The following is a 115,343-nucleotide window of genomic DNA, read 5'->3' as shown; positions in this document are numbered from 1 at the left end:
TTTTCAATACGATCATCATCGGCACGGGAAAGTTTCAGGGTGTAATCCACTTTGCGTGGTACACCGTTATCCACTAGAAATGATTTGGTCTCATCGATATTGTCTATGACATAGACCCCATACAAATATCCTGAACCATCCATCAGCACGAAGCCTTGTCCTGTATCGGCCATGCTGGCCAATTCGTCCAAGGCAAAACGGCTACCGAAACCATATTCTTCATAGATGAGACCAGGAAGAGAAATGCTATCTTGTCCTGAACCCATAAACTGTTTTTTGGCCCGGCCAAATGCCACCGCATTGTCTGCATAATTCCACGAACGTTGTCGCTGGATTTCCTTAAAAGCTACGTTAGTAGTGTTAAAAATAAATTGGCCTAAACTCATCAACATGGCTTATCTTCCTAATCTAAATCACTGTAGCTACGAACATTTCCAGATGCCTGCGGACGTTGTGCTTTGGCCACTTCAATCGCGACCATTTGAGCCAGAGCTTTTTCATCCATACCCGGTGAGGCATAAATATTGAAAGTTTGTTGAATGGGCATTGATGCTGTTGCGGAGTTGTTATTGCTTGAAGCAATCGGTGGGCGAGAATCAAATTGAATTGCACCAGGATCAAAATAGCCCAACATATCCTTACTGGCCGTGGTCACAGCAGTGTTGGCCAGATAACTATTATTTGAGATCCCATTGGCTAAACCCTGCATGTTGTATGCCCCCAGTTGAGCAAAAACCCGGCTAGGGGAGTGGATGCCAAAAGCTCCTTTCACATTTGTAATAACAGCAGCTGCAGCAGCTTTGGCTTTGGCAATGACCGCACCGACACTATTCCCAATACCGTTGGCCAGTCCCTGCATCAGCATCTGGCCAAAGCCTGTAAATGTGCTCGGTAATTGAATGCCGAAGTAACTCATGACCGATGCAAATACGCGATAGAACAATCCCAAGGGTGACCAGTTGATAATGGTTGCACTGATATTGGCGATACCACTACTAAAAAATGATTTAAGATTGAGCCATAAGGTTGATGCACCTGTAGAAATACTGCCCCAGAGTGAAATAAAGAATTGCTTGATTGGCCCCCAGTTGCGGTAAATCATGTAAGCCGCAATCGCCAATAAGCCGATGGCCAGGAATAAAGGATTGGTCATCATTAAACGACCGACCATAAATAGCCCTTTACCCAACCATAAAAATGCACCCCCAATCAGCCGGATCACGTTAATCAGGCTGAAGCCTTTGACTCCTAAAACACCGAAGGTCAAACGAAGCAATGCCATTGGCCCGAGTAAGGTAACCAGTGCCAGTGATATTGCACTGAATGCTGCTAATAAAATAACGATCACTGCAAGGGTCTTCATGATGGCATTAGAGAGTTCAGGATGGGCTTTAGACCAGTTGCCTATGCTTTCTGAAACATCGGTCAGACCTGTCATGACCTGTTTGAGTTCTGGTGCGATTGCAGCACCGAAGTTAGTCATTGCACTGGTAAATGTTCCTGAAGCGGCATCCCAAAGATTTTTTAAGGTACCGAGCTGCTCATTGACACGTTTTTGCAGATCCGCCTGGGCATTCATTTTTGCTAGGGTTTCGTTATAACCGGCTTGACCTTTATCGATCAACAGATTCAGGGCTTGAATGGTTTCTGCATCATTACCAAACATATCAGACAATATCGGCAAACGGGTTTCTGTCGATAAGCCTTTAAGTTTACTTAACTGTTTAAACATGTTGTCCAGACCACCGAACTCACCTTTGCCATTGGTAAAATTCATCGACAGTTTTGAACCCTTTAAGGCGGATTGAATGCCTTTGGTGTCCATCATCGATGAGAAAATTTTGCTGTAGGCATTACCTGCCGATTCACCTGCCATCGCAGCCTGGTCTGCCATGACCAAAAGGGGAGCCATTGCCTGGGCACCTTTTAAACCTTCGGCTTTAATGGTTTTCATCCCGGCAGATAATTTAGAAAAACCCTGCAGCATATTGGTGGAGTCGACCCCTAAATAGTACGACCTTTGAATCGTATCCATCAGGCTCAACATGTCTTTTTCAGAGGTCTTGGTCGCATCCTGCATTTTGGCTGCAAATTCGGCTGCCTCTTCAAAAGGCATTTTTAACTGCACCGCAAGATAACCGGACGCTTGGCCGACACCGCCTAAAATGGCTTTATAACTGATCCCTTGCTGAACCAGTTTAGCCATCATCAGCTGGAAGCCGGCAGTCGTACCCGGGAGTTTGGTGCCGAGTTGATTGGCCAGTTGATTGATGTCGTTAAATTCTTTTGCCACTTGGCCATTCGATTGCATCATGGAGACTTTGAGGGTGGTGGCAGCATCTTCAGCATCAGCAAAAGCTTTAATTGGTACTGCTAAGGCACCTGCACCTACCGCAGCACCTGCACCGGCTCTGACTCCGGTATCTGAAACTTTCCCCATCATTTCTTGGGTACTTTTATGCTGTTTGACTAGATCATTCATACGTTTCTGGCTTGCGACCTGTTTATCTAGCTGCTGCTTTTTTCGTTGTAAGGCTTGGCTTGATGCATCAATACGTGACTTTAAATCACGCTCATCTTTGCTGAGTGACTTGGTACTAATCCCGGCCTGATTTAATCCGTTACGCAGCATTTGTAACTGGCGAAGTTGATCCTGTTCCGCTTGTTTTAAGGATTTAACGCTCAGTTTGGCCTTTTCAAACTCCTTGATCATCGAACGGGTAGGCTTTTGCACACTGGCATGTTCTTGGGCAAGTCTGGCCACGGTTTGCTGTGCTGCTTCAAGATCCTTTCGGGTTCCCTTTAATGCAGAGGATAAACGTCGAAATGACGTAATATCCGACTGCGATTTGCTCAGTTTTTTTAACTCTTCACGTTGGACACGTAAAGCATCACTGGTCTTTTCACTTGAACCCATAATGTCCTTGAGTGGGGCAGTGGCTTTGTCCACCAGTTCCAACATGGCTTTTAAGCTAATTTGACTCATCTGCTATCTGTTTCCCATCGTGCTCGAGCACGTTCATGCCAAGCCATTAATTCATCAATTTCATAATCATCACAGTCAGCCGGCGTCCAATGGAATACCACGGCCAGATCTGCGATGACATCATCAGTGCTTACTGGAAGTCGTCTTCCTCGGTTTTCACGAAAAAACCAATCACTTCCTTACTGAGTTTGGTCAGGTCAGAAGGACTGAGGTCATAAACATCATTTTCAGACATCGTTGGTGTGGTAATACGTGGGGCAAGTTTGGCCAAGGTGTCCACATCAAGTTGTAATACGTTGACGAGCGTTAAACCACGAAGGGCACGGGTTTTGGGTTTGCGAATGACAATTTCGGTAATGGTCTGTTCACCACGTTTAAAACCATCGTCAAAATTGATCGTGATCATGTTCGGGTCTTGAATCGCTTCTTGGTTTTGCTGTTGTGTTTCAGTGGTCATGTAAATTACTCATTAGAAATGGGAGGGGAAAATACCTGGTCTTATAGACCAAGCAATTTTTTGATTTCTTCAGCGACATTGGTTGAACCAAAAATCTCGGTACCATTGACAAAATCCAGTTCGACTTCAACGACTCCATCTACTTCCATACGGTAGTAGGTGTAGTTGTAAGACATTTTGATTTCTGTCTTTTCACCATTTTTGGATTCACCAGGATCAAGTTCGATGGCTTGGCCACGGGTATAGATTTCTACTGTTTGGGTGGTGCAATTGTCTTGACGCTCATAGACTCCGACATAACGAACTGGCAAATCTGAAGTACCGCAGACACCGAGCTGACGGTACTGTTTGACATCAAAGCCGGCATAGACAACTTCACCTTCAAGCTTTTCATAGCCCATTGACAAGGCAATATCACCAATCATGCCTGCGCCACGATAGTCTTCCGTTTTCTTGGTAATTTTGGGAATGGTGACGCTTTCAGCGACCCCAGCCCATGAGTGTGTATCTACAAATACATTAAAGTTTTTGAGCGTACGTGGAAGCATGGCTTAGATTCCTTCAGTGGTATTTGCGCCATTAATCATTTGAGCAAAGTCAACTAAATAACGGTCGGTAATACGTTGGTTTAATCCCAGGTTTTCAAGCGTAGGGACAGGGGTGTAGTCGTAGTCAATCCACATCAGTCCTTGCGATAACTGCTCGACTGAATTTTCAGCTGGGTCGTACCAGACCGATGCACCAATCAAATGCTTGGCATCGACATGTTCACGCAACTTGGCATTAATCGAGTCAATAATATCTTTGGCCAGAAAAGGGGTCAGCGGTTGGTCTACGAAAGGAAAACAGCCATTAATAATGGTGTCCAATAAGAACTGGGCTGTACGTGTCGCCACTTCAAAGGAAAAGCGAATGTCATCTGAACAGTTACGGTTGCCCCAAAAGCGAAAACCTTGATGCTGAATCATGGTGGTGATGTCGTGGCTATTTAAATAGCCGGCATCGGTGTCAGGATCTTCTAAATCCCAGGTAATGGGTTGACTGATCCCCGTTGGACCAGCTACCGGAATATTGGATAGAGATTTATGCCATCCTACTTTTTGGTCAGTTTCGGCACGTAATGCTGCAGCTGCTACAGCAGCAGTGAAAATGCCTTTTCCATAGTTATAAGTCATCAGGCTTAGACTCCTTCATACATGGTTTTGCCCAAAGTGATAAGCTCTATAGGACTCGTAAAAGGCAGTCCGCTATAGCGATCTCTAAGCAGAGGGAACAGGTCATTTTCTTGGGATGGATTCTGTTTCAATACTAAACGGATCGTATCTTTTTCTAAGTCACCCTTATTACCGCGAATGGTATTGGAATCAGGGGTGAAGAAATGGGCAATACCTCCACCACCGCCAGAGACGCTAATATCAGGATAGGAAGATAAAATATCTCTGACAGAATTAATGAAAGCATCTGTGGTATTGCCCGGTTCTGGAACCGTAATGGTTTCATTAGTTTCTAACTTCTCACCATTACGATAAAGATCATAAGTCAGTGAAGTATGAAGCAGATCAACGGCCATTGATTGAAGTGAAATTTCAGTAAAATCTAAATCTGGATCACTACTGCCCAGGAAGACATTGCCGCTGGTCCATTCAGGCCAAATCAATTCAACTTCACGAAATGCAAGCATGTTGCGGAAATTCACCACAGCTTCAGCCGATTCTAAAACTGCACCAGCAGCATCGCGTGGTGTGATATAGGAATAGGCACGTAGCTTCTTGCAAATGGCGCCGATGGTATTGGCAATATCAATGGTTTCTGCATCAGGAACGCAAATAATTTTGGGAGTAATTCCCAGGATTGATTTAACTGTCAGTAAGGCTTGAAGTCCTGTACGCAGACCAAAGTTATTGGTGGTACCAATCACTGCAGATTGATCGAAAATTTCTCCCAAAGGATTATTAACCCGGATCACTACCAAAGTAGGTGAGGTAATTTGAGAAATAATTTCGAGGTTTTTACGCAGGTTGCCAGTTGTACCGGCTTTAGGTAAAACGCGATTAATTGAGGTGACCAGGACAGGGGTATCCAGCGGAAAGGTGTCTTCATCTGCATCATCAGCGAAGGCAAGCATTGCAATAACGGCAGTGGCTGCATCGCGAATCGGGATTTTTCCTGAAGCTGTTTCTCGGCCTGTAATACCGTGGTGAAACTCAGTCATTGTTTAGACTCCAAAAGGGTTTGTGCTTTTAGAGTCATAATGAATTGAGGACTTTTAATATTCTATGAGCAAAATCCTGTTTAACGCTTAATCAGGATTTTATAAAAAGTAGTTATTCAATTCTCAACCAAGCTGCAATTGTGATGGAAGGTTGTACAATATTGAACGGTTTACCGCCACCCACTTCTGTTGTTTCAAGTGTGAAGTTTTTAGGGGGAATACTGCCTTTCAAGACATCGTTGTAGTCTGCACTTGTGGTTGCTCCATTTGAACGCAAATCTTCAACTTTATGTTTATGAGCTACAAGCTCTTCTAAAGTTTGTAGATGCTTATATTCCCCTCCAGAGCTGCCAATAGTTTTCATGAAAGCAGGAGCATCAGTATTTGTAATTGCAGCCTGCGTGACTAGAACTTGACCATCACCGAATTGTTCCCATACACCAAAATTTTTATGTGCTGCAACCGCATCAGAATCAGCAAAAGTCAAAGTCGTGATGAACAGATCACCGACTTTTACATCTTCTTTATTATTGATGGCTTCCATCAACTCGTTAAATTTTTCTAATACCCATGCTTTATCTGCTGAAATGATCATCGGGTTGATTTCAATCAGTGCTTGCGCACCTGCAGTGGCTTTAATGTCGATCACCAATTCAAGTTCACCACCGCCACCTTCTGCAATCACTGGTTTGTATGCCCCATGATAATTGCCGATATATACCAGTTTTCCTGAAGCATCTTTTAAGCCGATTTCATGAATATTAAAACCACCCACATTGGCGGGGATAATGGCTGAAACAGTAGCAATATTATTTTCAACGTTAACTTCACGAATTTCGATAGCAGCGGTTTGATGAACGAGCTGGGTTAAGTTCGTATGGTCAATGGGTTGGTACGGTATACCATTTGCATCACCGATCACCATCTGGGTCAATGTGATGGATTGCAGATCATGGGCTGCAGCAACGAGTTCTGCACCATATTGGGTGAGTGTGACGTAATATTTTACAGTCATAAGGGATTCCCTAAAGTTAATTAGCTAAAGTTTTATTGAGTTCAAATTGGGAGAGCAGATCGGACAATTTTACAAACTGTTTTGATTCATCTGAGTTAAAAATACTGTTAGACACGGATTCAATATATGCTTCAGCAAGTAGCGAAATTGCTTGGTTAGATGATGAAACGTTTGAAATGATTTTTTGCGTAATTGCACTGTAAGATAAAGTTTGTTCCTCTGGAACTGTTTCAGGAATCTGTTTAGAAGTAATGTATGCAGTACAGTAACCCGTAGAAGTCGTATTACAGTTATTATATTGCTGCCCACCCGAATCAACTAAGTATCCACCATGACGGATCTCAAAAGAATTGGCTCCAAGTTGTGCAATATAAGCATTTGAATATACAAACTTTGACCCAGTACTTATTGCATTTTGTTCAGCAAAATAGATATAGAAGTCATTGATTACTTCTTCAGGTGTTGTACGGTAATAGGCATCTGAGTTCCAATATGGAGAAACATGTAACCGGAAAGCATAGCCTGAAAACGGAGGGGGTGGTGGGGTATATTTAATCTGGCTATTTGGATTGTCCAATGTCCAAGTAGTTACTCTAGTCAACTGTTGAATTGCATCTTTTACAGCTTGCCATTGCTGCATATCGGCATCACTTAATGATCGAATAATTGCTTCAATTAAATTTAAATCGGCATGGCTGTTATAAATATTAAAACTATCAGATGATGTTGCTGTAAATGTAGCTGTACCTGCGCCATTGAACTGAATAGAGTTGTCTACAATCCAAAAAAAGGGATCTGAATAAGTACTTAAATATACTTTTGTACCAGAGGTGACCGAACCTGTAAGGTAAAAATCACAGACTGTTTTTACTTTGGCTGAAATGGAATAGTTATCTCGGACGGATTTGGTCGCATCAATGGCGGTATGAACTTGTAATAACTGTTCAATTGAAAGCAGATATTGAGGGCTAAGAATGACCACAAAAGTAAATGGCTTTTGTGGTGGATTAAATTCATACCATGCTTTTAGTTGATAATTGTCGACGACGGTACTGAGGAGGCTGGAGATGGATGATCGTGTGCCGCGCCCAGCATTAAAAGACTCGCTTTCACGGATGGCATTTCGCTTGTCTTGTTCGTTCCAATCGGGCTGCCAATATTCAACCCGGTGTTCCCACGCAAGCCAAGGCAAATGAGGTACAGGACAACGATCGATACTATGTAAATCCACAAAAGGGACTGGAATGAGGGAAATTTTTTCACCAAGCTGCTCGATATTTTTTTCTAGTTTTGTGGCATTTCGAGGGAGAAGATTAGACATCTGTAAACTCCACGATATTGATATTAATAGCCGTGCATTTTGAATAACGGCTCTTTGGTAGGACAATATCGGATGCTGGGCTATTTAAAATGACATTTTGAACACCACCCTGGTGCAAGGATCGAAATAATCCGCTCCGCGTCACGTCATAGCCCAATGAAGAAATTTTTTCGATGTATAAATTTACATCCGCTTCAGCAGCAGCTTTGACCACGGCAGAGTCGGGACCAGGAAAAAGGACCAAGGTCGCATTGAGTTGCCATTCTTCCACCGTCGCAGCTTTGACATGAACCTGGTCGGTAAATGGCCGTCGGGTATCTGGATCTAAACTCTCATCGACCCGATCAAGTAAAGTTTGTGGGGCAATCGCATCAATATGGCTTTGTACCCAAATATTGACATGACCTTCTTTAGGGGTTTCGACAGAAATATCTTTGACATGCCCATGTGCACTTAAACCCCAAAACTGATAAGCACCGACTGAACCTGCAGACATGCTTTCAGGCTGTAAATGCACCCGTCGACGTAAATCCTCATCTGACTCCATCACCGCTTCAATCGGGGGAATGGCATTGGGCTGAGCAGGAATGATGGTTTTTCGATATACATCACGGTTGGCAGCCAGATGGTCTAAATCAGATTTGGTGGCATAGGCCAACATCAATGCTTTTGCCGTAGCATTCATTTGACCAGTTTTTAAAAGGAAGCGATAGGCAAAGGTTTCCAATAGCTTAACCAAAGGTTCACTCTCAAAATTAAGGGCATCGCTAAGTTCTGGATCTCTTGAAATTAACTCCTGCTTACATGTTAAAAGCTCTGCTTCAAAATCTAACTGCTGAAGAACATCTGGAAAAGGTAATGAGGATAAATCAACACGGTTCATGGTGCTCATGCAGCTGCTCCAAATGTATAGCTCTGTTTGAAAGTTTGATCTTGGTTATATTGCGAATAAGTGCCGATGAGTGTGACATCCCAGCCATTCTGACTATCAGTACTACTGACCTGAACCTGCTTAATCTTAAGTCGTGGTTCAAAGCGAATAATGGCTGTAGCTGAGGCATTCATAATTTGTAATTTGGTGATGTCATTGCAGGGCTGATCAATTAAATGCGGTAAAAGTGAACCGTAATTTCGTCGGCATATACGGGTTCCGATTAAAGTACTTAAAATGTCGTGTAGAGATTGCTCAAGGTGGGCAGGCAATTGTCCATCATCACGAATGGTTTTTCCTGTGTACCGTGACATTCCTTTAATCATTAGTCGCACCTCCAGTTGGAATGGGCTGCGTTGTTTGTCCTGGTCCATTCATGACATTGCCATGAGGGTGATCCAGAAGACTGATTGCTTGGGCTAAAACATCTTCGGCCGATGAAATGGCTTTTTCGGCATGCACGGTGCCAGTAAAGATTGTTTCCTGTACATCAAAAGTGCATTTATTTAATTTGAATACGGCCTCTCCGGATTCAATATTGACACTTAAAAAATATTCCCCAATCTGTACAAAAACTTCATTCGGATCGGTACTTGGGGGAGGGAATGCATCAGAGAAAAGGCTGATTTGGGGGACTGCACTGGTGAGTTCACCACCTTGGGCTGAGACAGAATATTGCTCTCCTAACGATGGGCATCGCCAAACTTTGACGACACCTGCAGCCATCGTTGGAATGGGAATCCAGTCCGTTTCATTTTCATCAATTTTTAGGCGAATTTTCCATGCTGAAGCATCGATAGCGATCACGGTACCAATGCTAGAAAGGTTTTGAAATTGTCTTGAAAGTTGATTCGTCATGCTCATACAAACGTAAATTGCCCATGACCGAAATCATGGGCAATTTGATTTTAAAGTGCGAGGATTGGAATCCTGTTTAACGCTTAATCAGGAATTTTAAAATTGGTAATAATCAGCTCTTTTCCGTTATTTTCATCATGGGTTTTGCTGTTTAATGACCAACGGATTTGTTTGGTGTGAAAATAAAAGCCATCAAATAACTCGCGTACTTCCGGTACATCATTCAGGCTTAAAATAAATTTACCTTTAATATTTTTCAGTAACTCACACAATTTAATGAAATCATCACGGCTAAAAATATCTTTGCCATAATACTTTTCACAGTTGTAGTACGGTGGATCTAGATAGAACAAGGTGTCCTCACGATCCATTTTTTGAATCAAAACATCATAGTTGCGATTTTCAATAGTTACTTTTTGCAGACGTTGATGAATTGCTGAAAGAACAGTTTTTAAGTCATCACCCAGTTTCAAAGATGGTGGACGTTCTACATGAGAAAAGAAATTCGGCTCGGCAACTTTTGCCCCAAAGCAGGTGCGTAGCAAGTAATAAAAACGCGCTGCGCGTTGAATGTCGGTCAATGATGAATTCTTCTCGGCTTTTAAGCGTTCAAATTCATCACGACTGATCAGCTGAGTTTCAAATTCCTTTTCTAGTGCCTCAGGATGATATTTGAAAACCCGGTATAGATTAATTAAATCCCCATTCACATCATTGATGGTTTCAAGTGTGGACGCTGATTTCTTAAATAAAACCCAACCTGCACCGCCAAACACTTCGCAGTAATGCTTATGTTCGGGCATCATCTCGATAATGGTACGTGCCAGTTGTGATTTACCACCCAACCAACCAGAAAAAGACCGACCAGAAGCGTTATAAGTGGGCTGATTTAAAGTGTTAGGTTTAGTTTCCGGGGACATGTGTCAACTCCGTTGGTAGCTCTAGGCTATCTAACCTTACGCTCTAGGCGTTCCAATGATTTAGCACTCGACATCGAGGGCATTTGATTTCAAGTTTTACTGTGAGTTTTTCTATGCGGCACAGTAATTTTCCGCATTTACATCTAAGTTCAACCATTCTTGTTTAGAGTTAAAAGTTAGAGGGTGAAATCATGAGCAATTTTTTTTAAAGATGCGAGGTATGCAATCCTGTTTAAGGTTTAATTAGGAATTTCATAAATCTGAAATTATTCAGAAAGTATCAAAGCTTTAAACGTAAAAAAACCGCTGAATTAGCAGTTTGTCTACAATAGTTTTATAAACGAGATGCTGTCTCGACCACCATGTGGATGGTCGAGATGCGTACTTTGTCAGGAAGGGGTTGTCAAGGGGTATTTACGATACTTAATCTAAAGGTTTTCGCTTGAGTTAGGTAGTTGGAAATAGACTCTTTATAAATGGCATTTTCATTGTTGTGTGCATTTTTTTCAATAAAATCAATTAAATAGTAGTAATTGCATCCATTGTGCTTGAAGTACGAATAGACAAGGTATGTATTACTTGTACATTCCCACTGAGGCTTTGTGGAGCCATCAGAATACTCCCATGCAGAATTTTCTTCACGATAGTGTACATGTTGAATTTCTTCTTTTCGTGCTTGATAGTTTTTGGTATCAAATCGGTCACGACCAAAATAGTATGAAGTACTTTCGGTTTTTTGCTGGAAGTGATTAGCAGGTCGGGGATGTTCTTTATCGTTACTATTTACTTTATAGTATTCAAAATCTTCTAAAATGAAATTGTAATTTTGATTATTTTTAAGTTTATCTGAAACGTGGAACTGGATGGTTAAAGGTGTTGGTGTCAAGTGGTATCTCCATAGTTAACATTTGGCCTCCTGTCGCTTAGCTACAAGTTCGGCAGTGTTTTGAACAGCAATAGAATGTGCTATTCGAATCCTAACCAAAGCTTCCTCTCTATTTACTTGCTGACGATTGGGGCGTGAATTTACTTTTTTACTCATAGTTGTCATTTTATAATGACCTCATTTTGCGAACTTATATATGCGTAAAACTAGTGCATAAAGTCGCCATATTGGATTTGGTGTTTTCGAAAATACTTTTTAATATTAAAGTATTACAATCATTTTTTATGCTTGATTGCTAAGCACTTGTCTGAATTTTAATCCATAGGAATGTACCTCACTAAAAAACCAAATTACATAATATGCTGAAAATAAAAAAATTGCAAATAGAGGGATTTAGCATCAATTAATGGTCATAAAGCCTAAAATTATTAATTCAATCCACTTTTTATCTTCTTCATTAAAACCAACCAATGCACGAATTGGATAGTTGGTGGCTTTTGCATAACGACTAGGCTTAATGGTTTTACCTTGTTGATGTACTTCAGCGATGGTAGCCGTCCTTCCACCAAAACCAACGGTTGCATGATCTGCAGAATATTCAGTTTTTAGTTCTTTACCGATATTTTGGAATAAATCGCCTTGACGCTTTATATTTCCGATCTGATTACGTTTCCGTGGAATAAATCGGTGGCCATCTGGATCTCGCTGCAGTTTGATTCGATCACGATGACGTACCCTTAGACCTTGAGCCAGACGTCGCATCAGTTCTCGTCGCTGTGCCGGTTCAAGGCGCAGCGCAATCTGATCAAGCCAATGCTCTAAACCTGCATAGGCATCCATTATTCAGTTCCTGCAGGTACAAATTTTCCAAATTTATCGCTCCAGACCATTTCAGGACAAATATGGTACCCATTTTCATCCATCACGATTTTATCGCGTTGTGGAAAATCAATCTCAAGATCAAAGGTATTGGCATCAATAATTTCACTGCTAAATGAAATTTGAACATCTTGGCCTGTTGCATCTAAATGCAGTTTTTTAGACTTGAGCCATTCCCGAATCAGCATAATCACTTCAATCGGGTCACTGCGATAATCCAGAAATAATAGCCGAGCTGTATATTCCATATAGCCCTTTGCCTGAGTCCCATTTACGATAAACAGATGACATTTATCTGCAGTCATAAAGGGTAGTTTTTCTTGCAGATAGGGCTTTAGCGGAATTAAGGCTTGCATGACTTACGATCCTTCAGCAAATTTTTTATATGCATTTGCTAATTTGATATCGTAATTATTTTTTGCATAAGCCTTGCCGTTGTAGCCAAGTGCAAAAGCTTTCCAGTCTTTGTTTTTAAGGGCATTTATAAGATTATTTACAGTGATATACCGGCACATGGCATCAAGTTGAGAGGCTTCATCTTTATACATTGCATTGATAAATGCTTGTAGTGAAGTATAGCCCAAGGACTGCCAGTGATAGCCCATCACTTGACCAATGCCCCATGAACAGGACTCAATGGCGGATTCACGATGATATTCAGCAGCTGCTGCTAATCGGCCATGTTGAGCGGAATATAGGCCATATGCACCCGATGATTTATTACAGAGGTCTGGTCGTTTAATTGCCATCTTTTCGGCAAGGCTAAAAAGCTTATTGGTCATTAAACGCTGACGCATAACATGACGTTCAAATAAAATCACCGGCGTATTATCTGGATTGAATCCTGAACCTTGACATTCCACTTCATGAATGGCTTGAAGAGCTGCAGTTTCAATCCCCAGTTTTTCGGCCTGTTGCTGGATTTGTTCAATAGTGAGTTTTTTTGACATTTCTCTTTTCCTATTTAAACATGGCAATGAAAGCTGCTTTTACTTCAGCAATGATTTCATTCAAAGCTTTACCTTTCAGCAGCTGTAAAGATTGATACCAGATACCAATCAGCAACATGCCAAATACGGCAAAAATCAGCATCACAAAACCTTGTGACTGCATTGAATATTTGGTGAGGTCATAATATTCAATAAAAGCAGATCCACCGTATAAGCTAATGGCAACACTAATCGCAAATTTTAAAATCACGCCGATGGTAATTTTGATTCGCCCTTGAGTATCGATATCACCGCTTAAAATCAGCGCTAAAATTGCCCCGAGAATTGCTGCAATAATTTTTAAAAGCCATGGTAATCCCTTTATGGAAATAGGATCATTCATTGGTTTCCCCTAAGTTAATCCCAAAGTTTCAGTGAGGGAGTACTTTGTCCTTGAGTCGCTTCAGGCAAAATAACGGTTTGATGCTCATCTAAAAATGTTTCATGCAACTCAGGATTTAATTCAATCAATGCAGCTAAGACTTGCACCGGATTGTCTTTGAAATAACGGTATGCAATGGCATCTAAAGTATCGCCCTGTATGGCATTGACTGTACTCATACCAGTTTGACTCGGTTACGTTTTCGATTCGTCAGATCAGCAATGGTGTGATTTACAATTCGACGTAGCGATTGCGCTTTTGCCTGTTGATTTTCACCACGTGATTGACCATTTGTTGTTGTGTCGAAATCCAGATTCTCTTCACCAATTAATGCTGCTGCTTCATAGCAGACAGCACGTTTGTATTTGCGAATTTGGGTTTCAGTTGCTATTTTCAGTAAAAGGACCTGGTCATTGATGGTGTCCATCGCTAACAGGATTTTTTCTGTAAGTAGAGGTTCGCCCTTGGACTGGTCTAAACGCACCGTACCCAATAAATCTTTAATACTGACATTCGGGCGTTCTGGATCAGGATTTTGGACTTCGCTATTGGGTACAGAGGCGTTTAACAGCATTTCATTTACTCCGCTGACGAACTTGTGTCGGTAGACTCATTAGAGTCGGTGGACGCAGGAACTGACGCATCTGCTGCCAAGGCAGTAGGTGAATCAGCCTGCGAGCCGACAGTGGCGTCGGGAGACGACCCGGTTGTTTGCTTATTCAATAGTTTTTCCAGGGCTATTACTTCTTTTTTACAGCCGACTTTACTATTGAGTCGCAAGGCATTTTTATAAGCATTGAGTGCTTCGATCGGTTGGGCTTCTTTTAAAGCATCCCCTAAAGCACGATAAATTTTGGCACGGGCCTGATCCACCATTTGTTCACCGACACCCAGCTCAATGATTCGTTTAATCAATTCAGCATGTGCAATCGCGAGCTCTGGATCATTATTAAAATCTTCAGCACATTGTTCAGTGACAAATTCGGCAATATTTCTGCTATATCCTTCAGGCATGACCATGTCATTTAAAAGGGTATATTCAGCGATACGAACAGCTAAAGCATATTCACCGGCATCGACGGCCCAAATCATTAACGTCACAAGTGTAGTATTTTGTGCAGATGGAGAAACTGCCAAGCAGCCATCGATATAACCTAAATATTCAGGCAGCCATTCAGTTTTTTTGGCAATTTTTTCCTGTGTTGATTTGGTGTCATGCAACTCGTTCAGGTGATTGAACAAACGCAGTTCAATATTTGCCGCTGGAGAGGTTGGAGCCAAGCTGACTGCTCGATCCGCTTCCGGTGCACCAGGATCAATGCCCATAATCACTGTTTTCTTGCGTAAACGCGGATCTTGGCTTTGAGCTGATTTAATAGCTTTCTCAGCCAGTTTACGTTCACGGCTTTGACGCATGGAATTTGACATTAGGCTTCTACCTCAATGTTTTCAAGCAGCACACATTTCGAATAGTCTTCAACCACAAAATCTTCATTCACGGACTGGAAGTCGACTGCACGATCCCATTCAGGCTGTTCGACAATAGAGCGAACCAACGTGCCAGACTGCATATAAATCGAAAGATTGTCCGGTGTCGTGATCAGAATCGTTTTTGCCGGGAATTTGGGTACATGTAAAGCCGGTAAGGTACCGAGCTGCTTGTTGGCATAAATTGTTCGCGCTGCAAGCTGTTCAGTTGGATCTTGGATGGTATTCAGCAATGGCAAGTATTTATCACTCAAAATGCCACGGCCACAAATAGCCACTAATCCGCTTTCGCGATGTTGTTCAGCGATATATTCTTCTACGGCAAACTCAACCAGCCCATCGACGGTTTTAAACTCATTTGCTTCGCCAATTTTAATCACCAAATGGCCGGTGCCACCATCGACACCTTCATAATGCTGCTCAGGTGCGTTATCACGAATTTTTTGCAACCAACCTTTTTTTACATCCTGTAAAAGGGGGTTGGCGACACGGTCAGAGGTTGGGGCACGATATAATCCGTTAAAACCGATACACAGTTTGTCTAAAGCAATGGCTTTAATCACCATCGCTTGGAGTTTGGTTTTAAAGTCTGGATGATGCTTCCATGCATTCAGTAATGACCAGTAATACGCCACGTCATAGTTGGTTTGAGTACAATCATACTCATCCAGTAAATCTAGTGAACCGACTGCAACGGGTGAGCGAGCTTTAACCCGGGTGTCTGTGGTCCCTGCAACGGTCGTCCCCACTTGCAGACCAATTTTTTCCCCTTTGGCATTATCAACAGGGAAAATATTAATTTGCTTTAAAAAGTCTGCTGTTTCTTGATAAGCCGCAATAATTTTTTGTTCAGGTACAGGTTGAACGGCAAAGGTGTGTTTTGCATCTTCAACATTATTTGCACGTGCAATATCTGCGATATATGACGAAAGTTTAGTACGTGCAATGGGATTTAGAACGACTGCCATAATTGAAAAATTCCTTATTTAATTAGTATGAAACTTGGTCAGTATCCCCACCGCTTGAAGCAGGTGGATTGTTGACAGGCGTTGTTGAAAGTTGGGTGAGTTGAGTCTGTAAAGATTGGATAGACTGTAAAATTGGAGCAAGTGCCTGACTTAGTTGATCTTGTTCCGGAGTGGCAGGTACTTGCGTATTTTGGGTAACCGGAGCTGTAGGGGCGGCAACAACAGGTGGTGGTGTTAAAGCATTAAATTTTTCATTGAGTTCTTTAATCCCCGATAAAGCAGTGACCAAGCCTTGGGTAACTACAGCCTGAAAATCGTCAGGCTGAGCTGCCGGTTTGGGTTGACCTGGTGTAAGCATGGTTTTTAACTGCTCGAAAAACCCTTTTTGATCATTGGGAACAGAATTGTTCTGTTCAGTCGGTGCTGCCGGAATGGACATATAAATCTCCGCATTGGGTTGAGTGCGTAAGGCAAATTGATTAACTGAAAATTTGATGGGTTCTGTACCAAGTGAAGCAGGGGTATCCGTCAAACCAAGCCCCACTTGATAGGCAATTCCTGTCCCGGCAAAGTTGCGATAAAACTCAATCGATGGATAAATTTTCTGACCGTTTTTATTCATGGCCACAAAATTGGGTAGAGCAGAAAGGGTGTTATAAAGTGACCACTTGCCATCTTCCTGTACGGCTTCAACTTTGATGATGTCGCCATAGGCATTGAAGGGTGGTTCGGGGGACCACCCAGAAAAATGCTCGAGATTGATTCGTGCACCATATTTTTCCAGACTGTAACTTGAACCCATTTGCTGAATTTCTTGTCCAGTGAGTTCCCGTCCATCGACTGTTTGACCTTCACGTGCAACTCGAAAGCGTTTTTCAACGCGCCCTTCACCTGCAAGTCCCATACAATTTTCCATCTATATTTCTGATGTATGCAGTCTGCTTGTAAGTGGATATGTGTCGCAACGACCAGAATCCTGTTTAACGCTTAATCAGGATTTTTTCATTTCGAGAAACTCTTTGTATGCGGCAACATTGAGGGCATGAATACATCTCAACCCATTCAATTTGATCTCATGAATTCCCGGCAACATGGAAGAATCCTGTTTGCGATGGGCATGTCTGTATCTGAAATTGCCAAACAAATAGAAGAAAATAGAGCCACGGTTGAAAGTTGGAAACAGCGCGATGGCTGGGAAAAAGCCGATTTATTTGATGACGTGACTTTGGGTTTAAAAGTCCGTTATATGGCGCTGACCTTTATGGATAATAAGAGTAATGCAAATTACAAAGAAATGGATTTTATCGGTGTTCAATTTGAACGATGGGCACGAATAGAGCGCTATCGTGAAGGGGGAACGCAAGCGGATCTCAATCCTAAACTTGAAAATCGTAATGATAAACCACGTAAGAAAAAACTGAAAAATCAGATTACGGAAGAGGATTTACAAAAACTCGAACAAGCCTTTGAAGAATATCTATATCTGTATCAACAGGAATGGATGAATGCCATATCCTGGTCGCGAATTTTCATTTTGCTGAAATCCCGCCAGATCGGTGCCACCTATATTTTTGCATTATGGGCTCTGATTGATTTACTCAAAACAGGCAAAAACAAAATCTTTATGTCTGCCTCTAAAGCGCAGGCCTATCAATTTATTGAGTATATCAAAGCCTTTGTTCTTGAAATTTGTGAGATTGAACTGACGGGAGATCCAATCGTCATAAACGGACCTAATGGGCAAGCGACTGTTTATTACCTAGGAACAAATGCGCTGACTGCTCAAGGTCGACATGGTGATGTCATCATGGACGAGTTTTTTTGGATTCGTAATTTTCTGAAATTCAAAAAAGTGGCCAGTGCGATGGCTTCGCAAAAAATGTACAAGCAAATCTATATGTCCACGCCATCTAGTATTTTGCATGAAGCCTATACTTTTTGGACGGGAACAGACAGTAAACGAAAATTACCGATTGAAATTGATGTCAATAAAGTTGCATTAAAAATGCCTGTGAAATGTGCCGATCGCAAAACTCGGCAGATTGTCACTTTAGATGATGCTGAAGCCAAAGGCTGTGATTTATTTGATCGTGAAGACTTGCTTGCAGAATATGGTGATGATGAGTTTGCCAATCTGTTTGATTGTGATTTTATTGATGATTCAGGTTCATATTTCCCACTCAAAGATATCATTCCCAATATGGTGGATTCATGGGAAGTCTGGAATGATTTTCATCCCAATGAAACACCCCACTATCAAGGTGATGTCTGGTTGGGGTACGACCCATCATTTACCGGCGACAATGCTGCCTTGGCCGTGATTGCACCACCTCGTACTTCTCTAGAACCGTACCGAATTCTAGAGGTTAAACAGTTCAAAGGACTGACCGCACAGGAACAGGCGCTTTACATTAAAAAGGTCTGTGGGCGCTATAACGTCACCTTTATTGGTATAGACAACACCGGTAATGGTATTGCTGTTGCGGAGCATGTTGCTAAATTTTTCCCTGCTTTAACACGCTTGAATTACAACCCCGAACTTAAAATTCGGATGGGGCTGCGGGCAAAAGAACTTTTCCAAAAAAGACGTTTACATTTTGATGCAGGTCTCACCACTGTAGCCAAAGCCTTTCTTTCAATTAAAAAAGCACTCACCAGTGGTGGTGGTAATAAAACCCTCATTACCAGTCGATCCGCTGAAAATGGTCATGGCGATATGGCATGGGCAATCATGAACGGTTTAGAGAAAGCTCCGATTATTGATACCACTGATGCATCCCAACTAGGCGCACAACGTAGCCGAATTCGAGTATTCAAATCATGAACTTAAATCATTTTATTCCTAAATCCCTGCAACGGTTTAGTCCATTTGCTATAGCCTCAACTGGGGCACCGACGGAAGTATCAGCCAAGAGCTCAATTATTTGTCGTAACTTTGGACAGCCGGAACCGGTACTGGATGGGCATGCTTTGTTTGAATATGGCTATTGTCCAAAATGGCAAGACTGGTATGACTTGCCCTACGACATGTTGGCCACTGCCAAACTGTTCCGGGCAACCAGCCACCACACCAGTGCCTTAATTGTGAAGCGCAATATCTTAACCAGCGATTTTATTCCTCATCCTTGGTTAAGCCGTCATGAATTTAATGCATTAGCCCTGAACCTTCTGACTTTTGCAAACTGCTATGTGCATATCAAAAGAAATCGTTTTGGGGGAATAATTGGACTCGGATCTCGACCTGCATTAAATATGCGTCGTGGTCTGGATTTGGAAAGCTACTTTCAACTGGATTATGACCAGACCAAAAACCACAAATTTTTACCACAAGACATGATTCATTTATTTGAATCAGATATTGGGCAGGAGGTGTATGGAGTCCCAAATTATTTAAGCAGCGTGAATGCGATTTTACTGAATGAATCTGCTACCTTATTCCGTCGACGCTATTATAAAAATGGGGCTCATGCCGGTTTCATTCTTCACATGACTGATGCATTACAAACTCAAGATGATGTGGATGCATTAGAAGATGCTTTAGAAAACTCCAAAGGGGCAGGTAACTTTAAAAACTTATTACTCTATACACCAGGAGGAAAAGAAAAAGGGGTGAATGTTATTCCTCTGGCTGAGGTGGCTGCTAAAGATGAGTTTTATAATATTAAGATCGCCAGTCGTGATGACCAGTTGGCAGGACATCGCATTCCGCCACAGCTCATTGGCGTGGTACCACAAAATGCAGGTGGTTTTGGTGATGTAGAAAAAGCCGCGAAAGTTTTTTATTACAATGAAATTGTCTATTATCAAAACCTATTGAAACAGATCAATGAGCGACTTAGGGTAGAGGTCATTCAGTTTAAAGATTATGAGCTTTTATCTACTAGTGAGTAGGTAAAACTACTCATACCTTATAAAAATATTTTTACATAAAAAACCCTGACAGGATGCCAGGGTTTTTCGTATTGGTTCGCTCGGTATAACTCCTGTCGTACCTTACTGTCCTTGTGCGTATTATTGTTCTTATTATTGTGTGGAACTTCCTGTTCCTTATAAATCCATCATAGGAAATTGCAGCCAGGTCGTATAGCCACAAAGGGCCGGAATTGTTGTAAGCATATACTTACAAGGCTGGCTAAAAACTGTCCCGGTTTTATACGCAGAAATTGGGGGTAATTTTTGCCTTGGGAAGATTGGTAACATTGGAAAAAGTTTCAATCTGATTAAAAAAAATTAATTTTATTGGTGAGAATATAGACACTTTAAATGATTTCTAACAAAATAATTTCGTATAAGCACTATTGTGTTAAATAGAAGATTTTCACCCCAGTAACAGATAGAAATATATTTATTTATATTAATTTTAGATGTAAAGAAATAATCACTTATAATAATTAAAATAAAGAAAAAATAAAAAAGGTGATCCAATGTCAACTACGTATACTTTGAAATGTGAGAGTGTTGGCAATATTATGACACTCACAATTATTGACAGTCTTAATCTTCTTCCAAGCAGTGATACTTGGTCATGTGAACCAAGTAATGCAATGAGCTTAACGAATGGCAGTGTAGCAAATTGGGGTACAGCCACAATTTATCTGCATGGGAGCGGTGCAGGTGCGCTTGTCGAATTGGAAAATTTTGGAAAGCATACACAAATTGGTGATTCTGGCACAGGCTCAAAGTCTGATCCTGATGGAATATTTCCATCAGGAAGTTTTTCGTGGCAATGCATTGCTAGGGAATAAAATAGGATAGACTCTATTAAAAAATTAACATCTGTTTTTACATTCTGTTCGAGCGGCTTCAACTGCTATTTGACAAACTAAAATAGCAGCACCACCACTTAAGGTTGCGCAAGCGGCAAATCCAGCAGCAGCCGTCGTATCACATAATACTTTACAAGCCTCTTTTATGGGATCTGGGATGTTAGGAAGTTTTGGCCAGTCTATTCTTATTCCAAAATTCTGAATATTATCTAATGTTAATGGAGAATCATCACCATGAATATTATCTAATGTTAATGGAGAATCATCACCAAGAAAATCCTCTAACTTTAATAAAGAATCACCAACAATATTAGTATCCTGAGTGATTGTATTGGAATTTACTAAAACATCTTTGATAGAAGCTTTATCATCCTCTGATAATGGATTCCATATATCAGAAGGAATTGTTAAATCTTTCATTTGCATACTCCTCAATACTTGATTTGATTACTCATTTAATGAGTAATCAATATATTGTATTATCAATATTTTTTTTGAATATTAATATTTGTGAGTTTTATATATGAATTTTATTTTAATATAAATTATTTAAATTTAGTTTAATTTTAAGATTTAATATATTATTATATGTCTATATGTTTAATAAAAAATTTTGATTTTGAGACCTATTTAATTTGTATAATTTACTGATTATTTTTTTAAAATTATAATTAAGAGGGAGATTGGTTGAATTTAATTCAGGAAAATTAGATTTACTTTTAAAATATGAGTATAAATTATTTGAATTATAAAATTAGTTTTACTGAAATTAAAAATAATATAATTACTTAATTCTTCTAAAATTAACATAATACACTTTTGTACGAAATCAAAAATGGGAGCCTAGCTCCCATTTTTATCGAATATTTAATGTTAAATTGCTAGACGTAAATTAAGTGCTTTTACAACTTTAATTACGGTATCAAAGCTAGGGTTAACATCGCCAGAAAGTGCTTTGTAAAGGCTTTCTCTACCTAGTCCTGTATCTTTAGCTAGTTGGGTCATGCCTTTAGCTTTTGCAATGTTTCCTAGAGCTTTAGCGATAAATGCTGCATCACCATTAGATTCTTCTATGCATGCTTGTAAGTAAGCTTGCATATCATCTTCTGTTTTAAGGTGTTCAGCACTATCCCACTTACGAAGTTTAACAGCCATTTATAGCTCCTCTTCCAAGTCTTTTGCTAACTGTAAAGCTAGTTTTATATCTTTACTTTGAGTGGCTTTATCTCCACCAGCTAATAAGATAATAATTCTTTGCCCTTGTTTGCAGTAATAAACTCTATATCCAGGTCCAAAGAAGAAACGTAACTCAGATACCCCTTCACCGACAGGCTCAGTATCTCCAAAATTTCCATCTTCTACCCGATCAATCCGAACTTGTATTCGTCTTTTAGCTTGTTGGTCTTTTAACTTATCAAACCAACTATCAAAGACTTCTGTGGTATATATTGAGTACATAAGAAAAATGTATCTTATAAGATACATTGTGTCAATTTTTTTGTGTTATTCCCCCGTAGAATTAATTATTTTTACCTGGTCAAGTTCAATACATCTAGTAGATCTTATTTTCACTCTATTTAAATTAGGAGGGGCAGGTGTCGCTTAGCCAAACGCAGTTCCCTCCCGCCTGCGCGCTTTTACTAAAAGTCATTATTTTGATGCAGTGCTAAAAATAGCTCAGACCAAAGCTATCAAAGCCTTTGAGGGAATATGAAGACATTGGAATTGATGCAAAGTGATGCGGTCTGATGCAAATTGAAAGATATAGAATAAATCGAACTATTTAATGAATTTTATAAGTCCAAAAATAAAAGTTCAATTTAGGTTACCGATATTAAAAATAATATCTAAGTTATTAATTTATAATATAAAAAATGGTAACTTTTATTAGGTTACCAAGGGTTACCAATACTTTTTAAAAATTAATTAATATATTAAAAACATATACTTAATAGGTTACTACTGGTAACCTAAAAAACGGGTTACTCGTAACTCAAAAGTAACCTAGAAGTAACTTTTATAAAATACCTTAAAATTAAATAAATACATATAGATAACTATTGTTTTAATAATTAGTAACTTTAGTAACCTGTTTTTTTTATGATGTGAAATTTTAGATTACGATAATGTAGGTATATAAAATATTTGTTCAATCCTGCAAATATATTTTGCTAATAAATGGCACCATGCTTCTATTGAACATACTGATTGTATGACGTTTATATTGATGTTAAACAAGATGGAATGCGACAAATATACGTCAGGCAGAATTTAAGTTTTTGATGTTATTTAAGTTGCATTGTCTTTGACATCGTAGAGGTCAGCAGTTCGAGTCTGCTTATACCTACCAAGATTTTAATAAGCAGATTCTTTTTGAATCTGCTTTTTTTATGCCTAAAATTTTGATATTGAGTGAGTTGCACATGAGCGACATAGTTTGTCGTAATTGTATTTTAGTCGAATTGCATAAGTTATTGAATTTACTATACTGAAAAAAATAATTTCCGAAAATTAATAAAAATGGAACAACTGAATCCTTCTGATTTAAAAGCGATCTTGCATTCTAAGCGAGCAAATCTCTATTATCTAGAACACGCACGCGTCATGCAAAAAGATGGTCGAGTGTTATATCTGACCGAAGCAAAAAATGAAAATCAGTATTGGAATATCCCCATCGCCAATACCACAGTCATTATGCTGGGCACGGGAACCTCCATTACCCACGAATTTGAAGATTACGAGTTCACTGCCATGTAGGCAGCTTAGAAAATAAAACGCAGGTCAAGGTGGTCAGAAAAAGAGTTTACTGCCATGTAGGCAGCTTAAAAGAGGTACGATTTTGGAGCTGACGTCTTAACAGTTCATTGCCAGACATAGCTCAAGATTACATTTAAAACTCTTCAGAAAATTCCTTCATTTTTATATCGAACTGCGCTTAAGTTGTTCTAACTCTATAATATATTGATCAATCTGATGTTCCATTGCAGGCAAAATCTGTTTTAAGAACTGGCAATATGAAATGGCTTCATCTGCAGCAACTGTACCTGTTTTGACCAGCTGTTTTTGCTGTTCCAACATTTGGCTCACCTGACGTAAATCGGGTTGCTGTCCATGACTCAAAGCATCGCTAATTCCTGCGAAATCTTGATACAGTCGGTCACGTTGTTGAATGAGTTCTGCCTGATTTGATACCGCTACTGGATTGGCTTGAGCTGGTGCGCTAAGGACTGCTTTTTTTTCTAAAGTAGTTTTAGTTGGAATTGGCTTTTCTTTCGGTTTTGCTGTATTTGGTAGAGTTGGGGGGAGCGGTTTAAATAGATAAACCACAATGATGAGTAACAAGGTCACAATAAAGCCGATAATAAGACCAAGTCGTATGCTGCGATCCATACCAGAAATCCTGCTCTTGCATTTAAATTAAAAGCAGACCCAATCTTAAGATCAGGTCTGTACGATTTATAAAAAACAAACAGTTAAGGTGTCGACCAGCCCGCAGGTGCATAACCGATACGCACACGTTGTGGATGATTGCCTACAGGAACACTCAGCACTTTTTCACCCGTTGCAAAATCAATTACGGTAACCACATCATTTGCGCTCTCTGAAATCACGCAACTTTTTCCGTCCGGACTTTGTGTTGCCCAGTAGGGTTTGCCTGCAGCTATCAGCTTGCCAGCTTTCAAGGTTGAACGATCGACAATGGTGGCATAGTCATCCATAGTGCCTGCCACACATAATTTCTCCCCATCAGCACTGATGGATAATCCATGATGACGGGAGTCATTTACATATTTTGTCCGGTCAGAGGGAATGGTAGAGCTGCCAGGAAGCTGGCCAATGCGGGTGATTTTATCCTGATTCAGGTCATACTCGATCAAGCCGTTAAAAAATGAAACTTGCGCATAAATTTTAGATTCATCCTTGCTAAACACAATTGGACGCACAGCATTGGATAAATCTTTACGGCCTACCGCATCTAGCGCCGGACGGAAATCAATGGTTTTGAGGACTTTAAAAGTATTGGCATCAGCAATGGTGAGGACTCGTTTGCCTTTGGTGAAATCTTGCCATGCAGCATCCATAGACGTTTCCACATTACCAATGGCCGAGTTTAGAATTTTTGTGCCGCCGTTAAAGAAAATATTTTCGTGCGGTTTGTCGCCTGTTGCAAAACGTCCTAACTCTTTACCGGTGTTGATATCCAGCACATGAACCACATTGCCCGAAGATGCCGATACAGCTAAGCGCTGACCATCTGGAGAAACTGCCATATGATCGGCACGGAAGCCCTCTACAGGGGCACGCCAGTTGATTTTTCCGGTCGCAATATTAATAGAAACTACATCGGCAAAACTTGGACGAGATGCCACTACTGATTTACCATCTGGCGTAGAGTACATATCATCTACAAGCTGATCATGACCTTCACCAGCGGTGGACTGAATATACGTATAGGCAATCAGTTTAACTGGATTGAGGTGGATTTCCAGCAAACGCTCTTTGCGATCAGGGATCATATTGATGACACCGATTTTTTTATAATCCTGATTAGAACGAATCACCGTTACCGTTCCATCCCAGTTGTTGCCAACAAAAAAGACTTGCTGACTATTCGCCGGGGCAGGCACTACCGATGTTGCGGCATTGCTATTTAGGGATGTGAATGCGATTGATGTAAATAACGCATTGACACTCCATTTGAGGAAAAGATTTTTGTTTTTCATATCATTATTCTCCGATTCAGATCCATGAAATCGATTTTTTATTTGAATTTTCATTGCTGCCTAATACTCCTGTATTAGTTGAGCCATAGGATAAAGAATTTAGTAATCAATAAACAATTAAATCCCGGACAATCCGATAAAATACGCGCCAGAATTGACTATCAATCAAGTTCTTATTTTATAAACATTGAATAATCAATTAATTGGTAGAGTAGGACGGATTATTTTTCCGACAGAATATCGAATCCATTTTTTATCTTTTTGTTACATCTTTGATTTAAATGTCGAAATTTGCAAAATGCTACATGATCTGTTGTACAAAAGCCGTACTATAAAAATGATTTTGTTGAGTTTGCAATATTATGTCTCAGATAGATATTCTGGTTGCTTTGGCCGATATTGAGGTGAATCAGGCTGAACTGCTCTCTATTCAGCGCAATGATTTGATCCCTTTACTGCAGGATCAATATCGTCTGAATCATTATGCCGATTCAGTCATTCAGGCTCAGTCCGTTTTATTAAACGGGGTTGATCCACACCTGACCCGGCAATTAAGTAGCACGATAGAACAGCTGATTCAGGCCTTGGCCGATTCAAAAAAATATTTAAAAGCACGCAAGTTTAATGCCTGGCAAAAGTGGTTGGGGATTGATCTGGAATATGGTTCGGGGCAGGTTGAGTATTATAAAAACCTGGATCAATTACTCAATCGGGCCAATCATTTAAGTCAAAAATTACAGATTGAGATACAAAAGTCGCAGGCACGCTTTCAGCAATTGCTTGGGCATCGCGAGCAAATGGCGAAATACATTCTGGCTGCGCAAGAATTTTTGCTGGAATATCCAAATTTCGTCAAGAATATACATCCTCTGGATAATTTTTCAGAAAGATTATCGAAAAAGATCAATTCATTACAAACCTTGCAGGCCAGTAATGATATTGCAATTACACAGATGCAATTATCTCAGCAACTTTCTTTTACTTTACTGGACCGGTTTAAAGAAGCACAGCAAGTGCTGATTCCGGCCTGGCAATATCATGTTAAACAAAGCAATCAAAGCGGTTCGGGCATTGAACTGGAAAAGCTGGATCATAGCCGGGAGACTTTGATTAAAACTTTAAGAAAATCGTTAGAGAAACCTATACATTAATGATCATATTCAGGTGAAGCATGACTGATTTTAAACCTCAAGATTTACCCGCTGAAATCACTCCGGATGTGGTTCAGCAAAAATTTCAGCTACTGAATTTAAAAGAAATTGGCTTGCAGGATTCAGACTTTAATGAAGTGATGAATGCACATAAGGAACTGGCTGAAATGAGCCATAATGTAGTGGCTGAATATGGGAAAAATATTGCAACAAAAACTTCGACTTATACCGATGAGCTGCTGAACCTTGTACAAAATAAAGAACTGGATAGCACCGGTCAAAAATTGAATCAGGTGGTGCAGGTTGCGCAGCAGTTGAATAGCAGCAGTATTTTAAACAAGAAAAAAAGCAGCGGTTTCTTAGGGGGCTTGATCAGTAAAATGAAAGGGGCCAAGCAAAATTTCAATCAGCATTTTAATAGCACCAAAGAACAGATTGATGTCTTGGTCAAAGAAATTGAAACTTCCCAATTGGGGTTAAAAACCCGTGTCGAGACGTTGGATAAAATGTTTCAGGGCGTGCAGGATGAATATAAGCAATTGGGGATCTATATTGCCGCCGGGAAATTGAAAGAGCAGGAAATCCAGCAGCAAATTGCGGCCTTAAGCAGCCAAACCCAAGATCAGCCCACGGTGCAAAAGGTCTATGACCTCAATCATCTGGCCAATCATCTGGAAAAACGCGTCAGTGATTTACAGGTTTTACAGCAGTCTGCCATGCAAACCTTACCAATGATCCGAATTATCCAGTCCAATAACCTGATGTTGGTGGATAAATTCTATGCGATTAAAAATATTACCTTGCCGGCATGGAAAAACCAGATCAGTTTGGCGATTTCCCTGAATGAACAGAAAAACAGTGTCCAGCTGGCCAATAGTATTGATGATGCGACCAATGACCTGTTACGCCGAAATGCCGACCTGTTGCATCAAAATTCGGTGGCTACGGCCAAAGCCAACCAGCGTTCAGTGATTGATATTGAAACACTTGAACATGTGCAGAACACCCTCATTAAAACAGTAAATGATGTGATTCAGGTGCAAAAAGAGGGTATGCAGAAACGTGCTGAAGCCACGACACGCTTACGTGCCTTGCAGGAAAATCTGAATCATCTGGTGATTGAATCCAGTCGCAGTGAGGTCAATCCATCTTAATTTTATACTTAAGTTCATTGTCTGCACTTCAGGAGAAACCGTTTGCCCCGCTTAGATGAATATGCTGTAAATCCGCAACAGATTGAATCGGGTGTGGTGGTGCTGAAAAAGCGCCAACGCAATCTGATGTTATTGGCGATGACCAGCAGCAGCATTTTTCTGGCATCTGTGGTGGCGCTATTTTTACAGCATGATTTTGTCTATAGTTTTTTTGGTATAAGCACAGAATTAAAACAACTGCATATGCCTATGAGTGTAGATGCAAATCTGGCCAAGCTGGGTCAGCATACGGATTATTTTAGTAATCTGTTGTCGTGGTTTGGCTGGCTGATTCTGAAGTTGTTTGTGTCTTTTGTCGGGGCATTTTTTGTCATTCATTTTTTGAAAAAAATCCGTTTCTTTTATGTCCGTTTTCAGTCTTTTATTTTGAAGTTTGTCGGATGGATTATTGCATTTATCGTCTTGTGGTCAGGCCTGACTTATCTGCAATATGATTTAAATGACGATCAGGACGCATACGCAGAAGTCATTCAATACGATAAAAATATTCAGCAAAGCGAGTTGGCGCAGTATTTACAGCAAAGTAATTTAGATCAACCAGTAAAGGCATATCTGCTGGCGCAAACTGCGCTACTGCATAAACCGGTAGATAAAGATGCGGCTATTCCACAAGTTTTGGCGCTGATTAAAGCGGAAAAAACAGATCCGAATTTTTTTGAATATGGTTTTAAACCTGAACAGCTCTGGACCATGCAACATCAGCTGTATGGTCAGAGTTTAACGCCAATGGCGAAAATTGTTTCCAGACAAGTGACTCAGGCAGAGCAAATCAGCGGTCTGGTGAATATATTGATTATTGCAATGCTCATCTTATCTGCAATTTTGAGCCTCATCTTATTTATTTTAGCGCAGCATTTAAAAGGGCGAATATTGCGAGTTGAACAGCGCCTTATAAATTAAATGATGCAAGTTAAAAGCCCTTTAACAGGGCTTTTAAATTTTTTGTAAACTGTCATTTCTTTATGATTTTCTTGACCTTAGCAATGAAGTCGAGCTGAGCAAATAAAATAGAACACATTAATAATTCAATAATACGATCATAATTATAAAAACAAACTGTTTTACCTATTCAATTATCTCCTCTACTATAGCTTTATTAAATAAGCATTTACTCCCTTGGAGACGTTAGCCATGTTAGACCAAAATACTTCAGCGCAACTGAAAACCTTATTAGAACGTCTGGAAAGCCCGATTGAACTGGTCGCGACTTTAGATGCTTCAGACAAGTCGGACAAAATCAAGGAACTGGTGACTGAAATTGCCGCGCTGTCGGATCAGGTGACTGCCCGTTTTGATGGCAACAACAAACGTGCACCGAGCTTTGGGGTGGCGAAAGTCGGCGAACAACCACGAGTCAACTTTGCCGGCCTGCCGATGGGACACGAATTTACCTCTTTAATTTTAGCCTTATTGCAAGTGTCGGGTTATGCGGCCAAAGTGTCGGATGAGGTGCTGGCACAAATCAAAGGCTTGAATCTGACTGATGATTTCGAGGTGTTTGTATCGCTCAGCTGCCATAACTGTCCGGACGTGGTACAGGCCCTGAACCTGATTGCTATTCACAATCCGGGTGCAACAGCCACCATGATTGACGGAGCGTTCTTTCAGGACGAAGTGGAACAGCGCAAGATCATGGCGGTACCGATGCTGTTCCAGAACGGTAACCACATCGGTCAGGGCCGTATGACCCTGGAAGAAATCGTGGCCAAACTGGATTCAGGTTCATCGGCCAAAGAGGCAGAGAAACTGAATGCCAAAGACGCGTTTGATGTGCTGGTGATTGGCGGCGGCCCTGCAGGCAATACTTCAGCGATCTATGCAGCCCGTAAAGGCATCAATACCGGGATTGTGGCGGAACGCTTTGGCGGTCAGGTGATGGATACCATGGACATTGAAAACTTCACTTCAGTGAAGAAAACCCAGGGGCCAAAATTTGCTGCCGAGATGGAAGCGCATGTACGTGAGTACGGCGTCGACATCATGAACCTGCAAAAAGTGTCTGCAATCAAGGGTGCGGATGAGACGGCGAATGGTCTGGTGGAAGTGACGCTGGAAAATGGCGCCAAACTGGAATCCAAAACCGTGATCCTGTCTACCGGTGCCCGCTGGAGAGAGATGAATGTTCCGGGTGAACAGGAATACAAAACCCGTGGTGTAGCCTACTGCCCGCACTGTGACGGTCCACTGTTCAAGGGCAAACGTGTTGCAGTGATTGGTGGCGGTAACTCGGGTGTGGAAGCGGCGATTGACCTGGCCGGGATTGTCGAGCATGTAACGCTGGTAGAGTTTGACACCAAACTGCGTGCCGATCAGGTGCTACAGGACAAACTCAACAGCTTGCCCAACACCACCGTGATCAAGAATGCGCTGTCGACTGAAGTGGTGGGTGACGGTTCACAGGTAACGGCGCTAAAATACAAGGACCGAGCCACTGATGTGGAACACACGGTTGAACTGGCCGGGATCTTCGTTCAGATCGGGCTGTTGCCGAACACCGACTTCCTGAAAGCCTCAAAAGTGGAACTGTCAAACCGTGGCGAGATCGTGATTAACGAACGCAACGAAACCAGTGTCAAGGGTGTATTTGCTGCCGGTGACTGTACTACGGTTCCGTACAAGCAGATCATCATTGCCACCGGTGAAGGCGCCAAGGCATCACTGTCTGCTTTTGATTACATCATCCGTTCTGGACAATAAGTAAAAAGGCCAAAGTGTCCCCACGCACTTTGGCCTTAGTTCCCCAAGTTTTTGTTTTACCCTGTTTATAGGAACTCAGGCTGCTAACTCTGGGTTCCTTTTTTTATCATCACCATTTCCATTGTTATTTTGATTTTCTACATTTTTTGTTTTGCCCTTTTTTATTGTTCTTTCCCCAAGGTTATCGAACTTAATTAAGCAAGTTTTATTCCATTTCCAAATATTTTTTAAGATTTAAATAAATTCAAACCCTTAAACTTTTGCAGCAATTGCTCTTGTGTTTCCATATGTTCAGGATGCGGAATAATGCACTCAATTGGACACACAGCTATACAGGTTTGGTGCTCATAAAAGCCGACACATTCTGTGCAGCGCTTCACATCAATCTCATACACTTTGTCGCCTTCATAAATGGCCTCATTTGGACATTCAGGTAAACACATATCGCAGTTGATACATTTATCCGTGATTAATAGCGCCATCTTGTCTGGATACTCAAACTGCTTGATAAGCCAAAGATGATGCTGAAATATCGCCAGTCGAATTTGGCAAGTTACGAATCAGTAGGGCATAGTTCATATCGACATCAGCAGGGACAGGAATATCCACAACATGGCCTGAACCTTTGGCGTCGATAATCAGATTACCTTTTTTATCTTTCATTTCAGTTAAAGTAAACGTGATATTGCCTGAAGTGGTCATCAGCTCAAGTGAATCGCCCACCACAAACCGGTTTTTTACCTCAATTTTGATGTAGTCACCGTTACGCTCTAATACTTCGCCGACAAATTGTTGATGATCAAAACGCGATGAACCGGATTCATAGTTTTGATATTCACTATGCACATGACGGCGCAGGAAACCTTCGGTATAACCACGATTCGCCAAGCCTTCCAGTTGAGTCATCAATGCTGGATCAAAGGGTTTGCCTTCTAGCGCATCATCAATGGCTTTACGGTAAATCTGCGCAGTACGGGCGCAATAAAAATAAGATTTGGTACGACCTTCAATTTTTAGTGAATGAATGCCCATCTTGGTTAAACGGTCGACATGCTGTACTGCACGTAAATCTTTAGAGTTCATGAAGTAAGTGCCATGTTCGTCTTCTTCAGCGGCAAACATGTCTTCTTCATTGCGTTGTAGTAAAACCGGCTCGCCAAATTGATGTTGTTCTAGGGCGTGTTGCTCATCGGCATCTGTGTTTTTGCAGCATGACGCATCTTTGAATGAGTCTTCAATTTGCGTAACTGGAATCACATCGCCAGTTTCATCTTCAGCTGCTTCGTGAATTTTATAGTCCCAGCGACAGGCATTGGTGCATGCGCCTTGATTGGCATCACGTTTGTTTATATAGCCAGAAAGTAAGCAACGACCGGAATAAGCCATACATAATGCACCATGCACGAAAACTTCAATTTCCATGTCAGGCACATGATTTTTAATTTCTTCAATTTCTTCGATAGAAAGTTCACGTGACAAAATGACACGAGTGAGTCCCATATTTTTCCAGAATTTGACCGTTGCCCAGTTCACAGCATTGGCTTGAACAGACAAATGTACCGGCATGTCTGGAAAATGTTCACGTACCATCATGATTAAACCCGGGTCAGACATAATCAGGGCATCCGGGTTCATGGCAACCACGGGTTCCAGGTCACGAATGAAATTTTTCAACTTGGAGTTGTGCGGTTGAATATTCACCACCACATAGAATTTTTTGCCCAAGGCATGTGCCTCTGCAATGCCAATTTTCAGGTTGTCATGATCAAAAGCATTGTTACGCACACGTAAGCTATAACGTGGCTGTCCTGCATATACGGCATCTGCACCATAGGCAAATGCATAGCGCATGTTTTTCAGTGAGCCGGCAGGAGAGAGAAGTTCGGTTACGTGCGAAATGGTCATGTCAATAAAGGCATAAAAAATTTATGGCTTTATTGTATGGATCTAAAAAAATGATTCAACCTAGTAAAAAACTCGGAATTATCAAATATGTCATCGTAATGTTATCAAATTTTCATTAATATATATGGAAATACGTATATGCATATATATCTTATGGACTCAGTCAATTTTTTTAAATGTCTTGCCGATCAAACGCGCTTAGATATTCTCATGCTGATTGTGAAACAGGGCGAACGATGTGTCTGTGATTTAACGGCAACTCTAGATTTAAGCCAGCCGAAAATTTCCCGGCATTTGGCGCTGTTACGTAGCAGTGGAGTTTTGCAAGATCGGCGTCAAGGGCAGTGGATTTATTACAGCCTGACAGCAGATTTGCCGCAGTGGTGTCTGGATGTTTTAAACAGTGTCGCGGCACAAAATGACCGTTTCAATGCAGTGAATTTATCTGCCTGCGAAGCTTTAAATTGTTGTGAATAAGTAATTGGAATAATAATGAATTTTCTTTTTTTATGTACTGGAAATAGCTGCCGTAGCATTTTGTCGGAAGCACTTTTTAATGCCCGTGCACCAGAAGGCTTTAGTGCCTGTAGTGCGGGCAGTAAACCCACTGGAACAGTTCATCCTTTAACATTGAAAACCTTGCAGAATTTGGGAATTTCGACACAAGATTTATCCAGTAAAACCATGCAGGATTGTGAACAGTTTAATCCGCAAGTGGTCATTACCGTGTGTGGTTCAGCAGCTCAAGAGGCTTGTCCTTTGTATCTGGGTAAAGCCATTAAAGCGCATTGGGGACTGGAAGATCCTTCGCATTTAGATGTTTCTGAAGATGAAAAAATGCAGGCTTTTATGCAAACTGTGGAGCATATCAACCGGCGTTTTGATGCATTTTTTGCCCTGGATTTAGCCCATTTATCTGTTGAAGAATTAAGCAAAGAAATTAAAAAAATTTCTGAAATTGCCTAATCGGGAAGGTCATGACTGCTAGAAAATTGTCTTTTCTTGATCGAAATTTAACCCTGTGGATTTTTATTGCCATGGCTTTAGGCGTTGCTATTGGTGTGTATTTGCCGCAAGCATCGTCTGCTTTAAATCAAATGAGCGTGGGGTCGGTGAATTTACCCATCGCATTCGGTCTGATTTTAATGATGTACCCACCACTGGCCAAAGTGGATTATGCTGCTTTGCCACAAGTGTTTCAGGATAAACGCACCCTGATTTTATCTCTGGTGCAAAACTGGCTGATTGCACCATGCTTGATGTTTGGTCTTGCAATGATCTTCCTGCAAAATTATCCGGAATATATGACCGGTCTGATTTTAATTGGCTTGGCGCGTTGTATTGCCATGGTTCTGGTCTGGAATAATCTGGCTTGTGGCGATAACCAGTATGTCGCGGCATTGGTGGCATTTAACAGTATTTTCCAGATTCTGTTTTTCAGTACTTATGCATGGCTGTTTTTAAGTTACTTGCCGCCATATTTTGGTGTGGCTGGGCAAGTCATTGATGTCAGTTTCTGGACCATTAGCCAGGCGGTGCTGATCTATTTGGGCATTCCATTTTTGTTGGGCTTTCTAACCCGATTATTTCTGGTTAAAGCCAAAGGCCTGCTGTGGTATCAAACTCAATTTATTCCCAAGATTAGTCCGCTAAGCTTGATTGCACTGCTGTTTACCATTGTGGCGATGTTTAGTCTGAAAGGTGCAGATGTCGTTAGCTTGCCAATGGACGTATTGCGTATTGCAATTCCATTGACCATTTACTTTGTATTGATGTTCTTTATCAGTTTCTTTATGAGCAAATGGATGGGCAATGACTACCCACGAACCACAGCCATTTCTTTTACCGCAGCGGGGAATAACTTTGAGCTGGCTTTAGCTGTTGCCATTGCCACATTCGGTTTGGCTTCGCCTGTGGCATTTACCACCATTATTGGTCCATTGGTGGAAGTGCCTGTGCTGATTGCTTTAGTCAGCGTATCACTTTGGCTGCGTAAAAAGTTTTATGGCAATGAGACCCGTATTGCTGATTAATTGGCAATCAATGAAAGAAATTCTTGTTTAAATCTTTTTGATCCTTTCTAAAAACAGAGGGAATTAAGAAGAATGTTCATAGAGTAAATGTGAGCTTAAAATGTCATTACCGAATATTGATTTTGATCTATTACCGACACCTAACTTTGAGCAGGTTCAGGCCAAGGAATTGTCCCATCCACCGCGTATTTTATTGCTCTATGGTTCAAACCGGGAACGGTCTTATAGTCGCTTGGCAGTGCTGGAAGCTGGTCGTATCCTTGAGCATTTTGGCGCGGAGGTGAAAATCTTCCATCCTAAAGGTTTGCCCTTACCCGAAGATGCTGAAACTTCACATCCTAAGGTTCAGGAATTGCATGCCTTGCTGGCTTGGGCAGAAGGCATGGTGTGGTGTTCACCGGAACGGCATGGTTCAATGAGCTCGATCTTTAAAGCGCAAATTGACTGGATTCCACTGGCAGCAGGGGCAATTCGCGCCACTCAAGGCAAGACCTTGGCTTTAATGCAGGTGTGTGGTGGATCGCAATCCTTCAACGCTTTGAATCAAATGCGGGTTTTGGGTCGCTGGATGCGAATGATCACCATTCCAAATCAATCTTCCATTGCCAAAGCATTTATGGAATTTGATGAAGATGGGCGAATGAAAGCATCCAGTTATTACGACCGGATTGTCGATGTGATGGAAGAGTTGTATAAATTCACCTTGCTGACACGTGGACAGGCAGGCTACCTAACCGATCGTTATTCAGAACGTAAAGAATCTGCGGCTGAACTTTCAAAACGGGTGAATCAAAAGTCCATCTGATTCATTTAGCAGGATTCCAGCTGCTTTAAAATCTGGCAATGATCAATGGTGGTTTGGGTAGCGCAAGATTGTCTGAGTTGTTGAAGTTGCAGCTGGAATTTTTGCAATTCGGAAATTTTGCGCTCAATGTGGGTTAAATGTTCGTCAATGACGTTATTCACTGCACAACAGTCTTGCTCAGGTTTTTGTTCAAGCTGAATCAATAACTCAATTTCCTTGAGCGACATATCCAGTGCACGGCAGCGCTTGATAAAAATCAGCCGTTTCAGCGTTTCATCATCATAATGACGATAATTATTGGCTGCCCGAAAACTCGGCTGGATCAACTGCTTTTTTTCATAAAAACGGATCGTGTCAGTGCTGAGCTGCGTTTTGTTGGCCAAATCTTTAATTAAATAATTTTTCTCTGATTTCATGGTATAGCTTGACCTTGGAGTTACTCCATAGTTTTAAATAAGCATAATACAAAATAAAAGTCATTTGAATGGGAGTGATCTTATGGCGTGTAACCATTGTTGTGATGAGCCTGCACCACCCAAACCAGACAGTAAATTTAGAACTGCCTTATGGATTGCATTATTCATTAATTTGGCCATGTTCTTGATTGAATTGATTGGTGGGGCTTATGCACATTCTTCGGCACTTTGGGCGGATTCCCTCGATTTCTTTGGGGATGCCGTAAACTACGGCATTTCGCTGGCGGTACTGGGTGCAAGCCTGTATTGGCGAGCCACGGTCGCCTTGGTGAAAGGTTTAACTATGGCACTGTTTGGTGTGGTAGTGATTGGAAAAACAGTTTTTGCTTATGTGCAGAGCATTCCCCCTGAAGCGATCACTATGGGGGCAATTGGGGTTCTGGCTTTAGTTGCCAATGTGAGTTCGGCTTTAATTTTATATAGCTTCCGTGATGGTGATGCCAATATGAGTTCAGTTTGGTTATGTAGCCGTAATGATGCAATTGGAAATGTCGCGGTGATATTAGCTGCGGTGGGAGTATTTGGTACAGGAAGCATATGGCCGGATATTGGGGTGGCAGTGATTATGGCGAGTTTAGGTTTAAGCAGTGGTTATCAGGTGGTTCGTCAGGCTTTGGCTGAGCGGGTAATTCGTCATGAGTCAACTTAATTCTTATATTTGATATAAATCAAAGCTGCCGAGAGGTGACTTTGTTAATGGTGGTAATTAGTTTTTTGAATAGAAGTTTGAGAATGGAAAAATTATTTTTTAAAATTACTTGAAATTTAGGAATATAAACCCTAAATATGAAGTAGATATTTTTATGCTCTTTCGAGCACCCAATCGCACCTAGAGTCACAGGACGCATCATTGTGTTCCGAGTACTTGTCAATGGCGACCGACAAGGTTTCATCGTTGAGTAAGACGAATAGGAAGCGATATGCTGCTTCTGTCATGGCGAAAACTTGGAAGCATGTAGGCTGTTTGAAAATTTGGAGCATAAAAATGATCGATAAAGTCAAAATCTATTTAGCTGATATTTGTTTGTCAGTCTATTTGGGGATGACCGTGTTCATGGGATGGGAGAGTGGAAATATTTTGATACAAATATTATTGATTTCCACTTGCTTATATACAATAACACAACACAAAGGGCAGTTATTTTCTGATATAATAATATGGGGAATGTGTCTTAAAAGGGCCTTGATTTTGAAATCTGAAAACACAAATCAGAATGATATTTCGAGCACCCAATCGCACCTAGAGTCACAGGACGCATCATTGTGTTCCGAGTACTTGGCAATGGCGACCGACAAGGTACAATCGTTGAGTAAGACGAATAGGAAGCGATATGCTGCAACTCTGAAACTATGTGACCATGACCTTGCAAGAGCATAGTGAAACGGGAATGGAATTTTATCAATATTGTCAGCAAGAGTTTGATGCTGAGTTAAGTAAATTCAAAACGAAACTTGGTAAGAAAAAGTCATCTTTAACATATCATTCAAAATATATAACAGTAGATGAATTCTTTGAAGATAGAGAAAAATATAAAGTAGAAATAATAAATTCTATTCAATTAAACAAATTTAAATTTGATCCTCTCACTCCAATTTTTCTTCCAAAAGATAAAAATAATTATCGTATGGTTTGCGTACCATCCGTTAAGGATAGATTGGTTCAATTGTTATTTATCTCTTATTTAGAAAAGATAGAAAAGAAGAAAAATTTGCAAGCTCAAGATTTTGCTTATAAAGAAAAATATGCAGAATTAAAGGGAGTGAAAGGGGCACATGATAAATTAAAAAATCTGAGAAAAAAGTATAAATATGCTTTGAAAACAGATATTGAATCTTTCTTTGATAATTTAGATAGACATAGGATTTTAAAATTATTTGAAGAAAAAGTTGGGTTACCTAGTTTACAGATATTCTTTAAGACAATGATAAATTCCGACCCTATTCCACGATTGATTCAAGCTACAACTGATGAGCAGTTTAGAATATTTTCTACGATGATAAATAATAAAAAAGGTAGAGGAATTAGACAAGGTATGCCCATAGCTTCCTTATTAGCTTCATTTTATTTACAAGATTTTGAAATTGTTTTGCAAAATGCACAAATTGAATTTGTTAGATATGCTGATGATTTAGTTGTATTTGCAAATACAAGAGATGAAATTGAAAAACACTTTGAACTAATAAGACATGAATTGAACAAAATACAACTTTCTATACCAGATATTGGATCGGGAAAATCAGAAATTTATACTCCTTCTCAAACGGTAATATTTTTAGGGTTGGAACTTAAAAAAGTTGGAACTGAGTTTAAGTTATTTATTCCTCAAAAGGCATTTTCGGAATTAAATAAAAAAGTTATAGAATTACAAGGATATAAAAAGAATATAAAAACTGGTTTGAACTTTTATAAGACTTGTCAGAAATTAGATCAAATTTGCAATGGATATATAGTTTGTTATGAGTTCACATCCAATCTAGCTGAATTTAAAAAACATGTAGAAGAGAGAAAGTCATTTGTATATAAACGTCTACTTGCACCTTTAGGTATTGATTACACAAAACTTTCCTCTGAAAAGAAAAGATATTTCTTTAATGAATAAAAAAACCGAGCAATTCAGCTCGGTTTTTTAGATTCAAGGAATTTTATTTTTCAACGAATGCACGTTCAATCACGTAGTCACCAAGAACACCCATTTTTGGAGATTCTTTCAAACCGTGTTGGTCAAGAAGTGCAGCAACGTCGTCCAGGAATGCCGGGCTACCGCAAAGCATTGCACGGTCAGTTTCCGGGTTGAAACGTGGCAAGCCGATTTTCTCGAACAATTGACCAGATTCAATGGCAGTGGTTACACGACCTTGAGTATGGAAATCTTCACGTGTTACTGTTGGGTAATAGACTAATTTTTCTTTAGCACCTAGTTCACCGAAGAATTCATGGTTTGGAATTTCGTTTTCAATCAAGTCTTGGTAAGCCAATTCTGAAATGAAACGTGTACCATGAACCACGATGATTTTTTCAAAACGCTCATAAGTTTCAGGGTCACGAATTACAGAAAGGAAAGGCGCAAGACCGGTACCTGAAGAAAGAAGGTACAAGTTTTTACCCGGGTTTAAATCGTCAAGAACCAAAGTGCCTGTTGGTTTACGTGATACCAGAATGTCGTCGCCAACTTTTACTTTTTGTAGAATAGAAGTTAAAGGACCATCTGGCACTTTAATAGAGAAAAACTCTAGTTCTTCTTCATAGTTAGCACTTGCAATTGAATAAGCGCGCATTAAAGGCTTACCATTCACTTCAAGACCGATCATCACAAATTGTCCGTTTTTAAAACGCAATGCAGTGTCACGAGTGGTTTTAAACGAGAATAAAGTGTCATTCCAGTGGTGGACGTGAGTAATCTTTTCGACGTTGAAAGCAGCCATTAAAGGTCTCAATAAGTTATCAAATTAGAACAGCTTACTATTCTAATCTAAAAACATTCTCGATAAACTGAATATATTTAATTGAACTTATCAGAAAAAGTGATTATGACTGAGCTTAAAATGCCAATAATCGGGTATATGAAATCGCCCTATAAGGAAAAATTTGGCATTCCACGACAACCGAATCTGGTACAGGTTGAATCCTATATTGAAATGGTTGAACCTTATAATGATTTGCTGGCATTTGAAGGAATCGAGGAATTTAGTCATCTCTGGTTGTTGTGGCAGTTTCATGACAATAAAAATCAGCAGGAAAGTCAAAAATTTAGAGCGCAAGTACGGCCGCCGCGTTTGGGTGGCAATAAAAAAATCGGTGTCTTTGCCACGCGCAGCATGTACCGACCATCACCGATAGGTTTATCTGTGGTTCAGCTGAAAGCAGTGAAGAAAGTGGGCAAGTCTGTACGTGTTTATGTGACGGGCAGCGACCTTCTGGATGGCACGCCTATTGTTGATATTAAACCATATATTCAATATTCAGATGCAGTCATGGATGCGCAAAGCGGTTATGCGCAAGATGAGCCAGAACGAAAATCTGTGATTTGGTCAGAGCACGCGGAACAACAAAAACAGGTATTTTTGAATAATGGCAATTTAACCGAGCAATTAAGGGCTGAACTTGAGCAGGTATTGAGTTTAGACCCACGTCCTGCCTATCAGCATGATGATGAGCGCATCTATGGCATGTTGTTTGGTGGATTGAATGTAAAATTTCAGGTCTGTGATTTACAAATTCTGATTATTGAAATATCTCAATAAAAAAAGGAGCTAATTTAGCTCCTTTTTTATAGCTTGTATGCTGACTTAGGGTTTCATATTGTTTTGAATAAAAGTACTAGCTGTATCGTTATACCAAGTACATAAATTATTTTGGCTTTCAATACGTTGAATGGCAAGTTTTCGATCTGCATCAGTTAAAGTTGATGGAAGATTATCCTTTTCATTTTGGATTTCATCTGCAAGGCTGTACTGCAAACCTTTAGCATTACGTGCTACTTCGTAATATTGTCCTTTATATTCTGCATAGCCATGGGCTGCATCTGCATCAGTTCCTTCAGAAGAATACAGGTACGATACAGTATCTTTATAAGTTTTCTTAAAGATTCTGCTTTGAGCATTTTGACTATATTGCGCAGCATAATCATCAAAATATTGTTTCTCATCGCCATTGCTGTAAGCAAGCAGATTTTCTTGGTTATTAGAGTAGGTCAACTGCTGCATACAGTAAGCGCCAGCTGGGAATGTTAGGTCTTTAACGCGATTGTAATATGTATTACGGACTGTGCCAAAGTTTACTGTAGGTTCATTGCTAAGATCCCATTGATGTTCAGGCTCAAGTGTGGCTAAGACATTTTTACCGCTTAAATCAATCTTTTTGTAGGTCGATGTAAAGACTAAACCTGTGGAACCAATAGGTGAGTAGTGCTGATGAGTAAGAACTAAGTTCTTAAATGAGCCAGTACCAACGAAATAGCCATATTTAGAATCTTTGGGCCCAAAGTCTTGATAGATGCCATTTTGAGTAATGGTTAGATCATTATCATATTCAAAATTATTTTGATCGTAGATTTTTCCTTGATCAATAGTACCGATTGAATAATTCAGAGATAAAGCATCATCATTATAGCCACCATCAATTTCAAAATAATGCCATTGCTGAAAGTCTTTATTTTCCTGTGCCGATCCCGTATCTATACCTTGATAAATGCTGTCTGAACCGCCTCCGCCACATCCAACTAAAGTGAATGCTGTAATGATTGATAGGCTCAGATATTTAAGCTTCATGAGGAAACCTTCCGTTATTATTGATTAAAAAATTTAAGCTTTGTGATACTAGGTAAAAATTATGTCGATAATTAATTATTAATTTAATCATGTAAATGACTAATTATTACTTTAAAAATATTAATAAAATCATTATTTTAAATTTAACTAAAGAAAAAATTTAATTGATTAAAAATGGTTAATAATAAAGCTCGATTTAGAGCTGGGTATTCCACCACAGTACTGCAATTAAAACCAGCATGTGCAGAATTTGTACCGGAGCAAAATAAAGTGCAAATTTTAATCCTCCGCTTATGGCTGCATTAATGGATTTAGAAACAGCATGGGCAGCCAGACCTAACATCATTGCATAGAGTAAACTGGTATTTGCAGGTTCACCTTGAACAACCACAGCGGCTGCAGCGGCATGAATTTCAAACAATGAAGCCAAGAGTGTACCTGCAATTAAACCAGCATCACCGAGTAGGAGTTCAAGTCCATAAACCCCTGCCTGAATCAAGGTTAAAGTAACGGCAATGATTACCGCTTCTTTTAAGCTAAACATCGGACTATCTTCAGGTTCTGTTTCTTCGACAGGTTCTGCTTTATGTAAAAGCCAGTAAGCACAAAGCGCTAAAATTGCGATGGCAATGAGCGCGGGAAGTATCAACAGTTTTAGCCAGGCTAAAGACACACCGCCGACCACAATGAATAGCAGCACTAGAGTTGAAATACATGACATCAGTGCTGCACCGGCATTGGAACGGGCATCGACTTCACCATTACGTACTTGCAAACCTAAATGTGCAATGGTTGCGGTACTGGAAACAAATCCGGAAGCGATGGATGAAAGCATGAGTGCTTTCTTGCTTGAAAGTAAGCGTTTGGCAATATGTGCCAATGCTTGAACAACCAATATAATGGTCAGCAGTTTCAAAATAATATGCGGGTTGAGAACTGAGCCCCATAACGGGGTATTGGGAGTAAGCGGTAAGCCAATTAAAATCAGGGCCAGTAAAAATAAACCATCTCTAAATTCTGCTCCGGTAATCCATTTTCCTGCAAAACCATGAATCGAATGTTTCATCATTAAAATAACGGTCAGCACGACAGATAAACTTGCCGCCAGTGTGATATTCCAGATACATAATGCGCCAATAAAATAGGTCATGACAAAAGCCAGTTCGGTAGTGACCCCGGGATCTTGCAACTGGTTCTTCAGTGAAAAAATCCCGATACCGCCCACAATCAGCGCACCAATCATGCCAAAGATATGGCCAAAAGCAAAACACAGTGCACCCAATAAGGCACAAATGGTAAATGAACGAACTCCGGCAAAGCTGTGCTGATTTTCACGTTGCTTACTACGCTCACGTTCCAGCCCAATCAATAAGCCACAGCCTAATGCCGCTGCCATAATCATCAGCAATTCTTGAAAGGATGTAGTTTGAAGCGACAGATTCAGCATAGCGTTCACTGGATTGATCCGATAATTTGCCCATGGAAATAAAGCTGGTTAATTCAGCAGCATATCTCGCATTATTGGCTATAAATGGGTGAAAGTAAAAGCATCTTGACGGGAAAAACACGCTATAGTTTTGCTATAAACAATCTACAAAATAGCTTGGGCAGAGAAATGGTCGGGGGATACTGTTTTTCTAAAAGCGATTTAAGTCAGATGAAATTTAGTTTGTTATAGTGGGTGAATGTTTTGGGGCATATAACAATGAAGTTTAATTTTGAAATGGATACATCTTGGTGTCTGGAACAATTACAAAAAGATGGACGTATTACCGAGCGCAACAAGCTGCTGATCCAAACCACGCATCGCCAGCGTGAGCAACTGAAATGGCATCCATTGCAGTGGATTGCGCATTTTAATCTGGTCGATCAAGCTCATCCGCAAAGTACCCTGACCTTAAACCGTTTGTGTCAGTGGATTGCAGAAAAGGCCAATATCCCTTTTTATATTATTGACCCGTTAAAAGCAGATGTGCAGGCACTGACCAGTATCATGTCGCAAGAATTTGCCGTGCGTAATAAAATTCTGGCGGTTGAAATTCAGGCGGATCAAGTGCTGATTGCCACCGATCAACCGTTTAAAACAGAATGGGTGGCCAATCTTCAACATACGATTGCCCCGAAAAAAATTCAGCGCGTACTATTAAGCCCAGATCAGTTGCAGCGCTATCTGGTGGAATATTATCAGGTCAGCCGTGCGGTTAACTCATCGCAAAAATCCAGTGCTTATGATCGGGATAACAAAGGTGTAGAAGCGCTATTGCAACTCGGAGATACCCAAAATCCGGATGCCAATGATCAGCATATTGTCAAGCTGGTGGATTGGGTATTGCAGTTCGCTTTTGAGCAAGGCGCGAGTGATATTCACCTCGAGCCACGTAAAGACACTGGTAAAGTACGTTTCCGTATTGATGGGGTGTTGCATACCATTTATAAAATGCCGGCCAATACGCTGACTGCAGTGATCTCGCGGATTAAGATATTGGGTCGCATGAATGTGGCGGAAAAACGCAAACCTCAGGATGGCCGCTTAAAAACCCGTACCCCTAAAGGACAGGAAACCGAGCTGCGTCTATCCACCTTGCCGACGGCCTTTGGCGAAAAAATGGTGATGCGTATTTTTGATCCGGAAGTATTGGTGCGCAGTTTTCAGCAGCTGGGTTTTGAAGGCAGCTTACTTGATGATTGGCAAGCTTTAACTGCACATAGCCACGGCATTATTTTAGTGACAGGGCCGACCGGTTCAGGTAAAACCACGACGCTATATTCTTCGCTTAAACAGCTGGCAACCGAAGAAGTCAATGTCTGTACCATTGAAGATCCGATCGAGATGCTGGAACCGAGCTTTAACCAGATGCAGGTGAATCAGGGGATTGATTTAGGTTTTGCCGATGGAGTTCGTGCCTTGATGCGTCAAGACCCGGACATTATTATGGTGGGGGAGATTCGTGATCATGATACTGCCAATATGGCCATTCAGGCGGCATTAACCGGTCACCTGGTGTTATCCACCTTGCATACCAATGATGCACCATCGAGTCTGACCCGACTGCATGACCTGGGTGTGCAGCCATTTTTAACGTCAGCCACGATTTTAGGCGTGCTGGCACAGCGTCTGGTACGTAAACTTTGCCCGCATTGCAAACAGGAAACCTTTATTAACGAGCAGGAATGGAAACATTTAACCTTTGATTATACGATCGACATGCCAAACTTCGTATTTCAGGCGGTGGGATGTGAAGAATGTCGCCATACCGGTTATAAAGGGCGCGTCGGCATTTATGAGTTTATGCCTTTAAGTCTGGAAACCAAACAGCTGATTGGTGCAGATGCGACTTTAAACCAGCTGCGTGATCAGGCCAAGAAAGAGGGAATTGAGCCACTACGCATCGCCGGGGCACGCAAAGTTCTGGCAGGAATGACCACGCTGGAAGAAGTTTTACGTGTGGTTCCTCTGAATTAAAGTATTTTAAAAATGCAGCAATCTTAAGATTCACCTCATCTTGATTTGTTCTAATGGGTTTATCGAAACGATAGACCAATAGATGAGGGTTTCAGCATGAATATGATTTCTAAAGCAGCTTTAATTTTTACTTCCGTGGCTGCAACGACATTTGCACTGGCCAATACCCCAGTGAATCAAAGTGCCGTAGCAGCCCATACCACCACGACGGTTAAACATGCTTTGACCTTAAAAGATGATAGCAAGGTACAGCTTAAAGGTTATGTAGTGAAATCGGTCGGGGATGAAAAATATCAATTCCGTGATAACACCGGCACGATTACGGTCGAAATTGATGATGAGTTATGGCAGGGTAAACCGGTGAATGCCAAAACCCCCGTGACCATCAACGGTGAAGTAGATATTGATTACAAACCGGCTAAACGTATTGAAATTGATGTGGATGCAGTTAAGTTTTAATGCAGTTCATTAAATATGCACAGATCATCAGTCTGAGTTGCTATCTCTTGTAAATAGTGCCTCTTATGAAAACCACATGATTGGCTCATGTGGTTTTTTTGAATCAAGCGACTTTGAAAGCGTGCTATCTTAAAAGTAGAAAATGCCTCATACATGAGAAAACACATGCGAATCTTACTGGCAGAAGATGATGCATCTCAAGCAGAGAGCATCAAATCATGGCTGGAAATGGATGGCTATAATATTGACTGGGTCGAGCGCGGTGATCATGCCATTTTAGCGATTGAACAGCATCAATACGACTGTATTTTGCTGGATCGCGGTCTGCCCAAAGCCAGCGGCGATGAAATTCTGAAAACCTTACGTGCGCAGCAACAGCAAACACCGGTTATTTTTCTGACTGCGCGGGACAGCATTCATGACCGCGTTGAAGGCCTGGATTTAGGTGCCAATGATTATCTGGTCAAACCGTTTAATCTGGAAGAGCTCTCGGCGCGTGTACGTTCGCAGTTGCGTCAGCATCAAAGCAGTGTCGGGCAAGATTTACATTATGCAAATCTGGTTTTGGATCCGCAGGCCAAAACACTTCTTCAAGATGGGAAGACTGTGAATTTAACTGCCAAGGAATTTCAGATTTTGCATAAACTGATGCAAAGACCTGAACATGTGATCACCCGTGAACAGCTGGAAGAGTCTTTATATGCCTGGGGCGATGAAATAGAAAGCAATGCCATAGAAGTGTTTATCTATCAGCTACGTAAAAAAATAGGCAGCCAATATATTAAAACCATCCGCGGTTTGGGCTATCGCATGAGTCAGGATTAATATGTCACACGCCGTGTCGTTACAAAGCAAACTGGTCAGAACATCATTATTCAGCTCAATGCTGGCGGGTATATTGGCACTGCTGCTATTTAGTGTGATTTCCGTGTATCAGACCATGCAAGTGCAAGATCAGATCATGGATGAAATTGCCGACATGCTGTTGATTTCAGATGTGACCAGCAACTCAGGCCAACACGTGGATGAACTGAGTGATGAATTCGATATTCAGTACCAGTTCAAAAATCAGCAACAGGTTCTCACCGAATCAAAAGATTTTTATTTAGAGAATCAATATTCAACGCTCAAAAATAACGCATCTGAAGGCTACCATTATCTTTGGCAAGATCATCAGCTGTGGCGCGTGTATCGGGCTGAAGATTCCGAACTGAATCTGTCAGTGCTGATGTTGCAACCGCTGGGCGAACGCTTTAAAGATCTGGCTCAAAATGTATTCAGTTATGGTTTGATTTTAATCCTGCTCTGGTTGATCCAGTGGCTGATTCTACATTTTGCCGTAAAACGCCAATTTAGGGTGATTCACCAATTATCTAAAGAAATTTCAGCTAAAAGTGCCGATGATCTCGCACCCATTCAGCAACAGGTGCCTGAACTGAAAGAATTACAACCGATGGTGTTGCAGCTGAACCAGTTATTGGAACGGCTTAAAAAATCTTTAATAGCCGAGCAGCGCTTTACTGCGGACGCTTCACATGAATTACGTTCACCGTTATCTGCCATTCAAATGCGTTTGCAGGTACTGAAACGTAAATATCCAGAACTCGATCAAGACTTGGCCAGTATCCAGAATGATGTCAACCGTGGCACACAGGTACTAGAAAACTTGCTGTTACTGGCACGACTTGACCCAACCAATAGCAGCCAATTACCTAAAACCAATATTGATTTGAATATGGTGCTCAATGATGTCATCCAGGCCTTACAGCCTTTTGCCGTAGAAAAAAATATTCAAATCCAGCCTCAGCTTTCTTCTGATCTTTATATCACTGCGAATGAAAAACTCGTTTTCAGTTGTATCCGCAATCTGCTGGACAATGCCATTCGTTATGCCGGGCAAAATGGCCATGTATTTATTGAAATGCAGCAAAAGCAGCAATACATCAACATGACTATTGAAGATGATGGGCAGGGTGTAACTGATGAGGTTTTGCAGCGTCTGGGCGAGCGCTTTTATCGGGCATTGGGTACCAAAACTCAAGGTTCAGGATTGGGACTGTCTATCTGTGAAAAAATTATCGACTTGCATGCAGGAAAAATTCACTTTTCCAAATCTGCACATGGTGGCTTAAAAGTCGAACTGCAATTTCCAATCACAATTTAGGGTTAAAAAGCAGGATGTTTGCGCTCATCCTGCTGCTTTCCACGTTTATTATTATTGGAGAATAGCGATTTTTGTTATTTGGTCAATATAAGACGGTTGTTACGGGTTAAACGTAGACGGTATTCTTCACCGGCATGCATAATTCGAATTTCGCGGCCCAGTGAAAACAGGTTGTTGGAGTGCAGCATCGGTAGTGAGTGAGCTACGTCGTTATTACGGGTAAATAGGCTAAATGGTGCGTTCATTCCGTCGATTCCGTGGTATGTATTGAATGGATTAAATGATAATCATTATCAAATATAACTGTCAATCGTTTATTTAAGATTTTATAAAAAACTTAAATTTGCTTACACTTTGTAATATTTTTAGGCTGAGGAGCAGGGAATGTCGAAACCCATAATTCATGTTGCCATTGCAATTTTACTGCATCAGAACAAAGTGCTGGTGGGCTGGCGTGAAGCGAAACAGCATCAGGGTAATAAACATGAATTTCCCGGTGGCAAAGTGGAGCAGGGTGAAACACCCCTGGCTGCGTGTCGCCGTGAAATCTATGAGGAAGTGGGTATAGGCTTGCATGACTGGCATGCCTTTGATGTGATTGAGCATGAATATGATGATGTGATCGTCAACTTACATTTATTTCATGCCATCGTCCCGACCGCATTATTGAATGAAATTCAGCAGCCCTGGACTTGGTATAGCCGTGAAGAATTGCTGGATTTAAACTTCCCTAAAGCCAATCTGTCCGTAATTCAGCGCCTATATTGGCCGCATCAAATTAAAATTTCAGATCAACTCGAAACATTAAGGCAGTTGCAGCAAGACCAGTTACTGTATTGGCGCGTTGCAGGAAGCCAGCAGCAAATCAGCGCTCTGGCCGAGCTCAGTGTTGAGCATTTGGCGAAGTTAATTGTAAATGTCGATATTTATCAGCAACTCAATACAATTCAGCAAGCAGCGATTTCCACTATTCATTTAAAACAGTCACAACTGATGGCTCTAAAACTGGGTGATTTAAGCATTGGAAAGCGTTACCTTGCGGCATGTCACGATCTGGCTGCAATGCAACAGGCACAGCAGGTGGGTTGTGATGCTATTTTGCTGAGTCCGGTATTGCCGACCGCCACCCATCCAGACGCTGTAGCATTAGGTTGGGAACAGTTCAATCTCTGGGTTTCACAGGTCGATATACCGGTTTTTGCCTTGGGCGGCATGCAGGCGGGTGATCTTGCCCTTGCTAAAGAACAGGGCGCATATGGCATTGCAGGGATGCGCTTTTTATAAAACGGTATTGAATTTTATAAAAACAGAATCAGAGCATGTATTGAACCGTGATTATTTTGTCTCAATACATGCTGGCTTTTATAAACTGTTCAGGGCTTTTTGCGCTTGTTGAATGGATTTTGGATCTTTTTGCTGTTGTGCAGCTTTTAAAATAACCAGCCACAGTTGTTTCTTCATGGCATTGGTTTGTGCATAACTCAGTCCGCGTTGTGCCAGAGCTTCAGCATTTGCCGGTTGATTTTTTTTATTGGCAATCAAGGCCAGATACAAGAAAGTTTCAGCGGATTGCGGTGCGAGACGCTGTGCCTGCAATGCTGCAGCCTCTGCTTCATTCCATTGTCCTTGCTGATAGGCCTGCTGGACTTTTTGCATGAGTTTTTGAAATGCAGGAAGTTTGCGGCCATCTTCGAACTGCTGTTTGCGCTGTTGCTCTGGAACAACCACCTGCATCTTTTTACGTTGAATTTCTTCACGTTCATAAGGGGTGATGACCACGCCTGAAGGTGTTTTAATGTCCTGCTTTTCTGTAGGGGCAGGTTTTGCTGGCTGTTTGGTTTCAGGGGCTGGCAGGCTTTGACAGCCCACAAACCCAATCAAACTCAAAGCGATTAACCCATATTTATGCCATTTAAATTGCCCATTCATGCTCAACTGTCACCCTTAATTGTTATAACTACCACTTGAAATGACCTGATTCGTAGAACCATCGTTCTGTGTTTCAGTATCACTTTCACGAATATAGTTTCCAATACTATCGTTTTGGTCGGCAGGTGTCTGATTGTTTTCAGTATCAGGATTGGAAGCAGGTTCTACCTGATAGCTCGGTAAACCGCAGGCAGTGGCCTGACGTGGCATATTACTGCGAAGTAACGGAATGTACATGGCACCTTCACAACCTTGCGCAGATAAATACCCACTGGCACGGTCAATCCATTGCCATTGCACATTTTCAGTTTGACGCAAGTTAACCGGTTTTTGTCTTAATTGCTTCATCACATTAATCCAGACCGGTAATGCGCCTGAAGAACCGGTCAAGCCAGTCACCTTGTTATTATCCAGACCTAGCCAGACCACGCTGACATAATTACCTGAATAGCCTGCAAACCATGAGTCACGGGTATCATTGGTGGTGCCTGATTTGCCTGCCAGTTTTAAATCGGCAGGGAAAGCGCTATAAGCAGCACGACCAGTACCCGAGCTCATGACCTGTTGCAGGCCATAATTCAAAATATAAGCTGCCGATGGATCAATGGTTTTTTGTACCGTTAAACCATAACGATCGAGCAGGCGGCCATTAGCGTCCACTACAGAGCGAATGGACTTGATTGGATATTTGAAACCACCGGTTGCAAAGTTTCCGTAAATGCTCATCACTTCCATCGGCGACATATCAATTGCACCTAAAAAGATGGATGGATAGCTTGGAATATCAGAAGTTACCCCAAATTTTTTCAGGTGATTGCTAAAGGTCGAAATACCAAATTCCTGGCCCAAGCGAACGGCTGCAAGGTTATACGAGTTTGCCAATGCTTCGGACATTGGAACAATGCCGTGTTCACCACCACTATAATTTTTAGGGGTCCAGTTTTTACCTTCGCTATAAACATTCATGGCACTGTCTTCAACTGGGGTTGCCCAGTTATAACGTCCAGATTCAATCGCACTTAAATAAATCACCGGTTTAAGCAAGGAACCGACCTGACGTTTTGCATCCAGCGCACGGTTAAAGCCGGTAAAGTCCTGGGTAGAACCCACAGCTGCAACCAGTTCACCATTTTCAGGATGCGAGATTAAAACCGCGCCTTGCAAATCTCCAAGTCTTTTGGGATTGGCGCTAGACAAACGGGAAACCGAGGCTTTAAAGGCTTCCTGTACTTTGGTTTGGGCAATCGGATCTAAAGAGGTAAAAATTTTTAGACCTTGATTGGTCAGATCGCCTTCCTGATATTCGGTGCGTAGCTGTCGACGTACGATATCCATGAAATCCGGGAAGCGGGCAGGTCCCAAGGTCGGTTTGGCAATGACATTTAATGGACGAGCAGTTTCTTGCTCAAACTGTGCTTGAGTCAGATATCCCATCACCAGCATATTGTGCAACACAATATCACGGCGTTTTTTTGCACCTTCCGGATTTTTCCAGGGGTTAAATAGCGAAGGACCTTGCACCAGACCGACTAAATAAGCCTGTTGAGCAATATTGAGTTCGCGTAGCGGCAAGCCAAAATAAAACTGTGAAGCCAGACCATAGCCGTTAATAGAATAATTGCCGTTTTGTCCCAGATTCACTTCATTTAAATACGCTTCCAGAATTTCATCTTTATCGTAATGAAGCTCAATCAGCATCGCCATCAGGGCTTCATTGACCTTACGTTTTAAGGTTTTTTCCGGGCTTAAATAGAAATTTTTCACCAGCTGCTGGGTCAGGGTCGAACCGCCCTGACGTTTACCACCAGTGACGTTGCTGACTAAAGCACGTGCTGTACCCCGTACCGATATCCCATGATGGTGATAAAAGTTACGGTCTTCGGTAGAGATCAGCGCTTCAATGAGCGGTTTAGGCACACTATTGAGTTTAATCAGCACCCGATCTTCATTATGTTGCGGATAAATTCCGCCAATCAGTAAAGGTTCTAAACGCGCAATGCCGGTAGATGAAGGCTTGGTGGCACTGACTTCACCAATCTGATTGTCGCTAAACGTAACTTTTAATACCTGCTCCGGTTCAACGCTGTCACCAAAGTCGAAGCCACGGGTATGCACATAGAGTGCATCACCGGAGGTGACATAACTGCCGGAGTTGGCATAGCTGTCAGAACTTTTATAACCCAGAAGTTTAAGCTCTTGAGTGAAGTCTGCCTGGTTGACCGGTGCATTGGTATAAATTTCCAAAGGACGGGCAAAAACTTTTGCCGGAATATCCCAGCGCTGTCCTTCAAATTTATTGCGTACAATATTATCCATTCGGATTAAATAGATACTAAAAACCAAGAATACGCCAATGACTAATATTGAAAAAATAAGGGCCAGTAAACCGATACCGCGTTCAGACTTCATCAATTATTATAAGATCCAAATAAATTGTGCTAATCATGCGAAGCTTTTCATTTTTTTGCAATAATTAATCTGTGAATGAAGATAAAATATAACAATAAATTGCACAAAATATTTTGAATGAGTCTTTGATTTTATAAAAGATATTATTTTTAGCTCTAAAACAGTGTTTGCGAATTATCTGTCAATTTTTAAGCAAGTTAACAGGCTTAAGTCATGCCTGGGCTGCGGATGAAAATGATCTTGCAGATCGGGTGACTTTTATCATAAAAAATCATCCTGATTTTAGTTGTTGATTGCATGTAAAGCGAACCGATCTGGATGACAGGCTAAAAACCTGGCTGAGTCTTTGAATTTGCTAGATTGTTAGTGTAATCAGCCGTTAAAGTTTTTTAAAATGAACAGGGTTAATGCTATGATAGGCAGGAATCGTAGCGGAGCGATGACCCAGGTGCAAATTTCACATAAAACTTTTCGGAACATTGGATTAATAGGCCGTCCAGATAAATCCTCCGTCGTGGAAACTTTAAGTCTTATTCATGACCATCTTTTAAGTTTAGGTTTACATCCTGTTTTTGATTCGGAAACAGCAGCCTTAGTTCCTTATAACAATACGCAAACCGTGAGCCGCAGTTTACTGGGTGAAGTGGTTGATCTGGTCATTGTGGTGGGTGGTGATGGTTCTTTACTGCATGCTGCACGTGCTCTGGTTAGACACAATACGCCTGTGATTGGGGTAAACCGTGGTCGTTTGGGCTTTTTAACCGATATTAAGCCGACCGAGGTTATTTTTAAGCTGGATCAGGTGCTCAAAGGCGAGTTTCAGCTCGACCGCCGTTTCTTGCTAGAAATGGAAATCCGTTCCAAAGGTGAAAGTATTTATGATGCCATCGCCTTGAATGATGTGGTTCTGCATTCAGGAAAATCAGTTCATATGATTGACTTTGAACTGAATATTGATGGCCAATATGTCTATCGTCAGCATAGTGATGGCTTGATTGTTTCGACGCCTACCGGCTCTACGGCTTATGCGCTCTCTGGTGGTGGACCGATTGTTCATCCGAGTATGGATGCCATTTCTTTAGTGCCCATGCATCCGCATACTTTGTCGTCACGTCCGATTGTGGTGGGCGGGCATAGTGAAATCAAGATTATCATTCGTGAAAACCGTGTATTGCCAATGGTTAGTGCCGATGGTCAACACAGCGTTTCACTCAGTGTTGGGGATAGTTTGCATATCCGTAAACATCCATTTAAATTGAATCTCCTTCATCCACCCGGTTACGATTTCTATATTGCTTGTCGTACCAAACTGGGCTGGAACCAAGATTTTGACTCTCTACAACAGCAGGATTAAATGATGAATATTGAACAAATGCTGGCCGTACTCGATCCTGAAATTGTTGCGCGTTTAAAGACAGCAGTGGAAATTGGTAAATGGCCGAATGGCGTAGCGCTCACCAAAGAGCAGCGTCAAACCTGTATGCAAGCCGTTTATGCCTGGGAAATGAAAAATTTGCCTGAAACTGAACGTAGTGGCTATATTGACCGCGGTACCAAAGAAGAAGATGAACACTGCGATTCGCATGATCCAAAGCAAGACGAAGAGTTTAAGCCGATTCGTTTTGTTTAAATATTTATTTGTAATAAAAAAGACACTGTGGTGTCTTTTTTATATTTTAATTTTTTGAAGGGTACGACGGTGTCTTACCGATAAACCTCAATTTATAGAAGCTCATTCTGTTACTTTGGATAAGCCCTGAGAAGTATTACTTCGTAAGGCCAAAGTCACCTTGCGAACACTTGAAACATGTTTCAAGTGTTCTCATCGCAAAACTCGTTCCATACTATCATTAGATGAATGTTTCGCAGAACCATTTTTATCAAATGAAGTCTTGCCTCGAACAATTGCGAATGGCTTTGTCACGTATCATTTATTCTGCATCAAATTAGATTTTAGACTTGCGATTTGCCCAAAGCTCTTTGGCCTTTAACATTGCCTCATCATAAGAAGCACATGCCCCCATTGTGTATAAAGCAATTCCCATGGTTTCCGTTACTGCAACTTCACCATATTCATGCTGCTGCTTGCCTTCCCAAACTGCTTTAAACACTGCTAAATCCAACTCTTCTTCAATAGGACTACGGTTATCTGTCAGTTTAGGGAGTTCATGTTCGTAAAGTTCACCATTTTTAATGCCGCAAATTAAGGTTTTGGCATCCGGATTACGTTCAAACTCACCGCCTTCACCTTTAATCACCGCACTATTTTGATAGCCCAGTTTAAACGCGGCTTGTTGGTGTGAACCCCGATAGGCAGGATGAAAAATGGCCTGCATGGTGGCTTTGGCATTAAATGGATTAATTAAACGGGCAAGGGTGTGGATTGGGGAACGTAAACCCATCACATTCCGTAGAGAGATCAAATCACTCAAAATAGGTGAGATCGCTTCCAAGGGAATATAGGCAAAATTGCGTTGTTGTAACTGCTGTTCCACATCGCTGTCATTTTTGCAAATAGCATAACCGAGATATTCCAATACCTGTTCGGTATAAAGGCGGTTAATGGTATGGCCAGATGCGCCATGCATCACCACCTTGTAGCCATGTTGGGCCAAAGTCAGGGCAGCCAGTAAGAACCATGGATAGTGCTTACGCTTGCCGGCATACGATGACCAGTCCAGATCCACATCCAAGGCTTTGAAATTCAATTGATCACGGGTGGCCTGTACAAAGCCGGCCAGTTCATCTACAGATTCCTCTTTAACACGAAGTAGCATCAGGAAAGCACCCAACTGCACATCCAAAACTTCATCTTTTAAGATCATGCTGAACGCCTGATAGGCTTCGTCAAAAGTCAGGGAACGGGCACCATTTTTTCCTTTTCCCACAATACGAACAAACTGAGCAAAAGGATGTTCAAAATCTTTATATATATTTCGTTTGGTATTCATAGTGCAATTTCAGCATCAAACCTGATCAATGGGGATAGTTTACGTTGATCGCTGGTATTTTTCAGCCTGATTTTGAGGATTAAATTTGAACCATTTAGACCATAGTCTAAGAGGTGGTGTATATTATTTAACCTAATTTAACATTTGAGGCAAAACAAAGCCTTAAAAAACAGGTAAAATTTAACCTGGTTTTAATATGTGTTCATCTCCTGATCAATCCTCTGATTTTTTATCGGAGCCTAATTGTGATTTTTAATCACATTTACACAGTTAGTTTTTTTATACAGTATCAGAGATTTCTTGATACTTTGGTGCTCTTTTATCTTTGATAAAGGAGTTTTGGGCTGTTTATTTTTTGAAAATAGACAAAATCTGAATATTTCTGATTAAGAAATATATCGTGAAGTAATGTCATGGCTAAAAAACCAATCTATAAGTCGCTGTATTTTCAAGTAATCGTTGCCATTATTTTGGGTGTGATTGTTGGGCATTTTTACCCAAGTTCATCTGTAATTGTTGACGGTGTTAAGCAAAGTGTTCCAGGCTTGGGCGAGCAATTAAAACCATTAGGTGATGCTTTCATTAAGCTCATCAAAATGATTATTGCACCCGTGATTTTCTGTACTGTGGTGAGCGGTATCGCAGGTATGGAAAGCATGAAATCTGTGGGTAAAACAGGTGGTATTGCGCTGCTCTACTTCGAAGTGGTATCAACACTTGCATTAATTATCGGTTTGCTGGTGATCAATATTGCAAAACCGGGTGTAGGCATGAACATCGATCCTGCAACTTTAGATACATCAGGTATTTCGAAGTATGTAGAGTCTGGTGCATCTCAATCGACACTTGATTTTTTCATGAACATCATCCCGAATACGGTGGTCGGTGCCTTTGCCGAAGGTGAAATTCTTCAAGTCCTTTTATTCGCATTGCTGTTTGGTTTCGCATTACATAAATTGGGCGATGCAGGTAAACCCGTCCTTAAATTCATCGATCAAATTTCGCATGTGTTCTTCAACATCGTAAACATGATCATGAAACTTGCGCCGATTGGTGCATTTGGTGCGATGGCATTCACGATTGGTAAATATGGTATTGGTTCACTGGCTCAGTTAGCTCAACTCATCATCTGTTTCTACATTACTTGTTTACTGTTCATTTTCATTGTATTGGGTAGTATTGCACGTTTCTGCGGTTTCAGTATTTTGAAAATGATCCGTATGATTCGTGAAGAGCTTTTGATTGTACTGGGTACATCATCTTCTGAATCCGTGCTGCCACGTATGTTGAAAAAACTGGAAATTGCCGGGTGTGAAAAGTCAGTTGTTGGTCTGGTGATTCCTACAGGTTATTCATTTAACCTGGATGGTACTTCAATCTACCTGACTATGGCTGCAATCTTCATTGCACAGGCAACCAATACCCAGCTTGATCTTGCTCACGAAATTACGCTTTTAGCGGTGCTATTGATTTCTTCTAAAGGTGCTGCGGGTGTAACAGGTTCTGGCTTCATTGTTATGGCGGCAACATTGTCTGCGGTTGGTCATATCCCCGTAGCAGGTCTGGCATTGATTCTGGGTATTGACCGTTTCATGTCTGAAGCACGTGCCTTGACGAATCTGGTGGGTAACTCATTGGCGACAATTGTTGTTGCGAAATGGGTAGGTCAATTAGACACGGCCCAATTAAATGAAGCATTAAATAACCCGGAAATGGTTGACCAAAAAATGCAGGAAGAATCGACTCAAGCACACGCTTAATTGATTTGGATGTAAAAAAAGGAAGCTTCGGCTTCCTTTTTTTATTGACCTTAAAGTCATAAAATAAGATCGTTATAGTTCATGACACAGTCTAATAAAATGAATAGGATAGCAAAGCAGAAGAAATAACAATGACTAAAGACAAGGACGCTATATGTTGGCTTATGATGCTGATTTAGAATTATTCCGTGACAACTTTAAACGCTTTATGAATGAGCATATCGCACCGCATTATGAACAGTGGGAACATGAAGGCATTATGCCGCGTTCTGTATGGAATTTGCTGGGCGAAAATGGTTTCTTGTGTGTGGATGTACCTGAAGAATATGGCGGCTATGGTGTTCCAACCCATTATTCACTGATGCTGGTAGAAGAATCTGCACGTGCCGGATATAGTGCCATATCGACAGGTATTTCATGTCATTCTGAAATTGCGGCCCCTTATATTTTGCATATTGGCACAGAAGAACAAAAGCAGTACTGGTTGCCAAAAATGGTGACAGGTGAAGTGGTGGGTGCAATTGGTATGACTGAACCAGGTGCGGGTTCGGATTTGCAGGCAATGCGTACCAATGCCATCTTGCAGGGAGATCACTATCTGCTCAATGGTTCCAAAACTTTTATCTCCAATGGTCAACATGCTGACCTGGTGGTATTGGCGGTTAAAACTGATCCGCAAGCGCGTGCCAAAGGCGTATCCTTGATGCTTTTAGATACACATTTGGAAGGCTTTAAGAAGGGAACCAATCTGAATAAAATTGGTTTGCATTCGCAAGATACTTCAGAGCTGTTCTTCGATAATATCAAGGTACCTAAAGATCAGTTGCTGGGTCAGGCAGGACAAGGTTTTGCTTATTTAATGCAGGAATTGCCACGTGAGCGTACTGCCATTGCATCTACTGCCATTGGTGCCATTCGTGGTTCAATTGATGTCACTATTGCTTATGTCAAAGAACGTCAGGCTTTTGGTCAGCCGATTAGCCAGTTCCAAAATACCCGTTTTGTTTTGGCACAGGCAAAAATAGATGAACAGGCTACAGCTGCATTTTATAACCAGAATGTTGAACTTTATATGCAAGGTAAACTGGATGTCGAAACAGCCGCAGCCTTAAAAAGTTTTGCAACCGACATGCAGATGAAAATAGCGGATAACTTGTTACAGCTGTTTGGTGGTTATGGCTATATGACAGAATATCCAATTTCACGTTTCTTTGTAGATGCGCGTATCCAGCGAATTTACGGCGGTACCAATGAAATTATGAAAGAGATTGTGGCGCGTAGTTTATTGGGCCGTTAATAGATGATATTGACATACAAAGCATGAAATAAAAGCTTGAAATAACAGAAATCGAAAAGAACACCCTGAAAGCTGGATAGTTAGTCTGACTTTGAAGGGTGTTTTTTATTGACTGAGCACCATTAAACTTTCTTCAATAAAAGCGGGTAAATCATCCGGTGAGCGCGATGAGATATACAGATTATTATCATTCACCACACCGACATCGTAATATACCGCACCGGCATTAACCAGATCCTTGGCGAGTGTTTTAATGGTGGTCATTAAACGGCCTTTAACCACTTTGGCAGAAATCAGTAGTTGCGGACCGTGACAGATACTCAAAATGGGTTTTTGAGCATTGGCAAATTTACGCACAAAATCCACGAAACGGTCATCGCCACGGAGTCGTTCGGGAGAATAGCCACCCGGAATGAGCAAGGCATCAAAATCCTGCACCGACACATCATCTATACTTTGGTCAATAGTGACGGCCGATTTTCGCTTATGACCATAGACAATGTTGCCTGCTTTATTTTCAATATTTAAAACACTATGACGTGCAGCGCGAAAGGCTTGCACAGGTTCTGAATATTCAACGTCTTCAAAATCATGAGTCACTAAAACGGCGATTCTTTTTGACATTATTGTTCTCCGAATTGCTTTGTTCAAAGCACTATAGATCAAACATTAGTCTTTTGTGATGGAGTTTGGTAAATGACACTTGCAAATGAGAGAGTCCTGTAAGCAGACTTTTAGGTATATATTTAAGTGTTTGTAAGCATTAATAAATTAAGCTAAAGACTTTTGTTTCTGCATGTGTCGAAGTTCAGTAGGTCTAATTTTCCGACAGTTGACTTTGGCTACTTGTTCAAAGTCTTTATAAATTCTGGGACTTTGTATGCAATCAGGTCTTCTTTACAGTGTTTTAACGTCATCAATTGCAAGACGAAGGAGTGATGGCAATCCAGGCTTTAACCGATTATCTGCCATGTTTATCTGGAATGTCCGTCACCGCAGCTTCCTAAACGTGAAGATACGAGAACAGCATCGCTTTAATTGAACCTGCTCAGGTAAGTCAATAACAATATAATAAGTAAGACAGATTTTTCCCTTGAGTGCTATGTGTAATGCCACATTGAGTCTCCCAAACTAAAGAAAAAATAGCTAAAAACCCCACCGCATTAAGCGTTTTTAGCTATGAACTTATTTGCAAATAACGATAAATTTATTAAATGAAATGACATAAAATTGACAGCCTGATTGCTGAATTAGAAATGTACAGTTGCAGTTCAATTTTTATTAGATTGGTAAAACCTGATCCATTTTAAATATTCACAGCAAAAACATCGTGAATAAAATTGCTGCTTAAATCAACTGTATGTTTTTAAGACTGAATCAATCAAAGTCTTATTGCGTAACATTTGAAAGCTAACTATTGTTATACTGTTTGCATAACGTTTTTGAAGGGCAACATAACAATGATCAACGACGATCAAAACACAACGACTTCTCTTGACCTTGCTCAAATCCGTGAGGATATTGACTCTGTAGATCAACAGATTCAACAGCTTATTAATCGACGAGCAAAATTGGCTGAAGCTGTCGCAAAGGCAAAATTTGCTGCTGAAGAGAATCCTTTGTTTTACCGTCCTGAACGTGAAGCACAAGTTTTACGCAATGTTATGGAGCGTAATGAAGGGCCGTTATCTGATGTGACCATGGCACGTTTATTCCGTGAAATCATGTCTGCATGTCTGGCACTGGAAGCACCACAAAGTATTGCTTTTTTAGGGCCTGTAGGAACCTATACCCATTCAGCAGTGCTGAAACATTTTGGTCAGGATGCTATTGTCCGTCCACTGCCTACCATTGATGAAGTATTCCGTGAAGTCGAAGCCGGAAGTGCACATTATGGTCTGGTACCGGTAGAAAATTCATCTGAAGGTGTGGTCAACCATACTTTGGACTGTTTTAAATCTTCGCACTTGAACGTGATTGGTGAAGTAGAACTGCGTATTCATCACCAGTTCCTTGTTTCATCCAATACCCGTAAAGACAGCATTAAACAGATTTATGCCCATCAGCAAACCTTGGCGCAATGCCGTGGCTGGTTAGATGCACATTATCCGGGTGTTGAACGTGTGGCCTTAAGTTCAAATGCAGAAGCTGCACGCCGTATTCGCAATGAATGGCATTCAGCAGCGATTGCTTCAGAAGTGGCTGCCAATATTTATGATCTGGAAATCTTGCATAGCAATATTGAAGATAATCCGGAAAATACCACACGCTTCCTAGTGATTGGGCGTGAAAAAGTACCGCCAAGTGGTAATGATAAAACTTCATTGCTGATTTCTGCACATGACCGTGCCGGTGCCTTGCTGGAAATTCTGGCGCCATTTGCCAAACACAACATTAGTCTAACCAGTATTGAAACTCGTCCGGCTTTACCTGAAAAATGGGCCTATGTTTTCTTCATTGACTTAGAAGGTCATGTCGATCAAGAAAACGTGAAAGCGGCAATTGAAGAAATTCGTCCTTTGGTGAAAGAAGTTCGAGTTTTGGGTTCTTACCCGATTGCAGTATTGTAAATCTTATCCATTAAAGTCGTGGTCAATTTTGACAATGAAGTTGGCCAGCTTTATCACTTGAAATAACTGGAAGAGTAACATGTCGTTTGTCCCTGCCAATGAAGGCATCTCAAAGTTAAAGCCTTATCAACCAGGTAAACCTATTAGTGAACTTGAGCGTGAGTTAGGGATTACTGATATTGTCAAATTGGCATCGAATGAAAATCCATTGGGTTGTTCTGAAAAAGTAAAACAAGCCGTGGCTGCTGAACTGGCAGAAATTGGCCGCTATCCGGACGGTGGCGGTTTTATTTTGAAAGATCAGGTCAAGGCTCAATTTGGCTTTGCGCATGATCAGATTACCTTGGGTAATGGTTCAAATGACTTGTTGGAAATGTTTGCCCGTGCATTCGTGTCAGAAAGCGATTCTGTGGTGTATAGCCAGCATGCTTTTGCCGTATATGCTTTGGTGACTCAAGCGATTAATGCAGAAGCGATTGAAGTGCCTGCCAAAGGTTTTGCCCACGACCTGGATGCCATGGCGGCTGCGATTAAAGACAATACCAAACTGATCTTTATTGCCAATCCAAATAACCCGACCGGAACCTGGTTTGAAGAAGCTGAATTTGAAGCATTCATGCAAAAAGTACCGGCCAATGTGATTGTGGTTCTGGATGAAGCTTATGTGGAATATTTCCCGGAAAACTTCAACAGCCTGAAATTCCTTGAACAATATCCAAATATTATTGTCAGCCGTACCTTGTCTAAATGTTATGGTCTGGCTGCACTACGTGTTGGTTTTGCCTTGGCATCGGTGGAAGTGACCGATTACCTGAACCGTATTCGCCAACCATTTAACGTCAATCATCTTGCTATGGTGGCTGCGGTTGCGGCACTCAAAGATGAAGACTTTATTGAACAATCACGTGTGGTGAATAAAGCGGGCATGAAGCAGCTTGAAGCTGGCTTTGAAGCTTTAGGTCTAGATTATGTGCCTTCACGCGCCAACTTTATTTTGGTTGATGTACAGGCGGACCCTGCGCAGACTTTCACTGCATTGTTGAAAGAAGGTGTCATTGTGCGTCCGGTTGGTATTGCAAATCATCTTCGTGTATCGATTGGTACTGAAGCGGAAAATGCGAAGTTCTTGGCTGCTTTGGCTAAGGTACTTGAATTAGAGGCTATTGCATAAATTATGTCTGCGCCACTGTTTGAAAAAGTTGCCTTTATTGGACTTGGGCTGATTGGCTCAAGTCTGGCTCGTGTCATCATTGCTGAAAAATTGGCAAAGCAAATTGTTGCCTCAACGCGTTCGCAAAAAACACTGGATGATGCAAAAGCCCTTGGACTGATTCAGGAAGGCTATAGCAATCCTGTAGATGCGGTGCAGGGTGCAGATTTGGTGGTTTTGGCTTTGCCTGTTCGTGCAACGCAAAAAGTGCTGGAAACCATCAAGCCTTATCTGTCAGATAAAACTATCATTACCGATGTGGGTAGCACCAAAGGTAATGTAGTCGATGCTGCAAAAGCGGTATATGGTGAAAACCTGCCAGAAGGTTTTGTACCGGGTCACCCAATTGCAGGTGCCGAACATACCGGTGTACATGCAGGCAAGGTCGATTTGTTTGCCAACCATAAAGTGATTTTGACACCGTTACCAAGCAGTGGCGACTGGGCCGTGGAAAAACTGGTTCAACTGTGGCAAGCTGCCAAGGCGGAAGTGATTTGCATGGATGTGGACAAGCACGATGAAGTGCTGGCGCATACCAGCCATCTTCCGCATTTGATGGCATTTAACCTAGTTGAGCAACTGGCCAACCGGGAAGATAATCTGGACATTTTCCGTTATGCCGCTGGGGGCTTTCGTGATTTTTCCCGAATCGCAGCCAGTGATCCGCAAATGTGGCATGACATCTTTTTTGCCAATAAAAAAGCAGTTTTAAATGCAGTGGATGGTTTTGAGCAGCAATTGGCTCAAATTCGCAAACTCATTGAAGATGAAGATTCCAAAGCGTTGATGGGATTGCTGGAGCATGCACAGGCGGCACGACAGCATTTCAATCATATGCTCGCTAAAAAACCTTTGATGGAGAAAAATAAAGTGACACAACAATTTACCATTTTGCCGGGTGATAAGACATTTAAAGGTAAATTTACCGTGCCAGGTGACAAATCTGTGTCACACCGCTCTATCATGTTTGGTGCGATTGCTGAAGGAACCACACATGTTACCGGTTTCCTAGAAGGCGAAGATGCATTGGCAACGCTGCAAGCATTTCGTGATATGGGCGTAAGCATTGAAGGGCCTAAAAATGGTGAAGTGACCATTCATGGCGTAGGCATGAATGGTTTGAAAGCGCCTGCAAGTGCCTTGTATATGGGCAATTCGGGTACTTCCATGCGTCTGCTTTCAGGCATGTTGTCTGCTCAAAAGTTTGATTCAGTCATGACCGGTGATGCCTCATTGTCTAAACGTCCAATGGAACGTATTGCCAAACCTTTACGTGAAATGGGTGCCCAGATTCAAACCACGGGTGAACGTGGTACACCACCAGTATCCATTAGCGGCAATCAGGCGCTTAAAGGCATTCATTACGACTTACCTATGGCTTCTGCTCAAGTGAAGTCGGGCATTTTACTGGCAGGTCTATGGGCAGAAGGGGAAACATCGGTCACTGAACCTGAACCAACCCGTGACCACTCCGAACGTATGCTGCGTGCCTTTGGTTATGAAGTAAAAACCGAGGGTAACCGTATTTCCCTGCAAGGTGGCGGTAAATTGGTCGGTACTGATATTCAGGTTCCATCTGATATTTCATCCGCTGCATTCTTTATGGTCGGTGCTGCCATTACTGAAGGTTCGGATGTAACACTTGAAGCGGTGGGGATTAACCCGACCCGTACCGGTGTCATTGAAATCCTGAAACAGATGGGTGCAGATTTGACTGTTGAAAACGAACGTATTGCAGGTGGTGAGCCGATTGCAGACATTCGTATTCGCGGCACACGCACCTTAAAAGGCATTCATATGCCGGAAGATCAGGTGCCGTTGGCCATTGATGAATTCCCAGCTTTATTTATTGCGGCGGCTTGTGCTGAAGGTCAAACCATTTTGACTGGTGCTGCAGAGCTTCGTGTAAAAGAGTCAGACCGTATTCAAGTGATGGCAGATGGCTTAAAAACCATGGGGATCGATTGTACACCAACCGATGATGGCATCATCATTGAAGGTAAGGGCAAGTCTGGTGACTGGTCTGCCATTTTCACTGGCGGTGAAATTGAATCGCATCATGACCACCGCATTGCTATGAGTTTCTCTATGGCTGGCTTACGGACTTCAGGTGCAATCAATATTGTAGGCACCGAAACTGTAGCAACCAGTTTCCCGACTTTCACTGAATTGACCAATCGGGCAGGTCTAGCGATTCAGGTCAGTGAGTAATTAGTCTAATTTTGTGTATTTGTTAGACAACAGCCAAGCTTTTGCTTGGCTGTTTGGTTTTTATTGCTTATTCTAAAACCATATTACAAGAATGCCTTTGGGTGCACAGATGAGAAAATTACAATTTACTGCAAACTGTGAAAAGCATAATCATGTGTCGCAGCAACCGAATGATTGTCATGTGACTCAGGAATATGTTGCGGATCTTTTGTCTAAAGAATTGGGTCAATATGGTTTTCAGACCTTGTCGCAAAGCGGTGATCAGGTGGCTGTAAGTGTAGACAATCAATCCTTACCTCTATCTGTCACTTGCCAGAGTCATGATGCAGAAGGGCATTTAGTTTGCGAGATCACCTCGTACCCAGATGAAGATCAGGATTGGCTAGAACGAATCACTGAACAAAGCTTATTAAACCAATTGGCTCAAGCAGTAGAAAATACCTTAAAAGAAGATGAATCTTTTAGTGGGTTTGAGTGGAAAAGCTAAATATTTTTAAAAAATATATGAATGAAAAAAAAGGAGGCAATCAGCCTCCTTTTTTTTATTTTTTATATTGTCTTGGATCAGCGTCTACAAAGCATGAGCCAGAGATAATATTGAGATTTAATGACTCACTAGAAAACGGGAAATCGCCACACGTAATTGCTTTAAATATCCAGTAAAGAAGTGATTCGCACCTGGTAAAACAGTAATTAAATGGCGTTGTGGTTTGGCCCATTGAATGAGATCAGATAACAGGGTTATCTCATCTGCTTCACCATGAATAAATAAAATATCACCCTTAATGTGCGGGGTGACATAGTGGCGCACACCTGCCACTGTTGTGGTTGGTAAACCACATAAAATGGTCTGTACCGGTTGTTGTTCAACAGGAAGCAAAGCATAGCATTTGGTCATGACATTCGCGCCAAAACTAAAGCCACCTGCATAAAATGGCAGGTTTGAGTGTTGGTTACGTGCGTATTGAATCACGTTCATAGTATCTTTGGTTTCACCATTGCCTTCGTCATGTACGCCGGCACTTTGACCAGAACCGCGAAAACTTGGACGATAGACGACACAACCGCGCTCAAGAAACATCTGGGCAAGCAGCGCTGGCACTTTATGCTGTGGCGTACCGCCTTGCAGGGGGTGGGGGTGGGTTACTACTGCGAATCCTTTCACTTCACCCTGAGGATAATCAACAAAAATTTCCAGTTGACCCGCAGGACTTTGAATGAAAATTTGCTCGGACATGTAACTACCGATAAATAACAGGAGAAAAAGATATTTTAGCGATAATATTCATTTAAAACACTCATTGGAAATAAAATAACGCTACTGTTATAGTTTGTTTACTTATTCTTTAATCTGGTTGTCCATGCTCGCCCTAATTTCACCTGCCAAGACTTTAGACTATGAGTCTGCACTTCCAACAGATATCCATACCTTGCCAAGATTGCTGGAACATTCACAAGAACTTATTGATGTGAGTCGTCATCTTTCTGCTACAGATATTGCCAATTTAATGAGTGTGAGTGAAAAAATTGCCAAGTTAAATGTCGAGCGCTTTAATGACTGGCAACCGGAATTCAATTTTTCTAATGCACGCCAGGCGTTATTTGCCTTTAAAGGTGATGTATATACCGGTTTAGATGCCTATGCGCTTGGTGAGCAAGACATTGCCTATGCACAGCAGCATTTGCGCATGTTGTCTGGACTTTATGGTTTGCTACGTCCTTTGGACTTGATGATGCCATATCGTCTGGAAATGGGCACCAAGCTAAAAAATCCACGCGGTCATAATCTGTATGAATTCTGGGGTGAAAATATTACCCAGTTAATCAATGCCGATTTAGAGCAGGCGAATTCGGAGCTGTTGGTGAATATTGCTTCGGATGAATATTACAAGTCGGTAAAACCAGGAAAAATTAAGGCGCAAATTATCAAGCCGGTTTTTCTGGACCAGAAAAATGGCAAATATAAAGTGATCAGCTTTTATGCCAAAAAAGCACGCGGTTTGATGGCACGCTATATTGTTGAGAATCGGTTGAACCAGGCTGAAGATTTAAAATCGTTTAATCTGGATGGTTATTATTATGATGCTGAAAGTTCACTGAAGGGGGAACTGGTCTTTAAGCGTGATGAACAGCAAGCCGCATAAATAAAAGATTAGTGAAGTAAAAATCCTGATGCATTTCAGGATTTTTATCAAAAAAAATATAATTTTGGATATTTTTTGCAATATGTTTTGTGTATTCTTTTGTTTAGTATTAGACAAAGTTTTTTGAATAATAAAATTTTGTTATGAAAAAATTATTAATTCCTATCTTTATTTTTGCAGTATTTGTGCTGGGATGTGGGGTTTATCACGACAATCAAATGAAAAAAAGACAGGAAGTAGATCAATTGATTCAGGATGCCCATCAGTCATTAAAGCTTGTGGAGAGTAATCCGAATAATACGGTTTTAGATCCGTTTGAAACCGCAGATCCCCATTCTTCAGAGCTTTCGCAGGTAAAATACAAGAAGTTTTAGTGATCGAATTTTTACTATATGTTTTAAGTATATTTTTAAACAATTGAAATTTAATTAAAAATAAATTTTAGAAACAATAAAAAGCATTGTGTTATAATTTGCCACGATTTTAATTGAATCATTATATTTATATTGTAAGTGTTTGATTCTTTTTATCTAAGTAGGCTGCATAAAAGTTATGCGGCTTTTTTGTTTACAGTTTCTGTCATTTGGCTGTTTAATCGCCAGTGAAAACTTGTGCAAAATACTTGTTTTTTTGAATGGAAATATTGGCATATCCATTGCTTGGACATCTATAAACTTAATGATGATTTGAGAAACGGATCATTAATTTTATAGCGTGCTCACGGCATAAAGTTTACTTACAGGGGTAAAGTCATGACGACTCCTAATCCATCTTCAGAGAATATGCTGGAACGCTTATTTAAGCTCAGCGAAAACAAAACCAGTTTTCGCACAGAAGTTCTTGCAGGTGTAACCACTTTCTTAACTATGTGTTACATCATTATTGTCAATCCAATGATTTTATCCGAAACCGGTATGGATCATGGGGCTGTCTTTGTCGCAACCTGTCTCGCAGCCGCAATTGGTTGTTTGGTGATGGGGCTTGTTGCGAATTATCCAATTGCACTTGCACCGGGTATGGGCCTGAATGCCTACTTTACCTATTCGGTATGTATGGGCATGGGTGTGCCTTGGCAAACAGCACTGGCTGCTGTATTTGTCTCGGGGCTGGTGTTTATTGCAATCAGCATGTTCAAAATTCGTGAAGCGATTGTCAATGCCATTCCTATGTCGCTGAAATTTGCGATCGGCGGAGGCATTGGCTTATTCCTTGCACTGATTGCATTAAAGAATTCAGGCATTATTGTCGACAATCCGGCAACGCTTGTAGGCTTGGGTGACTTGAAACAACCGACAGTATTGCTGACCTTGCTTGGCTTTCTGATGATTGTGGTGATGCATCATTTTAAAGTCCGTGGCGCCATTATTATCAGTATTCTGGTCATTACCGCTATTGCGACAGCAATGGGTTTGAACGAGTTTAAGGGGGTGGTGGGTGCCATTCCATCGATTGCTCCAACCTTCTTGCAAATGGACTTTGAGGGTCTGTTTACTGCAAGCTTGATCGGTGTGATCTTTGTATTTTTCTTGGTAGATCTATTTGACTCAACCGGTACCTTGGTGGGTGTTTCACATCGTGCGGGTCTGTTAAAAGATGGCAAATTACCACGGTTGAAAAAAGCCCTCTTTGCTGACTCGACTGCCATTGTGGCGGGTGCAGCATTAGGGACTTCATCTACAACACCTTATATTGAATCGTCTGCAGGTGTTGCTGCTGGTGGTCGTACCGGTTTGACCGCTGTGGTCGTTGCTGTGTTGTTTGTGCTGTGTTTATTTCTGGCACCTTTAGCGCAATCGGTTCCAGGTTTTGCTACAGCGCCAGCATTGCTGTTTGTTGGTGTGTTAATGATTCAAGGTATCGTTAACATTGAATGGGATGATATTACTGAAGCCGTTCCTGCTTTTTTAACCATCGTCTGCATGCCATTTACCTATTCAATTGCCGATGGTATTGCGATGGGCTTTATCAGCTACGCATTAATCAAGTTGCTGACAGGGCAAGCTAAAACTGTACCGTATATGGTTTGGATTGTTGCTGCACTTTGGGCATTGAAATTTGCTGTATTTGGTGGCTAATTCACCCCATCCAGAATAGGGTGTAAACTCAGTTTGCACCCTTTTTTATTTTTAAAGAAAGGTTTTATAAGGATAAGATATGAATCAGATTGAGCTTATTCAAGCGATGCCAAAGGCGGAGTTACACGTCCATATTGAAGGTACTTTTGAACCTGAGCTTATGTTCGAGATTGCTCAACGCAATCATATTGATATTCCGTATAAATCTGTTGAGGAAGTCAAACAGGCGTATAACTTCCACAATTTACAGTCTTTCCTCGACATCTATTATGCCGGTGCTAATGTACTGATTCATGAACAGGATTTTTATGATCTAGCCTGGGCATACTTTGAAAAATGTGCTGCCGATAAAGTGGTGCATACCGAAATGTTCTTTGACCCACAAACCCATACCGATCGTGGCATTGCTTTTGAAACTGTAATTAAGGGTTTAAAACGTGCCTGTGATGATGCACAAAGCAAATTGGGTATTAGCTCGTATTTGATTATGTGCTTCTTGCGTCATTTAAGTGAAGAAGCTGCATTTAAAACTTTAGAGCAAGCTCTACCATATAAAGATCAAATTATTGCTGTTGGTTTGGACTCGAGTGAAGTCGGCCATCCACCGGCTAAATTTGAACGCGTGTTTGCCAAAGCGCGTGAAGCAGGTTTCTTGGTGGTTGCGCATGCCGGTGAAGAAGGACCTGCTGAATATGTATGGCAAGCTCTGGATCTGCTGCATGTGAACCGCGTGGACCATGGGGTACGCTCTGAAGAAGATCCAAAACTGATGCAACGTTTAATTGCTGAAAAAATGCCGTTAACCGTTTGTCCTTTAAGTAATTTAAAGCTTTGTGTAGTGGAGGATATGGCACAGCACAATATCCGTCGTCTATTGCAACAAGGCGTGCATGTGACAGTCAATTCAGATGATCCTTCATATTTTGGTGGATACATGAATGATAATTTCATTGCCATTACCCAAGCGCTGGATTTATCCAATGCGGAGCTTAAGCAGTTGGCTAAAAACTCGTTTGAAGCATCTTTTATTTCTGATGCAGAAAAACAAAAATGGGCTCAAGAGATTGATGTCTTGGTGTAATTGCTTTACCTGAAAGATGATCCTGATTCAGCCGGTCTAGTCTATTGAAGAACCGGCTGAATGCTAAAGTGTTAAAAATTAGGTTCTGATGTGAAAAAGAGTTTTTGCTGGGTATTTGCTATTTGTTTATTGGCTGGTTCGGTATCGGTTTTTGCAACCGATAAAAATTCAACCTTAACCCAGAAAATGTTAAAGCCAGTGATTGAACAAAGCTGTAAAAGTGAATTAAAAGATTCAAAAGTCTGGAAAACGGCTGCATTTTTTATGAACTCAGAACAGCAAAGCACAACGCAAAAACAGATTTGTGGTTGTGTCAGTGATCATGCGCTAAACGATGTTTCGGTCAAAGACTTGGCATTGGCTTCAGTGAATGAGGCTGCAAAAAATAGCCTGATTAAACAGGCGGTGGTGAATAGTGTGAAAGGCTGTGCCCAAGATGCCTTGAAATAATGGATAGCGATAAATTGGGTTATAAAAAAAGCCGCGTTGAGGTGTTACTCATGCGGCTTTTTATTGGGCATGAGCAGATTATTTTGCTTGGCGGGTCATGCTGCGCAAGACATTATCTTTATCAATAAAATGATGTTTCAATGCTGCTGCAATATGACCGATGACAAGTAAACCGGCAAACCAGGACAAATAAATGTGTACAGGCTTAACAATGGCTAACAGGTCAGGGTCTTCTTGTACCAGGCGTGGAATTTCAAATAAATATAAAACAGGGGCCGGATGTCCCGCACTCCAGCTAAACAAACAGCCGGTAATCGGGAGCGCCAGTAACATGATATATAGGGCTAAATGTCCCACGTGTGCCAAGACTTTCATGAAAGGTGACATGCTGTCGGGCAGTGCCGGAACGGGATGGGTATAGCGCCAAAAAATACGAATCAGCACCAGAAAGATAATGGTGGTGGCGATGTTCTTATGTAAGCTAATGACCTGACCTTTAAAGCTGCCATCGACCTCATAACTTAAAAAATTTCCGCTATAAAAACCAATGCCCCATGCGGCAATAAAAATAGCAGCCATGAGCCAATGCAGCATTTGCGCTGTACGCGTATAGTATTGTGATGTGTTGTTCATGTTATTTATACCAATATATCCACATGTCATTTTAAAAGTCTGCGTATGCTAATCAAATAACACATTATTAAAAATGATGAATATAGAACGAAGCGTATATTTCTTGCAACACTGGAAAATTGAGTGTTTTTACATCAAGCAAGATGAGTGGGGGAAAATTCAGTTGAAATATACATTTCTTCCTGGGCTAAGTTTCGGCAAAATATGCGCAACAAATTTTATACCCAAGGATTAAGCTGTGAAAAAATTAATTGCAGTGCTTGCACCTCTTGCTATGGCTTTAACTGCTTGTGTAGCAACGGATACAACTACAGGCACAACATCTACTACGCAATCAGCAACTCAGCAGCTCGGCACTGCCGCAATTAAAATTGCAATTAATGCGAAATGTACGACTGAGTTGAATAATATTCCTGCATGGCAGAATGCAACGAAATTAATGACTGCAACTCAAAAGCAAAATATTCAGACTGAAATTTGTGGTTGTGTTAGTGACAAAGCACCACAAAGCGTAACAGCAGTCGATTTGGCTACAGCTGCGATTGATCCGGCAGCGCGCAATACCATTGTTTCAAATGCAGTGACTAAAACCATTAATGCTTGTGTTGCTGAAGCTGTGAAATAATACAAATTAAATCCGTGTTAAAATCAAAGAGGCTGATGTTATTCAGCCTCTTTTTTTTTGTAGGTAAAGCGTTGATGAAAATTGCGGGTGTAGATGAAGCGGGGCGTGGTCCCTTGGTTGGTTCGGTGGTTGCGGCTGCGGTTATTTTAGATCCCAATAATCCGATTGAAGGTTTGAATGACTCTAAAAAACTCAGCGAAAAAAAGCGTGAAAAATTATTTATAGAAATACAAGAGAAAGCCTTGGCCTGGGCCATTGCTGAAGCCAGTCATGAAGAAATAGATGAGATCAATATTCTCCAAGCGTCTTTGTTGGCTATGCGTCGCGCTGTGGAGGCTTTGCAGCTTCAGCCAGAGCATGTACTGGTAGATGGCAATAAAGTCCCACAAGGCTTAGCGATGAGCTGTGATGCTGTCGTGGGTGGGGATGCGCTACATGCAGAAATTTCAGCAGCCAGTATTCTGGCAAAAGTAACCCGTGACCGTGAAATGGTTGTGCTGGATCAGCAATATCCGCACTTTGGTTTTGCCAAACACAAGGGTTATCCAACCAAAGCCCATTTTGAAGCCATTGCTGAACATGGTGTGATTGATCAGCATCGTCGTAGTTATGCACCGGTTAAAAAGGCTTTGGCCTTGCTGGAACAGAAATAAGCAGTAGATAAATTTAAAGCGGCTATATAGCCGCTTTATTAGAACAATCTTTAATGTTTAACGATTAAAGTCATTCTGGGTATTCTGTGGGAAATTATCTTCTTCAAAAGAAGGCTGATAATCCTGATCAAGGTGTTGCAGGTGTTCGTGCATAGCGCGCTCATGTTGAATTCGTTGATAAATTTCTTCACGATGAACAGATACTTCTTTTGGAGCATTTACGCCAATACGAACCTGATTACCTTTTACGCCAAGCACAGTTACACTGACTTGATCCCCAATCATTAATGTTTCACCGACACGTCGGGTTAGAATCAGCATGTTTATCTCCTTGCAAAACGCTAAACGTGCAATTGATTTTAAATTTTAAAAAACACAACCTTATATCAAACAAAATATTAACAGAATGAATCTGTCAAAAGCTTAACAGGATACATTTCATTAATATTTTAAAATTCTCGGTTTCAAATATAACAGAGCCACTATAAAAAAAACTATAGTGGCTCTGTTCTTTTTGTAGTATTTCGCAAATATTGTTCAACAATGATCAGAAATTTGCTACTACAAATTAAGCACGCGCGCTTGATTCGCCAGATTCACGGTCTAAACCGAAAGCCGTGTGAAGAGTGCGCACAGCAAGTTCTAAATAATTTTCTTCAATGATCACAGAAATTTTGATTTCTGAAGTTGAAATCATCAAGATGTTAATACCTTCTTCAGCTAGAGCAGTAAACATTTTGCTTGCCACGCCGGCATGTGAACGCATACCTACACCGACGATAGACACTTTAACGATGTCTGAGCGAGTCGCAACTTCACGTGCACCAATTTCTTTCGCAGTTTGCTCCAGAATTGTCTTTGCTTTAGTGAACTCACCACGGTTGACCGTGAAAGTGAAGTCAGTGGTACCATCTTCTTCCACATTCTGGATGATCATGTCGACTTCGATATTCGCTGCACCGATTGGCGCCAGGATTTTGGATGCAATGCCAGGCAGGTCAGGCACGCCCAAAATAGTCAATTTTGCTTCGTCACGGTTAAACGCGATTCCAGAGATAATTGGCTGTTCCATGTTGTCTTCCAATTCAGTCGTAATTAGTGTGCCTACGTTTTGTTTAAATTCTTCGTCAAATGCGCCATCGGTGTCATTGTCGAAGCTTGAAAGTACACGTAAAGGTACTTGATATTTACCGGCAAATTCAACAGAACGAATTTGTAATACTTTTGAACCAAGCGAAGCCATTTCCAGCATTTCTTCAAATGAAATACGGTCTACTTTTTTGGCTTTTGGTGCAACACGTGGGTCGGTGGTATATACGCCATCAACGTCTGTGTAAATTTGGCATTCATCAGCTTTTAATGCAGCAGCAAGTGCCACACCTGAAGTGTCAGAACCACCACGACCTAAAGTGGTTGTGTTGCCAAATTCGTCAAAACCCTGGAAGCCGGCAACCACAAGTACACGGCCGGCATCGAGGTTTTCAGTTAATACGTCAGTATCAATAGATTCAATACGGGCTTTGTTAAATGCGCTGTCGGTTTTAATGCCAACCTGGCGACCAGTAAGTGATTTTGCTTCTACTCCAATAGAGTTAAGCGCCATCGCTAACATAGAAATCGTAACCTGTTCACCTGTAGACACCATCTGGTCTAATTCACGTGGATCAGGGGTTTCGGTAATGGCCTTCGCTAAAGCAAGCAGACGATTGGTTTCGCCACTCATTGCTGATACAACCACTACTACCTTGTGGCCGTGGTCATGCCAGCGCTTTACACGACGAGCAACATTTAAAATGCGCTCGGGAGTACCCATTGAGGTACCGCCATATTTTTGAACGATTAATGCCATAGTTGTTCCATAAAAGCCATGATCCTGAATTACCTTTTCAGGATCAGTTACACAAAAAGTGAAGTTTTATTTTGCTTCAAGCCAGGCAGTTAAATCTGCCATCACTGTTGCAAACTTCTCGTTAAGTGGCGCGCCACCTTGTGCCAAGTCAGGTTTACCACCACCTTTACCACCCAGCTCGGTAGCCAAGTGTTTGATGATGTCACCCGCTTTAATAGAAGCAGTGAAGTCTTTTGCTACTGAAGCAAGAAGGCTAACTTTGTCGCCCTCTACAGCGGCAAGAACAATCACTGCGTTGTCTAATTTAGACTTCACACCATCGTGCAGGTTGCGAAGCGATTTTGCATCCATACCTTGAACAGTGGTAATAAGTGTTGAACGACCAGCAATAGTTTGAACTTGGCTTAAAAGTTCAGCTGCCTGGAAGTTCGCCAATTTTTGGTTTAATTGCTCAATCTGTTTTTGCAATTGATGTGCAGTTTCAACAGTTGCTTCAACTTTTTCAATCGTTTGATCTTTTTGTGCTTTTAACACGCTGTTGATGTGCTGAATATCGCTATCCGCTTTTTGTACGACTTCAACCGCTTTAGTACCGGTTACTGCTTCAATACGACGTACACCTGCTGCAACACCACCTTCAGAAGTGATTTTAAACAGACCGATATCACCGGTGCGTTTAACGTGAATACCACCACAAAGTTCAATCGAGAAGTTTTTCTCGTCTTTAATTGAACCCATAGAAAGTACACGAACTTCGTCACCATATTTTTCACCGAACAACATCATCGCGCCTTTTTCTTTGGCAGCTTCGATGTCTAAAAGTTCAGTAGAAACAGCAGTGTTGGCAATCACTTCACGGTTTACAATACGTTCAACTTGTTGTAGCTGTTCGAAAGTTACCGGCTGATCATTGGCAAAGTCAAAACGTAAGATGTCAGATGCAACCAATGAACCTTTTTGTTGTACATGTGCGCCGAGCACTTGACGAAGGGCAGCATGCAACAAGTGAGTTGCAGAGTGGTTGCGTGCAGTTGCTTCACGAATGTCTGCTTTTACAATGGCTTCAACAGATTGAGTGGCTTTTAAGCTACCCATGGTCACAATACCTTGGTGAACAAAAGCGCCACCAGATTTCTTGGTATCCTGAACTTCGAAGATACCGGTATCGTTTTTGAAGATCCCTGTATCACCGATTTGACCGCCACTTTCTGCATAGAAAGGTGTCTGGTTCAATACGATCAGCGCTTCGTCGCCTTCATGAGCCTCTTCAACTTGTTCGCCATCTTTGTAGATTGCAACAATTTGACCTTGAGCTTGAGTGGCTTCATAACCTTCGAACTGGGTTTCACCTTCAACTTTTACAATGCTGTTGTAGTCGATGGCAAATTTACCTGCATCACGTGCACGTTGACGTTGTGCAGCCATTTCAACTTCAAAACCAGCTTCATCAATGCTTAATTCACGTTCACGTGCGATGTCAGCAGTCAAGTCAGTCGGGAAGCCGTAAGTGTCGTACAGTTTGAATACTGTTGCGCCAGGAATCACAGAACCTTTAAGGCTCGCCAATTCGCCTTCAAGCAATTTCAAGCCTTGCTCTAAAGTTTTCGCGAATTGTTCTTCTTCTTTCAGAAGCTGTGCTTCGATGCGTGCCTGGTTAGTTGCAAGTTCAGGATATGCAGCACCCATGACATCAATCAAAGGTTGCAACATTTTGTAGAAGAATGAACCAGTCGCACCCAATTTGTTACCGTGACGAACTGCGCGGCGGATGATACGACGTAGCACATAACCACGACCTTCGTTAGAAGGGTTCACGCCATCTGCAATCAGGAAGCAGCATGAGCGTGCATGGTCGGCAACTACTTTAAGAGAAGCGGGGTATTCCACTGGTTTGTTTGCAGCTTTTGCAGCAGCTTCAATTTCAGTGGTATCTAGACCAATGATTTCAGCAGCACCTTTTAATACATGCTGGAATAGATCGATTTCGTAGTTTGAGTTGACATGTTGTAGAACTGCAGAAATACGTTCTAAGCCCATACCTGTATCAACAGAAGGTGCTGGAAGAGGATGCAGTACGCCATCAGCAGTACGGTTGAACTGCATGAATACGTTGTTCCAGATTTCGATGAAACGGTCGCCATCTTCTTCAGGAGTACCCGGTAAGCCACCCCAGATGTGGTCTCCATGGTCAAAGAAAATTTCAGAACATGGCCCACAAGGGCCAGTATCACCCATAGCCCAGAAGTTGTCTGATGCGTATTTTTCGCCTTTGTTATCGCCAATGCGGATAATGCGGCTAGCATCTAAACCGATCTCTTTGTTCCAGATGTCAAAAGCTTCGTCATCGGTGTGATAAACAGTTGCGTATAATTTATCTTTAGGAAGCGCTAACCATTTGTCGCCAGTTAAGAAATCCCAGGCAAATTTGATCGCATCACGCTTGAAGTAGTCACCAAAAGAGAAGTTACCTAACATTTCAAAAAAGGTATGGTGACGTGCAGTATAACCAACGTTGTCTAAGTCGTTGTGTTTACCGCCGGCACGTACACATTTTTGTGAAGATGTTGCGCGAACATAATCACGTTTTTCAAGACCGAGGAAGCAGTCTTTGAACTGGTTCATACCAGCGTTGGTGAACAATAATGTTGGGTCGTTGGCAGGAACCAGAGAACTCGACGCGACACGTGTATGCCCTTGCGATTCAAAATAGCTTAAAAAAGCTTCGCGAATTTCAGCTGATGTCATAAAACGAGTACTCACAACCAAGTCACTCCATAAATCTTGTATTTGGCTAATAGCATGTCAAGCAAGTCTTACTTTTATAAAGCTGGCTTGAGATACTGGCTTAAAATTTTAAAACGCTAAAGTATAACGGAAAAAGCCGCATGCACCAATCACTTTCAGGCGAATTAATCACAATTCTATTTAAGCTGTATTTAGGGTTCTTGCATTCAATTTATAAGCTAAATACAGGTATAGGCATAAGATATAAAATAAATGAAAAGTGAAGTAAATATTTTGAAGTAGCCTGGTCTTAATAAAATTTGAAGCAAAATAAGCAGGCTGAAACCCTTATTGCTTAGATATTTCATAAATACACCAGCAGAAATGGTATCGGTATCTGGTTAAAATCCATTAACATAGAGGTGTGTTTACATCTACCCAAGAGTTAAGGATATCTAATGCAACGAGTAGCCATTAATGGTTTCGGGCGAATTGGTCGCAATGTATTACGGGCTTGGTTTGAAAATCCTAAAGATTTTCATTTTGATATCGTGGCCATTAACGATATTGCAGATGTAGAGACGCTGGTTCACTTATTCAAATACGACAGCACGCATGGACGCTTTAAGGGCAAGGTCGAAGTGCTTTTGCAAGATGAGCAGATTTTTTTACATATTTCGGCCGGACTGGCGCAATTAAAAGTACAGGTCTTTTGTCAGCAACAGCCTGAAAGCCTGCCTTGGAAGGACTTAAATATTGATGTGGTGCTGGAATGTACCGGTTTATTCCGTTCGCGTGCAGCAGCAACAGGCCATATTAGCGCAGGCGCAAAACGGGTGATTATTGGCGCTGCGCCTTTTGACAGTGTCGATGCTGCCATTGTGTATGGGGTAAACCATCATGAAGTCAAAGCCACAGACCGGATTATTTCCAGTGTATCCTGTACCACACAAGCCTTGGTTCCTTTAGTTAAAATTATTGATGATGCTTTTGGAATCGATACTGCACTGATGACAGAAATTCATGCGGTTACGGCAGATCAGTCGGTGCTGGATCATGCACACCGTGATTTACGCCGTGCCCGTGCTTCAGGTCACAATATTATCCCCACCACATCTTCGGCATTGGCCGCATTAAAACGTGTGATGCCGAAAATGGAAGAACGGATAGATGGATATTCCATACGTGTACCGACCATTAATGTTGCTGCCATTGACCTCACTTTTGTTGCACAGTCGCATATTACTGCGCATAAAATTAATGAGATTTTAATCAAGTCGGCACGTCAGGAGTATGCGGAAATTATGGATGTCACCGATGAACCGCTGGTTTCATCCGATTTTAATCATTCGCCTTATTCGTTGATTGTGGATTTGAGCCAAACTATGGTGGTTGGACATCAGGCCAAAGTTTTTGCCTGGTATGACAACGAATGGGGGTATGCGAATCGCTTGCTGGATTTATGTGAGTCATTTACCCGATAAATAATCCAAGCCTTTATTTAAAGATGATTGTGAGTGAGATGAGTTTTTTCATCTTGCTACTTTCGAAAGTGATCGAATTGCATAGTGTGTGGGTGTAAATAGTGAGACCTGTAGCTCAATTATTATCAATTTGTTCGAATGGTCGATTTATTGTTGAGTAAAGATCTTGCCTTGAGTAGGATGAATAGACTGCCATGGACTTCCATTTATTATTAGATTATTGAGAAGTGGCAGAGGATTAGCGACTCGAAGTCGACGCATAATAATGCTTATAATAAATACAATTCCAGTACGGTTAATTTTATAATCTTTTTGAAAATTATAAGCTTTTTTAAATTTAACTCATTGATTCACGGCAAGAATCAGTCATGAATCACTAACACGGGCAGCACACTTATGTTGATATTTATATGGGGATTCATTTTCCTTTTAGCCGTAGCGGTGATCTTTTTGATTTGGGCACAATTTACCAATCAAGGTGCTGCTCTCAGTGAAATTCAGTTGAATCAGCAATTGGAAACAAAAGTGATTCATCTGGAAGAAAATCTTAAAAAAACTCTGGAAATTATGCAGGATCTGGCAAAGAAAATGCATATTCAGCAAGAAGTGATTGAGAAGACCACCACTAAACTGAGTCAGGTTGAATCACAAAATGCTGAATTGGTCGGGATATTGGCAAAAGTCAGTTCTACCGATAAACCCTTGCTATAGCTATAATTTCTTACGAATTTGCTTTATATCAGCAGCATTCTTAAAACTGCGGCAGATGCCATGCTTATGGCCACCGTAGGCAATAAAGAAAAACGCGATGCTGCTAGCAGGGTAATGACAATTGCAATCATATCTGCAGGGTTGTCTTTAACAAAATACGGTGCAATAACCGAGATCAGCACGCAGCCAGGCACAACCTGCATAATTTGGCGTTGCTTATTTGTGAGCGTTCTATTCTTGAGTAAAACATAGCCCAGAATACGCGTCAGATAGGTGGTTGCAGCAATAAAGATGATGGCAATGAAAGTGGCTGAATCAATCATGCTTCATCTCCGATTAAAAAGAAGGCTGAAAACAATGCCGCTGATTGCACCAATAGGAACATACCAGCCTGAAGGCAAATATAAATAAGCCAGCGCAGCAGTGATTAAGCTCACCAACCATGGGCGTGCAGCTCGAATACCTTTCCACATGCTGCGTAATAACACTAAAAAAACCGCAGGAAAGGCCATGTCGAAACCGAAACGGCTAATGTCACCTAATACTGGCCCAATAACTGCACCTAATGAAGTAAAGCCGACCCACATCAGGTAGAGAGCAAAACAAAGCCCGGCATAAAACATCATGCTAAAGGCACGCTGATATCCCAACCGGCTTTGTTTGTTTTGTGCATCTGCCAAACTTACCGCCCAGCTTTCATCCACCATAAAAAACAGAGCTGGAAAAACGGTTTTGTTGGGCAGATGGCGTAAATAGGGGGCGAGGCTTGCACCCATCAGTAAATGCCGGCTATTTACTAAAAAGGTAATGAACATCAGCATGACAATGTTAGGGGGATTGCTCCACATTTCTAATATGGCAAATTCGGAACCGCCGGCAAAATTCAGACCGGTCAGTAAAGACACTTCGAGCGTAGAAAAGCCTTTTTGAGTCGCCTGTGCTCCCAAGACTAAGGCAAAAGGGATAATTCCCAGCAACAGGGGTACTGATGTTTTGACACCACGTTTAAATTCAACAGCATTTTTCGATGGTGCTGTGTCTGCCGTGGTATTTCTAAACATCAACATGACTTTGTCCGTATGGTCAAAACTGAAAACAAGTATTTTAGAAAGAAAGTTGTGGAATTTGGCGTTCAATTTGGCCTGATATGTGTTTAATTTACTATAAAATTGCTAGATTATTAGGATATTCAGCATTAAATGCTAAGAGTAAAATGAATCAAACAGATAAACGCATACTTCAAGCTTTACAGCGCAATGGAAAGCTACAAAATAATGAGTTGGTACAGATTGTTGGTTTGTCACCATCACCTTGTTTACGCCGGGTAAAGCAGCTGGAAGATGATGGCATTATTGAAAAGTATGTGGCCTTGCTGAATCCGCAAAAAATGCAGCTGGGTTTAACGGTTTTTGCCCGGATCTGGTTAAAAGGTCAGGATGAAGCAACGGTTAATCAATTTATCGATGCCATTATGGATATTCCGGAAATTGTTGAATGCCAGCTGATGGCAGGGGATTGTGACTTCTTTCTTAGAATTGTGGTGTCTGACTTGGAAGCTTATCGTAAATTCCAAATCAATCACTTGAATAAAATTTCAGGTATTCAGAATGTTAAAACTGAAATTCCTTTACAAAGTGTCAAGCAAACCACTGAATTGCCTTTGGGCTAATGGCATTCTGCATTGCAGTTACAGAATCATTTTATATTTCAGAAAATTCATGGTCATCACCGAATTTGCATGCCAGCTCATCAATCGGGAATGATTCTGGTTATTCAGTTTTCAAACGCTATCAATTAGTTGGTAAAAATCGAACAAATCTGCAAAAAGTCATGTGCACTGCTAAAGTGATCGTGCTAGACTAGGAGAAATCGGGTGTGCTCCCGATTTTTTTATGCGGATTACTTCCGCGCTGACAAGTATTTAGGTTTACAACATGCCCATTTCAGAGACATGGTTATTACCTGATGGTGTAGCTGATGTATTACCAGAACAAGCGCAAGTAATTGAAGCTTTGCGCCGTGAAGCATTAGATTTCCTCGCATCTCGAGGTTATCAGCTGGTGTACACGCCATTTATCGAATACATCGAATCTCTTTCTTCTCTTTCAGAATCGAATCAAGATTTAGACTTAGCCACTTTTAAAGTAATCGACCAACTCTCTGGCCGTTTGCTTGGTGTGCGTGCCGATATGACACCGCAAGTGGCCCGTATCGATGCGCATGTACATCCAGTCGAAGGCGTAGCGCGTTATTGCTATGCTGGCACGGTTTTACACACCAAACCTCAAGGTTTTAATACCACGCGTGCACCGCTGCAATTGGGTGCGGAACTTTTTGGTTCAGACAGTATTGATGCTGACGTCGAAATGATTGACGTGATGCTCAACTTATTAAAAACTGCAAGCTTTGTGGATGGTATCCATCTGGATTTAGGTCATGTCGGTTTATTCCGTAGTCTGGTTAAACATGCTGGTTTAACCAAAGCGGAAGAAAGTCAGCTTTCGGATCTTTATCAACGCAAAGCATTGCCTGAACTGGCTGAATTTACACAAGAATTAAAATTTGGTGCAAATTTTTACGCCCTAGGTCGTTATTCAAGTGATTTGGATGCATTGGAAGCCAACCTGAGTGCTGAAATTATTGCAGACCCGGCATTTAAACAGGCATTTGATGCAGTAAAAATCACACGATCTGAAATTCAGGCACGCTGGCCAAACTTACATATTGGTATTGATGTTGTAGAACTTCGTTCATATCACTACCACACTGGTTTAATGTATGCCGTATATGCACCAAACCGTGCAGCACCACTGGCTCAAGGTGGTCGTTATGACGGTATTGGTGAACACTTTGGTCGTGCACGTCCTGCAACGGGCTTCTCTTGTGACTTGTATGCACTCAGTGCAGGTCAGTTTCAGCAGGTTCAGAAGGTTGTTGCACCTAAAGGTACAGACAAAGCATTGCTTGACGCGATTGCAGCTGTGCGTGCACAAGGCTTAAGTGTTATTCAGTTATTAGGTAATGATGATTTAAACTCAATTCCGTTTGCGACTCACCAATTGGTGAATGCTGCGGGTGAGTGGACTGTCGAAAAAATTTAATCGCTAGATGGTGTGTTCATGTCACGCCGTTTAGTTTTCTATTTTAACAGCATGATGTAATGAGGCTATTATGGGCAAGAATGTTGTGGTACTTGGTACCCAATGGGGCGACGAAGGCAAAGGCAAGATCGTCGACCTGCTCACAGATCAAGCGGCAGCGGTAGTTCGTTATCAAGGCGGACACAACGCAGGTCATACTCTTGTGGTTGGTGGTAAGAAAACTGTATTACACCTCATTCCATCTGGTATTTTACGTGAAAACGTACTTTGCTTAATTGGTAACGGTGTTGTTCTTTCACCTGAAGCTTTAATCAAAGAGATGGACATTCTTGAAAAAGAAGGCGTGCCAGTACGTGAACGTTTACGTATTTCTCCAAACTGTCCATTAATTCTTCCACACCATATCGCGCTTGACCAAGCACGTGAAATCAAACGTGGTAATGCGAAAATCGGTACGACTGGTCGTGGTATCGGTCCTGCATACGAAGATAAAGTTGCACGTCGTGCAATTCGTGTTGCTGACCTTGTACGTGGTGGTGAACATCTTAAAGCTCAACTTGAAGAGCTTCTTGAATACCACAACTTCCAGTTGACTCAATTCTTCGGCGTTGAAGCAGTTAAAGTTGAAGACGTGATCGCACTTTGTGACGAATGGCGCAAAGTTGTAGCACCTATGGTAATCGACGTGACTGGCGAACTTCACGCATACCGTAAAGCTGGCAAAAAAATCATGTTTGAAGGCGCGCAAGGTTCACTTCTTGACGTTGACCACGGTACATACCCGTATGTAACATCTTCAAACACAACTGCTGGTGGCGTAAGCTCTGGTTCTGGTCTTGGTCCATTGCACCTTGACTATGTACTCGGTATTACTAAAGCGTACACAACTCGTGTAGGTGCTGGTCCATTCCCAACTGAGCTTGTTTACGATGCAGCTAACGATGTTGGTGATGCAATTGGTAAACATCTTGGTACTGTTGGTTCAGAATTTGGTGCGTCTACTGGTCGTCAACGTCGTTGTGGTTGGTTCGATGCTGAAATTCTACGCCGTTCTGTAGAAGTAAACTCACTTTCTGGTATTTGCTTAACTAAACTTGACGTTCTTGATGGTTTAGAAGAAGTGAAAATCTGTGTAGGTTACGAAGCAGCTGATTCTGGTTGCGTAGGTTCTTCTGATGCGCTTGCATTTGAAACTTTAAAACCGATCTACGAAACTATGCCAGGTTGGTCTGAGTCTACTTTCGGTGCTAAATCACTGGATCAATTGCCACAAGCTGCAATTAACTATGTGAAACGTCTTGAGCAATTGATTGAATGTCCAATCGACATCATTTCAACTGGTCCAGACCGTGAAGAAACGATCGTTCTTCGCCATCCATTTGATGCTTAATTTCAAGCATTAAATTGATTGAAAAGCCTCGCTATATGCGGGGCTTTTTTATCAAATTCGATTTGAAAAATATAAAATGCAGGAGGATGATTTTTGCCAGACTAAAGTTGCATTCGTGGATACTGTTTAATTCATTTGCGCTTGCTAGAATGTCAAACTTAAAAGAAATACAAGGTTGTGCATGATGCATAAAAATATATCAGCAACGATGTTTTATTCATTACTGTTTGCAATGGGTGGGGCGCCTACAATTGCCATGTTGATCATTCATGCTCAAACTCAAGATCCAGCCATTATTAATGCGGCTTTTATTGGATTAAGCGTCATTATTGCGTGTATTTTGGTCCCGATTATACTTATACAAAATGCAATTCTATTTTTGAAGCGTAAGAGCGAGCAACTGGAACAGAAAATTAAACCATTCTGCCAGATATATTTGGGACTGAATATTTTATGTCTAATTTATTGGCTTAGTTTTCAATTTCTTAAATAAGCCTGTTTACATAAATGATATGATTATGGAGACATTATTAATTTAAAGATTATTGACTATTCCATATAATCTTTTGAAAAGAGATATCTATTTTTAAGGTGGAGATTATTATAATGAACAGCAAGCTGGTTTTAAGTTTGTGTGCAGCTAGTGTAATCACTTTCTCGGGTTGTACTACTGTAGCAGATATGGCTGGGGCAGATTCATCGACATTAAATGTAACAGCGGCACAAGGCTTTAATAAAACCGTTCAGGAAGCGAGTGCAAATAAAACTTTAGATACATCTTCAACGACTTATAAGCGCATTAATTCTGTATTTATGCGTTTAAAACCTTATGGTGATCAAATCAATCAGACTGGTCAAAAATTTGATTGGAAACTGGCTGTTCTAAAATCAGATCAGATTAATGCGTATGTGGCACCTGGTGGTAAAGTGGTGTTTTATACCGGTATCGTGAATAAACTCAACCTGACTGATGCAGAAATTGCTGCGGTGATGGGTCACGAGATGGTGCATGCTTTAGAAGAACATTCTAAACAGAAAATTGGTGCACAGGCTTTAACAGACTTGGCTTTAAACATTGGTCTAGGCTATGCGGGTAATAACGTAGGACAGCTCGGTGCCGCAGCAGCACAGTTAGGTGCACAAGTGGGTGTAGGCTTGCCATATTCACGCAGTCTTGAAAGCCGTGCTGACCAAGGTGGTTTAATGCTGATGGCACGTGCGGGTTATAACCCACAAGCCGCAATTACGCTTTGGGAAAAAATGAACAAGTTGGAAGGTGCAGGTGGTACATCATTCCTGTCTACTCACCCTTCAAATGCACAGCGTATTGAGGCAATGCGTAAAAACTTGCCAGCAGCTCAAGCTGTTTATAACAAACGCTAATTGTTTGTAGCTCATTAAAAAAAGGATGCCTAGAGCATCCTTTTTTAGTTTTTGTACCCTCTCCCTATGGGATGAATATCCTCAGAATATATTCTGAGTGCGCAAGGGGCGAGGGTACCAATAATTCGAAGTTATTGAATATAAAGCACTAAGCTTTCTAATTTCATTTTAAAGCAGTGCTTAAAATGAAATCAGGGCGCAGGATTAGGCTGTTGATGGTGTATATCTTCAATGCCCTGTAACACTTCTGCCGATAAGTCAATTTCAAAGGCCTGGATATTTTCTTTGAGTTGATCCAGATTGGTTGCCCCAATAATGGTACTGGTGACAAAGAACTGCTGTTTAATAAATGCCAATGCCAGTTGAGTCAGGGTTAAGCCATGCCGTTCTGCAAGTTGCGCATACTGTTCGGTTGCCCATTCGCTTTGTGGATTGCTATAACGGCTAAAACGTGAGAATAAAGTCACGCGCGCATTTGCAGGGCGAGCGCCATGACGGAATTTTCCAGTCAAATAACCGAAAGCTAAAGGTGAATAAGCAAGTAACCCGACATTTTCATAATGGGCAATTTCAGACATGCCAATTTCATACGTCCGGTTAAGCAGGCTATACGGATTTTGCACACTGACAAATTTTTCCAGGCCTAATTTTTCTGCCAGATGTAAAAACTTTAAAGTGCCCCATGGAGTTTCATTGGACAGCCCGATAGAACGAATACGTCCTTTTTTAATTTCATCACTCAGCGCAGTCAGGGTTTCTTCCAAGGCGGTAACTTCTTGCTCATTTTGGGCTTCAGTATTGCCATAACCCAGTTTGCCAAAGAAGTTGGTTGGACGTTGGGGCCAATGCAGTTGATACAGGTCGATATAATCGCTTTGCAGGCGTTTTAAGGAACCATCAATCGCCGAGCTAATCTCCGATGCGATAAAGCGTGTTTGTCCATCACGGATGTGGCTGCCGCCTTGTGAAGGGCCGGCAATTTTTGATGCAATGAAAAGTTGATCGCGATGTCCGCGCTGTGCAATCCAGTTTCCCAGTATAGTCTCAGTTGCACCCTGTGTTTCAGGTTTTGGTGGCACGGGATACATTTCTGCAGTATCCCAAAAAAACAACCCCTGATCCAAAGCATATTCAAGTTGTTGGAAGGCCTGTGCTTGGGTATTTTGTTCACCAAAGGTCATGGTGCCTAAACAAATTTCAGGAACCAGAATTCCGGTGTTTGCTAGAGGTTTGAGTTGCATACAGGTCCATCCTTAATTTTTTATCATGAGGCTTTAAATAATGACTCAAGGCTAACTTATTTTTATCGCAGAGTTAAATCATCAATAGTATTAACCTTGTCATAAAATTTAAAAATGATCTGGCTAAAAATGCAGGCATAAAAAAAGCAAATCCTAAGATTTGCTTTTATCTTGTATAGAATAAAACTTATTCTTCATCATCGAAGTCATCTAAAGATGTCTCGGCATCCGTAGTAGCAACATCGAAAATCAGGATGGCTTTACCATCGGTCTGAATCATGCCTTGTTCTTCCAGTGTTTTTAAAACACGACCGACCATTTCACGCGAGCATCCTACAATACGGCCAATTTCTTGACGGGTAATACGGATTTGACGCCCATTGGGTAAAATCATGGCTTCCGGTTGAGAAGAAAGATCAATCAGACAACGCGCAATACGACCCGATACGTCAATAAATGCCAGGTCAGTCACTTTGCGTGTAGTATTTTTTAAGCGACGAACCAGTTGGGCAAATACAGCATAGCTCAGATCTGGATACTGCTTGCTTAATTCGTGGAAGTTTTCATAGGTAACTTCAGCAATCTCACATACATCACGTGTACGTACTTCTGCAGTACGTTGTGGATTTGCTTCAAATAGACCCATTTCCCCAAAAAAGTCCCCAGCATTCAAATAAGCAACCACAATTTCACGCTCATCATCTTCACGTAAAATAATGGAAACTGAACCTTTTAAAATCAAATAAAGCGATTTTGATTCAGAGCCTGCATCTACAATTGCAGTGCGTTTTGGATATCGGTTTATATAGGCACGTTTTAATAATGCTTTCACTGACTCTGGGAGTTGACCTGGAGACAGTGCATCAGTGCTAAGTTGTGAAAAGTTTGAAGTCATGCTAACGGTTCCGAATATGGATAATTAATAGATCGCACAAGACCTAAAATGAACTTGTCACATAGAAGAGCTGAAATTCCTTATCAACTCAATTTATGTTAGTGTACAGGTACATCGTAAATTTATAGTTTTTTTCAGGTAGTTGCAATGCAAACAAGCGTTCATTGGCTAGAGAATGTTGCTTTTGAAGCAAAATCGGAAAGTGGTCACAAAATTGTGATGGATGGTGCAGAGGCTTATGGTGGTGAAAACCGTGGACCACGTCCCATGGAGTTGATATTAATGGGACTTGGTGGCTGTGCTTCCTTTGATATTGTGACGATTTTAAAGAAATCTCGCCAAGATGTGACAGATGTTGTATGTCAGTTAAAAGCTGAGCGTGCTGACAGCATTCCTGCGGTATTTACCAAAATCCATTTACACTTTGTGGTGACCGGTAAAGCGGTCAAAGAAAAACAGGTGGCTAAAGCAGTGGAACTTTCAGCTGAAAAATACTGTTCTGCAAGTAAAATGCTATCCGATGGTGGCGTAGAAATTACCCACGATTTTGAAATTATTGAAGCCGCCTAATAATATAGAGATGGCAATTCATTGGTGGATTGCCATTTTAAATCAGACATACAAAACTCCTATTGTTGAATATAAAGAAGTTCAGACTTAATTCTTGTCTGGATTAAAAATTTACCTGATTTTATGGTCTGGTTTTCTATTTGATTTCAATTTCGCATCTAAATTTTTATCCTCATCTCAACCTCTAATCGTAATGTAATCACGTTTTTAAAGTAACGTTGATCTAGCCCAAGTACATTTCAAGATTTTTTCCTGCCTTCAATCAATACAGGTTTTATCTAAAATACATTTTGAATAAATTTTTATAGAGAAGCAGCCTAAATTGACTTGAAAAAAATAGCCAGAATACCCATATTATAATCAAGGTTTATCTTTTAACTTAATCATATTAGTTATTGAAAATTAAAATATTTTTTAAGAAATTTTATTGAAAAATATCAAACCATTCCCATCTATTATCCAAGTACAAAATTTGTTGTGAGGAAAATAAGAATGCGTTTTGAAAAATTTACAAACCGCTTGCAGCAAGCTTTATCAGATGCTCAGTCCTTGGCCATGGGTAAAGACCATACCGCAATATCAGGTATTCATATTTTATCGGTGCTCTTAGAAGAGCCGGCCAATATCAGCCTGTTACAACAAGCCGGGGCAAATCTGCGTGATCTTCAAACCAAGTTGCAGCAAGCGCTTCAAGATGCACCGACCATCGCCAATCCAACTGGAGACATTAACCTAAACCCCGAAGCAGTACGCGCATTAAATCTGGCGGACAGCTATGCACAAAAAGCAGCGGATGAGTTTTTGTCTACCGATTGGGTGCTGTTAGCCTTAGCGGAAACCGGCGCAACCAAAACTTTACTCAATAATGTAGGCCTAACCACTGAAGGCTTACGCAAAGCAATTGAAAATATTCGAGGCGGCGAACAAGTCATGAGTAATACCCACGAAGATCAACGTGATTCACTCAATAAATACACCATTGATTTAACTGAACGTGCCCTGACTGGCAAGCTGGATCCTGTGATAGGCCGTGATGAAGAAATCCGTCGCACCATTCAGGTGTTGTCACGCCGTACCAAAAACAACCCGGTTCTGATTGGTGAACCCGGTGTCGGTAAAACCGCAATTGTAGAAGGCTTGGCACAGCGTATAGTCAACGGTGAAGTTCCAGAAGGCTTGAAAGGCAAACGGGTTTTATCTTTAGACTTGGGTTCATTGTTGGCCGGTGCAAAATATCGTGGTGAGTTTGAAGAACGTTTAAAAGCCGTACTCAAAGATTTGGCTAAATATGAAGGGCAAATCATTCTGTTCATTGACGAATTGCATACGTTGGTGGGTGCGGGTAAAGGCGATGGGGCGATGGACGCCGGCAACATGTTGAAACCGGCATTGGCTCGTGGTGAGCTGCGCTGTGTCGGTGCCACAACACTGGATGAATATCGTCAATATATTGAAAAAGATGCTGCACTGGAACGCCGTTTCCAGAAAGTATTGGTGGATGAACCAAGCGTTGAAGATACCATTGCCATTTTGCGTGGTCTGAAAGAAAAGTATGCCACCCATCATGGAGTGCAAATTCTGGATTCGGCCATTATTGCGGCTGCGAAGATGTCGCATCGTTATATTACCGATCGTCAATTACCCGATAAGGCCATTGACCTGATTGATGAAGCAGCTTCACGCATCAAAATGGAAATTGACTCAAAACCTGAGCCACTCGACCGTTTGGACCGTCGTTTGATTCAGCTAAAAATGCAACTGGAAGCGGTCAAACAGGATGCAGATTCTGTCAGTAAAGCTGAAGTGACCCATCTGGAAAAACAAATTGAAGAAGTTCAGCGTGAATATAACGATCTGGAAGAAGTGTGGCGTGCCGAAAAAGCCTTGGTTCAAGGTACCAGTCAGGCTCAAACAGAATTGGATAAAGCACGTACTGCTTTTGAAAAAGCCCAGCGTGAAGGTGACTTGGCTGAAGCCAGCCGTTTGCAATATGGCGTCATTCCTGAGCTGCAAAAACGTCTGGATGCAGAAGAAGTGGCTGAAGAAAACAACGAAGAGCCTAAACTGATTCGTACCAAAGTCACTGAAAATGAAATTGCTGAAGTGGTCAGTGCTGCAACCGGTATCCCTGTCGCTAAAATGCTGCAAGGTGAACGCGAGAAACTGCTGCATATGGAAGAATTCTTGCATAACCGTGTCGTGGGGCAAGATGAAGCCGTAGTAGCCGTTTCGAATGCAGTGCGTCGTTCTCGTGCAGGCTTGTCTGACCCAAACCGTCCTAGTGGCTCATTCCTGTTCTTGGGTCCTACCGGGGTGGGTAAAACTGAATTGACCAAAGCATTGGCTAATTTCCTGTTTGACAGTGATGATGCCATGGTACGTATCGATATGAGCGAGTTCATGGAGAAACATTCCGTCAGCCGTCTGGTGGGTGCACCTCCGGGATATGTGGGTTATGAAGAAGGCGGGATCTTAACTGAAGCCGTGCGCCGTAAGCCGTATAGTGTGGTGCTGTTTGATGAGGTTGAGAAAGCGCATCCAGATGTATTTAACATCTTGCTGCAAGTGCTGGATGATGGCCGTTTAACCGACTCGCAGGGTCGTGTGGTGGACTTCAAAAATACGGTCATCGTGTTGACTTCAAACCTAGGTTCACAGGATGTACGTGAACTGGGTGAACACGCAACTGATGATGAAGTTCGTGCAGTGGTGATGGGTGCTGTATCACAACACTTCCGTCCGGAATTTATTAACCGTATTGATGAGCTGGTGGTGTTCCATTCACTGAAAAAAGCCCAGATTCGTGGTATTGCCGATATTCAGCTAGACCGTTTGCGTGTACGTTTAAGTGAAAAAGACATGCGTCTTTCAGTGGATGACACTGCATTTGACCAATTGATTGAGGCTGGTTTTGACCCGGTGTATGGTGCTCGTCCATTGAAACGTGCCATACAGCAACAAGTGGAAAATACATTGGCTCAAAAAATCCTGAGCGGTGATTTTCTGCCAGGAGATACCATTTTCGTCAAAGGAGAAAATGGTCATCTTGAATTTGAAAAAATGAAATTAAGTTAATCACTTGATTGTACTCAAAGATAAAAAAACAGAAAAAACCTGGCTTCGGCTGGGTTTTTTCTTATTAACGTTTATCGTATTTTTGTAAAATTCGTCTGACTTTATTTGATTTCTCAACTTTTTAGATCATAAAATAGCGTCGCTTTATATAGATACACTTGTATAAAAAAGCAGTTAAAACAAAAACAATATCGCCTTCCTGAGAGAAGGTTACATGGAATAGTAATCATGATCGAATTTAAGTTGATTCGTCTGCTCAAAAATGAGCCCTATAGTGCATATAAAAAATGCAGCCAAGTAACAATTCAAGAACTCAAGTGTATGTATGGTATTTATCAAAAATACTATGCCAATACTCGTTATGAAATTTTTGAACGTGACTTTTTAGAAAAAACCGGTGTTTTCCTTATTATGGAGCCTAAAACCAAACAAATCGTTGGCTTTTCTACCGTGATGGAGCGGGATTTTGTGGTCAACGGTAAAGCTCACCATGCTTTTTTTAGTGGTGATACCATTATTGAAAAAGAATATTGGGGCAACCGAGCTTTAACACGTGCAATGTTTCGTTATATCGTGGCTTTTAAAATACGTTATCCATTAAAGCCAATTTACTGGATCTTGATCTCCAAGGGATTCAAAACCTATTTACTGCTGGCTAATAATTTTTACAGTTATTATCCGCACTATGGTGAAAAGCACCCTCATTTAAAAGATTTTGTAGAGTCTTATTGCCACCAATATTTTTCTGAATATTATGAAAAATCTACGGGTTTATTGAATTTTGGTGGGGACTATCAGCCTTTAAAAGCGGATGTTGCACCCATTACTGAGGAAGTACGCGAGAAAAATTTCAAGATTGCATTCTTTGAAGACAAAAATCCAACATGGGTGGACGGTACAGAATTACCTTGTATTGGTGAGCTGCATTGGAGCGATTTATACCGTTATGTGAATCGTTTCTTTACCAAAAGTACCAGTGAAAGCAAATACGACAGTAAGAATCGTTCTAAAAGTCGACGTCTACATATTGCTTCGGATTCAGATTCTAAGGTGGCCTAACCATGGGTTTACTGCTTTCTGCTTCACATCAAGTATTGGAATTTGCCTGCCGAAAAGCCTTCAAACGCTATCGGCAGCAAGCAAATGATTTAGAAATGGTCCAGCGTCAAAAGTTGGATCAATTTTTAAAACAACACACATCCCAAAGTTTGAATTATGAGAACTTTGCAGAACAATATCCGCTGACACGATATGCGGATTGGAAAGAGAAAATTGAACAATCCCGACAAAGCGAAAAAAACTGTTTAGGTCCAGGGAAAATTGTACGTTTTCAGCCGACCAGTGGTTCAAGCGAGGCACTGAAATTTATTCCTTATACACAACATTTCCTCAATGAACTGGATGAAGCGATTGGACTGTGGTTAAGCAATTTATATCGCCAACATCCACAATTAAAAAATTCAACCCATTATTGGTCAGTATCCTGGTTACCGGAAAGCCAGCGCAAACTTTTAGAAAATAGTAATCTTAATGATGACAGTGCCTTACTGAATGTTTCCAAGCGGGTATTGAGTAAAGTCACTCAATCTGTGCCTACGGATATTGCACTGGCAGAGTCGGCCGAAGATGCCATGTTCGCCACAGCTGTATTTTTGGTGGCAGATAAAAATCTAGGCATGATTTCAGTTTGGAGTCCGACATTTGCACTACAGTTGCTCGATATTATTGAGCAATATCAGGAAGAAATTGTCACAGTATTAAAAACCGGTCTATGGTCACGTCAAGGCCTGAATTATTTGCCGGCACCCAAATCATCCGAACAAAGTTATAAATTGCAGCGATTAAATTTACAGGATCCATTGGCCTGGAAAGAGCTTTGGACGAAATTAACCCTGATTTCCAGTTGGGACACAGCCAGTGCTGAGCGCTGGGCGAAAGACTTACAGAATCGGGTAGCGAATGTGGCTTTTGAAGGCAAAGGTTTATGGGCAACAGAAGGTGTGGTCACCATTCCATTTGCAGATCGTTTTCCACTGAGCTATCAATCGCATTTTTATGAATTTATTCTGCAAGACAGTGAGCAAGCCGTACCCGCTTGGCAGCTTAAGCTAGGCGACATTGTCAGTCCGGTCATTACTACGGGCTCTGGTTTGATTCGCTATGTGATTGATGATGAATTGGAAGTCGTCGATTTTTATCAAACTATTCCATGTTTCCGCTTTTTAGGCCGAAAAATGACGGTCGATTTGGTCGGTGAAAAACTGGACCATAGTGTGGCAGTCAAAGTTTTGGCAGAATTTAAACAGGAAGATTATCTGCCTATCAGTATTTTGGGCATTGAAAATTGCAGTCAGAAAAAACCGCATTACATTATGTTGAGTGAAGGAAATATACATAAACAACCTAGTGCTGCCGCTTTAGATCAGTTATTAAAAGAAAATTTTCATTATGAATTGGCGCGTAACCTCGGGCAGTTAGATGAACCTGAAGTGAAACATGTGGAAAATGCCTGGGATTATTACAAAACCCTTGCCATGAAGAATGGAATGATTGAAGGCAATATTAAGCCTGAACCTTTGAAAAAAATGAAAACAAAAATAATTTGAGAAAACCCTATGAGCTTAAATGTATTGCACACATTAAACGACAATGATAATGAAGTGTATCATTCTCAAAATGAGCCAAATTTCGTGGTGCGCTCAGCCACAGCAGCAGATGACAAGCAATTGGTGAAGTTGATTGCGGAAACCATGCCAAGTAATGGCATGACCTTAGCCTTTGAGCGTTATCCGAGTTATCTTGGTGCCAGCCATGCGCAATATCATCATCCAGATATAAAGTTGGTGGTGCCAGAGGATGATCATTCGCAAGTGGTTGCCATGATGAATTTGGGCTGGCGCAATTGTTTCATTAATGGCAAGTCAGAACCGCTACGCTATGTAGCAGACTTACGTATGCTGCCTGAGCATCGTGGCAATAAAGTCATGCGCTTGTTGATGGACTACGTCTATGATCAAATTCCACGTGAGACTATTTTTGAAAGTGTAGTTTTAGAAGACAATACTGTGGCATGTGGTATTTTGCACCATGAGCGTAAAGGTTTTCCAATTCCATTTCATTATGACGATATTAGTACCTTTACTGTTTCGCAAGCAGTTAAACCGGCACAATTTGATCAGTATTATTTTCAGCAAATGAATGCCGGTCATGTCAGTGAAGTGAATGCCTTTATACTCTCAATGAAAGAGCATTATAACTTTCTGCCCAATTATGATTTTTCAGGATTGGTGGAATCCAGTCATCCATTTTGGTTAGGGATGAAAATCCATGATTTTTATCTCATGTATGATCAAAATCATAAGATGGTGGGATTATATGGATTGTGGAATCAGAAACCATTTAAACAAACCCGTGTGGTTGATTATTCATTCCCTCTAAAAGTGCTGAAACCTTTTTATAATATCTATGCTGGGGTTCGTGGTGTTTTATCTTTGCCCAAGGTAAGTGATGCCTTTGAATATTTAATGATTCATAGTGCACTGTGTCATCCTGAGCAACTTGATGTATTTGCCAGCCTGGTTTTTCATGCCAAGCAGCAAACCAAATTACGTCAGAAACAGGCTTATTGTATTACTTTGGCCAACAATGACCCAAGAATCAGCTGGATGAGCAAGACTACCTCGCATGTCATTCAAGCCAAGCATTATTTCCATAGCTTTAAAGCCAGTCCATACCCGGTATTTGATCGGAGTAAAATTAGTTACTTCGAGCCGGGACGGATTTAAAAGCTAAGTAACATTTAAAAAGTGAAAAAACATACCCTCATCATGCAACATGACTGGGGGTATCTAATTGTGTGAAAAATTATACTAATTTTATTTTTTAACATATACTTGTCCACAAAATAAGCAAAAAATGAGACATGTGATGTCAAAATTAATCTGGGGTATGGGAAGTATCGTTGTATTGGCAACCACGGTGATAGGCGGAAACTTATATGCAGATAAAAGTTTAAATTCGTATTATCAACAGAATCAAAAATCCAATTCATTATCGATTCAATATAAAAATTTTAATATGGGGCCTATGCAGGGATCTGCAGACTGGGTCGCTGAGTTCACTCTTGATCCATGTAAACCTAAAGATGTTTTAATCCTGAACGGGACTGATGCCATTAAACGCAGCTGGAATGGTTATCACATTGAATCACTCATTCATTTAAAGCAAGGCAATCAGGTCTTTCAAACACTATTGAAACAGCCTTTAACAGCTCAAACCAAAATTGACTGGTTGGGCGTGATTCACTCATCCTTGACCACGCCGGTATATGAAAAAAATGATGCAGAGACACAAACACGCATTGATCCAATGACTTTTAAAATAGCTGCAAAATCTAATGCTGATCAACTGGATATACATAATCTCAAATTCCAGATTCCGAATATCACTGTGAATGATAAATTGGGCCATGTACAGATGCGTGATTTGGAGTTTGAGACCAATCAGGGCTCAAATTCTGTTTTAGATGAAGGGAAAACTCGATTAAATATTGCTTCAATCCAGCGTACTGATCGAAATGTTCAGCAATTTGGCAGTGGTGAATTGAAAAACTTTGCCTTGATGGTGAATACTGGTGTGGACCAACAGCTGGTTAATTTTGATACCCAGCTTAAAATTGGTGAAATGACGATGCCTAAAACACCAAGTATGCGTGATTTCCAGATGAATATGAATCTGAAAGCACTGAACAAGCAGAAAATACAGACTTTCTTTGATCTATTGGAAAAAAATACTGAAGTATGTGAAAGCAAGAAAGAACTGAGTCAAGATGTGGTGAATAGTTTTCTGGCGATTGTGAATGAAGGTTTTAGTTTTGAGTCAGAGAACAATCAAATTAAGGTGGGAGATGGATATGCCAAGGCCAGCCTGACGGGCAAGGTGATGCCTGGTCATCAAACATCTTTTGAAAGTTTATTTAAAATGGCACCAAATCTGGTCGAATATCAGGCCAATGTTGAATATGATAAACAAATCATGAAAATTATCATGAAGAATTATTTGCAACAAGGCGGTAAAGCCTTATCTGATCAAGAACTTGAGCAAATGCTGAATGGTATGCAGCAGTCGCTGCAAGCTAAACGGGAGGGCGATATCCTCAAGGTTGGTATTGAGTATAAATACGGTGAAAAGAAATTTTTAAACTGAGATGCATTAAATAAAAAAAGCTGCCAGAGTGCAGCTTTTTTTATTGTCGCTTGAATTACAGAATATCGGGAAATACTGAAAGTACATTGTTGTTATATAAAAAATTGTTAGCGTTGCGGAGCAATAATAACAGGGAAAAATCCATCATGAAGATGAACAATAAAAAGGACTATACTCAGCAGCGAGTAAAAAAAATAATAATGATGAATGTATTGCTGATAATGTGTACATGGTGTTATGCAGATGTACATTTAGAGGACAATCAATTGTCAGAGCAAACGAGCGATACAACAAAACTGGATGTACAGAGTATTCAGCGTGTTCAAAATAGTATTCAGCAACCCATCGAGCAGCAAAATAAAGAAAGTCAAGAATTGAGTCAGCAGAATAGTCACGGCATTCAACAACAAAGTATTGATGAAACAGTATTGTCCGATTATCAGATGCAGAAAAAGAAAGTGGCTGAACAGATACGTTTGAATGAAAAGAAAGGTGAGACTCAAACCACAATTCATTTATTCGATACGGTCAATGAATCCGACAATTTAAGAATGAATTATTATGATGGCATTACCGTCGAGATGAAACGCTAAATCGCGTTTCATCTTCTGGGTTCATGGCCGATTAATTTTGCGGGTGCTGGATTTTCCAGGCGCGGTGAATCTTGGTATTACGTTTGAAGTCCAAGCCAATGGTTTCATTAGTAATTTCTTGAACATCGAAGAATGCTAAAATCTCTTCATCCATTTCAAAACCACGATAGTTATTCGAGAAGTACAAGGTACCTTCCGTGGTTAAGCGGTTCATTGCACGTTTGAGTAATGATAGATGGTCACGTTGCACATCGAATGTGCCATAAAACTTTTTCGAATTCGAAAAAGTTGGTGGATCGATAAAGATCAGGTCATATTGTTCATGACCTTCTTTCAACCATTCAAAACAGTCACTGGCAAAGAACTGGTGCTGTTCATCGGCATGATCTACCGTTAAACCATTCAATACAAAGTTTTCTTTAGACCAGTTTAAGTAGGTATTGGATAAATCGACACTGGTGGTACTTGCAGCGCCACCTAAAGCAGCATGTAAACTTGCAGTTGAGGTGTAACTGTATAAGTTCAGGAAGTGCTTGCCTTTGGCTTCAGCCGCAATACGTAAACGCATTTGACGATGGTCAAGGAACAGGCCAGTATCCAGATAGTCTGTCAGGTTAACTAAAATCTTGGCTTTGCCTTCTTGCACAATAAAGCGTTTAGAGGCGGTACTTTGTTTGGTGTACTGGCTTTTACCTTCTTGGCGGGCACGTGTCTTAATAAAGATTGCATCACGTCCTAAACCGGTCACTGCACGAATGGCCTGTAATGCGAGATTAAAACGCTTTTTAGCTTTTTCCGGATCAATGGTTTTTGGTGGCGCATATTCTTGTACATGTAGGCGATCGCCGTATAAATCCACCGCAACATTAAAGTCAGGCAAATCGGCATCATATAAACGCAAACAGAAAATATTTTCTTTAACCGCCCATTTTTTCAGGTTTTGCATGTTTTTTTGCAAACGGTTAGTGAAGTCTTGCGCGCCTTCAATTGGTTCGAACTGCTGTGGCTGCCAATGCGCTAAAAATGGTTCTGATACAGCAGCCGGTTTGATGATGCCGAAACGCACGTAAATCGGCAGTTTACCATTCATCAAACGCAGAATTTGCGGTTCATTAAATGCCAGTACATCAGCTTGTTCAACTTGTGCTGCAATCACGGCTGCATATTGATTCGGGAAGTTCTTTTGCAATAGGGCAGATAAACCTAAATACAATGCACGGTTAGAGGCTTTATCACCTAAACGCTCACCATAAGGCGGGTTAGTCACAATAAATGAAGTTTTGCCTTCAGCCTTGAAATCAGGCCAATCAGCCAGCGTACGCTCTTCGATTTTGATATGATCAAGCAATGCCTCAAAGCCTGCGGCAATAATATTTTGCTTGGTGGCTTTCACTGCTTCCCAGTCGGCATCATAAGCATAGAACTGCGGTAAAGGCTGTTCTAATGCTGCTTTATAACGTTCTGCGGCTTCAGCTTTAATCGACATCCATAATTCATGGTCATGCCCATTCCAGCCATTGAAGCCAAAACGGCGAACCAGACCTGGCGCACGGTCAGTCAGCATCATCAGTGATTCAATGATAAAGGTACCTGAACCACACATTGGATCTAAAATAATGTCTGGCTTACGTTGTTTTAATTGGGCTTTTTGCAAAATAGCTGCTGCCAGGTTTTCTTTAATCGGGGCATCAGTCATGTAATGACGATAACCACGCTTATGTAAAGAATCACCGGATAAGTCCAGGCAATAAGTATGCGCAGTTTTGCCGGCAAGCACATAGAGGGTAATTTCAGGCTGCTTGATGTCGATGCTTGGACGTTTGCCCACCGCTTCCATAAAGGAATCCACCACACCATCTTTGACACGTAAGGTTGCGAACTGTGTATTGACCTTAATTTCACGTTCTACATGTAAACGAATGGCAAATGTACTTTGTGGTGCAAAAATAAGCGACCAGTCAAAGTTGATTGCACCTTCATAGAGCTCTTCGGCAACATCACGGGCATCATGCGTAAATTCAAGTTCATGCGTATGAATAGGGGTTAATACACGTGAAGCCAGACGCGACCACATGCAAACACGGTATGCATCTGCCAATGTGCCTTTGAAAATCAAACGACCCGGGAACTGTTCAATATTTTGAACACCTAAACCTTCAATTTCCTCGCGGAGTAAGGTTTCAAGTCCATCTGCACAGGTGACCCAATATGTAGAAAGACGCGGTTTCGAATTCATGTAAATTTCCAAAGACAAATAAAGCAATCGACTATTTTAACGTATTTTCATCGTTTTGGGCGGACGATATTGCTAAGTTGTTAGAGAAATTATTCGCTTAAGTTGAGGCTTTGAATGCTGTGGAAACCGGGATTCTTGCGCCATATGCTTGAGTTGTATGAATGAGCCAGAAAAATTAAATCTTTATCTTTCACGTTATTGGTACATATTTTGCTAAATCCTGTTCAGCATTCTGTTTTATCGGTGATGAAACGGTGCAAGTACACTTTTAGTTTTGATTAAAGATTGATAGCAATAAAAAGGGGTAGAGTGATGAACAAGATTTTGGGCCATGGGGAAGTTTTTTCAATCGCAACTTTAATTTATGCACGTCTGCGCCGTGTTTCAGGGCGTGTGGTTGATGCGATATATTTGGCTGAAGATGTTGATTATGCCCAACATGTTGTGGAATTGGTGCAACAGACTCAAGATCCTGAACTTTTACGCCTGATTGAGCGTTTAAAAACGGTGTTGAATTTACCTTCTTTGCTGGACGAACCCGACGTGGAAAGCCCGATGGAAGAAAAAAATGTAGATCTTATTATGGTTGAACCCACCGAAGATGATATTTACCGTGCCCAGGTTTCGCATCATTATATCGGTGCGTTGCGTTAATCTTATGTGGTGATCAATAGATACTGAATTTAGAGCAATGATGTGCAGTTGATTTTTTAATAATGATCTAGTGATAAGCATCCACACTACTGAAGATTTTAAAACCCGATGATGATGCTGTCGTGATGAATCGGGTTTAAATTATCTCATTGAAATAATGGATAGGAATTTCATGATCCATTTTAATGATCTACAATTATCTAAGGCTTTTTTGCCTAATTGTTGAAAACTTCAACTGCCACAAATAGGGAATATCTGTATAATACGTTGACTTAACGTATAAGGAATCTCTCATGCACTTGGCGGCATTGCATACTCCGAGCCAGATTCAACTCAACCAAGATGGTAACTTAAAACATTTCCTCACCATCGAAGGCCTTTCTAAAGAAACCCTCACAAAAATATTGGACACTGCGCAGTCCTTTTTTAATGACCAAAATCAGCTGATTACCAACAACCTGCTTGAAGGTCGTACGGTCATGAACCTGTTTTTTGAAAACTCTACCCGTACCCGCACCACTTTTGAGGCAGCTGCAAAGCGTCTTTCCGCCAATGTATTGAACATTGATATTGCTCGTTCAAGTACCTCCAAAGGTGAAACCCTGCGTGACACGCTCTGGAACCTGGAAGCGATGGCAACGGACATTTTTGTGGTTCGTCATTCATCTTCAGGTGCGCCGCATTTTATTGCCAAAGATGTCTGCCCCAATGTAGCCATCATTAATGCCGGCGATGGTCGTCATGCACATCCGACTCAAGCCATGCTGGACATGCTCACCATTCGCCGTGAAACCAAAAAGAATTTTGAAGATATCAGCATTGCCATTATTGGCGACATCAAGCATTCTCGCGTTGCGCGTTCTGATGTTGCGGCATTGCAAACCTTAGGCTGTAAAGATATCCGTGTGATTGCACCGAATACCTTGCTGCCTTATGGTTTTGCTGAATATGGTGAAGATGTTCGCCTATTTAACAACATGGAAGATGGCATTAAAGATTGCGACGTAATCATCACCCTGCGTATTCAAAACGAACGCATTGATTCCCCAGCACTCTCTTCACAAGCTGAATTCTACAAAATGTACGGCTTGAACAAAGAGCGTCTGGCTTTGGCTAAACCGGATTGCATCGTGATGCATCCAGGCCCAATGAACCGGGGTGTAGAAATTGATTCCAGTATTGCTGATGATGGTACTCAGTCAGTGATTCTGCATCAGGTGACCAATGGTATTGCTGTACGTATGGCGGTACTGGCGTTGGCGATGCAAGGTCAGTTGCAGGAAAAAGGTTTGTTAGAAGCGATTGCGGGATAAGGTAGAAGTCATGAGTATTGTAAAAATTGAAAATGTACGTGTCTTAGACCCAATCAAAAAAACAGACAGCGTGCAAACGGTATTTATTGAAAATGGCAAGCTGGTTGCTGAAACTGCCAATGTGACTGAAACGATTGACGGTCAGGGCAAATGGCTGATGCCCACCATGGTGGACTTGTGCGCGCGTTTACGTGAACCAGGTCAGCAACAACATGGAACCTTAAAGTCTGAAGGAAAGGCGGCACGTGAAAACGGTATTTTGCATGTGTTTACTCCGCCAGACTCAAAACCCATTGTGCAAGATAATGGTGCCTTAATCCACGGCCTGGTTGAAAAAGCCATGCTGGATGGCGGCATCTATTTACAGGTGATTGGTGCGCAAACCCAAGGTTTGAAAGGACATCAACCTGCCAATATGGCTGGCCTGAAAAAAGGCGGCTGTACTGCCGTTTCCAATGCCAATGCGCCATTTGCCAATGATGATGTGGTGATTCGTACCCTTGAATATGCTGCAGGTCTGAATATGACCGTGGTGTTCTATGCAGAAGAACCACAAATTGCCAAAGATGGTTGTGTGCATGAGGGCTTTATCGCTTCACGTCAGGGCTTGCCAATGATTCCTGCTTTGGCAGAAACTGTGGCCATTGCAAAATATCTGCTCATGATTGAAGCCACAGGTGTGCGTGCCCACTTTGGCTTGTTGTCATGTGGTGCTTCTGTTGAATTGATTCGCATTGCAAAAGAAAAAGGTTTGCCAGTAACTTGCGATGTAGCCATGCATCAGTTACATCTAACCGATCAGCTCATCGATGGCTTTAACTCATTGGCCCATGTACGTCCTCCTTTACGTTCTGAGCAAGACAAAGAGTTGCTGCGTCAAGGTGTGAAAGATGGGGTAATTGATGCAATTACCACTCACCATGAACCACTGAGCAGCTCTGCGAAAATGGCACCATTTGCTGAAACTCAACCGGGTTTTACTGCATTTGATACTTTTGTGCCGTTTGGTATTCAGCTTATTCGTGAAGGTTTATTCGAGCCTTTGGAGTGGGTGGAAAAAGTGACTGTTGCCCCGGCAAAAGTAGCCAATCTGTTAGAACGCTGGACTGAAGAAGCGGGTTGGGCGTTGGTCGATCCTGAACTTGAGTGGACAGTCAGCAAAGAGAGTATTATCTCTCAAGGTAAAAATACCCCACTGATTAACCAAAAAGTGGTGGGTAAAGTAGTTAAAACTTTCGCGGTTTAAATGTCTTAATTCTTTTTTGTAAATTTTAAAAAGTCAGCTTCGGCTGGCTTTTTTTGTGATCAAATTGTTATTTTTTGATAATTTTGTTTATAATTATGTAAACAATTGAGGGTATATTAATGAAACTTAACAATAAAATTTTATTTGTGCTGGCATCCACTTTAGCTTTGACCGGATGTAATAACCTTTTTTCCAAACATGTTAAATGTGATGATGAGTCCGCGCTATCATTAGTTAGTCAAATATTAAATGATGACTTGGTGCAATCTTTAGATCACGAACTTAAAGCATTAATTAAAGATGGCTCAATTAAAGATTTAGATCCAGCAAAACTTAAGCTCTCAGCAAAGAATATTCAATTTAGCTTGCTTGATAGTAGAACAGATTTTATTGATCCAAATAGTCCAAAAACTTCATGTTCACTCGATTTAACAGCAACAATACCTTCAGATTTAGTCAAAAAATCAGATGAAGCTCGGGCTAAGGTGAATGCGGTAAGTGTAGAAGAACATGCCAATAATTTAGGTGTGAAGTATGACAATAAAAAGGTTCATTTAACACTCGAGTATGTACTGCAACCTACGGATAAGGGAGATAAAGTTTTAGCTGTACTTAAAAATACTTCAAATATGCAAACTTTACTTTCAGAAACTCTAACTTATGCATTTTTAAAACCGCAAATTGAAAAAAATCAGATTAAAAATATGGAAGCCAGTAAAGCGGTAACCCCAAGAAATAATGCCAACAATGCAACTTATGATGCAGGTAGTGAAACTATCGAAGCTGCTGACGAGGCAGAATGGGCTGCACAACAAGCTACAGCTGCAGCAGAAGAAGGTTATTACGAAGAATAGTCATCATGGGTTTTTTAAATATAATTGAATTAAAAATAGGATCATTATGAAATTTAAATTCTTCGCATTATTGTGCAGTACTTTAGTGGTATCGGGATGTGACAAAGTACAATCAATTACTGGTACTTCCGTTAAATGTGATGATGAAACTGCAAAACAGTTAGTCGTTGAAAGTTTCAGTAAAACGGTGAGTGATATTTCGGCAGAGCGGGTTAAGGAACTAATCAATACTGAAAATGTTACGATTGATATGGGGAAACTGAGAAGTACGCTTCAGCAAATTACTTTTAACGTGAATGATGTTCGAACAAATAATTCGGATCCTAATAGTAAAAAACAGTATTGTGCAACGGAATTTGTCGTTAATGTTCCAGATCAGATGATTAAAGATGCCGATGCCGCACGTGCTGTTTATGATGAAAATAATACTGCTCAAGCTGCAGTTTTATCAGATCTGTCTTTTGAAGCTAACCAGTTGAAAAAAGAAATTGAATATTTGGTTCAGCCTACAGATGATGGGAAAAAAGTGTATGTGACTTTAGAGAATCCGGATGCTTTGGCTTATTTTGTGAGAGATATCGCAGTTGATTCTTTAGTTAAAAATGCACGTTTAAATGCTGCTGAAGTTGCAAAACAGGATGAAATAAAGCGAGTTGCAGATGAAGAAGCAGCAGCGCAGGAGTATCAAACAGTATTAATTTCAGAAGCGAAAACCAATTTAGATAAAGCCAATGAAAATTTAAATCTGGTGTGGAATTCAACGACTAAGGAAGTGCGCGCTCAGTTGCTGGATGAGCAAAGAATTTGGCTAAAAAAACGTGAGTTGGAATGTAAATTGGAAAGTTCTAATGCAGAAAACCCTGATGTGTATAGATTGAATTGTGAAATGAACATGACCACACAACGGACATCCGAGTTGCGTCAGAAAATCTATTATTTAGAACCTTGATATTTATTACACTAAAGTCAGCTTCGGCTGGCTTTTTTTATTGTTGAAAAATAATAGTATTCAACTAATACAATTATTTACAGAGACAAAAAAAGCAGCAGATAAACTAAAAAAGGACGGCTAAAAAAAATAAGAGGAATAAAGAATGAACATGAATTTGATAGATTTATTAAAGCAGAAAGTATCTGCAATGGTTCTGGAGGGAGAAACTACCCATCTAAGTGAAAAAAGTCAGGCATTAAGCAATTTTCTCCCTATTTTATTATCGATTTTAAAAGCAAAACCCGATCTTATTACCAATTTACAGCATCAATTAAATCCGCGACTGGGTGATATCTTCAACATTAACCCCACTTTAAAGCAGGAGTTTTTGCAACAGATTTCCGGCACGGTGCCGACCGAAACAATCGAATCAACTCTCAATCGTTCTATAGCACCCACCTTGGGTGTACTGGAAGATGAGGCTGGATCTTCCGAGCCCAGTGCGATCATACATCTGATTGAAACGCAATGGCCTGCGGTAACGAGTGCCTTGCCGCATTGGGCTCCCGCACTACTCAGTGCTTTGGGGATAAATACTGCATCAGGGCAAACTTTACATCAAGCTCCCCCCGTTGATCCTTATCGGGTACCCGAGGAAAAAAGGAAATCAGGTTTTTTAATTCCCTTGATTGTTTTCCTTATTTTAGCTGCACTATTGGCTTTCATTTTTAAAGCATGTTCAGATAAGCAGGAAACTGCTACAGCCAGTGGTATACCTGCCACGACTGCAAGTAGTGAGCCTGCTAAATTACAAATTAGTACCGGAGCTACAGGGGATTTAACCAGCTGTCAGCTCTATTCTGGTAATGCAAATTACATTGATATTCTGCAAAATGAAATTAAACAGATTTTTAATCATCCTATCGGTTGCGGTGTAGAAAATAATGCGCGTTATCACTCGGAATTTATTGATCAGGATGTGATTCCAAGTGTATTGAAACTGGTTAAAGGTGTGCCAAATGCATCATTAACCTGGATGGGTAATCAGCTTTCTATTGTGACAGCCAATCCGACTGACGCTGAACAGCTGGCAGTGAAAGTCAAGCCACTGGTCAAAAATATGACAGTGTTGACTCAGGCAGCAGCAATGAGCAGTGCGTCAGCACCGGTAGATAATCAGGTCGCAATCAGTGAAGGTAATAGCAATGCAGAAAAAGCATTGAAAGAAATTAATCCGGAGCAGATTCGTGCGCTAGATATTGCAACTGCACTGAATTTGCAGATTATCAATTTTGCGACATCAAGTGCCGATATTCCAGATGCCAATAAATCGATTTTAGATCAGGCTGCTGCGCTGATTAAGCGGGCACCGCAAGTGCATTTAAACGTAAAAGGTCATACCGATGCAGCCGGTAATGCGCAAGCCAATAAAGCCTTATCGCAAAAACGCGCACAGGCAGTTGTAGATTATCTAGTCGCGCAGGGTGTAGATCCGGCTCAGTTACAAGCGGTCGGGTATGGTTCGGAACAACCTGTAGCGGATAATGCAACGCCTGAAGGCCAGTTTAAAAATCGCCGGATTGAGTTTGAAGTGCTAAATACCGAAACAGGCGTGGTTCGTGCAGTGGATGAGCAGGGTGTAAATAAACAGTAAGGGAGTGAACTAAGAAATAGCTCCTATTTAAAAACAGTAGGCTTAACAATACTTGTTCAATAGCAATTAAATAAAAGGACGAATTGATTCGTCCTTTTTTTATTGGCATGCTTATGCTGAATTGTAAAACGTGAACTTGCTATGCGAATTAGTTTTATTGGTGCGGGGCGGGTGGCTCATCATCTTGCTGCTGTTCTAAGCCAAAATCATCAAATTGTGCAGATTTATAGCCGCTCTTTAGCACATGCCCAGACTTTGGCTGCTCAGGTATCTGCAAGGGCGACGACCAATATTGCAGAACTTGAAGCAGAAGTGGATTTGGTAATTATTGCAGTGAGTGATCAGGCGATTGCTGAGGTCATTCAACAGGCGCATGCACAATTGGCAGATGTTTTGATTGTGCATACCTCGGGTAGTACCGATATTCAAGTTCTGGCAAAAGTTCATGCACGTGCTGGGGTATTTTATCCTTTACAGACTTTTAGTTTGGAGCGTGAAGTGGAGTGGCAGGCAACCCCCTTGTTTGTGGAAGCTACCCAGCCGCATGATCAGGTGCGATTGACCCAGTTAGCAAATAGCCTAAGTTCACGAGTCTATCAATATTCATCGGCACAGCGTTTAAGCCTGCATTTGGCTGCGGTGTTTGCCTGCAATTTTAGCAATTACTGTTATGACATGGCGAAGCAGATTGTCGATGCCGAACAGGTCGATTTCTCGCTGCTTTATCCATTAATTTTAGAAACAGCCCATAAAGCTGTACAGCATGATCCTAAACAGATGCAGACAGGGCCTGCAATGCGCGGGGATCAAAATATCCTGAAAATGCATCAGCAGATGTTAGATGATGTTCATCGGGAAGATTTGAAAAATGTTTACAATGTGATGAGTCAACAGATTTTACAATCGCATCATGTTGAAGAGTGACTTAAACTTAAATAAATTTAGCTCATATATTGCAAACGGAGGCGGGTATGGCAAAGGATTTTAATAGCCAGTATGTTGTAGATGGCTATGATGAGCATATCAGGAAGTTAATTCCCGGCTATGAAGTTGTACATCAACAAATTCGGGCTTTATTGAAAACGTATGTGGATGAATATGCACATGTGCTGATTGTCGGTTGTGGAACGGGTTATGAGCTGGGGCATCTGGTTCAATTGTTCCCTGACTGGACCTTTACTGCAACCGAGTTGTCGGAAACCATGCTGGATAAAGCCAAACACCATATCCATGCCTTAAATGCATCGCATCGGGTGGAGTTTGTATTGGGCAATCTGGATCAGTTAAAAACAGGCCAATCTTATGATGCGGCACTTTCTATTCTGGTCACGCATTTTGTGGACTATGCAGATAAGCCCCAATTCTTTAAAGCCATTTCTTCGCATTTAAAATCTCAAGCAATATTCATCACTTTTGACTTGACCCAAATCAAGTCCGAGCAGGAGTTGCAAGCGCTCAAATCTCTATGTGAAGCAAACGGCTTAACCACTTCGCAGGCTGCGGCAATGGTTGATCGTTTAGACGATGATTTTTATCCACTCTCGGAGCAGGAAACACTTGAACAGCTTAAAGGCTGCGGTTTTGATTGTGTAGAACGCTTTACCCAGATTCTCTGCTATCAGGGCTTCATTGCTCAAGTTTAAAAAGCGGGTAGTTAGGGTGATTGAATTACCGTACATCCAGATATTTATATCATTTGTAGAAAAGCCAATGCTGTTGTACTGCGTTCTATGTTATTAAAAGACATTAAAAATTAACCAATAAAAATAATGTTAAGGAACAAGAAAGATGCAGCAGGAATTTGATTACATCATCATTGGCGGGGGCAGTGCCGGTAGTGTTTTGGCAAGCCGTTTAACTGAAGATCCAAACATTTCAGTATGTCTTTTGGAAGCTGGCGGTAATGGGGAAAATTGGACCGTGAATATCCCTGCCGCAGCTGTAGTCAGTTTACCGAGCAAAATTAATAACTGGGCTTTTGAAACCGTACCGCAGGCAGGACTGAATGGACGCAAAGGATATCAGCCACGCGGCAAAGGTCTGGGGGGATCTTCCAACATCAATGCCATGATTTATATACGTGGTAATCAGGCAGACTATGATCATTGGGCCTCTTTAGGCAATACAGGATGGTCTTATCAAGAGATATTGCCTTACTTTATTAAATCCGAAAATAACGAACGCCTGCAGAATGAATATCATGGCAATTCAGGGCCGCTTTCAGTTTCCGATGTACGCACCGACAATCCGCTGCATCAGCGCTATATTGCAGCTGCGAAGGAACAAGGCTACAAAATACTGGATGACTTTAATGGTGCGGAACAGGAAGGACTAGGCGTTTATCAGGTCACCCATGTCAATGGAGAGCGTTGCAGCGCTGCCCGTGCCTATTTATATCCGCATTTGCAGCGTCCTAACCTGATAATTTTGACCCAGGCGCTGACGCAGAAAATACTGATTGAACAGAAAACGGCTATAGGCGTAGAAGTGCAGCATGCCGGGCAAATCAAACAGCTGCGCGCCCGCAAAGAAGTATTGCTTAGCGCTGGCGCAATCCAGTCACCGCAAATTTTGATGTTATCTGGCATTGGTGATCAGGCTGAGCTGGCAGCCCATAAGATTGAGGTGCAGCATCATTTACCGGGTGTAGGTAAAAATTTTCATGATCATCCCGACTTTATTTTTGGCTATAGTGTTAAGGATATTCAGGGGACTTTCGGCATATCCATCCCAGGCTCGCTGGATATGTTCAAGCAGGTGGGGCGTTACCGAAAGGAACGCCGTGGCATGATTGCTTCAAACTTTGCCGAATGTGGCGGTTTTTTAAAAAGTGATCCATCACTCTCTATTCCAAACTTGCAGCTGCATTTTGTGGTGGCGCTGGTCGATGATCATGCCCGTAAATTTCATGCCAGCCATGGGGTTTCCTGTCACGTTTGCCTGCTGAATCCGCGTAGTCGCGGTTCGGTTCAGCTGAGTGGCAACAAGATTTCCGATCCATTAAAAATTGATCCTAACTTTTTGGCAGATGAACAGGATTTAGAAGACCTGGTGCAAGGCTTTAAGCTCACGCGAAAACTGATGCATTCGCCTTCATTATCTGAAATTTATAAACGTGACCTGTTTACCGAGTATGTCAAAACCGATGATGATATTCGCCAGATTCTGCGTGAGCGAACAGACACGGTTTATCATCCGGTCGGCAGTTGTAAGATGGGTGTAGATGACATGGCTGTGGTTGACCCGCAATTACGGGTTTACGGCATACAGAATTTACGCGTGGTGGATGCCTCAATTATGCCGACTGTGGTGAATGGCAATACCAATGCGCCGGTGATCATGATTGCGGAAAAAGCGGCCGATTTGATCCGTCAAAGTGCGTTTACGCAGTATGTGGCTTGAATAGACAAGAAATTGTACTGACATCAACTTAAGTTTCATCTATGTTGTAAAACAAGAAAAATAGGAAAAAAGATTATGGCTATGGAACAGCATCAGCTTTTTGAAAACCTCGATGAGCCTGGAGTAGGCGATTCTGACACAGCAGAGGGGCAGTTGCAGCAGGTCTTTGAACTGCAGAAGCAGGCATTTAAAGCACAGACTTATCCTGGTTTTGAGCAGCGCAAACAGCATTTGCAAACCCTGTATCAAATGGTCGCACAGCATCAGGATGAAATTGCTGAAGCCATCAGTCATGATTTTTCTAACCGCAGTGCCGATGAAACCCGTCTGTTTGAAGTGATGACCAGCTTGAATGGGATCAAGCACAGTCTGAAGCATTTAAGAAAATGGATGAAGCCGAGCAAGCGTGAAGTTGGCATTCTGTTCCAGCCCGCCAGTGGCTATGTCATGTATCAGCCTTTAGGGGTTATCGGCGTGATTGTGCCTTGGAACTATCCTTTGTTTTTGGCAATCGGGCCATTGGCACAGGCCTTGGCAGCAGGCAATAACGTGATGCTGAAAATGAGCGAATATACGCCTGCATTTTCTGAACTGTTTAAAAAGCTGATTGCAGAAAATTTTGCCCAAAGTCATGTCAATGTCATTACAGGCGATGCACAAATCGCACAAGAGTTCACCCAACTGCCATTCGATCACTTGCTGTTTACCGGTGCAACTTCAATTGCATCACATGTACTGCATGCGGCAGCTGAACATTTGACCCCGGTCACACTGGAGCTGGGCGGCAAATCTCCAGCCATTGTGGCTCAGGATGCAGACTTGAAAGAAAGCGCGCGCCGTATTGCTTTTGGCAAAACCATGAATGCAGGTCAAACCTGTGTGGCGCCGGATTATGCCTTGGTGCATCGCAGTCAGCAGGATGAATTCATCAAAGCCTATTTTGACGTGATTCAGCAGTTTTATCCGGACAGCATTCATGCCAATCCAGATTACACCGCCATCGTCAATGAGCGTCAGTTCGCGCGTTTACAGCATTATTTACTGGATGCACAGCAGAAAGGCGCACAGCTGATCCAGATTGAGCCGGAAGCAGATGGCAGACGCATGCCACATGCAATCGTTACAGATGTAAATGACAATATGCAATTGATGAAGAATGAAATCTTTGGACCTATTTTGCCGATAGTCTGCTATGAGCAAATGGATGAAGCGATTGAGTATATCAATGCACGTGAGCGTCCTTTGGCTTTGTATTACTTTGGCTATAACAAGGCTGAACAGCAAAAAGTGCTGCATGAAACCCATAGTGGCGGTGTCTGTTTGAATGAAACCCTCATGACCGCCGGAATGGAAGATATGCCGTTTGGCGGCATTGGTGCTTCAGGCATGGGGCATTATCACGGTCATGAAGGCTTTAAGACATTTAGTCATGCCAAGTCAGTTTTTGTTCGGCCTAAATTCAGCTTGATGAAATTGATTTATCCACCTTATGGAAGTGCCATTCTTAAACTGATTTATCGCTTTTTCTTGCGTTAAGACTTAAGGCCAAGATTATGCGCAAGAAAAAGCCAGAAGGATATCAATAGTATAAAGATGAAGGAATTTTTTTCTTTTTAAGCTCGATTATAGGCACAGTTCTGGCAGTCATTTTTTGGTTTAAAGCTAAATTTTTCTTATAAAAAAGCGCTGATCATGTCAGCGCTTTTTTATGAAGGTCTGGATTAAGAAATTTTCTTAAACAGGAAGTCATTAATTTTATGACCTTCCTCTAAGCCACGACGTTCGAATTTGGTTTGCGGACGCCAGTCCGGGCGAGGGTAGCTGTTGCCTTTGCCTGCCATATTTTCAAGATTTGGACGGTTATCTAAAACGTCGAGCATCCATTCAGCATACGGTTCCCAATCGGTCGCCGAGTGGAAAGTACCGCCCATTTCCAGTTTCTGTTCTACCAGTGGCATACGGTCGTGTGACACAAAACGGCGTTTGAAATGACGTTTCTTTTGCCAAGGATCAGGGAAATACAGCTGGACGGCATTAATGCTGTTATCTGGCATTTCGCGAAGTACCTGAATAGCATCAGCATCAAGCAAGCGTAAGTTGGTTAGACCTGCCATGCCGGCTTCATACACACATTGCGCAATACCGGGTACGTGTACTTCAATACCGACATAGTTACGCTCGGGGTTGGCTTTGGCCATGAGTACCAGAGAGCGACCCATACCAAAACCAATTTCAACGGTAAGCGGGCGTTCCGGATGTTCAAACTGCTGACGTAAATCACCAACAGGATATTCCAAAATTAGGTGACCATATTGTTCAAGCGCAGTACGTTGAGAGGTATTCAGCGGAGATGAACGACGCATAAAAGTGACAATTTCGCGATGTTCATTCAAGTTGTCCAGCTCGACGACTTGCTGGTCTAATTGATCGTTCGACATAACTTTGGCAAATGTAAAAAATTCGAATGCGGTATTTTAAGTCCTGAGCCTGACAAGTCAAACTTTTTCATTTTTAAGATGCAACAGAGACAGCAGTTTCATATGGTGGTTGCGCTCTTATTTATTCTAAGAAGTACGAATGTGTAAGGATAATTTGACTAAATTAAGAGTAAGGAGTGTTTTGTAAAATATTGACTTGGAAAATATGGAAGCGATGCGGGTCAGAAAATATCTTATTTTAAGGCAATGGTGAGTACGCCAACAGCAATCAGGACAATACCCAGATATTCCTGCACACTTGGCCGCTCACCTAAAAAAATAACAGCAAATACCGTCACGAGAACCACGCTTAACTTATCAATCGGTGCAACCTGAGATGCTTGACCAAGCTGCAGGGCCCGAAAATAACACAACCATGAAGCACCGGTCGCTAAGGCAGATAAAGTTAAAAACAACCAGGTCTTGCCTGAAAGCAATAAGGGGTTTTGCCATTTGCCTAATCCCCACACCATTAAACTTAATACCAAGACAATAATCACGGTACGAATGAGTGTGGCGAGGTCAGAATCTACCTGGCGCAAACCGACTTTAGCAAAAATAGCGGTTAAGGCTGCGAAGCAAGCCGATAATATCGCCCACATCAACCAGTGATTCGTATTCATATGGCTGCCTATGATTTTTTTAGTTTTAGGTGACTATCGTAAGAGAGATATAGAAACGATAGCAGCGATGATCTCATGCTTATTTTAATTTAAAGTTACAGCGGATTATAGCAATCAATAAGTCTGGCTTGCTTCATTTAAACTGACAACTTCAATATGCTGAGCTTTAAAATTGCTGTACCCCCATGGTTCATAGCCCATATATAGATATCCCACAGATCAATCACAACTTTTGACAGGTTTTGTTGAAAATCAAAAACTGGATTTATCTGAACTGCTAAAGAAAATCAGAGCCGACACACGGTAATAATGCATTGATTCATGCAGTCAGCATGCGCTAATCCATGGCTGTCATCTGCTTGCTTTCCGTTAAGGGGAGAATCGCCTGAATGGTTGTGTGACCAGGTTCCGAATCAATTTTAAATTCACCGCCAATACGGGAAATTCGGGTACACATACTATGCAGGCCAACATGCAGGCCTTGCTCAACCGTTGCCGGGTCAAAGCCGATGCCATTATCCTGAATTTGTAATATCAGTTTATGATCGGACTCAGATAAAGAAACCATGACTTCTGTAGCCTGACTGTGCTTGAGAATATTGGTCAGTGCTTCTTCTGCTACACGGGTTAGGGTCAGACATTGTTTGGCCAATGGCATTGTTTGCCACTGGTTTTCAAAAGTCCATCTGGATTGAATATCCAGTTCTTCAAACAATTGCACAAAACGATGACGAATCGGAGCGCCCCATTCAACCGGTGTTTCAGGCGCATTTGTCCCAATACTGGAACCTGAATCAATGACTTGACGTAGATCATTACGTAGTAATTTTAACATCGACATAATCTGTGGCTTCTCAACCTTGTCGTTCCGTTCCAAAAGCAATATGGAACGGACAATTGAACCACCCAGTCCATCATGTAAATCATGGGATAAATGAATCCGTTCCTGAAGGCGGGCATTCTCTAAAGCCAGGTGATGTTGCTGGTTTAGCGATTGAGTCAGCTCTTGTTTTGTCTGGATAATATTGTCTGCAAGGGTTTTATTAAAGCGTTCAATTTTTTTCGAATGTCTGGCTAGACGTAACGCCAGAATAATGCCAACGGTGATTGATGAAAATGGTGCAGTGTAGGGCGATAATGGACGCCCATCCATATTAATAATAAATAAGGCATCATGAATGGCGATGGGGAAAAACACCAGATAGGTTAATGCAAGAAAATAGGTTTCTTTAAGCTTCGATTTGTAAGCGAGTACAGAATAGGTCAAACATTTCGCCATGAAAATAAGGACTGCAAGGCTAAAGAAAATCTTAATGACCACGGCTGCATAAGCTGTGGGACTAAAGCCAATACAGATCATGGCAAGAAAACTAAATATGAATAGGGCTTTTTCTAAACGTTTAAAGCGAAACTGTGCAAATCTCCAGGCAGCTACACAACCCACAGTGACATAAAAGCAAAAAATAATATGGTGGATTTTCTCAAGTTGAATCGTGTTCAGCCATGGAACTGGAGCAGAGTAGAGAAGTGCTGCACAATAGGCAACCCAAGCGAATGAAACGATTGCAAACCATTTAAAAGCATTTTCTTTATGGGTGAACAACCACACTAATAAACAAAACAGCCCGATCACGCTGTTAATCATAATATTGAACAAGGGGAGCGTTCTTTTTTCTAATATCCAAGATGAATAGATTGCGTTGATTTCAGGATGGAGGCCAATTTTAATGCGCCCCAAACCTGATTTTTGAATCGGTCCGCCATACACTTGAATCCAGAGCGTATTATCACCTTGGTGAAGACTGGATTGCGGGATGTTCCATAGATGGGGTTGAAACTGATTACGAGACATGGGCTCTTTTAAAGCGATATCTTGCCAAAGCAAATCATCATTTACATAGACTTTTCCACTTTGTGTAATGCCTTCAATGGTTAAAGAGACAGGTTGTTTTTCTGTACAGTGATAATGCCATCGAATTTGATACCAAACCGGGCCCTGAAAATTTGGCCAGCGCTGAACCCATTGATCAGGCAGTTTTTCAAGATCAACCCATCCCGTTGTAGGGCGTACGGTCTCTTGTTGTGGATTGCCTTTCGCTGCTGCAATGTGCTGGATTTGTGGCTGGCAAGCTTCGGGCGTCGTGGAAAGTGTTGGTGATGCATATAAGGAACTGAAAGGCCAGATACAGATCAGCATTGCTGTACATAATGTCAGCAGTGTTGAATAGAATACATTGAATGTATTTCGGCTGAAGATGCATTGCATTTCAGAGTTTCCCCATTAAAAATCACGTATTTCCTAAAAGAAAGGCATACATGGATATCAAAACGCCAAAGCGCTTTTAAATTGCTGTCTATTTTAGTAGTCAATATAACAGATTTATCTTTAACAATATGACTTTATCAAGCCAGATATTTTATTTAAGTACTTAAAATTCAAAATAAAAGCAGCCTCAATGGGCTACTTTATTTCTCAGGTCCAGTTCAAATTTATAACTTAAGAACTGACACGGTCAATCAAGGTACTGCTGGCTTCATTCAGCCCGGTCAAAGTGGTTTGTATGCCTTTAGCTTCAAACTTCTGTACCACAGCATTCAGCATATTCACCGAAGTAATATCCCAAATATGCGCATGCGTCAGATTAATGCTGACTTGATCAATCTGCTCTTGAAAGTCAAAAAACTGGAAGAATTTTTCTGAACTGCTAAAGAAAATTTGACCGCTAATCACATAATGGCGTTGATTATTGTGCAGGCTTGATTGTACTTTCACTTCACTTTCAAGTTTGTTGATAATAAACAGTGCAGACAGCAACACACCAGTCAATACCCCTAAAGCCAGGTTATGGGTTGCCAGTACCACAATTACTACAGCAATCATCACCACATTAAATGACGCAGGATGCTGACGGAACTGTTTTACTGAATCCCATTGGAAAGTGGTAAACGAAACCATGACCATGATCGCGACTAAGGCTGCCATCGGTACATAAGCCAGCCAGTCTTTTAAGAAAACGACCAGGCAGAGCAAGAATATACCAGCCACCAAAGTCGACAGACGGGTACGTGCACCTGAAGACACGTTAATAATCGACTGACCAATCATGGCACAACCCGCCATACCGCCCATAAAACCACTGACAATATTGGCAATCCCTTGACCGCGACATTCCTGATGACGGTCAGCGTCAGTTTCAGTTACTTCATTAATCACCGTTGTAGTCATCATGGTTTCCAGTAAACCGACTGTGGCAAGAGTGATGGAATAAGGGAATATGATCTGAAGAGTTTCCAGATTCAGCGGAATTTCTGGAATCAGGAAAATTGGCAAAGTATCGGGGAACTGTCCTAAATCACTGACGCTACGCATGTCGGCACCCAGTAAAACAGCTAAACCACTCAACACCACAATACAGATTAAAGGTGAAGGAATGGCTTTGCCAATTTTGGGCAGATAAGGAAACAGATAAATGATACCCAGGCCAAGTGCCATAAATAAATAGCCTAAGCTATCCATCTTGCCGATTTCAGGCAGCTGTGCAGCAAAAATCAAAATGGCGAGAGCATTCAAAAAACCATAGACCACCGACTGCGAGACAAAGCGCATCAGTTTTGCGACTTTAAAGTAAGCAGCAATCACCTGAATGATCCCGGTTAAAATCGTGGCGGCCAATAAATATTGCAGCCCATGATCTTTTACCAAGGTAATCATCAGCAAGGCCATGGCACCGGTAGCGGCCGAAATCATCGCTGTACGACCGCCAAAGAAAGCAATGGTCACCGCGATACAGAAAGAGGCATATAGACCGACTTGTGGATCAACGCCTGCAATCGCAGAAAAGGCAATGGACTCGGGAATCAGCGCTAAACCCACCACCAGACCTGCCAATACGTCGGTACGGATATTGGAAAACCATTGTTCTTTTTTCAGGCTAATCACGCTAATTGATTTCACAAATTTTAAAAATGCGTATGTTAAAACAAGTTTAATAAAAAATGCACAATAGTTTGACTTAAAAATATGTGTGATTTATACAATACTTAGATTAGCATTTGAAGTGCAACACCATGTTGTTGGCATAATACCTGACTCGGACTTTTAAATCCGAGTCTTTTTCTTGGACGTTGATTTAAACGTTGAGTGATTTCTGCAATATATTCATCTGTATAGTCATTTAAGTCACTTCCTTTTCGAATATATTGTCTGATTAAACCATTGGTATTTTCATTTGTTCCCCTCTGCCAAGCACTATAAGGATCCGCAAAATACCAATCCAAATTCAACGACTGAGCAATATGCTCATGTAGGCTGAACTC

The 115,343-nt window shown here is 41.3% G+C and carries 112 protein-coding genes and 2 pseudogenes (1 of these 114 running past the window's edge); 59 read left to right on the top strand and 55 right to left on the bottom strand.

Annotated elements, in window-relative coordinates:
- The 24 genes from B9T26_RS10725 to B9T26_RS10610 form a co-directional block, all read right to left on the bottom strand.
- Nucleotides 1-392, bottom strand: partial view of a phage tail protein gene (locus B9T26_RS10725; RefSeq protein ID WP_086199687.1) — the 5' portion only. It extends 37 nt beyond the left edge of the window; only the first 392 of its 429 coding nucleotides appear in the window; its start codon is at nucleotides 390-392; the stop codon falls past the left edge of the window.
- Between the two features lie 11 nt (nucleotides 393-403).
- Nucleotides 404-2,986 carry a phage tail tape measure protein gene (locus tag B9T26_RS10720; protein ID WP_086199686.1) on the bottom strand — a complete coding sequence of 861 codons (2,583 nt, stop codon included), beginning with the start codon at nucleotides 2,984-2,986 and terminating at the stop codon, nucleotides 404-406.
- Complete coding sequence (locus B9T26_RS10715) at nucleotides 2,983-3,093, bottom strand: GpE family phage tail protein (RefSeq protein WP_264754453.1); 111 nt, start codon at nucleotides 3,091-3,093, stop codon at nucleotides 2,983-2,985. The genes B9T26_RS10720 and B9T26_RS10715 overlap by 4 nt, the downstream gene beginning before the upstream one ends.
- Nucleotides 3,094-3,116: 23 nt before the next feature.
- On the bottom strand, nucleotides 3,117-3,443 hold the full coding sequence (locus tag B9T26_RS10710; protein WP_086199684.1) for a phage tail assembly protein: 327 nt from the start codon (nucleotides 3,441-3,443) through the stop codon (nucleotides 3,117-3,119).
- Between the two features lie 41 nt (nucleotides 3,444-3,484).
- Nucleotides 3,485-3,991: a phage major tail tube protein gene (locus B9T26_RS10705; protein ID WP_086199683.1), complete on the bottom strand. Its 507-nt coding sequence runs from the start codon at nucleotides 3,989-3,991 to the stop codon at nucleotides 3,485-3,487.
- Between the two features lie 3 nt (nucleotides 3,992-3,994).
- Nucleotides 3,995-4,618 carry a phage tail sheath subtilisin-like domain-containing protein gene (locus B9T26_RS10700; RefSeq protein ID WP_086199682.1) on the bottom strand — a complete coding sequence of 208 codons (624 nt, stop codon included), beginning with the start codon at nucleotides 4,616-4,618 and terminating at the stop codon, nucleotides 3,995-3,997.
- Between the two features lie 5 nt (nucleotides 4,619-4,623).
- Complete coding sequence (locus B9T26_RS10695) at nucleotides 4,624-5,655, bottom strand: hypothetical protein (RefSeq protein ID WP_086199681.1); 1,032 nt, start codon at nucleotides 5,653-5,655, stop codon at nucleotides 4,624-4,626.
- Between the two features lie 112 nt (nucleotides 5,656-5,767).
- Entirely contained in the window at nucleotides 5,768-6,670 is a 903-nt protein-coding gene (locus B9T26_RS10690) for a phage tail protein (protein ID WP_086199680.1), read from the bottom strand.
- 16 nt (nucleotides 6,671-6,686) lie between these two features.
- Nucleotides 6,687-7,991: a phage tail protein I gene (locus tag B9T26_RS15825; RefSeq protein ID WP_227518803.1), complete on the bottom strand. Its 1,305-nt coding sequence runs from the start codon at nucleotides 7,989-7,991 to the stop codon at nucleotides 6,687-6,689.
- A complete protein-coding gene (locus B9T26_RS10680) occupies nucleotides 7,984-8,883 on the bottom strand; it encodes a baseplate J/gp47 family protein (RefSeq protein WP_086199679.1) in 900 nt (299 codons plus the stop codon). Before B9T26_RS10680 ends, B9T26_RS15825 begins: the two co-directional genes overlap by 8 nt.
- Nucleotides 8,880-9,236, bottom strand: coding sequence for a GPW/gp25 family protein (locus B9T26_RS10675; RefSeq protein WP_227518802.1), 357 nt, complete (start codon nucleotides 9,234-9,236; stop codon nucleotides 8,880-8,882). Before B9T26_RS10675 ends, B9T26_RS10680 begins: the two co-directional genes overlap by 4 nt.
- A 4-nt stretch (nucleotides 9,237-9,240) precedes the next feature.
- The gene (locus tag B9T26_RS10670) at nucleotides 9,241-9,780 is read right to left on the bottom strand and encodes a phage baseplate assembly protein V (protein WP_227518801.1); all 540 of its coding nucleotides are present in this window, start codon (nucleotides 9,778-9,780) and stop codon (nucleotides 9,241-9,243) included.
- 83 nt (nucleotides 9,781-9,863) lie between these two features.
- Entirely contained in the window at nucleotides 9,864-10,700 is an 837-nt protein-coding gene (locus tag B9T26_RS10665) for a DNA adenine methylase (protein ID WP_086199677.1), read from the bottom strand.
- Nucleotides 10,701-10,743: 43 nt separating this feature from the next.
- Entirely contained in the window at nucleotides 10,744-10,857 is a 114-nt protein-coding gene (locus B9T26_RS16000) for a Com family DNA-binding transcriptional regulator (protein ID WP_086199676.1), read from the bottom strand.
- A gap of 246 nt (nucleotides 10,858-11,103) precedes the next feature.
- Nucleotides 11,104-11,586: a type II toxin-antitoxin system YafO family toxin gene (locus B9T26_RS10655; RefSeq protein WP_086199675.1), complete on the bottom strand. Its 483-nt coding sequence runs from the start codon at nucleotides 11,584-11,586 to the stop codon at nucleotides 11,104-11,106.
- A 399-nt stretch (nucleotides 11,587-11,985) separates the two neighbouring features.
- Nucleotides 11,986-12,426, bottom strand: a complete 441-nt coding sequence (locus B9T26_RS10650) for a phage virion morphogenesis protein (protein ID WP_086199674.1) — start codon at nucleotides 12,424-12,426, stop codon at nucleotides 11,986-11,988.
- Nucleotides 12,426-12,821 carry a phage tail protein gene (locus B9T26_RS10645; protein WP_086199673.1) on the bottom strand — a complete coding sequence of 132 codons (396 nt, stop codon included), beginning with the start codon at nucleotides 12,819-12,821 and terminating at the stop codon, nucleotides 12,426-12,428. The genes B9T26_RS10650 and B9T26_RS10645 overlap by 1 nt, the downstream gene beginning before the upstream one ends.
- Before the next feature lie 3 nt (nucleotides 12,822-12,824).
- Nucleotides 12,825-13,415 carry an N-acetylmuramidase family protein gene (locus B9T26_RS10640; protein ID WP_086199672.1) on the bottom strand — a complete coding sequence of 197 codons (591 nt, stop codon included), beginning with the start codon at nucleotides 13,413-13,415 and terminating at the stop codon, nucleotides 12,825-12,827.
- Nucleotides 13,416-13,425: 10 nt separating this feature from the next.
- On the bottom strand, nucleotides 13,426-13,797 hold the full coding sequence (locus B9T26_RS10635; RefSeq protein ID WP_086199671.1) for a hypothetical protein: 372 nt from the start codon (nucleotides 13,795-13,797) through the stop codon (nucleotides 13,426-13,428).
- Nucleotides 13,798-13,811: 14 nt separating this feature from the next.
- Complete coding sequence (locus B9T26_RS10630) at nucleotides 13,812-14,015, bottom strand: tail protein X (protein ID WP_086199670.1); 204 nt, start codon at nucleotides 14,013-14,015, stop codon at nucleotides 13,812-13,814.
- Entirely contained in the window at nucleotides 14,012-14,410 is a 399-nt protein-coding gene (locus tag B9T26_RS10625) for a head completion/stabilization protein (RefSeq protein WP_086199669.1), read from the bottom strand. Before B9T26_RS10625 ends, B9T26_RS10630 begins: the two co-directional genes overlap by 4 nt.
- Nucleotides 14,411-14,415: 5 nt before the next feature.
- On the bottom strand, nucleotides 14,416-15,264 hold the full coding sequence (gene gpM / locus B9T26_RS10620) for a phage terminase small subunit (protein WP_086199668.1): 849 nt from the start codon (nucleotides 15,262-15,264) through the stop codon (nucleotides 14,416-14,418).
- On the bottom strand, nucleotides 15,264-16,292 hold the full coding sequence (locus B9T26_RS10615; RefSeq protein ID WP_086199667.1) for a phage major capsid protein, P2 family: 1,029 nt from the start codon (nucleotides 16,290-16,292) through the stop codon (nucleotides 15,264-15,266). Before B9T26_RS10615 ends, gpM begins: the two co-directional genes overlap by 1 nt.
- Nucleotides 16,293-16,314: 22 nt before the next feature.
- Nucleotides 16,315-17,196 (bottom strand): GPO family capsid scaffolding protein, encoded by an 882-nt coding sequence (locus tag B9T26_RS10610; protein WP_086199666.1) that lies wholly within the window; start codon nucleotides 17,194-17,196, stop codon nucleotides 16,315-16,317.
- 138 nt (nucleotides 17,197-17,334) lie between these two features.
- On the opposite strand from B9T26_RS10610, the gene B9T26_RS10605 reads away from it, so the two are divergent.
- The 3 genes from B9T26_RS10605 to B9T26_RS10595 all read left to right on the top strand — a co-directional run bounded on the left by B9T26_RS10605 (nucleotide 17,335) and on the right by B9T26_RS10595 (nucleotide 21,037).
- The gene (locus tag B9T26_RS10605; protein ID WP_086199665.1) at nucleotides 17,335-19,116 is read left to right on the top strand and encodes a terminase large subunit domain-containing protein; all 1,782 of its coding nucleotides are present in this window, start codon (nucleotides 17,335-17,337) and stop codon (nucleotides 19,114-19,116) included.
- Nucleotides 19,113-20,183, top strand: a complete 1,071-nt coding sequence (locus tag B9T26_RS10600; RefSeq protein ID WP_086199664.1) for a phage portal protein — start codon at nucleotides 19,113-19,115, stop codon at nucleotides 20,181-20,183. The genes B9T26_RS10605 and B9T26_RS10600 overlap by 4 nt, the downstream gene beginning before the upstream one ends.
- A 533-nt stretch (nucleotides 20,184-20,716) precedes the next feature.
- Nucleotides 20,717-21,037: a hypothetical protein gene (locus B9T26_RS10595; RefSeq protein ID WP_086199663.1), complete on the top strand. Its 321-nt coding sequence runs from the start codon at nucleotides 20,717-20,719 to the stop codon at nucleotides 21,035-21,037.
- Between the two features lie 24 nt (nucleotides 21,038-21,061).
- Here B9T26_RS10595 and B9T26_RS10590 read toward each other — a convergent pair whose 3' ends face one another.
- The 3 genes from B9T26_RS10590 to B9T26_RS10580 form a co-directional block, all read right to left on the bottom strand.
- Complete coding sequence (locus tag B9T26_RS10590; RefSeq protein ID WP_086199662.1) at nucleotides 21,062-21,478, bottom strand: hypothetical protein; 417 nt, start codon at nucleotides 21,476-21,478, stop codon at nucleotides 21,062-21,064.
- A 453-nt stretch (nucleotides 21,479-21,931) separates the two neighbouring features.
- Entirely contained in the window at nucleotides 21,932-22,213 is a 282-nt protein-coding gene (locus tag B9T26_RS10585) for an addiction module antidote protein (RefSeq protein WP_086199661.1), read from the bottom strand.
- Nucleotides 22,214-22,516, bottom strand: coding sequence for a type II toxin-antitoxin system RelE/ParE family toxin (locus tag B9T26_RS10580; protein WP_086199712.1), 303 nt, complete (start codon nucleotides 22,514-22,516; stop codon nucleotides 22,214-22,216). It lies immediately after the preceding gene.
- Between the two features lie 1,062 nt (nucleotides 22,517-23,578).
- Between B9T26_RS10580 and B9T26_RS10575 the strand changes: the two are divergent.
- Nucleotides 23,579-23,779 (top strand): annotated as a pseudogene (locus B9T26_RS10575) (subtype I-F CRISPR-associated endonuclease Cas1); the annotation flags it as partial.
- 198 nt (nucleotides 23,780-23,977) lie between these two features.
- Here the strand turns inward: B9T26_RS10575 and B9T26_RS10570 are convergent.
- Both B9T26_RS10570 and B9T26_RS10565 read right to left on the bottom strand, forming a co-directional pair.
- Nucleotides 23,978-24,448 (bottom strand): hypothetical protein, encoded by a 471-nt coding sequence (locus B9T26_RS10570; RefSeq protein ID WP_086199660.1) that lies wholly within the window; start codon nucleotides 24,446-24,448, stop codon nucleotides 23,978-23,980.
- Between the two features lie 83 nt (nucleotides 24,449-24,531).
- On the bottom strand, nucleotides 24,532-25,782 hold the full coding sequence (locus B9T26_RS10565) for a YncE family protein (RefSeq protein WP_086199711.1): 1,251 nt from the start codon (nucleotides 25,780-25,782) through the stop codon (nucleotides 24,532-24,534).
- A gap of 362 nt (nucleotides 25,783-26,144) precedes the next feature.
- On the opposite strand from B9T26_RS10565, the gene B9T26_RS10560 reads away from it, so the two are divergent.
- The 4 genes from B9T26_RS10560 to ahpF all read left to right on the top strand — a co-directional run bounded on the left by B9T26_RS10560 (nucleotide 26,145) and on the right by ahpF (nucleotide 30,844).
- A complete protein-coding gene (locus tag B9T26_RS10560) occupies nucleotides 26,145-26,933 on the top strand; it encodes a tellurium resistance protein (protein WP_086199659.1) in 789 nt (262 codons plus the stop codon).
- 20 nt (nucleotides 26,934-26,953) lie between these two features.
- The gene (locus tag B9T26_RS10555; protein WP_086199658.1) at nucleotides 26,954-28,087 is read left to right on the top strand and encodes a toxic anion resistance protein; all 1,134 of its coding nucleotides are present in this window, start codon (nucleotides 26,954-26,956) and stop codon (nucleotides 28,085-28,087) included.
- Nucleotides 28,088-28,129: 42 nt separating this feature from the next.
- A complete protein-coding gene (locus B9T26_RS10550; protein WP_086199657.1) occupies nucleotides 28,130-29,047 on the top strand; it encodes a hypothetical protein in 918 nt (305 codons plus the stop codon).
- 231 nt (nucleotides 29,048-29,278) lie between these two features.
- Nucleotides 29,279-30,844: an alkyl hydroperoxide reductase subunit F gene (gene ahpF, locus B9T26_RS10545; protein ID WP_086199656.1), complete on the top strand. Its 1,566-nt coding sequence runs from the start codon at nucleotides 29,279-29,281 to the stop codon at nucleotides 30,842-30,844.
- Nucleotides 30,845-31,071: 227 nt separating this feature from the next.
- Here ahpF and B9T26_RS10540 read toward each other — a convergent pair whose 3' ends face one another.
- Nucleotides 31,072-31,326, bottom strand: coding sequence for a YfhL family 4Fe-4S dicluster ferredoxin (locus B9T26_RS10540; RefSeq protein ID WP_086199655.1), 255 nt, complete (start codon nucleotides 31,324-31,326; stop codon nucleotides 31,072-31,074).
- 13 nt (nucleotides 31,327-31,339) lie between these two features.
- A complete protein-coding gene (gene yegQ / locus B9T26_RS10535; RefSeq protein ID WP_086199654.1) occupies nucleotides 31,340-32,749 on the bottom strand; it encodes a tRNA 5-hydroxyuridine modification protein YegQ in 1,410 nt (469 codons plus the stop codon).
- A gap of 153 nt (nucleotides 32,750-32,902) precedes the next feature.
- Here yegQ and B9T26_RS10530 point away from each other — a divergent pair, with 153 nt between their 5' ends.
- The 4 genes from B9T26_RS10530 (at nucleotide 32,903) to arsH (ending at nucleotide 35,587) form a co-directional block, all read left to right on the top strand.
- Complete coding sequence (locus B9T26_RS10530) at nucleotides 32,903-33,226, top strand: metalloregulator ArsR/SmtB family transcription factor (RefSeq protein ID WP_086199653.1); 324 nt, start codon at nucleotides 32,903-32,905, stop codon at nucleotides 33,224-33,226.
- A 15-nt stretch (nucleotides 33,227-33,241) separates the two neighbouring features.
- Nucleotides 33,242-33,715 (top strand): arsenate reductase ArsC, encoded by a 474-nt coding sequence (locus B9T26_RS10525; protein ID WP_086199652.1) that lies wholly within the window; start codon nucleotides 33,242-33,244, stop codon nucleotides 33,713-33,715.
- Nucleotides 33,716-33,726: 11 nt separating this feature from the next.
- Complete coding sequence (gene arsB, locus B9T26_RS10520; protein WP_086199651.1) at nucleotides 33,727-34,782, top strand: ACR3 family arsenite efflux transporter; 1,056 nt, start codon at nucleotides 33,727-33,729, stop codon at nucleotides 34,780-34,782.
- Between the two features lie 100 nt (nucleotides 34,783-34,882).
- Nucleotides 34,883-35,587: an arsenical resistance protein ArsH gene (gene arsH, locus B9T26_RS10515; RefSeq protein WP_086199650.1), complete on the top strand. Its 705-nt coding sequence runs from the start codon at nucleotides 34,883-34,885 to the stop codon at nucleotides 35,585-35,587.
- A 5-nt stretch (nucleotides 35,588-35,592) separates the two neighbouring features.
- On the opposite strand, the gene B9T26_RS10510 is transcribed toward arsH, so the two are convergent.
- Nucleotides 35,593-36,003, bottom strand: a complete 411-nt coding sequence (locus tag B9T26_RS10510) for a MerR family DNA-binding protein (protein WP_086199649.1) — start codon at nucleotides 36,001-36,003, stop codon at nucleotides 35,593-35,595.
- 82 nt (nucleotides 36,004-36,085) lie between these two features.
- On the opposite strand from B9T26_RS10510, the gene B9T26_RS10505 reads away from it, so the two are divergent.
- Both B9T26_RS10505 and B9T26_RS10495 read left to right on the top strand, forming a co-directional pair.
- The gene (locus B9T26_RS10505) at nucleotides 36,086-36,712 is read left to right on the top strand and encodes a cation transporter (protein WP_086199648.1); all 627 of its coding nucleotides are present in this window, start codon (nucleotides 36,086-36,088) and stop codon (nucleotides 36,710-36,712) included.
- A gap of 709 nt (nucleotides 36,713-37,421) precedes the next feature.
- Nucleotides 37,422-38,663, top strand: coding sequence for a reverse transcriptase domain-containing protein (locus tag B9T26_RS10495; RefSeq protein WP_086199646.1), 1,242 nt, complete (start codon nucleotides 37,422-37,424; stop codon nucleotides 38,661-38,663).
- Nucleotides 38,664-38,706: 43 nt separating this feature from the next.
- On the opposite strand, the gene B9T26_RS10490 is transcribed toward B9T26_RS10495, so the two are convergent.
- The gene (locus tag B9T26_RS10490; protein ID WP_086199645.1) at nucleotides 38,707-39,486 is read right to left on the bottom strand and encodes a ferredoxin--NADP reductase; all 780 of its coding nucleotides are present in this window, start codon (nucleotides 39,484-39,486) and stop codon (nucleotides 38,707-38,709) included.
- A gap of 105 nt (nucleotides 39,487-39,591) precedes the next feature.
- Between B9T26_RS10490 and tsaA the strand changes: the two genes are divergently transcribed.
- On the top strand, nucleotides 39,592-40,305 hold the full coding sequence (gene tsaA / locus B9T26_RS10485; RefSeq protein WP_086199644.1) for a tRNA (N6-threonylcarbamoyladenosine(37)-N6)-methyltransferase TrmO: 714 nt from the start codon (nucleotides 39,592-39,594) through the stop codon (nucleotides 40,303-40,305).
- A gap of 45 nt (nucleotides 40,306-40,350) precedes the next feature.
- On the opposite strand, the gene B9T26_RS10480 is transcribed toward tsaA, so the two are convergent.
- Together B9T26_RS10480 and B9T26_RS10475 are read right to left on the bottom strand one after the other, a co-directional pair.
- Nucleotides 40,351-41,331, bottom strand: a complete 981-nt coding sequence (locus tag B9T26_RS10480) for a hypothetical protein (protein WP_086199643.1) — start codon at nucleotides 41,329-41,331, stop codon at nucleotides 40,351-40,353.
- 196 nt (nucleotides 41,332-41,527) lie between these two features.
- Nucleotides 41,528-42,778 carry an MgtC/SapB family protein gene (locus B9T26_RS10475; protein ID WP_086199642.1) on the bottom strand — a complete coding sequence of 417 codons (1,251 nt, stop codon included), beginning with the start codon at nucleotides 42,776-42,778 and terminating at the stop codon, nucleotides 41,528-41,530.
- A gap of 258 nt (nucleotides 42,779-43,036) precedes the next feature.
- On the opposite strand from B9T26_RS10475, the gene B9T26_RS10470 reads away from it, so the two are divergent.
- The 4 genes from B9T26_RS10470 (at nucleotide 43,037) to B9T26_RS10455 (ending at nucleotide 47,417) form a co-directional block, all read left to right on the top strand.
- Complete coding sequence (locus tag B9T26_RS10470) at nucleotides 43,037-44,794, top strand: GspE/PulE family protein (protein ID WP_086199641.1); 1,758 nt, start codon at nucleotides 43,037-43,039, stop codon at nucleotides 44,792-44,794.
- Nucleotides 44,795-44,890: 96 nt separating this feature from the next.
- The gene (locus B9T26_RS10465; RefSeq protein WP_086199640.1) at nucleotides 44,891-45,253 is read left to right on the top strand and encodes a NirD/YgiW/YdeI family stress tolerance protein; all 363 of its coding nucleotides are present in this window, start codon (nucleotides 44,891-44,893) and stop codon (nucleotides 45,251-45,253) included.
- A gap of 165 nt (nucleotides 45,254-45,418) precedes the next feature.
- On the top strand, nucleotides 45,419-46,078 hold the full coding sequence (locus B9T26_RS10460) for a response regulator transcription factor (protein ID WP_086199639.1): 660 nt from the start codon (nucleotides 45,419-45,421) through the stop codon (nucleotides 46,076-46,078).
- 1 nt (nucleotide 46,079) lies between these two features.
- Nucleotides 46,080-47,417 carry a sensor histidine kinase gene (locus B9T26_RS10455; protein ID WP_086199638.1) on the top strand — a complete coding sequence of 446 codons (1,338 nt, stop codon included), beginning with the start codon at nucleotides 46,080-46,082 and terminating at the stop codon, nucleotides 47,415-47,417.
- A gap of 74 nt (nucleotides 47,418-47,491) precedes the next feature.
- Here B9T26_RS10455 and hemP read toward each other — a convergent pair whose 3' ends face one another.
- Nucleotides 47,492-47,662 (bottom strand): hemin uptake protein HemP, encoded by a 171-nt coding sequence (gene hemP, locus B9T26_RS10450; protein ID WP_081406229.1) that lies wholly within the window; start codon nucleotides 47,660-47,662, stop codon nucleotides 47,492-47,494.
- Between the two features lie 139 nt (nucleotides 47,663-47,801).
- Here hemP and B9T26_RS10445 point away from each other — a divergent pair, with 139 nt between their 5' ends.
- Entirely contained in the window at nucleotides 47,802-48,701 is a 900-nt protein-coding gene (locus B9T26_RS10445; RefSeq protein WP_086199637.1) for a thiamine phosphate synthase, read from the top strand.
- A gap of 78 nt (nucleotides 48,702-48,779) precedes the next feature.
- Here the strand turns inward: B9T26_RS10445 and B9T26_RS10440 are convergent, their stop codons facing one another.
- Both B9T26_RS10440 and mrcB read right to left on the bottom strand, forming a co-directional pair.
- Nucleotides 48,780-49,346 carry a hypothetical protein gene (locus B9T26_RS10440; protein WP_086199636.1) on the bottom strand — a complete coding sequence of 189 codons (567 nt, stop codon included), beginning with the start codon at nucleotides 49,344-49,346 and terminating at the stop codon, nucleotides 48,780-48,782.
- 15 nt (nucleotides 49,347-49,361) lie between these two features.
- Nucleotides 49,362-51,755: a penicillin-binding protein 1B gene (mrcB, locus tag B9T26_RS10435; protein WP_086199635.1), complete on the bottom strand. Its 2,394-nt coding sequence runs from the start codon at nucleotides 51,753-51,755 to the stop codon at nucleotides 49,362-49,364.
- 412 nt (nucleotides 51,756-52,167) lie between these two features.
- Here mrcB and B9T26_RS10430 point away from each other — a divergent pair, with 412 nt between their 5' ends.
- On the top strand, nucleotides 52,168-53,109 hold the full coding sequence (locus B9T26_RS10430) for an NAD(+) kinase (protein WP_086199634.1): 942 nt from the start codon (nucleotides 52,168-52,170) through the stop codon (nucleotides 53,107-53,109).
- A gap of 3 nt (nucleotides 53,110-53,112) precedes the next feature.
- Entirely contained in the window at nucleotides 53,113-53,385 is a 273-nt protein-coding gene (locus tag B9T26_RS10425; RefSeq protein ID WP_086199710.1) for a YeaC family protein, read from the top strand.
- 316 nt (nucleotides 53,386-53,701) lie between these two features.
- Here the strand turns inward: B9T26_RS10425 and B9T26_RS10420 are convergent, their stop codons facing one another.
- Nucleotides 53,702-54,706 (bottom strand): glycosyl transferase family protein, encoded by a 1,005-nt coding sequence (locus tag B9T26_RS10420; RefSeq protein ID WP_086199633.1) that lies wholly within the window; start codon nucleotides 54,704-54,706, stop codon nucleotides 53,702-53,704.
- Nucleotides 54,707-55,119: 413 nt separating this feature from the next.
- Here B9T26_RS10420 and B9T26_RS10415 point away from each other — a divergent pair, with 413 nt between their 5' ends.
- Both B9T26_RS10415 and B9T26_RS10410 read left to right on the top strand, forming a co-directional pair.
- The gene (locus tag B9T26_RS10415; RefSeq protein ID WP_086199632.1) at nucleotides 55,120-56,466 is read left to right on the top strand and encodes a dicarboxylate/amino acid:cation symporter; all 1,347 of its coding nucleotides are present in this window, start codon (nucleotides 55,120-55,122) and stop codon (nucleotides 56,464-56,466) included.
- A gap of 154 nt (nucleotides 56,467-56,620) precedes the next feature.
- Nucleotides 56,621-57,763: an acyl-CoA dehydrogenase family protein gene (locus B9T26_RS10410; protein WP_086199631.1), complete on the top strand. Its 1,143-nt coding sequence runs from the start codon at nucleotides 56,621-56,623 to the stop codon at nucleotides 57,761-57,763.
- 105 nt (nucleotides 57,764-57,868) lie between these two features.
- On the opposite strand, the gene B9T26_RS10405 is transcribed toward B9T26_RS10410, so the two are convergent.
- Entirely contained in the window at nucleotides 57,869-58,387 is a 519-nt protein-coding gene (locus B9T26_RS10405; protein WP_086199630.1) for a type 1 glutamine amidotransferase domain-containing protein, read from the bottom strand.
- Nucleotides 58,388-59,223: 836 nt separating this feature from the next.
- Here B9T26_RS10405 and pheA point away from each other — a divergent pair.
- The 4 genes from pheA to B9T26_RS10385 all read left to right on the top strand — a co-directional run bounded on the left by pheA (nucleotide 59,224) and on the right by B9T26_RS10385 (nucleotide 64,241).
- Complete coding sequence (gene pheA, locus B9T26_RS10400) at nucleotides 59,224-60,333, top strand: prephenate dehydratase (protein WP_086199629.1); 1,110 nt, start codon at nucleotides 59,224-59,226, stop codon at nucleotides 60,331-60,333.
- Between the two features lie 79 nt (nucleotides 60,334-60,412).
- A complete protein-coding gene (gene hisC / locus B9T26_RS10395; RefSeq protein ID WP_086199628.1) occupies nucleotides 60,413-61,504 on the top strand; it encodes a histidinol-phosphate transaminase in 1,092 nt (363 codons plus the stop codon).
- Between the two features lie 3 nt (nucleotides 61,505-61,507).
- The gene (locus B9T26_RS10390; protein ID WP_086199627.1) at nucleotides 61,508-63,754 is read left to right on the top strand and encodes a bifunctional prephenate dehydrogenase/3-phosphoshikimate 1-carboxyvinyltransferase; all 2,247 of its coding nucleotides are present in this window, start codon (nucleotides 61,508-61,510) and stop codon (nucleotides 63,752-63,754) included.
- Nucleotides 63,755-63,863: 109 nt separating this feature from the next.
- Nucleotides 63,864-64,241, top strand: coding sequence for a hypothetical protein (locus B9T26_RS10385; protein WP_086199709.1), 378 nt, complete (start codon nucleotides 63,864-63,866; stop codon nucleotides 64,239-64,241).
- 117 nt (nucleotides 64,242-64,358) lie between these two features.
- Here the strand turns inward: B9T26_RS10385 and B9T26_RS10380 are convergent, their stop codons facing one another.
- Complete coding sequence (locus B9T26_RS10380; protein WP_086199626.1) at nucleotides 64,359-64,991, bottom strand: alpha/beta hydrolase; 633 nt, start codon at nucleotides 64,989-64,991, stop codon at nucleotides 64,359-64,361.
- A 124-nt stretch (nucleotides 64,992-65,115) separates the two neighbouring features.
- Here B9T26_RS10380 and yaaA point away from each other — a divergent pair, with 124 nt between their 5' ends.
- The 5 genes from yaaA (at nucleotide 65,116) to B9T26_RS10355 (ending at nucleotide 69,504) form a co-directional block, all read left to right on the top strand.
- Nucleotides 65,116-65,898, top strand: a complete 783-nt coding sequence (yaaA, locus tag B9T26_RS10375; RefSeq protein WP_086199625.1) for a peroxide stress protein YaaA — start codon at nucleotides 65,116-65,118, stop codon at nucleotides 65,896-65,898.
- A gap of 143 nt (nucleotides 65,899-66,041) precedes the next feature.
- Nucleotides 66,042-66,272, top strand: a complete 231-nt coding sequence (locus B9T26_RS10370; protein ID WP_086199624.1) for a hypothetical protein — start codon at nucleotides 66,042-66,044, stop codon at nucleotides 66,270-66,272.
- Between the two features lie 378 nt (nucleotides 66,273-66,650).
- Entirely contained in the window at nucleotides 66,651-67,973 is a 1,323-nt protein-coding gene (locus B9T26_RS10365) for an NCS2 family permease (protein WP_086199623.1), read from the top strand.
- A 79-nt stretch (nucleotides 67,974-68,052) separates the two neighbouring features.
- Nucleotides 68,053-69,054, top strand: a complete 1,002-nt coding sequence (locus B9T26_RS10360; RefSeq protein WP_086199622.1) for an adenosine deaminase — start codon at nucleotides 68,053-68,055, stop codon at nucleotides 69,052-69,054.
- 90 nt (nucleotides 69,055-69,144) lie between these two features.
- Nucleotides 69,145-69,504 (top strand): hypothetical protein, encoded by a 360-nt coding sequence (locus B9T26_RS10355; RefSeq protein WP_171262986.1) that lies wholly within the window; start codon nucleotides 69,145-69,147, stop codon nucleotides 69,502-69,504.
- 78 nt (nucleotides 69,505-69,582) lie between these two features.
- Here B9T26_RS10355 and B9T26_RS10350 read toward each other — a convergent pair whose 3' ends face one another.
- On the bottom strand, nucleotides 69,583-70,137 hold the full coding sequence (locus tag B9T26_RS10350; RefSeq protein WP_086199621.1) for a cytochrome b: 555 nt from the start codon (nucleotides 70,135-70,137) through the stop codon (nucleotides 69,583-69,585).
- Nucleotides 70,138-70,375: 238 nt separating this feature from the next.
- Here B9T26_RS10350 and B9T26_RS10345 point away from each other — a divergent pair, with 238 nt between their 5' ends.
- Both B9T26_RS10345 and rnhB read left to right on the top strand, forming a co-directional pair.
- Nucleotides 70,376-70,762 carry a hypothetical protein gene (locus tag B9T26_RS10345; RefSeq protein ID WP_086199620.1) on the top strand — a complete coding sequence of 129 codons (387 nt, stop codon included), beginning with the start codon at nucleotides 70,376-70,378 and terminating at the stop codon, nucleotides 70,760-70,762.
- A gap of 74 nt (nucleotides 70,763-70,836) precedes the next feature.
- Nucleotides 70,837-71,415, top strand: a complete 579-nt coding sequence (gene rnhB, locus B9T26_RS10340; protein ID WP_086199707.1) for a ribonuclease HII — start codon at nucleotides 70,837-70,839, stop codon at nucleotides 71,413-71,415.
- 57 nt (nucleotides 71,416-71,472) lie between these two features.
- On the opposite strand, the gene csrA is transcribed toward rnhB, so the two are convergent.
- The 3 genes from csrA to alaS form a co-directional block, all read right to left on the bottom strand.
- Nucleotides 71,473-71,736 carry a carbon storage regulator CsrA gene (gene csrA / locus B9T26_RS10335; protein ID WP_067723263.1) on the bottom strand — a complete coding sequence of 88 codons (264 nt, stop codon included), beginning with the start codon at nucleotides 71,734-71,736 and terminating at the stop codon, nucleotides 71,473-71,475.
- 247 nt (nucleotides 71,737-71,983) lie between these two features.
- Nucleotides 71,984-73,264, bottom strand: a complete 1,281-nt coding sequence (locus B9T26_RS10330) for an aspartate kinase (RefSeq protein ID WP_086199619.1) — start codon at nucleotides 73,262-73,264, stop codon at nucleotides 71,984-71,986.
- A gap of 66 nt (nucleotides 73,265-73,330) precedes the next feature.
- Nucleotides 73,331-76,024, bottom strand: coding sequence for an alanine--tRNA ligase (alaS, locus tag B9T26_RS10325; protein ID WP_171262985.1), 2,694 nt, complete (start codon nucleotides 76,022-76,024; stop codon nucleotides 73,331-73,333).
- 422 nt (nucleotides 76,025-76,446) lie between these two features.
- Here alaS and B9T26_RS10320 point away from each other — a divergent pair, with 422 nt between their 5' ends.
- The gene (locus B9T26_RS10320) at nucleotides 76,447-77,472 is read left to right on the top strand and encodes a type I glyceraldehyde-3-phosphate dehydrogenase (RefSeq protein WP_086199617.1); all 1,026 of its coding nucleotides are present in this window, start codon (nucleotides 76,447-76,449) and stop codon (nucleotides 77,470-77,472) included.
- A gap of 396 nt (nucleotides 77,473-77,868) precedes the next feature.
- The gene (locus B9T26_RS10315) at nucleotides 77,869-78,183 is read left to right on the top strand and encodes a hypothetical protein (RefSeq protein WP_086199616.1); all 315 of its coding nucleotides are present in this window, start codon (nucleotides 77,869-77,871) and stop codon (nucleotides 78,181-78,183) included.
- A 23-nt stretch (nucleotides 78,184-78,206) separates the two neighbouring features.
- On the opposite strand, the gene B9T26_RS10310 is transcribed toward B9T26_RS10315, so the two are convergent.
- Nucleotides 78,207-78,506: an AzlD family protein gene (locus B9T26_RS10310; protein WP_086199615.1), complete on the bottom strand. Its 300-nt coding sequence runs from the start codon at nucleotides 78,504-78,506 to the stop codon at nucleotides 78,207-78,209.
- Nucleotides 78,503-79,250, bottom strand: a pseudogene (locus B9T26_RS10305) (AzlC family ABC transporter permease). Before B9T26_RS10305 ends, B9T26_RS10310 begins: the two are co-directional and overlap by 4 nt.
- Before the next feature lie 146 nt (nucleotides 79,251-79,396).
- Between B9T26_RS10305 and B9T26_RS10300 the strand changes: the two are divergent.
- From B9T26_RS10300 to B9T26_RS10275, 5 genes are all read left to right on the top strand, one after another.
- Nucleotides 79,397-79,852, top strand: coding sequence for an Lrp/AsnC family transcriptional regulator (locus B9T26_RS10300; protein ID WP_086199614.1), 456 nt, complete (start codon nucleotides 79,397-79,399; stop codon nucleotides 79,850-79,852).
- A gap of 265 nt (nucleotides 79,853-80,117) precedes the next feature.
- Nucleotides 80,118-81,284, top strand: coding sequence for an ATP phosphoribosyltransferase regulatory subunit (locus tag B9T26_RS10290; protein ID WP_086199612.1), 1,167 nt, complete (start codon nucleotides 80,118-80,120; stop codon nucleotides 81,282-81,284).
- A gap of 70 nt (nucleotides 81,285-81,354) precedes the next feature.
- Nucleotides 81,355-82,674 carry an adenylosuccinate synthase gene (locus B9T26_RS10285; RefSeq protein WP_086199611.1) on the top strand — a complete coding sequence of 440 codons (1,320 nt, stop codon included), beginning with the start codon at nucleotides 81,355-81,357 and terminating at the stop codon, nucleotides 82,672-82,674.
- 184 nt (nucleotides 82,675-82,858) lie between these two features.
- Nucleotides 82,859-83,167, top strand: a complete 309-nt coding sequence (locus tag B9T26_RS10280) for a hypothetical protein (protein ID WP_086199610.1) — start codon at nucleotides 82,859-82,861, stop codon at nucleotides 83,165-83,167.
- Nucleotides 83,168-83,280: 113 nt separating this feature from the next.
- Entirely contained in the window at nucleotides 83,281-84,057 is a 777-nt protein-coding gene (locus B9T26_RS10275) for a M48 family metallopeptidase (RefSeq protein WP_086199609.1), read from the top strand.
- A gap of 191 nt (nucleotides 84,058-84,248) precedes the next feature.
- Here B9T26_RS10275 and B9T26_RS10270 read toward each other — a convergent pair whose 3' ends face one another.
- Together B9T26_RS10270 and crp are read right to left on the bottom strand one after the other, a co-directional pair.
- Nucleotides 84,249-85,298: an NADP(H)-dependent aldo-keto reductase gene (locus B9T26_RS10270; protein WP_086199608.1), complete on the bottom strand. Its 1,050-nt coding sequence runs from the start codon at nucleotides 85,296-85,298 to the stop codon at nucleotides 84,249-84,251.
- A gap of 187 nt (nucleotides 85,299-85,485) precedes the next feature.
- On the bottom strand, nucleotides 85,486-86,193 hold the full coding sequence (gene crp, locus B9T26_RS10265; RefSeq protein ID WP_086199607.1) for a cAMP-activated global transcriptional regulator CRP: 708 nt from the start codon (nucleotides 86,191-86,193) through the stop codon (nucleotides 85,486-85,488).
- 147 nt (nucleotides 86,194-86,340) lie between these two features.
- Between crp and B9T26_RS10260 the strand changes: the two genes are divergently transcribed.
- From B9T26_RS10260 to B9T26_RS10230, 7 genes are all read left to right on the top strand, one after another.
- Entirely contained in the window at nucleotides 86,341-86,763 is a 423-nt protein-coding gene (locus B9T26_RS10260) for an OsmC family protein (RefSeq protein WP_086199606.1), read from the top strand.
- Nucleotides 86,764-87,255: 492 nt separating this feature from the next.
- Nucleotides 87,256-89,838: an ATP-dependent chaperone ClpB gene (gene clpB, locus B9T26_RS10255; protein ID WP_086199605.1), complete on the top strand. Its 2,583-nt coding sequence runs from the start codon at nucleotides 87,256-87,258 to the stop codon at nucleotides 89,836-89,838.
- Between the two features lie 228 nt (nucleotides 89,839-90,066).
- Complete coding sequence (locus B9T26_RS10250; RefSeq protein ID WP_086199604.1) at nucleotides 90,067-90,897, top strand: hypothetical protein; 831 nt, start codon at nucleotides 90,067-90,069, stop codon at nucleotides 90,895-90,897.
- Nucleotides 90,898-90,899: 2 nt separating this feature from the next.
- Nucleotides 90,900-92,444 (top strand): GH3 auxin-responsive promoter family protein, encoded by a 1,545-nt coding sequence (locus B9T26_RS10245; protein WP_086199603.1) that lies wholly within the window; start codon nucleotides 90,900-90,902, stop codon nucleotides 92,442-92,444.
- 54 nt (nucleotides 92,445-92,498) lie between these two features.
- A complete protein-coding gene (locus B9T26_RS10240; protein ID WP_227518800.1) occupies nucleotides 92,499-93,623 on the top strand; it encodes a GNAT family N-acetyltransferase in 1,125 nt (374 codons plus the stop codon).
- Between the two features lie 142 nt (nucleotides 93,624-93,765).
- Entirely contained in the window at nucleotides 93,766-95,043 is a 1,278-nt protein-coding gene (locus B9T26_RS10235) for a DUF945 family protein (RefSeq protein ID WP_171262984.1), read from the top strand.
- 266 nt (nucleotides 95,044-95,309) lie between these two features.
- On the top strand, nucleotides 95,310-95,636 hold the full coding sequence (locus B9T26_RS10230) for a hypothetical protein (protein WP_143223015.1): 327 nt from the start codon (nucleotides 95,310-95,312) through the stop codon (nucleotides 95,634-95,636).
- Between the two features lie 31 nt (nucleotides 95,637-95,667).
- Here B9T26_RS10230 and rlmKL read toward each other — a convergent pair whose 3' ends face one another.
- On the bottom strand, nucleotides 95,668-97,872 hold the full coding sequence (gene rlmKL / locus B9T26_RS10225) for a bifunctional 23S rRNA (guanine(2069)-N(7))-methyltransferase RlmK/23S rRNA (guanine(2445)-N(2))-methyltransferase RlmL (protein WP_086199599.1): 2,205 nt from the start codon (nucleotides 97,870-97,872) through the stop codon (nucleotides 95,668-95,670).
- Nucleotides 97,873-98,184: 312 nt separating this feature from the next.
- Here rlmKL and B9T26_RS10220 point away from each other — a divergent pair, with 312 nt between their 5' ends.
- From B9T26_RS10220 to B9T26_RS10175, 10 genes are all read left to right on the top strand, one after another.
- Complete coding sequence (locus B9T26_RS10220; protein ID WP_086199598.1) at nucleotides 98,185-98,526, top strand: hypothetical protein; 342 nt, start codon at nucleotides 98,185-98,187, stop codon at nucleotides 98,524-98,526.
- A 293-nt stretch (nucleotides 98,527-98,819) separates the two neighbouring features.
- On the top strand, nucleotides 98,820-99,839 hold the full coding sequence (locus tag B9T26_RS10215; protein ID WP_086199597.1) for an aspartate carbamoyltransferase catalytic subunit: 1,020 nt from the start codon (nucleotides 98,820-98,822) through the stop codon (nucleotides 99,837-99,839).
- A gap of 10 nt (nucleotides 99,840-99,849) precedes the next feature.
- On the top strand, nucleotides 99,850-101,085 hold the full coding sequence (locus tag B9T26_RS10210; protein WP_086199596.1) for a dihydroorotase: 1,236 nt from the start codon (nucleotides 99,850-99,852) through the stop codon (nucleotides 101,083-101,085).
- A gap of 119 nt (nucleotides 101,086-101,204) precedes the next feature.
- Nucleotides 101,205-101,939 carry a hypothetical protein gene (locus B9T26_RS10205; RefSeq protein ID WP_086199595.1) on the top strand — a complete coding sequence of 245 codons (735 nt, stop codon included), beginning with the start codon at nucleotides 101,205-101,207 and terminating at the stop codon, nucleotides 101,937-101,939.
- A 46-nt stretch (nucleotides 101,940-101,985) separates the two neighbouring features.
- Nucleotides 101,986-102,888 carry a lysozyme inhibitor LprI family protein gene (locus tag B9T26_RS10200; protein ID WP_086199594.1) on the top strand — a complete coding sequence of 301 codons (903 nt, stop codon included), beginning with the start codon at nucleotides 101,986-101,988 and terminating at the stop codon, nucleotides 102,886-102,888.
- A gap of 145 nt (nucleotides 102,889-103,033) precedes the next feature.
- Nucleotides 103,034-104,524: an OmpA family protein gene (locus tag B9T26_RS10195; protein WP_086199593.1), complete on the top strand. Its 1,491-nt coding sequence runs from the start codon at nucleotides 103,034-103,036 to the stop codon at nucleotides 104,522-104,524.
- A gap of 141 nt (nucleotides 104,525-104,665) precedes the next feature.
- On the top strand, nucleotides 104,666-105,448 hold the full coding sequence (locus B9T26_RS10190) for a Rossmann-like and DUF2520 domain-containing protein (RefSeq protein ID WP_086199592.1): 783 nt from the start codon (nucleotides 104,666-104,668) through the stop codon (nucleotides 105,446-105,448).
- 47 nt (nucleotides 105,449-105,495) lie between these two features.
- The gene (locus B9T26_RS10185) at nucleotides 105,496-106,167 is read left to right on the top strand and encodes a class I SAM-dependent methyltransferase (RefSeq protein ID WP_086199591.1); all 672 of its coding nucleotides are present in this window, start codon (nucleotides 105,496-105,498) and stop codon (nucleotides 106,165-106,167) included.
- A 145-nt stretch (nucleotides 106,168-106,312) separates the two neighbouring features.
- Nucleotides 106,313-107,926 carry a GMC family oxidoreductase gene (locus tag B9T26_RS10180; RefSeq protein WP_086199590.1) on the top strand — a complete coding sequence of 538 codons (1,614 nt, stop codon included), beginning with the start codon at nucleotides 106,313-106,315 and terminating at the stop codon, nucleotides 107,924-107,926.
- 75 nt (nucleotides 107,927-108,001) lie between these two features.
- Entirely contained in the window at nucleotides 108,002-109,462 is a 1,461-nt protein-coding gene (locus B9T26_RS10175) for a coniferyl aldehyde dehydrogenase (RefSeq protein WP_227518799.1), read from the top strand.
- A 185-nt stretch (nucleotides 109,463-109,647) separates the two neighbouring features.
- Here the strand turns inward: B9T26_RS10175 and trmB are convergent, their stop codons facing one another.
- The 5 genes from trmB to B9T26_RS10150 form a co-directional block, all read right to left on the bottom strand.
- Nucleotides 109,648-110,364, bottom strand: coding sequence for a tRNA (guanosine(46)-N7)-methyltransferase TrmB (gene trmB, locus B9T26_RS10170; protein ID WP_086199589.1), 717 nt, complete (start codon nucleotides 110,362-110,364; stop codon nucleotides 109,648-109,650).
- A gap of 233 nt (nucleotides 110,365-110,597) precedes the next feature.
- Nucleotides 110,598-111,026, bottom strand: a complete 429-nt coding sequence (locus B9T26_RS10165; protein WP_086199588.1) for an EamA family transporter — start codon at nucleotides 111,024-111,026, stop codon at nucleotides 110,598-110,600.
- A gap of 337 nt (nucleotides 111,027-111,363) precedes the next feature.
- Complete coding sequence (locus B9T26_RS10160; RefSeq protein ID WP_086199587.1) at nucleotides 111,364-113,292, bottom strand: ATP-binding protein; 1,929 nt, start codon at nucleotides 113,290-113,292, stop codon at nucleotides 111,364-111,366.
- A 231-nt stretch (nucleotides 113,293-113,523) separates the two neighbouring features.
- Nucleotides 113,524-114,966 carry a SulP family inorganic anion transporter gene (locus B9T26_RS10155; RefSeq protein ID WP_086199586.1) on the bottom strand — a complete coding sequence of 481 codons (1,443 nt, stop codon included), beginning with the start codon at nucleotides 114,964-114,966 and terminating at the stop codon, nucleotides 113,524-113,526.
- Between the two features lie 101 nt (nucleotides 114,967-115,067).
- On the bottom strand, nucleotides 115,068-115,343 hold a 276-nt coding region (locus B9T26_RS10150), incomplete at its 5' end, for an IS30 family transposase (protein ID WP_143223014.1).

It is taken from the genome of Acinetobacter sp. ANC 4169, from assembly GCF_002135355.1.
Lineage (GTDB): Bacteria > Pseudomonadota > Gammaproteobacteria > Pseudomonadales > Moraxellaceae > Acinetobacter.
The sequence above is the reverse complement of the archived record's forward strand: the minus strand, read 5'-3'. Positions and strand labels throughout refer to the sequence as shown.

What these genes read in the sequence shown, in the direction of transcription:
- B9T26_RS10720 (WP_086199686.1), bottom strand. Translation starts at nt 2,986, where the DNA reads ATGAGTCAAATTAGCTTAAAAGCCATGTTGGAACTGGTGGACAAAGCC.
- B9T26_RS10710 (WP_086199684.1), bottom strand. Translation starts at nt 3,443, where the DNA reads ATGACCACTGAAACACAACAGCAAAACCAAGAAGCGATTCAAGACCCG.
- B9T26_RS10705 (WP_086199683.1), bottom strand. Translation starts at nt 3,991, where the DNA reads ATGCTTCCACGTACGCTCAAAAACTTTAATGTATTTGTAGATACACAC.
- B9T26_RS10700 (WP_086199682.1), bottom strand. Translation starts at nt 4,618, where the DNA reads ATGACTTATAACTATGGAAAAGGCATTTTCACTGCTGCTGTAGCAGCT.
- B9T26_RS10695 (WP_086199681.1), bottom strand. Translation starts at nt 5,655, where the DNA reads ATGACTGAGTTTCACCACGGTATTACAGGCCGAGAAACAGCTTCAGGA.
- B9T26_RS10690 (WP_086199680.1), bottom strand. Translation starts at nt 6,670, where the DNA reads ATGACTGTAAAATATTACGTCACACTCACCCAATATGGTGCAGAACTC.
- B9T26_RS15825 (WP_227518803.1), bottom strand. Translation starts at nt 7,991, where the DNA reads ATGTCTAATCTTCTCCCTCGAAATGCCACAAAACTAGAAAAAAATATC.
- B9T26_RS10680 (WP_086199679.1), bottom strand. Translation starts at nt 8,883, where the DNA reads ATGAGCACCATGAACCGTGTTGATTTATCCTCATTACCTTTTCCAGAT.
- B9T26_RS10675 (WP_227518802.1), bottom strand. Translation starts at nt 9,236, where the DNA reads ATGTCACGGTACACAGGAAAAACCATTCGTGATGATGGACAATTGCCT.
- B9T26_RS10670 (WP_227518801.1), bottom strand. Translation starts at nt 9,780, where the DNA reads ATGACGAATCAACTTTCAAGACAATTTCAAAACCTTTCTAGCATTGGT.
- B9T26_RS10665 (WP_086199677.1), bottom strand. Translation starts at nt 10,700, where the DNA reads ATGTCCCCGGAAACTAAACCTAACACTTTAAATCAGCCCACTTATAAC.
- B9T26_RS16000 (WP_086199676.1), bottom strand. Translation starts at nt 10,857, where the DNA reads ATGGTTGAACTTAGATGTAAATGCGGAAAATTACTGTGCCGCATAGAA.
- B9T26_RS10650 (WP_086199674.1), bottom strand. Translation starts at nt 12,426, where the DNA reads ATGGATGCCTATGCAGGTTTAGAGCATTGGCTTGATCAGATTGCGCTG.
- B9T26_RS10645 (WP_086199673.1), bottom strand. Translation starts at nt 12,821, where the DNA reads ATGCAAGCCTTAATTCCGCTAAAGCCCTATCTGCAAGAAAAACTACCC.
- B9T26_RS10640 (WP_086199672.1), bottom strand. Translation starts at nt 13,415, where the DNA reads ATGTCAAAAAAACTCACTATTGAACAAATCCAGCAACAGGCCGAAAAA.
- B9T26_RS10635 (WP_086199671.1), bottom strand. Translation starts at nt 13,797, where the DNA reads ATGAATGATCCTATTTCCATAAAGGGATTACCATGGCTTTTAAAAATT.
- B9T26_RS10630 (WP_086199670.1), bottom strand. Translation starts at nt 14,015, where the DNA reads ATGAGTACAGTCAATGCCATACAGGGCGATACTTTAGATGCCATTGCA.
- B9T26_RS10625 (WP_086199669.1), bottom strand. Translation starts at nt 14,410, where the DNA reads ATGCTGTTAAACGCCTCTGTACCCAATAGCGAAGTCCAAAATCCTGAT.
- gpM (WP_086199668.1), bottom strand. Translation starts at nt 15,264, where the DNA reads ATGTCAAATTCCATGCGTCAAAGCCGTGAACGTAAACTGGCTGAGAAA.
- B9T26_RS10615 (WP_086199667.1), bottom strand. Translation starts at nt 16,292, where the DNA reads ATGGCAGTCGTTCTAAATCCCATTGCACGTACTAAACTTTCGTCATAT.
- B9T26_RS10610 (WP_086199666.1), bottom strand. Translation starts at nt 17,196, where the DNA reads ATGGGACTTGCAGGTGAAGGGCGCGTTGAAAAACGCTTTCGAGTTGCA.
- B9T26_RS10605 (WP_086199665.1), top strand. Translation starts at nt 17,335, where the DNA reads ATGAATACATCTCAACCCATTCAATTTGATCTCATGAATTCCCGGCAA.
- B9T26_RS10600 (WP_086199664.1), top strand. Translation starts at nt 19,113, where the DNA reads ATGAACTTAAATCATTTTATTCCTAAATCCCTGCAACGGTTTAGTCCA.
- B9T26_RS10595 (WP_086199663.1), top strand. Translation starts at nt 20,717, where the DNA reads ATGTCAACTACGTATACTTTGAAATGTGAGAGTGTTGGCAATATTATG.
- B9T26_RS10590 (WP_086199662.1), bottom strand. Translation starts at nt 21,478, where the DNA reads ATGAAAGATTTAACAATTCCTTCTGATATATGGAATCCATTATCAGAG.
- B9T26_RS10585 (WP_086199661.1), bottom strand. Translation starts at nt 22,213, where the DNA reads ATGGCTGTTAAACTTCGTAAGTGGGATAGTGCTGAACACCTTAAAACA.
- B9T26_RS10580 (WP_086199712.1), bottom strand. Translation starts at nt 22,516, where the DNA reads ATGTACTCAATATATACCACAGAAGTCTTTGATAGTTGGTTTGATAAG.
- B9T26_RS10570 (WP_086199660.1), bottom strand. Translation starts at nt 24,448, where the DNA reads ATGGATCGCAGCATACGACTTGGTCTTATTATCGGCTTTATTGTGACC.
- B9T26_RS10565 (WP_086199711.1), bottom strand. Translation starts at nt 25,782, where the DNA reads ATGAAAAACAAAAATCTTTTCCTCAAATGGAGTGTCAATGCGTTATTT.
- B9T26_RS10560 (WP_086199659.1), top strand. Translation starts at nt 26,145, where the DNA reads ATGTCTCAGATAGATATTCTGGTTGCTTTGGCCGATATTGAGGTGAAT.
- B9T26_RS10555 (WP_086199658.1), top strand. Translation starts at nt 26,954, where the DNA reads ATGACTGATTTTAAACCTCAAGATTTACCCGCTGAAATCACTCCGGAT.
- ahpF (WP_086199656.1), top strand. Translation starts at nt 29,279, where the DNA reads ATGTTAGACCAAAATACTTCAGCGCAACTGAAAACCTTATTAGAACGT.
- B9T26_RS10540 (WP_086199655.1), bottom strand. Translation starts at nt 31,326, where the DNA reads ATGGCGCTATTAATCACGGATAAATGTATCAACTGCGATATGTGTTTA.
- yegQ (WP_086199654.1), bottom strand. Translation starts at nt 32,749, where the DNA reads ATGACCATTTCGCACGTAACCGAACTTCTCTCTCCTGCCGGCTCACTG.
- B9T26_RS10530 (WP_086199653.1), top strand. Translation starts at nt 32,903, where the DNA reads ATGGACTCAGTCAATTTTTTTAAATGTCTTGCCGATCAAACGCGCTTA.
- B9T26_RS10525 (WP_086199652.1), top strand. Translation starts at nt 33,242, where the DNA reads ATGAATTTTCTTTTTTTATGTACTGGAAATAGCTGCCGTAGCATTTTG.
- arsB (WP_086199651.1), top strand. Translation starts at nt 33,727, where the DNA reads ATGACTGCTAGAAAATTGTCTTTTCTTGATCGAAATTTAACCCTGTGG.
- arsH (WP_086199650.1), top strand. Translation starts at nt 34,883, where the DNA reads ATGTCATTACCGAATATTGATTTTGATCTATTACCGACACCTAACTTT.
- B9T26_RS10510 (WP_086199649.1), bottom strand. Translation starts at nt 36,003, where the DNA reads ATGAAATCAGAGAAAAATTATTTAATTAAAGATTTGGCCAACAAAACG.
- B9T26_RS10505 (WP_086199648.1), top strand. Translation starts at nt 36,086, where the DNA reads ATGGCGTGTAACCATTGTTGTGATGAGCCTGCACCACCCAAACCAGAC.
- B9T26_RS10495 (WP_086199646.1), top strand. Translation starts at nt 37,422, where the DNA reads ATGACCTTGCAAGAGCATAGTGAAACGGGAATGGAATTTTATCAATAT.
- B9T26_RS10490 (WP_086199645.1), bottom strand. Translation starts at nt 39,486, where the DNA reads ATGGCTGCTTTCAACGTCGAAAAGATTACTCACGTCCACCACTGGAAT.
- tsaA (WP_086199644.1), top strand. Translation starts at nt 39,592, where the DNA reads ATGACTGAGCTTAAAATGCCAATAATCGGGTATATGAAATCGCCCTAT.
- B9T26_RS10480 (WP_086199643.1), bottom strand. Translation starts at nt 41,331, where the DNA reads ATGAAGCTTAAATATCTGAGCCTATCAATCATTACAGCATTCACTTTA.
- B9T26_RS10475 (WP_086199642.1), bottom strand. Translation starts at nt 42,778, where the DNA reads ATGCTGAATCTGTCGCTTCAAACTACATCCTTTCAAGAATTGCTGATG.
- B9T26_RS10470 (WP_086199641.1), top strand. Translation starts at nt 43,037, where the DNA reads ATGAAGTTTAATTTTGAAATGGATACATCTTGGTGTCTGGAACAATTA.
- B9T26_RS10465 (WP_086199640.1), top strand. Translation starts at nt 44,891, where the DNA reads ATGAATATGATTTCTAAAGCAGCTTTAATTTTTACTTCCGTGGCTGCA.
- B9T26_RS10460 (WP_086199639.1), top strand. Translation starts at nt 45,419, where the DNA reads ATGCGAATCTTACTGGCAGAAGATGATGCATCTCAAGCAGAGAGCATC.
- B9T26_RS10455 (WP_086199638.1), top strand. Translation starts at nt 46,080, where the DNA reads ATGTCACACGCCGTGTCGTTACAAAGCAAACTGGTCAGAACATCATTA.
- hemP (WP_081406229.1), bottom strand. Translation starts at nt 47,662, where the DNA reads ATGAACGCACCATTTAGCCTATTTACCCGTAATAACGACGTAGCTCAC.
- B9T26_RS10445 (WP_086199637.1), top strand. Translation starts at nt 47,802, where the DNA reads ATGTCGAAACCCATAATTCATGTTGCCATTGCAATTTTACTGCATCAG.
- B9T26_RS10440 (WP_086199636.1), bottom strand. Translation starts at nt 49,346, where the DNA reads ATGAATGGGCAATTTAAATGGCATAAATATGGGTTAATCGCTTTGAGT.
- mrcB (WP_086199635.1), bottom strand. Translation starts at nt 51,755, where the DNA reads ATGAAGTCTGAACGCGGTATCGGTTTACTGGCCCTTATTTTTTCAATA.
- B9T26_RS10430 (WP_086199634.1), top strand. Translation starts at nt 52,168, where the DNA reads ATGATAGGCAGGAATCGTAGCGGAGCGATGACCCAGGTGCAAATTTCA.
- B9T26_RS10425 (WP_086199710.1), top strand. Translation starts at nt 53,113, where the DNA reads ATGAATATTGAACAAATGCTGGCCGTACTCGATCCTGAAATTGTTGCG.
- B9T26_RS10420 (WP_086199633.1), bottom strand. Translation starts at nt 54,706, where the DNA reads ATGAATACCAAACGAAATATATATAAAGATTTTGAACATCCTTTTGCT.
- B9T26_RS10415 (WP_086199632.1), top strand. Translation starts at nt 55,120, where the DNA reads ATGGCTAAAAAACCAATCTATAAGTCGCTGTATTTTCAAGTAATCGTT.
- B9T26_RS10410 (WP_086199631.1), top strand. Translation starts at nt 56,621, where the DNA reads ATGTTGGCTTATGATGCTGATTTAGAATTATTCCGTGACAACTTTAAA.
- B9T26_RS10405 (WP_086199630.1), bottom strand. Translation starts at nt 58,387, where the DNA reads ATGTCAAAAAGAATCGCCGTTTTAGTGACTCATGATTTTGAAGACGTT.
- pheA (WP_086199629.1), top strand. Translation starts at nt 59,224, where the DNA reads ATGATCAACGACGATCAAAACACAACGACTTCTCTTGACCTTGCTCAA.
- hisC (WP_086199628.1), top strand. Translation starts at nt 60,413, where the DNA reads ATGTCGTTTGTCCCTGCCAATGAAGGCATCTCAAAGTTAAAGCCTTAT.
- B9T26_RS10390 (WP_086199627.1), top strand. Translation starts at nt 61,508, where the DNA reads ATGTCTGCGCCACTGTTTGAAAAAGTTGCCTTTATTGGACTTGGGCTG.
- B9T26_RS10385 (WP_086199709.1), top strand. Translation starts at nt 63,864, where the DNA reads ATGAGAAAATTACAATTTACTGCAAACTGTGAAAAGCATAATCATGTG.
- B9T26_RS10380 (WP_086199626.1), bottom strand. Translation starts at nt 64,991, where the DNA reads ATGTCCGAGCAAATTTTCATTCAAAGTCCTGCGGGTCAACTGGAAATT.
- yaaA (WP_086199625.1), top strand. Translation starts at nt 65,116, where the DNA reads ATGCTCGCCCTAATTTCACCTGCCAAGACTTTAGACTATGAGTCTGCA.
- B9T26_RS10370 (WP_086199624.1), top strand. Translation starts at nt 66,042, where the DNA reads ATGAAAAAATTATTAATTCCTATCTTTATTTTTGCAGTATTTGTGCTG.
- B9T26_RS10365 (WP_086199623.1), top strand. Translation starts at nt 66,651, where the DNA reads ATGACGACTCCTAATCCATCTTCAGAGAATATGCTGGAACGCTTATTT.
- B9T26_RS10360 (WP_086199622.1), top strand. Translation starts at nt 68,053, where the DNA reads ATGAATCAGATTGAGCTTATTCAAGCGATGCCAAAGGCGGAGTTACAC.
- B9T26_RS10350 (WP_086199621.1), bottom strand. Translation starts at nt 70,137, where the DNA reads ATGAACAACACATCACAATACTATACGCGTACAGCGCAAATGCTGCAT.
- rnhB (WP_086199707.1), top strand. Translation starts at nt 70,837, where the DNA reads ATGAAAATTGCGGGTGTAGATGAAGCGGGGCGTGGTCCCTTGGTTGGT.
- csrA (WP_067723263.1), bottom strand. Translation starts at nt 71,736, where the DNA reads ATGCTGATTCTAACCCGACGTGTCGGTGAAACATTAATGATTGGGGAT.
- B9T26_RS10330 (WP_086199619.1), bottom strand. Translation starts at nt 73,264, where the DNA reads ATGGCATTAATCGTTCAAAAATATGGCGGTACCTCAATGGGTACTCCC.
- B9T26_RS10320 (WP_086199617.1), top strand. Translation starts at nt 76,447, where the DNA reads ATGCAACGAGTAGCCATTAATGGTTTCGGGCGAATTGGTCGCAATGTA.
- B9T26_RS10315 (WP_086199616.1), top strand. Translation starts at nt 77,869, where the DNA reads ATGTTGATATTTATATGGGGATTCATTTTCCTTTTAGCCGTAGCGGTG.
- B9T26_RS10310 (WP_086199615.1), bottom strand. Translation starts at nt 78,506, where the DNA reads ATGATTGATTCAGCCACTTTCATTGCCATCATCTTTATTGCTGCAACC.
- B9T26_RS10300 (WP_086199614.1), top strand. Translation starts at nt 79,397, where the DNA reads ATGAATCAAACAGATAAACGCATACTTCAAGCTTTACAGCGCAATGGA.
- B9T26_RS10290 (WP_086199612.1), top strand. Translation starts at nt 80,118, where the DNA reads ATGCCCATTTCAGAGACATGGTTATTACCTGATGGTGTAGCTGATGTA.
- B9T26_RS10285 (WP_086199611.1), top strand. Translation starts at nt 81,355, where the DNA reads ATGGGCAAGAATGTTGTGGTACTTGGTACCCAATGGGGCGACGAAGGC.
- B9T26_RS10280 (WP_086199610.1), top strand. Translation starts at nt 82,859, where the DNA reads ATGCATAAAAATATATCAGCAACGATGTTTTATTCATTACTGTTTGCA.
- B9T26_RS10275 (WP_086199609.1), top strand. Translation starts at nt 83,281, where the DNA reads ATGAACAGCAAGCTGGTTTTAAGTTTGTGTGCAGCTAGTGTAATCACT.
- B9T26_RS10270 (WP_086199608.1), bottom strand. Translation starts at nt 85,298, where the DNA reads ATGCAACTCAAACCTCTAGCAAACACCGGAATTCTGGTTCCTGAAATT.
- crp (WP_086199607.1), bottom strand. Translation starts at nt 86,193, where the DNA reads ATGACTTCAAACTTTTCACAACTTAGCACTGATGCACTGTCTCCAGGT.
- B9T26_RS10260 (WP_086199606.1), top strand. Translation starts at nt 86,341, where the DNA reads ATGCAAACAAGCGTTCATTGGCTAGAGAATGTTGCTTTTGAAGCAAAA.
- clpB (WP_086199605.1), top strand. Translation starts at nt 87,256, where the DNA reads ATGCGTTTTGAAAAATTTACAAACCGCTTGCAGCAAGCTTTATCAGAT.
- B9T26_RS10250 (WP_086199604.1), top strand. Translation starts at nt 90,067, where the DNA reads ATGATCGAATTTAAGTTGATTCGTCTGCTCAAAAATGAGCCCTATAGT.
- B9T26_RS10245 (WP_086199603.1), top strand. Translation starts at nt 90,900, where the DNA reads ATGGGTTTACTGCTTTCTGCTTCACATCAAGTATTGGAATTTGCCTGC.
- B9T26_RS10235 (WP_171262984.1), top strand. Translation starts at nt 93,766, where the DNA reads ATGTCAAAATTAATCTGGGGTATGGGAAGTATCGTTGTATTGGCAACC.
- rlmKL (WP_086199599.1), bottom strand. Translation starts at nt 97,872, where the DNA reads ATGAATTCGAAACCGCGTCTTTCTACATATTGGGTCACCTGTGCAGAT.
- B9T26_RS10220 (WP_086199598.1), top strand. Translation starts at nt 98,185, where the DNA reads ATGAACAAGATTTTGGGCCATGGGGAAGTTTTTTCAATCGCAACTTTA.
- B9T26_RS10215 (WP_086199597.1), top strand. Translation starts at nt 98,820, where the DNA reads ATGCACTTGGCGGCATTGCATACTCCGAGCCAGATTCAACTCAACCAA.
- B9T26_RS10210 (WP_086199596.1), top strand. Translation starts at nt 99,850, where the DNA reads ATGAGTATTGTAAAAATTGAAAATGTACGTGTCTTAGACCCAATCAAA.
- B9T26_RS10205 (WP_086199595.1), top strand. Translation starts at nt 101,205, where the DNA reads ATGAAACTTAACAATAAAATTTTATTTGTGCTGGCATCCACTTTAGCT.
- B9T26_RS10200 (WP_086199594.1), top strand. Translation starts at nt 101,986, where the DNA reads ATGAAATTTAAATTCTTCGCATTATTGTGCAGTACTTTAGTGGTATCG.
- B9T26_RS10195 (WP_086199593.1), top strand. Translation starts at nt 103,034, where the DNA reads ATGAACATGAATTTGATAGATTTATTAAAGCAGAAAGTATCTGCAATG.
- B9T26_RS10190 (WP_086199592.1), top strand. Translation starts at nt 104,666, where the DNA reads ATGCGAATTAGTTTTATTGGTGCGGGGCGGGTGGCTCATCATCTTGCT.
- B9T26_RS10185 (WP_086199591.1), top strand. Translation starts at nt 105,496, where the DNA reads ATGGCAAAGGATTTTAATAGCCAGTATGTTGTAGATGGCTATGATGAG.
- B9T26_RS10180 (WP_086199590.1), top strand. Translation starts at nt 106,313, where the DNA reads ATGCAGCAGGAATTTGATTACATCATCATTGGCGGGGGCAGTGCCGGT.
- B9T26_RS10175 (WP_227518799.1), top strand. Translation starts at nt 108,002, where the DNA reads ATGGCTATGGAACAGCATCAGCTTTTTGAAAACCTCGATGAGCCTGGA.
- trmB (WP_086199589.1), bottom strand. Translation starts at nt 110,364, where the DNA reads ATGTCGAACGATCAATTAGACCAGCAAGTCGTCGAGCTGGACAACTTG.
- B9T26_RS10165 (WP_086199588.1), bottom strand. Translation starts at nt 111,026, where the DNA reads ATGAATACGAATCACTGGTTGATGTGGGCGATATTATCGGCTTGCTTC.
- B9T26_RS10160 (WP_086199587.1), bottom strand. Translation starts at nt 113,292, where the DNA reads ATGCAATGCATCTTCAGCCGAAATACATTCAATGTATTCTATTCAACA.